This window comes from Capillibacterium thermochitinicola (genome assembly GCF_013664685.1).
GTDB classification, from domain to species: Bacteria; Bacillota; UBA4882; order UBA10575; family UBA10575; genus Capillibacterium; species Capillibacterium thermochitinicola.
In genome coordinates, this window is sequence record NZ_JAAKDE010000015.1 from 1 (window position 1) to 115,343 (window position 115,343).

The 115,343-nt window shown below is 53.4% G+C and carries 102 protein-coding genes, 3 pseudogenes, 1 riboswitch and 2 other annotated features (1 of these 108 running past the window's edge); of the genes and pseudogenes, 89 read left to right on the forward strand and 16 right to left on the reverse strand.

Annotation, left to right across the window (positions count from 1 at the left end; genetic code table 11):
• Positions 1-236: pseudogene (locus G5B42_RS07710) on the forward strand (ABC transporter); the annotation flags it as partial.
• A 35-nt stretch (positions 237-271) separates the two neighbouring features.
• Here the strand turns inward: G5B42_RS07710 and G5B42_RS07715 are convergent.
• The 4 genes from G5B42_RS07715 to G5B42_RS07730 all read right to left on the reverse strand — a co-directional run bounded on the left by G5B42_RS07715 (position 272) and on the right by G5B42_RS07730 (position 3,682).
• A complete protein-coding gene (locus G5B42_RS07715) occupies positions 272-1,153 on the reverse strand; it encodes an HAD-IA family hydrolase (RefSeq protein ID WP_231133362.1) in 882 nt (293 codons plus the stop codon).
• A 58-nt stretch (positions 1,154-1,211) separates the two neighbouring features.
• Positions 1,212-2,063, reverse strand: coding sequence for a carbohydrate ABC transporter permease (locus G5B42_RS07720; RefSeq protein ID WP_181339898.1), 852 nt, complete (start codon positions 2,061-2,063; stop codon positions 1,212-1,214).
• Between the two features lie 48 nt (positions 2,064-2,111).
• Positions 2,112-2,999 carry a carbohydrate ABC transporter permease gene (locus tag G5B42_RS07725; RefSeq protein WP_181340002.1) on the reverse strand — a complete coding sequence of 296 codons (888 nt, stop codon included), beginning with the start codon at positions 2,997-2,999 and terminating at the stop codon, positions 2,112-2,114.
• Between the two features lie 107 nt (positions 3,000-3,106).
• Entirely contained in the window at positions 3,107-3,682 is a 576-nt protein-coding gene (locus G5B42_RS07730) for an ABC transporter substrate-binding protein (protein ID WP_181339899.1), read from the reverse strand.
• 321 nt (positions 3,683-4,003) lie between these two features.
• On the opposite strand from G5B42_RS07730, the gene G5B42_RS07735 reads away from it, so the two are divergent.
• The 6 genes from G5B42_RS07735 (at position 4,004) to G5B42_RS11915 (ending at position 10,660) form a co-directional block, all read left to right on the forward strand.
• Positions 4,004-5,845, forward strand: a complete 1,842-nt coding sequence (locus G5B42_RS07735) for a glycoside hydrolase family 3 protein (RefSeq protein WP_181339900.1) — start codon at positions 4,004-4,006, stop codon at positions 5,843-5,845.
• Between the two features lie 339 nt (positions 5,846-6,184).
• Positions 6,185-7,177: a LacI family DNA-binding transcriptional regulator gene (locus G5B42_RS07740; RefSeq protein WP_181339901.1), complete on the forward strand. Its 993-nt coding sequence runs from the start codon at positions 6,185-6,187 to the stop codon at positions 7,175-7,177.
• A 100-nt stretch (positions 7,178-7,277) separates the two neighbouring features.
• Complete coding sequence (locus tag G5B42_RS07745; protein WP_181339902.1) at positions 7,278-8,549, forward strand: ABC transporter substrate-binding protein; 1,272 nt, start codon at positions 7,278-7,280, stop codon at positions 8,547-8,549.
• Positions 8,550-8,622: 73 nt separating this feature from the next.
• Positions 8,623-9,579 (forward strand): carbohydrate ABC transporter permease, encoded by a 957-nt coding sequence (locus G5B42_RS07750; RefSeq protein ID WP_181339903.1) that lies wholly within the window; start codon positions 8,623-8,625, stop codon positions 9,577-9,579.
• A 2-nt stretch (positions 9,580-9,581) separates the two neighbouring features.
• Entirely contained in the window at positions 9,582-10,469 is an 888-nt protein-coding gene (locus G5B42_RS07755; RefSeq protein ID WP_181339904.1) for a carbohydrate ABC transporter permease, read from the forward strand.
• 29 nt (positions 10,470-10,498) lie between these two features.
• Entirely contained in the window at positions 10,499-10,660 is a 162-nt protein-coding gene (locus G5B42_RS11915) for a hypothetical protein (protein WP_231133363.1), read from the forward strand.
• Between the two features lie 29 nt (positions 10,661-10,689).
• Here G5B42_RS11915 and G5B42_RS07760 read toward each other — a convergent pair whose 3' ends face one another.
• Positions 10,690-11,010, reverse strand: a complete 321-nt coding sequence (locus tag G5B42_RS07760) for a putative heavy metal-binding protein (protein ID WP_181339905.1) — start codon at positions 11,008-11,010, stop codon at positions 10,690-10,692.
• A 238-nt stretch (positions 11,011-11,248) separates the two neighbouring features.
• Between G5B42_RS07760 and G5B42_RS07765 the strand changes: the two genes are divergently transcribed.
• The 3 genes from G5B42_RS07765 (at position 11,249) to pdxS (ending at position 13,655) form a co-directional block, all read left to right on the forward strand.
• Positions 11,249-11,593: a GIY-YIG nuclease family protein gene (locus G5B42_RS07765; RefSeq protein ID WP_181339906.1), complete on the forward strand. Its 345-nt coding sequence runs from the start codon at positions 11,249-11,251 to the stop codon at positions 11,591-11,593.
• A 116-nt stretch (positions 11,594-11,709) separates the two neighbouring features.
• Positions 11,710-12,591 carry a hypothetical protein gene (locus G5B42_RS07770; RefSeq protein ID WP_181339907.1) on the forward strand — a complete coding sequence of 294 codons (882 nt, stop codon included), beginning with the start codon at positions 11,710-11,712 and terminating at the stop codon, positions 12,589-12,591.
• Between the two features lie 179 nt (positions 12,592-12,770).
• Entirely contained in the window at positions 12,771-13,655 is an 885-nt protein-coding gene (gene pdxS, locus G5B42_RS07775) for a pyridoxal 5'-phosphate synthase lyase subunit PdxS (RefSeq protein WP_181339908.1), read from the forward strand.
• 85 nt (positions 13,656-13,740) lie between these two features.
• Here pdxS and G5B42_RS07780 read toward each other — a convergent pair whose 3' ends face one another.
• Both G5B42_RS07780 and G5B42_RS07785 read right to left on the reverse strand, forming a co-directional pair.
• Complete coding sequence (locus G5B42_RS07780) at positions 13,741-15,258, reverse strand: methyl-accepting chemotaxis protein (RefSeq protein WP_181339909.1); 1,518 nt, start codon at positions 15,256-15,258, stop codon at positions 13,741-13,743.
• A gap of 324 nt (positions 15,259-15,582) precedes the next feature.
• Positions 15,583-16,110, reverse strand: a complete 528-nt coding sequence (locus G5B42_RS07785; RefSeq protein ID WP_181339910.1) for a spore coat protein — start codon at positions 16,108-16,110, stop codon at positions 15,583-15,585.
• A 237-nt stretch (positions 16,111-16,347) separates the two neighbouring features.
• Between G5B42_RS07785 and G5B42_RS07790 the strand changes: the two genes are divergently transcribed.
• The gene (locus G5B42_RS07790; RefSeq protein WP_181339911.1) at positions 16,348-17,922 is read left to right on the forward strand and encodes an alpha-amylase; all 1,575 of its coding nucleotides are present in this window, start codon (positions 16,348-16,350) and stop codon (positions 17,920-17,922) included.
• Between the two features lie 191 nt (positions 17,923-18,113).
• Here the strand turns inward: G5B42_RS07790 and argH are convergent, their stop codons facing one another.
• The 3 genes from argH to G5B42_RS07805 all read right to left on the reverse strand — a co-directional run bounded on the left by argH (position 18,114) and on the right by G5B42_RS07805 (position 22,257).
• A complete protein-coding gene (gene argH / locus G5B42_RS07795; protein WP_181339912.1) occupies positions 18,114-19,490 on the reverse strand; it encodes an argininosuccinate lyase in 1,377 nt (458 codons plus the stop codon).
• Positions 19,491-19,492: 2 nt separating this feature from the next.
• Positions 19,493-20,746: an argininosuccinate synthase gene (gene argG / locus G5B42_RS07800; protein ID WP_181339913.1), complete on the reverse strand. Its 1,254-nt coding sequence runs from the start codon at positions 20,744-20,746 to the stop codon at positions 19,493-19,495.
• Positions 20,747-21,123: 377 nt separating this feature from the next.
• Entirely contained in the window at positions 21,124-22,257 is a 1,134-nt protein-coding gene (locus G5B42_RS07805; protein WP_181339914.1) for a M23 family metallopeptidase, read from the reverse strand.
• A 362-nt stretch (positions 22,258-22,619) separates the two neighbouring features.
• Between G5B42_RS07805 and G5B42_RS07810 the strand changes: the two genes are divergently transcribed.
• On the forward strand, positions 22,620-24,182 hold the full coding sequence (locus tag G5B42_RS07810) for a sodium/proline symporter (protein WP_181339915.1): 1,563 nt from the start codon (positions 22,620-22,622) through the stop codon (positions 24,180-24,182).
• A 171-nt stretch (positions 24,183-24,353) separates the two neighbouring features.
• Positions 24,354-24,455, forward strand: a riboswitch (purine riboswitch).
• A 214-nt stretch (positions 24,456-24,669) separates the two neighbouring features.
• Positions 24,670-26,088 (forward strand): NCS2 family permease, encoded by a 1,419-nt coding sequence (locus G5B42_RS07815; protein WP_181340003.1) that lies wholly within the window; start codon positions 24,670-24,672, stop codon positions 26,086-26,088.
• Positions 26,089-26,174: 86 nt separating this feature from the next.
• Here the strand turns inward: G5B42_RS07815 and G5B42_RS07820 are convergent, their stop codons facing one another.
• The gene (locus G5B42_RS07820; RefSeq protein WP_181339916.1) at positions 26,175-26,516 is read right to left on the reverse strand and encodes a bifunctional 4-hydroxy-2-oxoglutarate aldolase/2-dehydro-3-deoxy-phosphogluconate aldolase; all 342 of its coding nucleotides are present in this window, start codon (positions 26,514-26,516) and stop codon (positions 26,175-26,177) included.
• On the opposite strand from G5B42_RS07820, the pseudogene G5B42_RS07825 reads away from it, so the two are divergent.
• The 54 genes and pseudogenes from G5B42_RS07825 to rodA form a co-directional block, all read left to right on the forward strand.
• Positions 26,486-26,824, forward strand: a pseudogene (locus G5B42_RS07825) (ATP-binding cassette domain-containing protein); the annotation flags it as partial. The gene G5B42_RS07820 and the pseudogene G5B42_RS07825 overlap by 31 nt on opposite strands.
• A 67-nt stretch (positions 26,825-26,891) precedes the next feature.
• Positions 26,892-27,614 carry a phosphoglycerate dehydrogenase gene (locus G5B42_RS07830; protein WP_331274079.1) on the forward strand — a complete coding sequence of 241 codons (723 nt, stop codon included), beginning with the start codon at positions 26,892-26,894 and terminating at the stop codon, positions 27,612-27,614.
• Positions 27,615-27,636: 22 nt separating this feature from the next.
• Entirely contained in the window at positions 27,637-27,855 is a 219-nt protein-coding gene (locus G5B42_RS12280; RefSeq protein WP_331274081.1) for an NAD(P)-dependent oxidoreductase, read from the forward strand.
• Positions 27,856-27,898: 43 nt separating this feature from the next.
• Entirely contained in the window at positions 27,899-29,344 is a 1,446-nt protein-coding gene (gndA, locus tag G5B42_RS07835; protein ID WP_181340004.1) for an NADP-dependent phosphogluconate dehydrogenase, read from the forward strand.
• Between the two features lie 25 nt (positions 29,345-29,369).
• Positions 29,370-30,194, forward strand: coding sequence for an SDR family oxidoreductase (locus G5B42_RS07840; RefSeq protein WP_181339918.1), 825 nt, complete (start codon positions 29,370-29,372; stop codon positions 30,192-30,194).
• 49 nt (positions 30,195-30,243) lie between these two features.
• On the forward strand, positions 30,244-31,692 hold the full coding sequence (locus G5B42_RS07845; protein ID WP_181339919.1) for a gluconokinase: 1,449 nt from the start codon (positions 30,244-30,246) through the stop codon (positions 31,690-31,692).
• Between the two features lie 136 nt (positions 31,693-31,828).
• On the forward strand, positions 31,829-33,100 hold the full coding sequence (locus G5B42_RS07850) for a lactate racemase domain-containing protein (protein ID WP_181339920.1): 1,272 nt from the start codon (positions 31,829-31,831) through the stop codon (positions 33,098-33,100).
• Positions 33,101-33,250: 150 nt separating this feature from the next.
• Positions 33,251-34,783, forward strand: a complete 1,533-nt coding sequence (locus G5B42_RS07855; protein ID WP_181339921.1) for a B12-binding domain-containing radical SAM protein — start codon at positions 33,251-33,253, stop codon at positions 34,781-34,783.
• Positions 34,784-35,131: 348 nt separating this feature from the next.
• On the forward strand, positions 35,132-35,731 hold the full coding sequence (locus G5B42_RS07860) for a DNA-3-methyladenine glycosylase I (RefSeq protein WP_181339922.1): 600 nt from the start codon (positions 35,132-35,134) through the stop codon (positions 35,729-35,731).
• 19 nt (positions 35,732-35,750) lie between these two features.
• Positions 35,751-36,992, forward strand: a complete 1,242-nt coding sequence (locus G5B42_RS07865) for a competence/damage-inducible protein A (protein WP_181340005.1) — start codon at positions 35,751-35,753, stop codon at positions 36,990-36,992.
• Between the two features lie 351 nt (positions 36,993-37,343).
• The gene (locus G5B42_RS07870; RefSeq protein WP_181339923.1) at positions 37,344-38,522 is read left to right on the forward strand and encodes a coenzyme F420-0:L-glutamate ligase; all 1,179 of its coding nucleotides are present in this window, start codon (positions 37,344-37,346) and stop codon (positions 38,520-38,522) included.
• A gap of 58 nt (positions 38,523-38,580) precedes the next feature.
• Positions 38,581-39,660: an aspartate-semialdehyde dehydrogenase gene (gene asd / locus G5B42_RS07875; protein WP_181339924.1), complete on the forward strand. Its 1,080-nt coding sequence runs from the start codon at positions 38,581-38,583 to the stop codon at positions 39,658-39,660.
• A gap of 70 nt (positions 39,661-39,730) precedes the next feature.
• Positions 39,731-39,932 (forward strand) — a binding site (T-box leader).
• Between the two features lie 17 nt (positions 39,933-39,949).
• Entirely contained in the window at positions 39,950-40,465 is a 516-nt protein-coding gene (locus G5B42_RS07880) for an NUDIX hydrolase (RefSeq protein WP_181339925.1), read from the forward strand.
• 35 nt (positions 40,466-40,500) lie between these two features.
• Positions 40,501-42,411, forward strand: coding sequence for a threonine--tRNA ligase (gene thrS / locus G5B42_RS07885; protein WP_181339926.1), 1,911 nt, complete (start codon positions 40,501-40,503; stop codon positions 42,409-42,411).
• Positions 42,412-42,583: 172 nt separating this feature from the next.
• Positions 42,584-43,198 carry a phosphate-starvation-inducible PsiE family protein gene (locus tag G5B42_RS07890; RefSeq protein ID WP_181339927.1) on the forward strand — a complete coding sequence of 205 codons (615 nt, stop codon included), beginning with the start codon at positions 42,584-42,586 and terminating at the stop codon, positions 43,196-43,198.
• Between the two features lie 231 nt (positions 43,199-43,429).
• Positions 43,430-44,962: a putative glycoside hydrolase gene (locus G5B42_RS07895; RefSeq protein WP_231133364.1), complete on the forward strand. Its 1,533-nt coding sequence runs from the start codon at positions 43,430-43,432 to the stop codon at positions 44,960-44,962.
• A 203-nt stretch (positions 44,963-45,165) separates the two neighbouring features.
• Entirely contained in the window at positions 45,166-46,317 is a 1,152-nt protein-coding gene (locus tag G5B42_RS07900) for an ABC transporter substrate-binding protein (RefSeq protein ID WP_181339929.1), read from the forward strand.
• 203 nt (positions 46,318-46,520) lie between these two features.
• The gene (locus G5B42_RS07905) at positions 46,521-47,420 is read left to right on the forward strand and encodes a branched-chain amino acid ABC transporter permease (protein WP_181339930.1); all 900 of its coding nucleotides are present in this window, start codon (positions 46,521-46,523) and stop codon (positions 47,418-47,420) included.
• A gap of 9 nt (positions 47,421-47,429) precedes the next feature.
• Entirely contained in the window at positions 47,430-48,449 is a 1,020-nt protein-coding gene (locus G5B42_RS07910) for a branched-chain amino acid ABC transporter permease (RefSeq protein ID WP_181339931.1), read from the forward strand.
• Positions 48,446-49,237 carry an ABC transporter ATP-binding protein gene (locus tag G5B42_RS07915; protein ID WP_181339932.1) on the forward strand — a complete coding sequence of 264 codons (792 nt, stop codon included), beginning with the start codon at positions 48,446-48,448 and terminating at the stop codon, positions 49,235-49,237. The genes G5B42_RS07910 and G5B42_RS07915 overlap by 4 nt, the downstream gene beginning before the upstream one ends.
• Positions 49,230-49,934: an ABC transporter ATP-binding protein gene (locus G5B42_RS07920; RefSeq protein WP_181339933.1), complete on the forward strand. Its 705-nt coding sequence runs from the start codon at positions 49,230-49,232 to the stop codon at positions 49,932-49,934. Before G5B42_RS07915 ends, G5B42_RS07920 begins: the two co-directional genes overlap by 8 nt.
• Before the next feature lie 35 nt (positions 49,935-49,969).
• Positions 49,970-50,599 (forward strand): CBS and ACT domain-containing protein, encoded by a 630-nt coding sequence (locus G5B42_RS07925; protein WP_181339934.1) that lies wholly within the window; start codon positions 49,970-49,972, stop codon positions 50,597-50,599.
• A gap of 623 nt (positions 50,600-51,222) precedes the next feature.
• The gene (locus G5B42_RS07930) at positions 51,223-54,306 is read left to right on the forward strand and encodes a pullulanase (protein ID WP_181339935.1); all 3,084 of its coding nucleotides are present in this window, start codon (positions 51,223-51,225) and stop codon (positions 54,304-54,306) included.
• Between the two features lie 112 nt (positions 54,307-54,418).
• Complete coding sequence (locus tag G5B42_RS07935; RefSeq protein WP_181339936.1) at positions 54,419-57,082, forward strand: pullulanase X25 domain-containing protein; 2,664 nt, start codon at positions 54,419-54,421, stop codon at positions 57,080-57,082.
• A gap of 67 nt (positions 57,083-57,149) precedes the next feature.
• On the forward strand, positions 57,150-58,106 hold the full coding sequence (locus G5B42_RS07940; RefSeq protein ID WP_181339937.1) for a hypothetical protein: 957 nt from the start codon (positions 57,150-57,152) through the stop codon (positions 58,104-58,106).
• Between the two features lie 110 nt (positions 58,107-58,216).
• The gene (locus G5B42_RS07945) at positions 58,217-59,749 is read left to right on the forward strand and encodes an alpha-amylase (protein ID WP_181339938.1); all 1,533 of its coding nucleotides are present in this window, start codon (positions 58,217-58,219) and stop codon (positions 59,747-59,749) included.
• Positions 59,750-59,833: 84 nt separating this feature from the next.
• Positions 59,834-61,051 (forward strand): extracellular solute-binding protein, encoded by a 1,218-nt coding sequence (locus G5B42_RS07950; protein ID WP_181339939.1) that lies wholly within the window; start codon positions 59,834-59,836, stop codon positions 61,049-61,051.
• Positions 61,052-61,193: 142 nt separating this feature from the next.
• A complete protein-coding gene (locus tag G5B42_RS07955) occupies positions 61,194-62,441 on the forward strand; it encodes a carbohydrate ABC transporter permease (protein WP_231133365.1) in 1,248 nt (415 codons plus the stop codon).
• Positions 62,442-62,443: 2 nt separating this feature from the next.
• Positions 62,444-63,286 (forward strand): sugar ABC transporter permease, encoded by an 843-nt coding sequence (locus G5B42_RS07960; protein ID WP_181340007.1) that lies wholly within the window; start codon positions 62,444-62,446, stop codon positions 63,284-63,286.
• 188 nt (positions 63,287-63,474) lie between these two features.
• The gene (gene ylxM / locus G5B42_RS07965; protein WP_181339940.1) at positions 63,475-63,885 is read left to right on the forward strand and encodes a YlxM family DNA-binding protein; all 411 of its coding nucleotides are present in this window, start codon (positions 63,475-63,477) and stop codon (positions 63,883-63,885) included.
• 19 nt (positions 63,886-63,904) lie between these two features.
• Positions 63,905-65,230 carry a signal recognition particle protein gene (gene ffh / locus G5B42_RS07970; protein WP_181339941.1) on the forward strand — a complete coding sequence of 442 codons (1,326 nt, stop codon included), beginning with the start codon at positions 63,905-63,907 and terminating at the stop codon, positions 65,228-65,230.
• Positions 65,231-65,325: 95 nt separating this feature from the next.
• Entirely contained in the window at positions 65,326-65,586 is a 261-nt protein-coding gene (rpsP, locus tag G5B42_RS07975) for a 30S ribosomal protein S16 (RefSeq protein ID WP_181339942.1), read from the forward strand.
• A 16-nt stretch (positions 65,587-65,602) separates the two neighbouring features.
• Positions 65,603-65,830 (forward strand): KH domain-containing protein, encoded by a 228-nt coding sequence (locus tag G5B42_RS07980; RefSeq protein ID WP_181339943.1) that lies wholly within the window; start codon positions 65,603-65,605, stop codon positions 65,828-65,830.
• Entirely contained in the window at positions 65,827-66,396 is a 570-nt protein-coding gene (gene rimM, locus G5B42_RS07985; protein ID WP_181339944.1) for a ribosome maturation factor RimM, read from the forward strand. The genes G5B42_RS07980 and rimM overlap by 4 nt, the downstream gene beginning before the upstream one ends.
• Positions 66,390-67,181, forward strand: a complete 792-nt coding sequence (trmD, locus tag G5B42_RS07990) for a tRNA (guanosine(37)-N1)-methyltransferase TrmD (RefSeq protein WP_181339945.1) — start codon at positions 66,390-66,392, stop codon at positions 67,179-67,181. The genes rimM and trmD overlap by 7 nt, the downstream gene beginning before the upstream one ends.
• Entirely contained in the window at positions 67,168-67,506 is a 339-nt protein-coding gene (rplS, locus tag G5B42_RS07995) for a 50S ribosomal protein L19 (RefSeq protein WP_181339946.1), read from the forward strand. Before trmD ends, rplS begins: the two co-directional genes overlap by 14 nt.
• Before the next feature lie 81 nt (positions 67,507-67,587).
• Positions 67,588-68,775 (forward strand): phosphopentomutase, encoded by a 1,188-nt coding sequence (locus G5B42_RS08000; protein ID WP_181340008.1) that lies wholly within the window; start codon positions 67,588-67,590, stop codon positions 68,773-68,775.
• A 182-nt stretch (positions 68,776-68,957) separates the two neighbouring features.
• Positions 68,958-70,256 carry a pyrimidine-nucleoside phosphorylase gene (locus G5B42_RS08005; RefSeq protein WP_187350984.1) on the forward strand — a complete coding sequence of 433 codons (1,299 nt, stop codon included), beginning with the start codon at positions 68,958-68,960 and terminating at the stop codon, positions 70,254-70,256.
• A 120-nt stretch (positions 70,257-70,376) separates the two neighbouring features.
• On the forward strand, positions 70,377-71,726 hold the full coding sequence (gene rsxC, locus G5B42_RS08010; protein WP_181339948.1) for an electron transport complex subunit RsxC: 1,350 nt from the start codon (positions 70,377-70,379) through the stop codon (positions 71,724-71,726).
• 12 nt (positions 71,727-71,738) lie between these two features.
• Complete coding sequence (locus tag G5B42_RS08015) at positions 71,739-72,719, forward strand: RnfABCDGE type electron transport complex subunit D (protein ID WP_181339949.1); 981 nt, start codon at positions 71,739-71,741, stop codon at positions 72,717-72,719.
• Positions 72,712-73,317, forward strand: a complete 606-nt coding sequence (locus G5B42_RS08020) for an RnfABCDGE type electron transport complex subunit G (RefSeq protein WP_181339950.1) — start codon at positions 72,712-72,714, stop codon at positions 73,315-73,317. The genes G5B42_RS08015 and G5B42_RS08020 overlap by 8 nt, the downstream gene beginning before the upstream one ends.
• Positions 73,310-73,930, forward strand: a complete 621-nt coding sequence (gene rsxE / locus G5B42_RS08025; protein ID WP_181339951.1) for an electron transport complex subunit RsxE — start codon at positions 73,310-73,312, stop codon at positions 73,928-73,930. The genes G5B42_RS08020 and rsxE overlap by 8 nt, the downstream gene beginning before the upstream one ends.
• 1 nt (position 73,931) lies before the next feature.
• Complete coding sequence (rsxA, locus tag G5B42_RS08030; RefSeq protein WP_181339952.1) at positions 73,932-74,525, forward strand: electron transport complex subunit RsxA; 594 nt, start codon at positions 73,932-73,934, stop codon at positions 74,523-74,525.
• An 85-nt stretch (positions 74,526-74,610) separates the two neighbouring features.
• Positions 74,611-75,435, forward strand: coding sequence for an RnfABCDGE type electron transport complex subunit B (locus G5B42_RS08035; protein WP_231133366.1), 825 nt, complete (start codon positions 74,611-74,613; stop codon positions 75,433-75,435).
• Between the two features lie 26 nt (positions 75,436-75,461).
• Complete coding sequence (locus G5B42_RS08040) at positions 75,462-76,133, forward strand: Maf family protein (protein ID WP_331274084.1); 672 nt, start codon at positions 75,462-75,464, stop codon at positions 76,131-76,133.
• Entirely contained in the window at positions 76,114-76,797 is a 684-nt protein-coding gene (gene radC, locus G5B42_RS08045) for a RadC family protein (protein ID WP_181339953.1), read from the forward strand. Before G5B42_RS08040 ends, radC begins: the two co-directional genes overlap by 20 nt.
• Positions 76,798-76,863: 66 nt before the next feature.
• Positions 76,864-77,895 (forward strand): rod shape-determining protein, encoded by a 1,032-nt coding sequence (locus tag G5B42_RS08050; protein WP_181339954.1) that lies wholly within the window; start codon positions 76,864-76,866, stop codon positions 77,893-77,895.
• Positions 77,896-77,989: 94 nt separating this feature from the next.
• Complete coding sequence (mreC, locus tag G5B42_RS08055) at positions 77,990-78,814, forward strand: rod shape-determining protein MreC (protein ID WP_231133367.1); 825 nt, start codon at positions 77,990-77,992, stop codon at positions 78,812-78,814.
• Positions 78,815-78,832: 18 nt separating this feature from the next.
• The gene (gene mreD / locus G5B42_RS08060; protein WP_181339956.1) at positions 78,833-79,339 is read left to right on the forward strand and encodes a rod shape-determining protein MreD; all 507 of its coding nucleotides are present in this window, start codon (positions 78,833-78,835) and stop codon (positions 79,337-79,339) included.
• A 2-nt stretch (positions 79,340-79,341) separates the two neighbouring features.
• Positions 79,342-81,177, forward strand: coding sequence for a penicillin-binding protein 2 (gene mrdA, locus G5B42_RS08065; RefSeq protein ID WP_181339957.1), 1,836 nt, complete (start codon positions 79,342-79,344; stop codon positions 81,175-81,177).
• Positions 81,178-81,326: 149 nt separating this feature from the next.
• Positions 81,327-81,965 carry a septum site-determining protein MinC gene (minC, locus tag G5B42_RS08070; RefSeq protein WP_181339958.1) on the forward strand — a complete coding sequence of 213 codons (639 nt, stop codon included), beginning with the start codon at positions 81,327-81,329 and terminating at the stop codon, positions 81,963-81,965.
• Between the two features lie 21 nt (positions 81,966-81,986).
• Positions 81,987-82,786 (forward strand): annotated as a pseudogene (gene minD / locus G5B42_RS08075) (septum site-determining protein MinD).
• A gap of 46 nt (positions 82,787-82,832) precedes the next feature.
• Positions 82,833-83,084 (forward strand): cell division topological specificity factor MinE, encoded by a 252-nt coding sequence (gene minE / locus G5B42_RS08080; protein ID WP_181339959.1) that lies wholly within the window; start codon positions 82,833-82,835, stop codon positions 83,082-83,084.
• 37 nt (positions 83,085-83,121) lie between these two features.
• Entirely contained in the window at positions 83,122-84,261 is a 1,140-nt protein-coding gene (rodA, locus tag G5B42_RS08085) for a rod shape-determining protein RodA (RefSeq protein ID WP_181339960.1), read from the forward strand.
• A gap of 106 nt (positions 84,262-84,367) precedes the next feature.
• Here the strand turns inward: rodA and G5B42_RS08090 are convergent, their stop codons facing one another.
• Positions 84,368-86,692: a transglycosylase domain-containing protein gene (locus tag G5B42_RS08090; protein WP_181339961.1), complete on the reverse strand. Its 2,325-nt coding sequence runs from the start codon at positions 86,690-86,692 to the stop codon at positions 84,368-84,370.
• 199 nt (positions 86,693-86,891) lie between these two features.
• Between G5B42_RS08090 and yunB the strand changes: the two genes are divergently transcribed.
• Entirely contained in the window at positions 86,892-87,596 is a 705-nt protein-coding gene (gene yunB / locus G5B42_RS08095; protein WP_181339962.1) for a sporulation protein YunB, read from the forward strand.
• Positions 87,597-87,644: 48 nt separating this feature from the next.
• Here the strand turns inward: yunB and G5B42_RS08100 are convergent, their stop codons facing one another.
• Both G5B42_RS08100 and rpmB read right to left on the reverse strand, forming a co-directional pair.
• Complete coding sequence (locus G5B42_RS08100) at positions 87,645-88,592, reverse strand: ribose-phosphate diphosphokinase (protein WP_181339963.1); 948 nt, start codon at positions 88,590-88,592, stop codon at positions 87,645-87,647.
• 157 nt (positions 88,593-88,749) lie between these two features.
• Positions 88,750-88,941 (reverse strand): 50S ribosomal protein L28, encoded by a 192-nt coding sequence (rpmB, locus tag G5B42_RS08105; RefSeq protein ID WP_181339964.1) that lies wholly within the window; start codon positions 88,939-88,941, stop codon positions 88,750-88,752.
• A 326-nt stretch (positions 88,942-89,267) separates the two neighbouring features.
• Here rpmB and G5B42_RS08110 point away from each other — a divergent pair, with 326 nt between their 5' ends.
• From G5B42_RS08110 to G5B42_RS08205, 20 genes are all read left to right on the forward strand, one after another.
• On the forward strand, positions 89,268-89,651 hold the full coding sequence (locus tag G5B42_RS08110; RefSeq protein ID WP_331274086.1) for an Asp23/Gls24 family envelope stress response protein: 384 nt from the start codon (positions 89,268-89,270) through the stop codon (positions 89,649-89,651).
• Positions 89,652-89,664: 13 nt separating this feature from the next.
• Positions 89,665-91,296 carry a DAK2 domain-containing protein gene (locus G5B42_RS08115; protein WP_181339965.1) on the forward strand — a complete coding sequence of 544 codons (1,632 nt, stop codon included), beginning with the start codon at positions 89,665-89,667 and terminating at the stop codon, positions 91,294-91,296.
• A gap of 44 nt (positions 91,297-91,340) precedes the next feature.
• Positions 91,341-92,006 (forward strand): 16S rRNA (guanine(966)-N(2))-methyltransferase RsmD, encoded by a 666-nt coding sequence (gene rsmD, locus G5B42_RS08120; protein WP_269206188.1) that lies wholly within the window; start codon positions 91,341-91,343, stop codon positions 92,004-92,006.
• On the forward strand, positions 92,003-92,503 hold the full coding sequence (gene coaD, locus G5B42_RS08125) for a pantetheine-phosphate adenylyltransferase (protein WP_181339967.1): 501 nt from the start codon (positions 92,003-92,005) through the stop codon (positions 92,501-92,503). Before rsmD ends, coaD begins: the two co-directional genes overlap by 4 nt.
• Positions 92,500-92,982 carry an ATP synthase subunit B family protein gene (locus tag G5B42_RS08130; protein WP_181339968.1) on the forward strand — a complete coding sequence of 161 codons (483 nt, stop codon included), beginning with the start codon at positions 92,500-92,502 and terminating at the stop codon, positions 92,980-92,982. The genes coaD and G5B42_RS08130 overlap by 4 nt, the downstream gene beginning before the upstream one ends.
• Positions 92,983-93,001: 19 nt before the next feature.
• On the forward strand, positions 93,002-93,712 hold the full coding sequence (cmk, locus tag G5B42_RS08135; protein WP_331274087.1) for a (d)CMP kinase: 711 nt from the start codon (positions 93,002-93,004) through the stop codon (positions 93,710-93,712).
• Between the two features lie 8 nt (positions 93,713-93,720).
• Entirely contained in the window at positions 93,721-94,338 is a 618-nt protein-coding gene (locus tag G5B42_RS08140; RefSeq protein WP_181339970.1) for a lysophospholipid acyltransferase family protein, read from the forward strand.
• Positions 94,323-96,449, forward strand: a complete 2,127-nt coding sequence (locus G5B42_RS08145; protein WP_181339971.1) for a bifunctional 4-hydroxy-3-methylbut-2-enyl diphosphate reductase/30S ribosomal protein S1 — start codon at positions 94,323-94,325, stop codon at positions 96,447-96,449. The genes G5B42_RS08140 and G5B42_RS08145 overlap by 16 nt, the downstream gene beginning before the upstream one ends.
• A 264-nt stretch (positions 96,450-96,713) precedes the next feature.
• Entirely contained in the window at positions 96,714-97,397 is a 684-nt protein-coding gene (locus tag G5B42_RS08150; RefSeq protein ID WP_181339972.1) for a DUF1614 domain-containing protein, read from the forward strand.
• Positions 97,390-98,493 (forward strand): stage II sporulation protein P, encoded by a 1,104-nt coding sequence (spoIIP, locus tag G5B42_RS08155; protein ID WP_181339973.1) that lies wholly within the window; start codon positions 97,390-97,392, stop codon positions 98,491-98,493. The genes G5B42_RS08150 and spoIIP overlap by 8 nt, the downstream gene beginning before the upstream one ends.
• 12 nt (positions 98,494-98,505) lie before the next feature.
• A complete protein-coding gene (locus G5B42_RS08160) occupies positions 98,506-98,919 on the forward strand; it encodes a DUF3189 family protein (RefSeq protein ID WP_331274092.1) in 414 nt (137 codons plus the stop codon).
• On the forward strand, positions 98,920-99,381 hold the full coding sequence (locus G5B42_RS08165) for a DUF3189 family protein (RefSeq protein WP_181339975.1): 462 nt from the start codon (positions 98,920-98,922) through the stop codon (positions 99,379-99,381).
• 28 nt (positions 99,382-99,409) lie between these two features.
• A complete protein-coding gene (locus G5B42_RS08170; RefSeq protein ID WP_181339976.1) occupies positions 99,410-100,402 on the forward strand; it encodes an acyl-CoA dehydratase activase-related protein in 993 nt (330 codons plus the stop codon).
• The gene (locus tag G5B42_RS08175) at positions 100,393-101,499 is read left to right on the forward strand and encodes a CoA protein activase (protein WP_181339977.1); all 1,107 of its coding nucleotides are present in this window, start codon (positions 100,393-100,395) and stop codon (positions 101,497-101,499) included. Before G5B42_RS08170 ends, G5B42_RS08175 begins: the two co-directional genes overlap by 10 nt.
• Before the next feature lie 69 nt (positions 101,500-101,568).
• Positions 101,569-102,573 carry an acyl-CoA dehydratase activase gene (locus G5B42_RS08180; RefSeq protein WP_231133368.1) on the forward strand — a complete coding sequence of 335 codons (1,005 nt, stop codon included), beginning with the start codon at positions 101,569-101,571 and terminating at the stop codon, positions 102,571-102,573.
• Positions 102,574-102,668: 95 nt separating this feature from the next.
• On the forward strand, positions 102,669-104,327 hold the full coding sequence (locus tag G5B42_RS08185; protein ID WP_181339978.1) for a spore germination protein: 1,659 nt from the start codon (positions 102,669-102,671) through the stop codon (positions 104,325-104,327).
• Complete coding sequence (locus tag G5B42_RS08190) at positions 104,324-105,421, forward strand: GerAB/ArcD/ProY family transporter (RefSeq protein WP_181339979.1); 1,098 nt, start codon at positions 104,324-104,326, stop codon at positions 105,419-105,421. Before G5B42_RS08185 ends, G5B42_RS08190 begins: the two co-directional genes overlap by 4 nt.
• Positions 105,422-105,434: 13 nt before the next feature.
• Positions 105,435-106,592, forward strand: coding sequence for a Ger(x)C family spore germination protein (locus G5B42_RS08195; RefSeq protein WP_181339980.1), 1,158 nt, complete (start codon positions 105,435-105,437; stop codon positions 106,590-106,592).
• Positions 106,559-107,521, forward strand: a complete 963-nt coding sequence (locus tag G5B42_RS08200; protein ID WP_181339981.1) for a prenyltransferase — start codon at positions 106,559-106,561, stop codon at positions 107,519-107,521. The genes G5B42_RS08195 and G5B42_RS08200 overlap by 34 nt, the downstream gene beginning before the upstream one ends.
• On the forward strand, positions 107,522-108,496 hold the full coding sequence (locus tag G5B42_RS08205) for a polyprenyl synthetase family protein (RefSeq protein WP_181339982.1): 975 nt from the start codon (positions 107,522-107,524) through the stop codon (positions 108,494-108,496).
• Between the two features lie 104 nt (positions 108,497-108,600).
• On the opposite strand, the gene trpS is transcribed toward G5B42_RS08205, so the two are convergent.
• Positions 108,601-109,590, reverse strand: coding sequence for a tryptophan--tRNA ligase (gene trpS / locus G5B42_RS08210; protein ID WP_181339983.1), 990 nt, complete (start codon positions 109,588-109,590; stop codon positions 108,601-108,603).
• Between the two features lie 102 nt (positions 109,591-109,692).
• Positions 109,693-109,932, reverse strand: a binding site (T-box leader).
• 149 nt (positions 109,933-110,081) lie between these two features.
• Here trpS and G5B42_RS08215 point away from each other — a divergent pair.
• Positions 110,082-113,309 (forward strand): DNA polymerase III subunit alpha, encoded by a 3,228-nt coding sequence (locus G5B42_RS08215; RefSeq protein WP_181339984.1) that lies wholly within the window; start codon positions 110,082-110,084, stop codon positions 113,307-113,309.
• A gap of 202 nt (positions 113,310-113,511) precedes the next feature.
• Here G5B42_RS08215 and G5B42_RS08220 read toward each other — a convergent pair whose 3' ends face one another.
• A protein-coding gene (locus G5B42_RS08220; RefSeq protein WP_181339985.1) for a family 65 glycosyl hydrolase domain-containing protein crosses the window boundary here: on the reverse strand, positions 113,512-115,343 show its 3' portion. Its footprint extends 475 nt past the window's final position; only the last 1,832 of its 2,307 coding nucleotides appear in the window; the start codon falls outside the window, past its right edge; its stop codon occupies positions 113,512-113,514.

The following is a 115,343-nucleotide window of genomic DNA, read 5'->3' on the forward strand; positions in this document are numbered from 1 at the left end:
GGGGGGAGAAAAAGATCATCTCCGTTTCGACCCTTCATCCCCTCCCCGACTTGACGCTGCCGGGGATTAAGGTCACCAAGCGATTCTCCGCTTACCAGGCCGAATTGGAGCTGGACCCGACTGTATACGAGCTAAACAAGTTCATTGCCCTGGTCAACAAGGCCAGTACCATTCGGGATCTCTCGGTCCAAGAACCCCAGATTGAAGAGGCCATTAAAGTACTGTATGAAAGGTAAAAAGCGTAAAAAACCCCGGAGTTGTAAAGCCGGGGTCAGTGGCCTTTCATCTGGTTACGGCAGTAATCATAGAGGAATCCTTGGAAATAAATCACATTCCGGTTTAAGAAACCGGTATCCATTAGGGTGAAATATTCGGGGGAGAGGACCGAGAGCACGATGGGAGTCTCTTTTTCTTCACCGTCTTTCACATAAAAGGTCAGGTGAAACAGGGGTTCAACCCCTTGTTCTAACAAGAGCGCGGTCAAATCGGTACTTTCCTCCACCTTTTCGGCGAGGGTAAGGCAAGTCAGGAGTTCACTTTTGGCGTCGCCCGTGATCTTCACCATGCTTGCTGAATCAGGCGCAAAGAATTCTTCGGCGCGGAAAAGGTAGATCTCTTCCGCATTTTCCACCATCGTTAAGATGGCTTTTATGCCTAAAGCATCCGCAGCCACTATGTTTTCCAAGGTATCATCGATAAAGACCGTCTCTTGGGGCAAAGCGCCCTCCTGGGCCAGAATATGTTGGAAAAATTGCGCGTCCGGTTTCGAGACCCCGATCCGGTTGGAGGCATAAACCGCATCGAACCATTGGTAATCTCCGCGGTTTAGTAGATAGTGGAAATGGGATTCCACCGTGTTCGTGCCGCAAACCACGCGCGCTGCCGCTTTTAGTTTTTTGATCAACTCAACCATTTCCCAGTCCAGTTCCGGAGCGAAATATTTGCCGAAAAGATCTTCCCGAATTTCGCGGCCGTAAGCCGCCGAAAACCGCCGCCAAAACTCAGCGATTTCAAGTTTACCGTCGGAAAGAAGGAGTAAATTCGCACCGGCAAGCTGATGAAATCTTTCCCTGGAGATCTGAAGTTCTTCTGCGATCTGGGGTTCAACATCGTAGTTCCGGAGCACCACGCCGCCCATATCGAAAACATACATTTTTATCTTATTTGCCTTCATATTTACCCCTCAAAACTGCTGTTGCTCTTATAAAAGATTAACCTTTGGCCGAAGCGTAGAGATTGCTGTTGATAAAATACTTTGACATCTTCAAAAAGAGAATGATCATGGGGAGACTGGCGATAACCGCAATCGCCATCATGATCCCTTCATCGGTATGGGTTTCGGCCATATATTTCGTAATGTACTGGGGTATAGTTTTCATCGATTCGGTTTGTATGACCATCAAAGGCCAGAGGAGGCTGTCCCACTGGGAGCGGAAAGTGAGGACCCCCAGGGTCGTAATGGCCGGACCGCAGTTGGGGAGGACGATGCGGCTGAAAATATAAAACTCGCCACTCCCATCAATCCGGGCCGCATCCAGGATCTCGTCGGGGAAAGTCAGTAAAAACTGGCGCATCATAAATACACCAAACGCAGTGGTGAGAAAAGGCAGAATTAACCCCAGGTAGGTATCTTGAATCCTCATCGCCATTGTTACCATGTAGAGCGGAATCATAATCACTTCGAACGGGATCATCATCGTTGCCATCATGCTGAGAAAAACGGCGTTCCGGCCTTTAAATTTGAATTTAGCCAGACCGTAACCGGCCATTGCCGATAAGAGGACGGTTGTCACGCTAACGGAGGTGGCAACGACAAGCGAATTGAAGATATTCCGGATATATAAGAAGGAACCATCGGCACCGCGCAAACCAAACCAGTAGTTTTGCCACCGAAAAGTCTTGCTGATCCAGGGGTAGGGTAATTTCATAATTTCAGTGGCGGGCATAATTGAGGCAGTAAACATAAATACCAGCGGGATGAGGATGAAGATGGCAAAAACGACAAGAAAAATATTGATTAAATAATCACCGAGCCCCTGGGAAGGGGTCTTGTGCTTCCTCATAAAAAACCCTCCTTGTGCTGTAGTGCTTTTATCAGTATGGTTTTTGGCCTACATATAGGAGATCTCATTTTCCCGGGAGGCTTTGAACTGTAACCAACTGAGGACAAGCATGATAAAGAAGAGAATCACACTCATCGCGCTCGCGCGGTCGATCCGGAAGTCACGGATCGCCGTGTTGTAAATGTTTAAGGTGATCACATTAATCGGTTTGGTTGGCGCTCCCGAAGTGGTGAAAAGATATTGGGTACTAAAGGTTTTTAGGCATTGCAGCATTGCCATTACCGAGACCAAAAGCGTGGTTGGTTTGATCAAGGGAAAAACAATTAACCAGAAATTTTGCCACTTGTTGGCGCCGTCAATCTCGGCGGCCTCATGGATACTCTTGGGAATATTCCCCATTCCGGCCACAAAAATGATCGTAAAATATCCCACGTACTTCCAGAAATAAACAATAATGGTGGACAATCGTAACATCACGGGAGTTGCCAGCCATTTATGGTCGACGCCTGGTGTTCCGCCGATGAAGTTGACAAACTGGTTAGCCAAGCCCCGCGGATCAAAGATCAGGAACCAGATCAAGGCGGCGACCACTGAAGATAACAAGGCTGGCGAATAGAAGACCATCTGTAAAAGAGTCTGGCATCGCTTTCTGGAAATGATGAAAGCCCCCAGTGCCAAACTGACCACCACCAGCAGCAGGAAAGTGGCAACGGTAAAAATGGCGGTGCTTTTCAGGGAATTCCAAAAGTCTGGCGAGTTAAACAGATAGACATAATTCCGGAACCAGACAAACTCCGGCGCTTTTAAAGAGAGCAGATTATATCTGGTCAAACTCAAGTAAAACGAGTTCAAGATGGGATAAAAACTGAAAACGATGAAAAAGAGTAAGGCTGGAGAGACAAAGAACCACCCCCACCTGGCCCTTTTTTCTTCCATACTCCTTTTTTTCCGTTTGCTCGGTTCTAAAGAGAGGAGGCTTTTATCCCAGACAATTTGTTCTCTCATCTTTACTCCTCCTTAAAAGTGTTCCTGGCTTGTTGCGGTTAAAATCCGATTTCGTCCACTTTTCTGTAAGAAACGCCCGTCCCCGTTGGCGGAAATGCCATTTCCTCCCAGGTTTTCGGATAATCCTTCTCCGGATTTAATCCGGCACTACGGAAAACTCTTTTGTTAATAAAAATACACCAGTTCGTAACCTCCAGGGGTAGTCCGTAGATTTTGCCGTTCATGGTGACCGGGTCAAAAGTATTGGGGGCGTAGTCTGCCTTTAACTCCTCGAGGTTTCTGTACCCCAAAGCCCTGTAGTCAACGGGGGCAACGCGCTGGTTGACAATATAACCATATTCCTGCTCAATCGGAAGGTTAAAGATATCCGGACCACTTCTGGCCGCAAAAGCGGTCAGTACCAAATCCCCCATCTTGCTTGCTTCGTTGACCACTCTTTTAATTTCCACATTGGGATGCATCTTGGTGAATTCGGCAATGTACCGCTCTTCGATTCTGGTGCGGTTGTCATCGGTGTGGGTCCAGTAGGTAATAACTGTTTTTTGGGCAGAAAAAGCAGTTACAGAAAGGATGAAGAGTAAAATGCTTAAAACCCAAAACAAACCTTTTTTCATTTTTTCAACCTCCTTTTTTTTGGAGCATTAACACTCCTTAACCATATTGTAACAAGGGATAGTCATTAAACTGTATCACAAAAGCAACAATAATGTAACAATTATCTAATACTGCATTATCCTTTTCAGGCCGCAGAAAGTCGTACAAGAACGGATTGGTGCACGCCCGTTCCGGTTAAAAAACAATCTTTTATGGACGGAACATAATAATTTAAAAACGGTAGCGGCAGGAGAGGGGGTTATCATGGGGAATGTCAATATAGTGATGGATTAACGTTTTACAACAACGCAGAACAAATAAAAATCAGAGGTGGTGAAGGAATGAGAAGGCATAGTTGGGTTGTGCTTTCATGTTTACTGCTGGTTCTGCTCATCAACGGCGTTATCGGGATAACGGGTGCGGAAGTTCCGGTCTATAAGGATGCGTCAGCCCCCATTGACTTGCGGGTGGAGGACCTGTTATCCCGGATGACCCTTGCCGAGAAGATTGGCCAGATGACCCAGGCGGAGCGGGGGGCGATTACACCGCAAGAGGTGCGCCGGTATTTTATCGGCTCGGTGTTGAGCGGCGGCGGCTCGGCGCCATCGCCGAATACCGCGGAAAACTGGGCGCAGATGTACGATGGCTTCCAAAAGGCGGCCATGAGCACCCGTTTGGGTATCCCTATTCTTTACGGGACGGATGCCGTCCATGGCCATAACAACTTATGGGGGGCCACGATCTTTCCGCATAATATCGGTTTGGGGGCGACCCGGGATCCGGAGCTTTTAGAGAGGATCGGCCGGATTACGGCCTTGGAAACGAAAGCCACCGGGGCGAATTGGACGTTCAGCCCTTGTGTGGCCGTTGCCCGGGATGTCCGCTGGGGCCGGACCTACGAAAGTTTTGGGGAGACCCCTGAACTCCAGCGTTTACTGGTTGGTTCCTACATCAAAGGCTTACAGGGCCCCAACGCCGAGATGGGCGGGGAATATCTGGTGGCCACCGCCAAACATTTTCTGGGGGATGGCGGCGCGACCTGGGGGACGGGTGGTGCCGGGTATAAGATTGACCGCGGCAATGTGGCCGTCAGCGAAGAAGAGTTAAGAGCCATCCACCTTCCCGGGTATCTGGAAGCGATCAAGGCGGGCGTCGGTACCATCATGGTGGCTTTCAACAGTTACCAGGGGATGAAGATGCACGAGCACAAGTACTTAATCACCGATGTTCTCAAGAACGAATTGGGGTTTGACGGTTTTGTCATCACCGACTGGGAAGGAATCAGGGAGATTCCCGCGCCCAATTACTATCAAAAAGTGGTCCGGGCGGTCAACGCGGGGATTGACATGTTTATGGAGCCCAACGGCTGGCGGGATTTCATTACCAACTTGGAAAAAGCCGTGCGAAACGGGGATGTGAGTGAAGAGCGGATTGATGATGCGGTCCGCCGCATCTTGCGGGTTAAGTTTAAAGCGGGCCTCTTTGACGCGCCTTATGCCAACCGGGATCTTTTGGCCCAGAAGCTCATCGGGTGTGAAGCCCACCGGGCGGTGGCCAGGGAAGCGGTCCGCAAATCTTTGGTTCTGCTCAAAAACGAGAACAATCTTCTGCCGCTGGCCAAAGAGAGCCGGATCTACATCGCCGGTTCGAATGCGGATGATCTGGGGAACCAGTGTGGGGGTTGGACCATCACCTGGCAGGGGAAGAGCGGTCCGATCACCATCGGCACGACCATCCGGGAAGGAATTGAAGCGGCACTGAAAGAACCGGGTCGCCTCGTTTCCAACTTGGACGAGGCGGATGTGGCCGTGGTCGTGGTCGGCGAAAAACCCTATGCGGAAGGGGTCGGCGATAACGGGAAATTAACTTTGGGCGCTCCCGACCTCATGGTGCTCAATCAGGTCAAAGCGGCGGGTGTTCCCGTGGTTGTGATTATCGTGTCGGGCCGGCCTTTAATGATTACGCATCTTCTAAAAGATTGGGATGCCTTGGTGGCGGCGTGGCTACCGGGCACCGAGGGACAGGGCGTTGCCGATGTGCTCTTCGGTGACTACAATTTTACGGGGAAATTACCGGTGACGTGGCCGAAAGATCTGGACCGGTACCCGCTGAATTATGGTGATGCCGATTATGATCCTTTATTTAGTTACGGGTATGGTTTAGCCATGGATTTGAAAAAGTAGGCGAGCGGCTTTTCCGGTCGTTTTTGATAAGAAATACGCAACTGAACAGGTCGGTTTTCAGGAGATGAAAAAAAGATCCGCAAAAGCGGATCTTTTTTTAGAACAATCCGTAGTTTAGCTGGGAGAATGTAAAAATAATGTTTTGAACAAAAATTTTCTCAAAAAAAGAGGAATCAGGTAAAAGGGGTAGAAATATACTTATGAAACCGGTTTAGATTTAATATAATTTGAACCGATCGCTAACATCCCGAAAACTTTGCTTATGTCCCAAACAGAGCGGGCTGGAGCAGAACAACTTTACAAAATATTCATGAAACCAGTTCAATAAAGGGGATTAAAATGGCGACCATTAACGAAGTGGCGAAGTTGGCGGGGGTTTCCAAGGCCACGGTGTCGCGGGTGCTCAATAACCGCCCGGTTAGTTCGGAGACCCATGCCAAGGTGATGAAGGCAATCCGCGAATTGAAATACCAACCAAATGCGCAAGCCCGGGGGTTGTCTTTACGACAGGTGAAGATCATTGGCCTCATCGCACCGGATTTGCGGGGGGGCTTTTACGGACCGATTATTTTGGGGATTGAAGAGGTTCTCCAGAAGAATGATTTCAACTTGATCGTGTCGCGGGCCCAGTCCAAAGAGTACCGACTGGCCAAAATGCTTAAAGAAAAGAAAGTCGACGGGTTAATCATTGCGACCCCCCGTCGTATTGGGGAAAAAGGGATTCTCGCTTTGAAGAAGGATAATTTTCCGGTTGTGGTGATCGATGGCAATGTCGGCGAACAGGTAAGTTCGGTGGAGGTCGACAGCCGCCAAGGGGCCTATCAGGCAACGGAGCATCTGATCAAGCTGGGGCACACCAGAATCGGTGTGATCTCCAGTCCGTACAGCTTTAAGGAGAGTCGCGATCGTCTACGGGGTTATCAAGACGCGTTGAAACAGTATGGTTTAACCTATGACCACGCTCTGGTTCGGGAAGGGAATTACTCGATGGCCAGCGGCGAGCGGGAGATTGAGCAGTTATTGGTGTTGGAACCACGGCCGACGGCAATTGTCGCTTTCAACGATGAAATGGCGATCGGGGCGATCCACGGCCTCTTTAAAAAAGGATTTTCTGTACCAAGGGACATGGCGGTGATTGGGTTTGACGATTCGGAGATCGCCCAAACCTTCTACCCGCCCCTAACTACGGTACGTCAACCAATCAAGGAGATGGGGGCTGTTGCCGCCCGCAAAATGCTGGCGATTCTTTCCGGAGAGGAAACAGCAGTCACCCATGTCATCCTCCAGACTTCTTTGGTAGTTAGGGCGTCCTGCGGTGCGGGTTTGCAGTGATAGATAAAGGAGGTGGCGTGCAGCTAGAAAAGGTCTTCACTTCTGAGAAGGACGGAAGAATCTTTTTACCAATGATCATTAATCAAGGAGGGTTTCTTCAATGCGTAAACTAGGTTTGGTGTTGTTGGTCCTGTTGTTGGTCGGTTCGGTTTGCCTGGAAGCGGCACCGAAAACCAAGATCGTCGTTGGCTGCTACCCGGCTCTGGACGAGGCTTATGCGGCGGTTCTGCCCGAGTTTTACAAAAAGTATCCCAACATTGAAGTCGAGATCAAATCGTTGGGGTTTGACGACCACCACAGCACACTGGTCACCGCTTTGGCCGCCGGTCAGGGTGCACCCGATGTCGCGGCTGTTGAAATTGCCTATGTGGCCCAGTTTGTCACCGAGGGCGGTTTGGTTGACCTGTTGAAACCGCCTTACAACGCCGGCCGGTATCGTCATGGGATTGCCCCTTACACCTGGGCGCAGGGTTCCTCGGATGACGGACGGTTGATTGCGATGCCGGCGGACATTGCTCCGGGTTGCGCTTTCTACCGCCGGGATGTCTTTGAGGCCAACGGAATTAAGATTGAAGATATCAAGACCATGGAAGACCTGTATCAGGCCGGTCTGAAAATCTCCAAGGACCTGGACGGCGACGGGAAAAACGACACCTGGCTCGTCTCCGACGCGGGTAATATTGCCTGGATGATCATTCGTTCTTCACCGGAGTTGTACTTTGACAAAAACGGTAACTGTGTGGTTGATAGCGAGCGTTTCCGCCTGGCGTTCGAGTGGGCGAAAAAATTCCAGGATGCCGGTATCGCAGCTGGAATCGGTGCCTGGTCTAATGAATGGTATGTTGCTTTCCAAACCGGGACGGTTGCTTATGAGCCCTGCGGCGCTTGGTTGGGCGGCCACCTGAAGAACTGGATGGCACCGGACACCGCCGGTAAATGGGGCGTTGCCGAGTGGCCGGCGCTGAAGGCCGGTGAACCGCGGATGGCCGGTTACTGGGGCGGTACCTTCCTGGCGATTCCGGAACAGAGCAAAAACAAGGAGGCGGCCTGGGCCTTTATCGAGTTCATCTGCACCAACACCGATGTGCAAGTGAAGAACTTCGAGACCGCCGATTGCTTCCCCGCCTGGATGGAAGCTTGGAACCACAAGATTTTCGAAGAAAAGATGGACTTCTTCGCCGGCCAGCAAGCCCGTCTCCTCTGGATCGATATTGCCAAACGCGTTCCGGAAGTCATCACCAACAAGTTTGACAGTGTAGCCAACGCAGCGGTTTCCGCCGAACTGAGTGCGGTGCTCAATGAAGGTAAAGCTGTGGATCGTGCGCTCCGCGACGCAAAAACCCAGATTGAACGGAGAACAAGAAGACGCTAGGAACGACAAAGGGAGGAAGGGAGGGCGTACTCCCTTCCTCCTCGCTACTCCATTAAAGAAAAGAGGGTTTTTCATGACCGAGCTAACAATGAAAAATCGACTTCGACGGTGTTATAACCGGATGATTCCATATTTCTTTGTCTCGCCGTTTTTCGCGTTTTTCTTGGTCTTTGGTGCCTTCCCCATCTTTTTTGCGCTTTATTTGAGTTTCCACAGCTGGAACGGGATTGCAACTTCACCGATGGTATATATCGGCTGGGAAAACTACACGTATACATTGACCGACCCCATGTTTTGGCAAGCGTTGAAGAACACAGTTGTCATGGCGATTGTGAGTGGTGTTCCCCAGCACATTTTGGGCTTGTTTTTTGCTTTCATCCTGAACCTTGGTTTTGTGCGGCTGAAAAACTTCTTTAAGGCCACCCTGTTTTTGCCGTACATAACTTCGACCGTGGCGGTGTCGATGGTTTTTGCCATTTTCTACGGCTATCCATTTGGGTTTGCGAACTATCTGGCTGTATCCCTGGACAAAATTCCTTTCTTTCATGCCATCTTCAGCTTGTTCAATCTTGAAATACCGTTGAAATGGTTGGCTTCGCCGCCTTTGATGATTCCGACCATCTCCACCCAGATCATTTGGCGTTGGACCGGATGGAACACCATTCTGTATTTGGCCGGTCTGCAGACCATTCCGCAGGAGTTATATGAAGCGGCGCGGGTTGACGGGGCCAAGTGGCATCAAGTGTTCTTTAAGATTACCCTTCCTTCTTTGCGGCCGGTAATGCAATTTGCGATTACGATGTCGGTTATCGGGGGCCTGCAGATTTTTAATGAACCGTTTATTATGGTCGGGAAAAATGGCGGGACGGGCCGTGCCGCCTATACGCTGGCCATGTATTTGTACCAGACCGGTTTTGAGTGGGGCTACTTTGGTGGTGCCGCGGCCATCTCCTACATTGTCTTTGTGTTGATCTTCATTGCCTCCATGATTTCGCGCAGGGTATTACGTTCCGACGAGGGGGTTAGTTAAAGATGAAGAAGGTCCAAACCCGCTTAACCCTTCCACACGAAATCGAAGTGAAACAGCAGATCGACTATAAAAAAATCGGGATTAAGATCCTCCTGTATCTCCCGCTTCTGATTTGGACGGTCGTCACCATCTATCCCTTCTGGTACATGGTGGTTCTGTCGACGCGGAGTTTGGCGGAGATTTTCGCTTTCCCGCCACCGATGTGGTTTGGCCGCGCTTTAGCAGAGAACTACCGGATTCTCCTGGATCGGCTCCCCTTCTGGCGTAATGTCTGGAACAGTGTTTATATTGCGGTGATGGCCACGATAACCACGTTGTTCTTCTGTTCAGTGGGCGGTTACGGTTTCGCCGTTTACGAGTTCAGAGGGAAAAAATTAATGTTTAACATTATGTTGGCCACCATGATGATCCCGGCGCTTCTGGGGATTATTCCGTTCTTTATCATGATGAGCTACTTTGGCTGGATTAACACGCCCCGGGCGCTTTATATCCCAGGTGCGGCCAGCGCCTACGGCATCTACTTAATGCGTCAGTACATTACCAGTTCGGTTCCTCTGGCCTTGGTCGACGCGGCCCGCATTGACGGCTGTTCCGAATTCGCAATCTACCGGCGGATTGTTTTGCCCATTATCAAGCCGGGTTTGGGCGCCTTGGGGATCATTACCTTCCTGGGTTCCTGGGACAACTTTATGGGGGCCTTGGTTATTCTTCGTGAACGCATGACTTATACGATTCCGGTGGCGCTCCGCTCCTTCCAGGGGCAGGCCCAAACCGACTACGGCGCAATTATGGTTGGCGCCAGCATCGCGGTAATTCCGTTGGTGATTGTGTTCTTGTTCATGTCCAAACAGCTGATTGCCGGTCTAACTTACGGGGCGATTAAAGGTTAGGGTAGATTTTGGTATACAATGCCGCTCAGTTGAAAAACCGTGGGAAAAGCACCTTCCTCATCTTGGGCGCTGCCCAAAAAGACCTGGGACAGGAGGTCCCGGGTTTTTCTTTTGTTTTCCGGCCGGCGGCTTCCTTGCTTCCTTTGGTCTCTGTGTTTGCTTTGGCCAAGGTCTTGCTGGTCTCGATCTAGCTCCCCTGGCCGTTTGGCGGCTTGTGTTTTTATTCGATGACAACAGCCGTTCCCGAGGCGGTGACCATTAGCATGTTCCCGCTTTTGCCCAGGACTTCATAGTCAATATCCACGCCGACGACGGCATTGGCCCCTAATTTGGCGGCACGACGCTGCATCTCATAAATGGCATTTTCGCGGGCTTTAATCAGTTCCCCCTCGTAGGAACCGGAACGCCCGCCGAAGAAGTTAGTCAGTTCAGCGGCGAAATCCTTGAGGAAGTTGACGCCGGAGATCACTTCCCCGAAGACAATACCCTTGTATTCCACAATTTTGCGGCCTTCAACCGTATTGGTGGTGGTCACGATCATTTTTAATTCCCCCCCTCTTGACAGGTAAATATCTTCTTAATTATACCAGATTGGCACGGGTGATGGTAGGAAAACCGTTCTCCTCTATTTTCTTCGTTTTTCTTGACAGGATTGACGGAAAGGCAGATAATACGGTAAAAACTCCAAGGTTATTTTGGCCAGCGATGGGCAATGATGATTGACCGGGGAACGTTTGATGCATTTTGACGCGGATCATAAAGGAAATGGGGTATGAGTGATGGACCGGAAAAAGGAACTGAAGCAATTATATAAGCAGATGAAGCCGGAGATGGGGATTTTTCTCATCCGGGCGCTGGATGATGGCCGTTGTTACCTGCAAGCGACACCCGACTTGAAGGGAGCAATCAATAGCACCCGGTTTAAACTGGATGCGGGAAAGCATCCCAACCGGGAGTTACAGAAAGCATGGCAAGAGCGGGGCGCGGCGAATTTCGTCTTTGAGGTTCTGGACAAACTGGAATATGATAAAGACGAAACCAAGACCGATTACAGCGAAGAGCTGGAAATCTTGCGGCTGGTCTGGGCGGAAAAACTGGCGCAGGAGAAGATGGTCTTTTTTTAGCAGGCCGGCAAGGCCGTAAAAAGGGCCAACAAATACCAGCGGATTACGCGTAATTTTTTTCGGACAAAGGCGTTTGAATTAAGGAGTGGTGTTTAAGTTAATGAGGAGGCAATAAAGTGCGGAAAAATGGCACGTTTATAATTTGTATCTTGATCGGGCTTGCCCTTGCTTTCGTCTATAACCGTGGCGATGTATTCTCCACGAAAGAAGAAAAGGTAATGACCGGTTTTACTCGCTTGCTGGCCAAGGAGGATTTGACTGTGGCCGAAGTCATTGCCTATGTGGATCGGCATATTGATGAAGTGACAACCAAAAATGCCGGAAAGCTGGTTTTGGGGCTGGAGTCGGTCCAAAAGAAAATGCTTCCGGATTGGGAACGGCTTTACGATGACAGTGTTCTGCAGGCGAAGATGCTCCGGGTTTACCAGCGGAACTGGGCGCTGGACGATTTAAAGACGGCCCAGGACGAAACGGTCCGGCAGTTGGTGGCCGAAACCATGAAAAACGGTTACAAGGTGGAGACCGCCGAAGGGCAATTCTTTCCGGTGATCGATTATCCTTTCTACCAAAAGTACTTTGAAGCGATTAGTCCCGACTTGACAGCCTATTTTGAACTGATGGCGGTGGAGTCGGAAGCGACGCCGGTCAAAGACGCCGCCCTGATGATCAGTTGGGCGGAGCTTCTCCAGCGGGCAAAGCGCCAGGAACAGTTTATCGACGGGTACAGCGGCTCGACGCAGGTCGAGCCGGTGCGGGCCCTTTTGCGCCGCTACGTTACCTTTGCCCTGTTTGGTTGTAACAATACTCCTTTGTTCAATTATCAGACGAAAGCAATGGATCCCGAAGCCAAATTGGCTTATAATCAATTTGTTGCCAAAGAAACGGAAGGGGATTTTGCGGCGCTGATTAAAGAGTATCTCCAAGTGCTTGCCGCTAATGATTATCGTTTAACGGAAGAAGTGGAGGCCTTTCGGCAAGCGGCGGTTGCCGCCTGGTGATTCAGTAGAGTTAATTTAGTTTAATTAATTGAAGAACCTTTATCCCGGCAACCGTGTGCGGGTCTGCCGGGATAAAGCTATTAACAAAAACTATACATATGAGGTAGTCCTATTACCATGTAGTTAGTGGTAAAATATAAGCAATTAGTAAAGATTTGCGTAAGGAGGAGAAGTTCCTCATGTTCAAAGAAGATACGCGGAAGACCGGTCAGAACATCGTTGAAAAGCTTAAGGGTGGCGTGATCATGGATGTGACCACTCCGGAACAGGCGAAGATCGCCGAGGAAGCCGGGGCGGTGGCCGTCATGGCGTTGGAAAGAGTCCCCGCCGACATCAGGGCTGAGGGCGGCGTAGCCCGCATGTCCGATCCGGAAGTGATCCTTCGCATCGTGGAAGCGGTCTCGATTCCCGTCATGGCGAAGGTGCGCATCGGTCATTTTGTGGAGGCGCAAATCCTGGAGGCGTTGGGCATTGACTTTATCGATGAGAGTGAAGTTTTGACCCCGGCCGACGATCGGTATCATATTGATAAAACCAAGTTTAAAGTCCCCTTTGTTTGCGGGGCCCGTAATCTGGGCGAGGCCCTCCGCCGGATTAATGAAGGGGCGGTCATGATCCGGACCAAAGGCGAGGCCGGCACAGGTGATATTGTCGAAGCGGTGCGCCATATCCGGACGGTGAACGAAGAGATTGCCGCTTTACAGAAGACGCCGGAAGCAGAATTACCAAAACTGGCGGAAGAGATGCGGGTGCCGGTGGCTTTACTCAGCGAAACCCGGAAACTGGGCCGCTTGCCCGTGGTTAACTTTGCGGCCGGCGGGGTCGCGATTCCGGCCGATGCCGCCATGATGATGCAACTGGGATGCGATGGCGTTTTTGTCGGTTCCGGGATTTTCAAGTCGGCAAACCCGGTCGCGCGGGCGAAAGCTATCGTCGAAGCGGTGGCCCATTACAACGATCCGGAAGTGTTGGCGAAAGTTTCCCGTGGTTTAGGCGAAGCGATGCGGGGGATCAGTGTGGCCGGACTGGCCAGCGAAAACCGCCTGGCCGAACGGGGATGGTAAAGTAAAGAAGTGGTGCGCGTAGCACAAAAAATGCGTTATTACCAAACGTAATAACGCATTTTTTATTTTCGTTCGTTGTTCTTTTTTATTCCACTTTGAACTGGTTCAGCATGTTACTAAGCCGCTCGGCTTCATGCTTTAAGAATTGGCAAGAGGAAGCCAGTTCCTCAACCAGAGCGGCGTTATCCTGGGTAACCTGGTTCAGTTGGTCAATGGAATACTGGATTTGCTGGGTTGCGCTGGTCTGCTCTTTGATGGCATCGGCGACCGCATTGATGGCCGCCGAGGTCTGCATGGTATTTTCGACGATCTGCTTGAGGATGACACCGGATTTTTTCGCCATTATGTTGCCGTTTTCCACTCGGTTCACACTTTCCGTGATGAGCGCCTCAATTTCCTGGGCGGCTTCCCCGGCCCGCCTGGCCAGGCTTCGTACTTCGGCGGCGACAACGGCAAAACCGCGGCCTTGTTCGCCGGCCCGGGCTGCTTCAACGGCGGCGTTGAGGGCCAGCAGATTTGTTTGGAAGGAGATGTCGTTAACGACCTGGATGATGGCGGCGATCTGGTTGCTGCTGGCTGAGATCTGTTCCATGGCCGCCATAGTGTGGGCGATTGCTTCCTCGCCTTCTTTGACCACATTGAGGGTAGTCTGCGAAAAGTGGTTTGCTTTTTGGGCGTTGGCCGATAACTGATGGATTGAGGCACTGATCTCCTGCATGGTGGCAGACAGTTCCTCCAGCGCGGCGGCCTCTTCTTGGGTGCGTTGGGAGAGGTCTTCGTTGCCGACGGCGATCTGCAGGGAACTATCGCTGACTTTTTCCGCGATCGATTGTACCAGAACAGAGGACTCCCGCTGTTTGTTCAGCAATTGGTTAAAACCGGTCGCCAACTGGCCGATTTCATCCTTTGCCAAGACCGGCAGTTTGGCGGTGAGGTCACCCATGGCTGCTTTTTGGAAAGCATCGAGCAGAAGCGGAATTGGTTTCAAGATAAAACCGGTAAAGATAAAAGTCGCTCCGATGCCGAGCGCAATACCGACGAGAATAATAAAACCCAACGCTAGATTTATCCTGTATATAAGGTTTTGGGCTTGTTTCTTTTCCACCCCGACAAACCACATGCCGATCACTTTTCCGCTGGCATCCCGGAGCGGGGTATAACGGGTAAGAAAGGGCCGACCGGCCACATCGGCTTCACCGGTAAAGTCACGGCCGTTGATGAGGACGGTCTCCACAACTTCCGGGGCCGCTGTTGTTCCGATGGCACGAGCTCCGGTCTCCAGGGTTACATTGGTGGCAATCCGGGTGTTGTCCAGGAAGATCGTGGCGAGGGCACCGGTCTGGTCGCGAATGAGGTCAACAACCTGGTAATTGTCGTTGACTAATTGCTCGCCCTTATAGAGACGGCTGTTCTCCCGGTGCCAAGGGCCGGGATAGACTTCATCCAATAACCGGTAACCTAAATTGAGGATCGAAGAAAGCTCTTGGGTCAGACTGGAATTGACCAGTTTTGTGACTTGATCATTGACGACCAGGAAAATGCTTAGGCCAATCAAACATAACAGAACAGTAACTCCGATGGAAATCTTGTTTTTCAGTTTCATCCTGCTCTTCCTGCCCTTCATGGTGATTTCAAAGACGGATTATTTGTAATAAAAATAAATTTGTATTATATATTTCGGCTGAAAGAGAGAAGAATTTAATCCCCAACAAAACCCTAAATTGAAAAGATCGTTTCTATGCGTCGGAACACTTTGGTCTGCTGGGGTTGGCACGCCACCCGGTGAACACCTGGCGTTCGCCGGGGATCTTTCCTAAAGGGCGGGAAAACGTAACCCGGGACCGTTGGGTCCCGGGTTAACGCGTGATTTTCTAACTGTTCATTTCTCTACCGGCCAAGATTGCCGGGAGGGGCTGGGCCGGCGCCCTTACTGGGGATTATACATGCCCACGCTCTGCATATAGTTGAAGATTGCTTCCCCGTGCTGTTGCTCTTCCTTTTGGATATGATTGAGGATCTGGCGCACTTGGGGATCCCTAAATTCGAAGATGGCTGTATCATAGGTGCCGGAGACGTATTTCTCCGTCATCAGCATATCGGTGCAGAGGTTTTGGTCGGCTTGGTATCCGCTGGACTGGTTTTGTCCTTGAAAGCTATTCGTTTGCTGCTGGGACAGTTGTTGAGAGGATTGTTGCTGCAGGATTTGCATGGGCGATTGGTTTTGCTGTTGGCCGCCGCTTTGGCCTTGATTCATGTTGGGGATTTGGCCGTTCAGCAGTTGGTTGATGGTGTTTAGGTGCTCTTGTTCGGTTTGGGCGTTCTGTTGAAAGAGTGCTTTCAGTTGGGGGTCGGACGCCATATTGGCATAGTCATTGTACTTTTGGATACAGATCTCTTCGTGGCTTTTTTGGTCCTGCAAGAGCATGCGTTCTTTGTTCGTCAGTTTTAAACTCATTATTTAACACCTCCATCGGTAGTCTGGGCAAAAAATTGAATTATATCCCTTAAATTATGTAGAAAGGGATACCGGAAGAAGGTGAAATGGGTAGCCTACCGCTCTTGCCTAGCTTGATTAATAAGAAAAGGAAAAAAGAAGAATATGCAGAATAAATAGAATTGCAAACGATTGCATTAATTCGCGAAAGGAATTGATCTGGTATTGGATGTTCATCGGAATCATCGGAATATAATAATGAGGAAAGTATTAGCCATTACCCTTATTCTTGTCTTATCCTTGGCCCTTGTTGGCTGCGGGAAAAAGAAGACCACGAAAACGCCGCCGTTATCGGGAGGAGATTACCCGCGGTTTATTCCTGATGTTCCACCTCCTCCCGGATTTGACCGGATCACCGAGGTTAACAAAACAATAATGCAGGCTTTCTACTGGGAATTGGGGACAAAAGTAGGGCCAAATGATTATTTAGGTAGATTTCCCAAAGAGGCCAATCTCTGGCGGCTCCTGGCGGAGCGCGCTCCCGAGTTCGAAAAGATGGGCCTGACCGGCCTCTGGCTGCCTCCGGCTTCGAAGGCCATGAGCGGCGGTTATAGTGTGGGTTATGATGTTTATGACTTGTGGGATCTGGGCGAGTTTCACCAAAAAGGGACCCGCCGGACCAAGTACGGCAGCCGGGAAGAGTTGGACAACGCCATTAAAACCCTCCACGCCCATGGGATTAAGGTCTATTTTGACGCTGTTCTGAACCACCGGATGGGGGCGGATGAGCAGGAAAACGTACCGTTGGCCGGAGGAGGAACAGCAACACTCTGGACGAAGTATACTTTCCCCGGCCGGAAAGGTAAGTACTATAACACCCAATGGGATTGGAAGTACTTTGATGGGATGGACGGGTTTTTGTTTTCAGGAAAAAACTGGGATGACTGTCTACCCGACTACTTGATGGGGGCGGATGTGGATTACCAGTATGAACCGGTCCGGCAGGAGATCAAAGCCTGGGGCGAGTGGATCATTAGCGAAGTTGACTTCGACGGCTTTAGGCTGGATGCGGTTAAACATGTAGATAACAACTATATTCATGCTTGGCTTGAACATATACAAAACAGTACCGTCAAGGACGTCTTTTTCGTGGGGGAAGCGTGGATTGAAGATACCAATGATTTGAAAAACTACATTGATGCAGTCGGCCACCCCGACCTCAAGGTTTTTGATTTCCCTCTCCATGCCTATTTCCGAAACTTGGCCAATATAGGTGGCGTTGCCAACGACATGAAGGCGCTGGCCGACGTCGGGCTGGTCAATCTCGAGGGCTATCAGGACCGGGCGGTCACCTTTGCTGACAACCACGACACGAACCGGGACAATGAAGCAAGCGGAGTGCACCGCTACAAGTATCAGGCCTACGCTTATATGCTAACGCGCGAACACGGCACCCCGTGTATTTGGTGGAAAGACTTCTATGTTTACGGGATGCATGAGGGAATCGGCAAATTGTTGTTGGCCCGCAAATATTATGCCTACGGACCGGGACACGAGGTGCCGGACGCCAATGATAAGGACGTTTACTGCTATGTCCGGGAAGGGATCCCGGGGACGGGAACCGGCCTGGTGCTGCTGCTGTCCGACGGACCAGCGGGCGGAAAGCAGATCGTCACCAAGCGCATTAACTCGCGGCAGCCCAACACCACCTTCTATGACCTTACAGGTAATGTCGACGGTACGGTGACTACGGATGCCGAAGGGTACGGTGATTTTAAAGTAAGGATGAGCGAGGGCGAAGGCTGGTCGGTCTGGGTGCCCACGGGTAAATAGGAAGCGAACGGGAGCGGGAAGAGGAATGATGGTGGGTGGCGCGGTGCCGTCCGGTTTTGGGCAAAAAGAATGGGTGGGATGATCTTCCCACCCTTCTTGCTTATTCAGCATCTTGTTCCATACTTTTTTATACTTTACTTTTTTTATTTGTTCTTAATTTGTTATTCTCTCCCTTGGCACCAACCGGGGTCTCAGATCTCCGGCGCAAAGAGTTTCACCGGGATGCCGACCAGGGCGCTGACCTTCGCGTCGATCTTTGCTTCTTCCGCTTGGGCGAAGGCACGGAGGGCGGCCGCGGCGGCGCGGGCTTTGTCCAAACCCAGATTGCCGGTGGTGCCGGTGTAGGTCTTGGCCATAATGGTTGCTTCCGGGTCGCGGGCTTCCAGGCGGTCCAGGTTTAAGCCCACCTCCCGGTAGGCGTCGCGGAAGGGCACGCCTTGGGCCACCAGTTCGAGGGCGGCGTCGGTGGCGTAAATCTCGGGGATGAACCCGGCTTTGAGCTTCTCCGGGTTGACCTTGACCTTCCGGATGCACAGGTCCATAATCTGGACGCAGGCGAGACCGGTATTGGCCCCGCGGAGGAAAGGCTCCTTGGTTTCCTGGAAGTCCCGGTTGTAGCCGGAAGGCAGCGCCTTGATGATGCCTTTGATCTGGAAGGCGCAGGCCGAAACCGTGGCCGCTTTGGCCCGGACCAGTTCCAGGCCGCAGGGGTTTTTCTTCTGCGGCATGATGCTGCTGCCGGAGCAGAGGTTGTCGGGCAAAGTGAAATACTGGAATTCCGGCATGGAGAAGAGGATCAGATCCTGGGCCAGTTTGCTTAAGGTAAGGACTACCTGGTCGACGGCATCCAGGATGATCGACTCCATCTTGCCCCGGCTGTTGTTGGCATACAAGACGTTATTCTGGACCTTGGCAAAGCCGAGGAGGTCGGCGACCAATTCGCGGTCGAGGGGTAAAGGCACTCCGTAGCTGGCGGCCGACCCCAGCGGCGATTGGTTGTTGATCCGGTAGGCGTTCTCGACTAGAAGAAGGTCGTCCAGCAGTTGTTCCGCGTAGGCACCGGCCCAGAGCCCGACGGAGGAGGGCATGGCGATCTGCATGTGGGTCCGCCCCGGCATCGGGACCTTTTGGTGTTCTTCGGCAAAGTTCAGCAGATTATCGACCAGGGTCAAGCCGTGTTCCAGCAGGGCCAGGAGATAACTGCGGGCGTAAAGGCGGGTGGCGACGATCACCTGGTCGTTGCGGGAGCGGCCGGTGTGGATCTTTTTGCCCGCCGCACCGCACTTCTCGGTCAGGGCATTTTCGATTGCCGTATGCCCGTCCTCGTCGCTGCGGGCGATGGGAAAAGCCCCTTGTTCGTGGGCGCGGATAATCGCAACCAGTCCTTCTTTTAAGACGGCCAGCTCCTCCTTGGTCAGGATCCCGATTGTCTCCAGCATGGTGGCGTGGGCCAGGCTGGCCACGCAGTCGGCGTTGAGGAGGTGCTGATCCAGCTCAAAGTCACGGCCGACGGTAAACTGTTCGACGAAGGCGTCCAGTTCGTAATCTTTCTGCCATAGTTTCGTCATTTTTACTCCTCGATTCCTAATTTTTGGTTCCGCTTGGCCAGGATCTCAAAGGGCAGGCCCCGGATCTTGGCGGCGTTGGCGCACCAGCGCTGGTCAAAGCCGGAGGCTTTAATTGACCGGATCTCCGGCGAGAAGAGGGAACTGGGCGGGCTGTCCCGTTCGACAATGATGATGTTTCCTTTGTATAGTTTAACCTTGGTGGTGCCGTTAACCATCTTCTGGCTCTGGGCGATGAAAGCATCCAGGTCTTTTTTGAGCGGGTGGAACCAGGCACCGTGGTAGACCAGGTAAGCCCATTTGGCGTCGACAATCTTTTTGAACTGCCGTTCGTCCTTGGTGAGGCAGGCTCCTTCCAGGTCCTGTTTTACTTTTAAGATCACATGGGCGGCCGGAGCTTCATAGATCTCCCGGCTTTTCAGGTCCATGATCCCGTCTTCAAAAATATCAATCAAGCCAATACCGTTGCGGCCGGCGATGGTGTTCAGCTTGGGAATCAATTCCCCCAGTTTCATCCGTTGCCCGTTTAAGGCCACCGGCACGCCTTCCTCAAAGGTGAGCGTGACGTACTCCGGCTGGTCGGGGGCTTTCTCCGGCGGAGTCAACCACATCCAGATGTGATCAGGGATGGCCTGGTTCAGATCAACCGCTCCGGAAGCAATCGACCGGCACCACATGGTTTTGTCGTCGCCGCCGACGATGAATTCTTCGACCGGGACGCCCCAGTGTTCACAGAGCATCAATTCTTCCTGGCGGGTCAGGTCAAAATCGCGGACGGGCGCGAGGATCTCCAGTTCCGGGGCGAACATTTTAAAGACGTTGTGCATCCGGTACTGGTCATTACCCCGCCCGGTGGAGCCTTCGAGGATGCTGTCGCACCCCAACTCCTGTGCCTTCTTGGCAACCAGCTTGCCGATGAGCTGGCGGGTCATGGAAGTGGAGACCGGATAACCGTTATAGTCGGAGTTGGCCTGGATTGCTTTTTTGAGCCAGACCTCGGTGAATTCTTCTTTGGCGTCGATCAGAATCGGGTCGATCTTGAGTTTTTTGGCCCGCTCGACTCCCATTTGCAACTCTTCATCGCCCTGGCCCACATCGACATTGATGGCGATGATCTCTTCTGCCTTGTAAACCCGGCGGAGGAGTTCAATGCCTAAAGTACTGTCGAGGCCGCCGGAATAGGCGATGGCACACTTTTTGACCTTGGGGATGGGTGTCGCGGCAATCTTATCTAAAATAGCTTCAATCTGAAGGCCCATGCACTTCACTCCTTGATAAATATTTATGCATAATATACCATTAGCAAAAATACTTGTCAAGTAACGAAATGATAACGTATAAAGACAATGAAACGACGATAACTGAATATAAATATAACAATATCATGCATATATATGACGACCAGCCGGTTCAGGCGGCGGCTCTTTTCCCGCGGGGAAGAAAGCGCGCCTGCGGACACGGGCAACGGAAACGATTATTAAAAAACCGCCTTGGCGGCGGTTTTGGTGGGTAATCGCGTCTATTTGAATCAGGACTATGCGTTATGATAATTAATGCGGTCTTATTGTGATCATTGGTTGCTTGTCCGAGAAAATCGAGCGCAATCGGGAGACATTTAAAGCTATCCAGGGACGGCTTAGAGATAATTCAAAGGATTCTGGGTCTTGCCGTTTTTGATGACTTCAAAATGGAGGTGCGGGCCGGTACTGTTTCCGGTGGAACCGACGGCCCCGATCCGCTGCCCGACTTTGACCTGTTGACCGACGCGAACGTCAATCCGGGAAAGATGGGCGTAGCGTGTTCTCAACCCGTTACCATGGTCGATCAGGATACAGTTGCCGTAGCCCCCGTTCCACCCGGCTTCGATGACCCGGCCGTCGGTATAAGCGTAGACCGCGTTGCCGTGGTTGGCCGCGATGTCAAGGCCGTCATGGAAACGTCTTTGGCCGGTGATGGGGTGGATCCGCCAGCCGTAAGCGCTGGAGATTCTTTTCCCCTGCACCACACCGTAGTTTACGCGGCCGCCCCGGACAACGGTGGTTCTCGTCCCGATCCGGACGATGGCATTGACCGGTTCCTTTAAGACGGTTTCTTTGATGGCCTCTAATGTATCTTGGTAACCATTACGGAGAGTAATGTGGTAAACGACTTCCTTCTCGCCTTCAACCCCTGATCTGATAATCTGCTTTTCATGGGCGAACATATTGTTGTTTCTTTGGTACTGAATGGTGAAGGGGACTGTTTCCACCACGGTGTTTTCCAGTTCAATCAGGACATCAAGGACGGGGTTGAACGGGCTGACGACCAGTTTCTCGCCGGGATAGATCCGGTGGGGGTCCACATCCGGATTAAGGATCTCGAGATCGGCGACGGTGATGTTATAGGCGCGGGCTAGGTTCCAGAAGTTGTCCCCCTTTTTGATGGTAATCTCAACCGCTTCGTTCTCAACGGCATAGATTCTTTCCCGGGCATATTCGATGGAATCCAGTTGATCCTTACGGACTTCCGTGGGGACCACCTGGACGTCTTGGACGAAGGAAATCTTTTTTATTTCGGCATGCGGATCAACTTTTGCCAGGAATTGTCTTTGGTAATCGGTGATAATCTCTTCTAGTGCCTTGCGGTCGGCGATGGTGAACCAAACTTCCCCGTCAACCACAAATTGATAGGCCGGCTCTTTTTTTAAGTAGTCGGCCCAACTGATGAGTCCAGGGAAGACGCCGAAGACAAAGATTACAACAAGTAAGATAGCGATTACCCTTTTTAACATTTCATTGCTCACAACCTTTTTGGGAAATTGGCTTCATACAATAATAACGCACAAGCTAGAAGACAGTTTCGAAAAAAGATGCTAAAACCAATTCTAACACAAAAAATACATAAAGTTGAGAGGGGAATTTCTGATATATATGACCACAAATTTCATTTTAGAAGTAGCCGGGCCAAAAAGTCCTTACCGAAAGAAAGGATTTTATAGAAAAACAGCGAATAATTATTACTTCAATTGCCTTCCGGTTCTTTATAAGGCAGGGAAGACGGAAGGATGACTAAATTAATATTGAATTTACGGATGTAACCCCGTTTGGCAACTAAACAGGTTATATCCAGATAAATTAAGGAGGAAGTAGGAGAATGTTTGGAAGTCAAGGGCAGATTCTCTTGGCGATGGGGTCATACATGGCGGTGGTGATCGGGATTGGGATTTACTACGCCAAACGGGCCAGCGCCAGTAGCGACTATTTTTTGATCGGCGGACGAAAGCTGGGGCCATGGGTAACCGCGATGGCGGCGGAGGCCTCGGATATGAGCGGTTGGCTGCTGATGGGTTTGCCGGGGGTGGCCTACTGGTTCGGCTTAAGCGATGCGATTTGGACGGCGATTGGACTGTTGATCGGGACCTATTTAAACTGGTTGTTTGTAGCAAAACGGCTCCGGGGTTATTCCTACGTGGCCGGGGATGCCATTACGATCCCGGATTTTTTCAGTAACCGGTTCAAAGAAGAGAAAAAGGTGCTCATGACCATCTCTTGCTTGTTTATTCTGGTCTTTTTTACGGTTTACGCGTCCAGCTGCTTTGTCACGGTCGGAAAACTGTTCGCTTCCTTATTCAATAGCAACTACGTCTTAATGATGGTTCTCGGGGCTTTGTTTGTGCTCTTCTATACGTTTATCGGCGGTTTTCTCGCCGAGAGTGCTTCCGACTTTATGCAGGGTGTCGTGATGTTTATTTCCTTGACGGTCGTTGTCGTGGGCGGCATCGTGGCGGCGGGCGGTCTCTCGACGGTGGTGGCCAACGCCCGGCAGATCCCTGGGTTCTTTGAGTTTTTCGGGATTGCCCAGCCGGTCGTGGTGGACGGGGTGCAGCAATTGGACGCCGCCGGTCGGCCTTTGTTCGGGGCGGCGGGTCATTATGGCTTTTTGACCGTACTTTCGACCCTCTCCTGGGGGCTGGGGTACTTCGGCATGCCCCAGGTGCTCTTGAAGTTTATGGCGATTGAGAAAACTGAGCAGCTAACCCTCTCCCGCCGGGTAGCCACGTTCTGGTGCACCATTTCGTTGGCGGCCGCCGTGGGGATTGGGATCATCGGGCGGCTGATTTACCCGGCGGCTTTCCTGACGCAAAGCGCGGCGGAGAGGATCTTTATCCTGATGTCCACTGATTTCTTTATTCCCTTATTTGCCGGGTTTGTGATGGCGGGGATCCTGGCGGCGACGATCAGCTCTTCCGATTCCTATTTGCTGATTGCCGCTTCGGCTTTCTCGAAAAATCTTTACCAAGGGATCATGCGGAAGGAGGCCACCGACCGGACGGTGCTGGTGGTCACCAGAATTACCCTCCTGGTGATTTCGGCTTTTGCCATGTTGATTGCTCTTGATGAAAACAGTGTGATCTTTACGATTGTTTCCTTTGCCTGGGCCGGCTTCGGGGCGACCTTTGGCCCGATCATGCTGTTCTCCCTGTTCTGGAAACGAGTCAACCGGGCGGGGGCAATTGCCGGGATGCTCACCGGCGGCCTGACGGTTTTCGTTTGGAAACTGGTGCTCAAGCCGTTGGGCGGGATCTGGGGGATTTATGAACTGTTGCCTGCTTTCCTCCTGTCGTGTGCGGCAATTGTGCTTGTCTCTTTGTTGACCAAGGAACCGTCTCCGGAGATCCAGGCGGAGTTTGAGAAAGTACGGGCTTACGTTTCGTAAAAACTCTGTACAGTCAATTACAGTCAAGGTTGCGTTGCCGGTTGGCCGTGATGCCACTCTGCTCTGTAACGAACAGATAAAGAATGCGGGCATCACCTTGACGACCAGCGGTTGCTTTTATATAATGCTGGTAGAGTGATGTTTGCGGTCCATGGATCGCGCGTCACGCGTCGACAATGAAATATGGTTCCCAATATAATTTAGACAATATGGGTCTAAAGTTTCTACCGAGCAACCGTAAATTGTTCGACTATTGGGAAGAGATACCTGTGTTTGGCCGCCTTTTCCCCATGCCTTGGGGTGAAGGCGGACATGGGCACGGGTGTGATCTTCTGCTGAATTTACGGCGATTGGTGTAAACCAATTGCTTTTTTTAATTTCTCCGCCGGTTGGCGAAACTAAGGGCGGGAAAGCTGCCAACGGGTTTCCAGAGCGGGTCGCTCTTGAGATATTAAAGTGAAAAACAAAAACGGAGGGATTAATGGAAATGGACAAGTTCTTCAAGCTTAAGGAGAACGGAACCACCGTCGGGACTGAGATTGTGGCCGGGCTCACCACCTTCTTTGCCATGTCCTATATTATTTTTGTGAATCCGGGAATGCTCAGTCAAACCGGGATTCCCTGGGGGGCCGTTTTTCTGGCGACGATTATTGCCTCGGTGATCGGAACCTTGGTGATGGGGCTGTTTGCCAACGTGCCTTACGCGCAAGCACCCGGGATGGGCTTGAACGCCTTTTTCACCTACACCGTTGTCTTTGCCATGGGCTTTAATTGGAAGCAAGCCTTAGCGATGGTCTTTATCTGTGGAATTATTAATATCTTAATCACCGTCACCCGGCTGCGGAAAGCGATCATTAAGTCGATTCCGGTAAGCCTCCAGAATGCGATCGGCGGCGGGATTGGGATCTTCATTGCCTACATCGGGGTGAAGAGCGCCGGTCTGCTCAGTTTCACCTCCGACCCCGGGACGTATACCCTTCTGGAGAGCGGTACGGTCATCGCCAACTCCAGTGCGGTCCCGGCTTTAGTGGCTTTAAATAACCCTACTGTGTTGTTGGCCATCATCGGACTGTTCTTAACTATAATTCTGTTGCTCCTCAATGTTAAAGGCGCGATTTTACTGGGGATCATCGGAACAACGGTAATTGGGATCCCCATGGGACTCGTCGATGTTTCGCAAATCGGGGCAACCACCGGTGTCGGTGAGGCCTTCCGTGAACTGGGGACCGTCTTCGGTGCGGCGTTAGGGCGTGAAGGGTTGTTCTCCTTGTTCAACGATCCGGCGAAGATCCCCCTCGTCCTGATGACCATCTTTGCCTTCAGCCTGTCCGATACCTTTGACACCATCGGTACCTTCATCGGGACCGGCCGCCGCAGCGGCATCTTCAGTGCCGAGGATGAAAAGATGATGCACTCCAGTTCCGGTTTTAAATCCAAGATGGACCGGGCCTTGTTTGCTGATGCCATTGCCACCTCCATCGGTTCGCTCTTTGGGACCTCCAACACCACCACTTACGTGGAGAGCGCGGCCGGGATCAGCGCGGGTGGACGCACCGGTTTGACCAGTGTCGTCACAGCCCTTCTCTTCGCTGCCTGCATCTTCTTGGCCCCGGTGGCCGGTCTTGTGCCGGCGGCGGCGACGGCACCGGCGCTCATTGTGGTCGGGATTCTGATGCTCTCCTCCTTCAAGGAGATTAAATGGAGCGAATTGGAAGAGGCGATTCCCGCGTTCTTTGCCGGTATTTTCATGGCCTTCTGCTACAGCATCTCCTACGGGATTGCCACCGGCTTCATCTTCTACCTCCTGGTCAAAATCTGCAAGCGGGAGTTTAAAGAGGTCCATCCGATTTTGCTGGTCTCGACTTTGCTCTTCATCCTGAACTTCATCATCCAGGCCAACATCTAAGGCCTTGTGTGATTGAAACCAGCAGCCATCGCGAAAAAACCCCTGGAACGAAAGGTTCCAGGGGTTTTTGTGTGGGCTAATTTTGCTTATTTTCGGGCTGCTTTCACGGCGGCAATGTACTGAGCGGCCAAAGCGGCCAGTTCATCCCATTTCTTCGCGGCGACCAACTCTTTGTTAACCAGGGCGCCGCCGACCCCGACAAAAATGGCTCCCGCCTTGATAAAGTCACCAACGTTTTCCAAGGTAACCCCGCCGGTGGGCGTCAGCCGTACTTGGGGAAGGGGTCCCAGGACATCTTTGAAATAGGACGGCCCCAACTTGGTGGCGGGGAAGACTTTAACCACATCGGCTCCGGCTTCCCAGGCCCGCAGGATCTCGGTGGGGGTAAAGGCCCCCGGAATACAGATTACACTGTAGCGCCGGCACAATGTCCGGCGGGCAACGGCAGATGCTGGCGATTGGCCGCGGGTTAATGAGTGAACCGAAGATGCTCCTCATTGACGAGCCGTCTTTGGGTTTGTCCCCGCTCCTGGCCCAGCAGGTGCTGGACTTGATCGTTGAAATCAACCGGCAAGGAACCACCATTCTTCTGGTGGAGCAAAACGCGCGCAAGTCTTTGAGCATTGCCGATTATGCCTATGTTTTACAGAAAGGGAAACTGGTGAACGAAGGGACCGGTAAGGAACTGTTGAACAATCCCGCCATTCAAGAAGCTTATCTTGGCGGGCGGTGTTAAGGCTTCACGATGGGAAATTAGTGATAAAGCTTGACGACGGAAAGTTTATTGGCGCAGGGGGATGGTTATGGCTTGGAAAGTCTTAGTGACGCCGCGCACATTCGGGAAGGTGGATCCGGAACCGGTGCGGTTACTGGAAGAGGCGGGCTGCGATCTGGTCCGGAATCCCTTGGACCGGCCACTGACCGAGGAGGAGCTGCTGAACCTCGTTACCGACGTTGACGGTATAATTGTCGGTCTGGACCCGGTCACGGCCAACGTCATCGAACAGGCCTCAAAGTTGAAAGTAATCTCCAAGTATGGGGTGGGGATTAACAATATTGATCTGGAGACGGCGGCCAAACGGGGCATCACCGTCACCTACACCCCGGGGGCCAACAGCGCCGCCGTGGCGGAACTGGCTTTAGGCTTGATGCTGAATGTAGCCCGGCAGATCGCCACTTCCGACCGGAAACTAAGAAGCGGGGAGTGGGGACGCTACTCCGGAGTCGAGCTTGGCGGGAAGACCGTCGGAATTGTGGGTACCGGCCGGATCGGCCGGGAGTTGGCTGCCCGGGTGAAGGGGTTTATGAGGATCATCTGCTTTGACCTGTATCCGGATCAGGCGTGGGCGAGGGAGACCGGGGCCGAGTACCTAAGCTTACCCGAAGTTTTAGCCCAAGCCGATTTCATCAGTCTGCACCTGCCGCTCACCCCAGAGACCCACCACCTGATCGGCCAAAAAGAGCTCGCGCTGATGAAACCGGACGCCATTATCATCAATACGGCGCGGGGGGGGCGTCATCAATGAAGAAGCGCTCTACCAAGCGCTGGTGAATAAGACGATTGCCGGTGCCGGGCTGGATGTTTTCGAGACCGAACCTTTGCCGGAGGATTCGCCCCTGCGGCGCCTGGACAATGTGGTCTTAACTTCCCATATTGGCGCCCATACTAGAGAGGCGCAGAACAAGATGGGGTGTATCGCCGCGCAAAACCTGATCCGGGTTTTGCAGGGCGAAGAACCATTGTTTGTGGCTGGGCCAACGGTTTGAAGTGGCGGCGTTGTATCCGCTGGAGAAAGGACGGGAGAGAGCAATGCGGGCCGATCTGGGGTTAATCGGTTTGGGTGTGATGGGGCGGAATTTGAGTTTGAACCTTGCCCATCACGGCTTTACGGTGGCGGTCTATGACCGGAGCAGTGACCGGGTCGGGCAGCTTTTACAGGAGCCGGCCGACGGCCGCGCAGAGATCGTGGGGACGGGTTCCCTACCGGAATTGGTGGCCGCTTTAAAAAGGCCCCGGAAGATCCTGCTCCTGATCCCGGCGGGGCCGGGGGTTGACCAAGTCATTGCTGCTCTGCTCTCCTATCTTGAACCGGGCGACATCGTGATCGACGGCGGAAACTCTCACTATAAAGAGACAAACCGGCGCGGGCGGATGCTGGAAGCGATGGGCCTTTCTTATTTGGGAGTAGGCATCTCCGGCGGAGCGGAAGGTGCCTTGCGGGGGCCCAGTCTGATGGTGGGCGGGTCCCGACGGGCTTGGGAGTTAACCCGGGATCTGTTCATGAAGATCGCAGCCCGGGTCGAGGCCACGCCCTGCTGTGCTTACGTGGGACCGGAGGGGGCCGGCCATTTTGTCAAGATGGTGCACAACGGAATTGAGTACGGTGATATGCAGCTTATTGGCGAAGTTTATCTCCTCCTCCGCGAACTGCTGGGCTTCAGCGCCGCGGAGACCGGAGCGGTCTTCCGGGAATGGAACAACGGCGAACTGGGATCTTATTTACTGGAAATCAGTGCGGACATTTTAAATAAAAAAGATGCGGCGACCGGAAACCCGATCGTCGAGGTGATCGCGGACCGGGCCGACCAGAAGGGTACCGGGCAATGGGCTGCCCAGGCGGCCTTTGAATTGGGGGTTAGCGTGCCAACAATCAACGCGGCCGTCGGGGCCCGTTTTCTTTCCGCGTTAAAGGAAGAGCGGATCAAGGCCAGTGAAGAGCTGACTTGGGTGGCACCCCGTTACGAAGGAGACCCGGCGGAGCTGTTGCCGGCGGCCCGCGCCGCCCTGTATGCCGCAAGAATCTGCACTTACGCCCAGGGTTTCGCTTTACTCAAGGCGGCTGCGGCGGCCTACCGGTGGGAGCTTGACGGCGGCACCATCGCCCAGTTGTGGCGGGGTGGCTGTATCATCAGGGCCAAGCTTTTAACGGGGGTCAAGGAAGCCTTTGCCGGCGAACCGGAGCTGCCCAACCTGTTAATGGCTCCTTACTTTAAAAAAGAAATTGAAGCGGCGCAGAGCGGGTGGCGGCGGATCGTTGGTCTCGCGGCGCAACAGGGCATTCCGGTACCGGCCATTAGTTCCGCTTTGGCTTATTTTGATTCCTACCGGCGGTCTTTTCTCCCGGCCAACCTTGTCCAAGCGCAGCGCGATTACTTCGGGGCCCATGGCTACGAGCGGCTGGACCGCCCCGGAACCTTCCACACGGACTGGCAGACCAAGGAAGAGACTGTGCATAGCAAGCCGCTTCAACGATAGAGCAAATTATTGGAGGTGCTAAGGAATGGAAGTAAGGAATTTGTTCGATATCAAAGGTAAAGCCATCGTGATTACCGGTGCGGCCGGTGTCCTCTGCGGCGAAATGGCGCGTGCCTTGGCCCGGGCCGGTGCGCGGGTGGCGGTATTGGACCTGAATGGGGAGAAAGCCCAAGCCTTGGCGGCGGAGATCCGGGCGGCCGGCGGCGAAGCGATTGGGGTTATGGTCAATGTTTTGGAGAAACCATCCCTGGAGAAAGCCCGGGACGTGGTCCTCGAGGAGTTTGGCAAGGTCGATGTTTTGATCAACGGGGCCGGCGGGAACAAAAAAGAAGCCACCGCCGATGAGCGGCAGCCCTTCTTTGACCTTCCCCCGGCGGCGATCCAGTGGGTTTTCGATCTGAACTTCATCGGTTCGGTCCTGCCGACCCAAGTCTTCGGGAAGGTGATGGCGGAACAAGGAGAGGGGGTCATCATCAATATCTCTTCGATGGCGTCCTACCGGCCGTTGACCAAGACCATCTCATATTCGGCGGCCAAAGCAGCGATTAACAACTTTACCCAGTGGATGGCGGTGCATTTCAACCAGAATTATTCCACCAACATCCGGGTCAATGCCATTGCCCCCGGCTTTTTCCTGACGGAACAGAACCGTTTCCTTTTGACGGATGAGAAGACCGGTGAACCCACCACCCGTGGGAAACAAGTTTTGGCCCATACACCCATGGGGCGTTACGGGACGCCGGAGGATCTGATCGGAACAGTCATCTGGTTAATCTCGGACGGCGCCAAGTTTGTGAACGGCGCGGTCATTCCGGTGGACGGCGGTTTTATGGCCTACGCCGGCGTGTAAGGCGCCACGCGCCAAAAGTTAAGGAAATAGGGGAATTTGGTGATCAAAAATGAATGTCATCGGTTTAGAGGTCAGTACTTCCGCGGCGAAATGTATCCTTTATAATGCGGAAACGGGGATTGTCGATTCGGTTTCCCAGCCCTACCCGGCCGAGGTCGCGGATATCGTCTCCCAGGACCCGGAGGGGATCTTCCAGGCGGCGCTGGCTGTTTTGCGGGCGATTGTGCAGCGTAACGACCGCCCGGTAGCGGCGATCGGGTTGAGTGGGACCTGGCACAGTCTGCTCTACCTTGACCGCCACCGGCAACCGGTGGGGCGGATCAAAACCTGGGCGGATGTCACCGCCACGGAAACCGTGGAAGCGCTCAAGGCGGAGCCGGATTTTTATCGGGAGTTCTACCATAAAACCGGCTGCGTCCTGCATGCCCTTTATCCCATCTGGAAGCTTTATCACGACAAGAAAACGAACCCGGAGGCGTTCCGGGTTGTTGTATATCTTTCTTCCCAGATCGAGTGCTTGTTCGAAAGACTCACCGGGGGACAGGCGGTCTCCAGGTGTACCGCCTCCGGTTCGGGTTTCTTCAATATTCATACACTGGACTGGGACGACGAGCTGCTGGCTTTGGCGGGCGTGAAAAGATCAATGTTCGCCGAGTTAACCGAGGCGACCTTTACCCTTCCTTTAGCCCCGGCGATTGCCCGCGCGGTCGGGTTGCCGGCGGGGATTCCGGTGACGGTCGGGGCCGCGGACGGGGCATTGAATCAGGTTGGGATCGGTGGAGCCCGGGAAGGGATCATGTCTTTTTCGGTCGGAACCAGTGCGGCCCTGCGTTTGGTGAAACCCGCACCGCAACTGGCCGATGACCCGAGCACGTGGTGCTACTATCTCTATAATGGAAAGCGGATCATCGGGGCCGCCACCCACAGTGGAAATGTCCTTAGTTGGTTTGCCGAACGCTTTTTCTTTGACCGGAAAGGGAAAACTTACTCCCTGCAGGATTACGACCAATTTGCCGCGGCGATTGAACCGGAGAAAGCCCCTTATTTTCTCCCCTTTTTATACGGTGAGCGTTGCCCCGGATGGCAAGGGAAGCGGCGCGGGGGTTTTCTGGAAATTTCTCCACAACATAATGAGGCCCATCTGTATTATGCTATTTTGGAAGGAATTCTGTTTAATCTTTACCACTGTTACACGATCCTCGCAAGTTTGGGGGGCCAACCGGCCAAGGTTTTGCTCTCGGGGGGAATCATTAAGTCGCCGTTTTGGCGGCAAATGGCCGCCGACATCTTCCAGCGGGATCTCCTGGTGACCGGTGTTGTTGATGAATCCACGGTGGGCGGGGCTTTATTTGCTTTGCAAGCCGGCGGGGGGATTGGTCAGGTTGAGGATTATGCCGTGGAACCCACCCGCGTGCTCAGCCCGCGTTCCGATAAAGTTGATGTTTATCGCAAGCGGTTTGCCAAGTACCTGCAATTATACGAAGCGAGCCGGCCGTGAACGGACGGCCGGTACCATTTAGCCTCGGTTAGGTAATGGCGGTTAAAAGCAATCATCCTTACGAGCAACGAGTGACCATCGACGAGCGATGAAAGGGATGGTCGAAAGAATTGGTCCAAAGAAAGGAGGCCCGCGCATGGAAGCGATCAAAATTACCGGAGAAGACATCACTGAACAGCAGATCAAGGAGAGTCTTTATTCCTGGTTGCGCAGTTATCCGGTTCCCTTGCGAAAGATCCTGCTCTTGCCACCCGATTATACCAGGGCCCATTCGCTGGCCGGGTTGATTACGCGTTTAATCTATACCTTCCTTACCCCCACCTGTCAGGTGGATATTATGCCCGCCTTAGGGACCCACGAGCCGATGAGTACGGATCAAAAGCGAAAGATGTTCGGACCGGAGATTCCTTTGGACTGTTTTCATGTCCATGACTGGCGGAATGATATCGTGAAGATCGGCCAGATCCCCGGCAGCTTGGTGGCCGAAGTTTCCGGGGGGCGCCTTGATTTCGCCATCGACGTGGAGATCAACCGGCGATTATTGGATAGATCATATGATCTGATCCTCTCCATTGGCCAGGTGGTTCCCCACGAGGTGGTGGGGATGGCCAATTACACCAAGAATATCCTGGTAGGTTGCGGCGGAAAGACAATTATTGACAAATCCCACTTTTTGGGGGCGGTCTGCGGCATGGAGGCCCTGATGGGGCGGGATCATAGCCCCGTCCGTCAGATCTTCGATTATGCGGAGACCCATTTTTTACAGGAGATCCCCCTGGCTTATATTTTGACGGTGACCACCACCCAACAGGAGCAGACGAAATTAAACGGGTTGTTTATCGGCCGCGAAAGGCATGTCTTCGAGGCGGCCGTGGCGGAAAGCCAAAAACGCAACCTGGATTTGCTGGATGAACCACTGAAAAAGGTCGTCTATCTTGACCCGCATGAGTTCAAGAGCACTTGGTTGGGGAACAAGGCGATTTACCGCACCAGGATGGCCATGGCCGACGGGGGCGAACTCTATATTATTGCGCCCGGGCTGCGCCATTTTGGAGAAGACAAGGTGTTTGACCGGATCATCCGTAAATACGGCTACATCGGTACCCCCCGGATTTTGGAGCTGGTGCGGACCGAAGCGGATCTGCAAGATAACTTGTCGGCGGCGGCCCATTTGATCCATGGTTCTTCCGAAGGGCGCTTCCGGATTACCTACGCGCCGGGACACGTGAGTAAAGAAGAGATCGAAGGGGTTAACTTTAACTATCTGCCCCTGGCGGAGGCGGAAGAACGTTTTGACTATATGAAGCTGCGCGACGGGTTCAACCGGCTGCCGAACGGGGAAGAAGTCTTCTTTATCAGTAATCCAGCTTTGGGATTGTGGGCGTTGAAAAAGAATTTTCAAGGCTAGAAGAAGAACAAAGGTTGCCAAGGAATGTTTTATTTTTAAGAAAAACCGCTGACCGGAAGCGTCGGCGGTTTTTTTGTTTAATAAACCGGCTTTCTTTTACCCATACTGCTAGGAGAGGCTTTACATTCGAATTTAACCGGAGGGAAAAAAGTGAAGATTCTTTTGGTTTATCCCCAATTCCCGGCGACCTTTTGGAGTTTTAAGCATGCGCTGCGGTTTATCAACAAGAAAGCGGCCCATCCGCCGTTGGGTCTTTTGACCGTGGCCGGATTATTGCCACGGGAGTGGCAGTTGAAATTGGTGGATGAAAATGTGACCGTACTGAATGATGCCGATTTAGCTTGGGCCGACTATGTTTTTATTAGCGCCATGGCCGTGCAGCAAGAGAGTGTCCGGCGGATCCTCGCCCGTTGCCAACGGCTGGGAAAAAAGACGGTGGCCGGCGGGCCGCTCTTCACCGTGAGCTGGGAGGAATACCCCGAGGTTGACCACTTGGTTTTGGGAGAAGCCGAGGTCACGCTGCCCCGTTTCCTCACGGACCTGGCGGCGGGCAGGCCGCAGCATCTGTACCAGGCGGCACCGGGGGAGTGGGCGGATTTAAGGACAACGCCCTTGCCCCGCTGGGACCTGCTGGCGATGGAGAAGTACAACGCCATGAGTCTGCAGTATTCCCGCGGTTGCCCTTTTAGTTGTGATTTCTGCGATATTTCCCTGCTTTACGGGGAGAAACCACGGACGAAAAGCAAAGAACAGGTCTTGGCGGAGCTGGAACACCTCTACCGGCACGGCTGGCGGGGCGGGGTGTTTATGGTCGACGATAATTTCATCGGCAATAAAAAAGCCCTCAAGGAAGAGATTCTGCCGGCGATGGCCCGGTGGCTGAAGGAGCGCGGGTACCCCTTTACCTTTAACACGCAGGCCTCGATTAACCTGGCGGATGACGACGAATTGCTGGAAGCCATGGTTCGGGTGGGGTTTGAATCGGTCTTTATCGGGATCGAGACCCCCCATGAAGGGAGCCTGACGGAGTGTAATAAACACCAGAATAAAAACCGGAATCTCCTGGCTGCGGTAAGGAAGATCCAGCGTGCCGGGCTGCAAGTGCAAGGCGGGTTTATCCTCGGCTTTGACGAGGACCCGCCGACCATTTTCGACCGGCAGATTGAATTTATCCAGGAGAGCGGGATTGTCACCGCCATGGTTGGACTCTTGAATGTGCTTAAAGGAACCAAATTGTACCAGCGGATGGCGGCGGAAGGGCGGATTCTGAGCGACAGTACGGGGAACAACACCGACCGGCAGCTTAACTTCGAACCCAAAATGCCCCGGAAGAAACTGCTGGCCGGTTACCGGCGGGTGACGGCCACCCTCTATTCGCCCAAGTTTTTTTACCGGCGGGTGATCGCTTTTCTTAAGGCGTATAACCCGCCCCGGGGCCGGAAACTCCACCTCCGCCTATATCACCTGAGCGCCTTTGTGAAAGCCATATTTTGGTTGGGGTTCTGGGACCGGAGCCGCTGGTATTTCTGGCGCCTGCTCGGTTGGTCACTGCTGAAGAAACCGCGGGTCTTTCCCCTGGCGGTGACCTGCTCGATTTACGGCTACCATTTTCGCCGTTTCTTCCTGGAAGAGGCGGAGCCGGTCCCGGTGCCGTTGGCGGCCCCCGACACCACACCGGTTTGAACCTTTCTCCGTTGTTCCGGTGGCAACCGGTTTCCATCGCCGGCGGACCGGGTGGGATTATCTCTTGCGGTGATTATCTTGGCGTAATCTAAAGTTTGGCTTCGTTTGCAAGCGGGCTACGCTTTCGGTTTGCCTGAACCAAAAGCGGTGTGCGACCTCCATGTCGCCCGGCCCGCTTTCAATTTGCACTTTGCGAAGAATTCTTTTACCTAGTAATTCAAGCCGGGGGGACGTGAAGGGAAAGGAGTATTAACCGGAAAGGAATTGGCGGCAAAAACGCGAATTAAACTGGGTTAGCTAAAGTTAAGAAGAGGAGCCTCGGTTGACCGTGGGAGAGGGGGACGCCCGATGAAAAAAAGATGTTCCTGGTGTGAGCAGGACGAACTTTACCGCCGCTATCATGATGAGGAATGGGGGGTTCCGGTTTACGACGACCGGAAGCACTTTGAATTTATGGTCCTCGAATCGGCCCAGGCGGGTTTGAGTTGGTTGACCATCCTGCGCAAAAGGGAGGCCTACCGGGCGGCATACGCTGGCTTTGACCCTAAGGTGGTGGCCGCTTTTAGCGAAGCCCGGATCAAGGAACTGCTGCAAAATCCGGGGCTGGTGCGCAACGAGAAAAAAATAAGGACTTCGATTAATAACGCCCAGCGTTTTCTGGAGGTCCAGCAAGAATTCGGGAGTTTTAGCAACTACCTTTGGGCCTTCGTCGGACACCGGCCGGTGGTCAACGCCTGGCGGCAGGAGCGGGAAATACCCGCCCAAACTGACCTCTCCGTCGCGATCAGTAAAGATCTGAAGCGGCGTGGGTTTCAATTTCTCGGGCCGGTCATTATCTATTCCCATTTGCAAGCAACCGGGCTGGTCAATGACCATGTGGTCGACTGTTTCCGGTACCGGGAGATTATCAACCAGGAACAACATCCGGTGCGGCGGCAAGACCACTGATGAAGGAAGGGAGCAAAAATTGCGCGCGGAGATCATCTCTGTTGGCACCGAATTATTACTGGGCGAGATTGTCGATACGAATGCGGCCTTTCTTTCGCAGGAACTGGCCGCGTTGGGGATTGAACTGTACCACCGGACCACGGTGGGGGATAATGCCGGGCGGCTGAAACAGGCGCTGACGGAGGCGCTTGCCCGGGTGGATTTGGTGATCACCAGCGGCGGGTTGGGACCGACGGATGACGACTTGACCAAGGAGACGGTGGCCGAGGTACTGGGTTTGCCTTTGGTCTTACACCAGCCTTCCTTGGCCTGGATCGAGGAATACTTTGCCAAGACGGGGCGGTGCATGCCGGAGAACAATTATAAACAGGCTTTGATCCCGGCGGGTGGCGAGGCGCTGCCGAACCGGAAAGGGACGGCCCCCGGGGTGTCCGTCCGGAAAGAAGGAAAATGGGTGATCTGTTTGCCGGGCCCGCCCCAGGAGTTATGCCCGATGTTCCGCGAGTATGTCCGCCCGCTTCTGGCGGCTGAAAGCCGGGGGGTAATCCGCTCCCGGGTCCTGCGCCTTTGTGGGATTGGTGAGAGTGCCTTGGCGAAAGAGATCGCCGATCTCCTGGCCAACCAAACCAACCCCACCCTTGCCCCGCTGGCCTCCGAGGGGGAAGTCCGGCTGCGGATTACCGCCTTTGCCGAAAGCGTTGCCAAGGCGGAAGCGGCCATTGCCGACCTGGAGCAAAAGCTTCGGGCCAGGTTGGGCCAGATGATTTACGGGGTGGACGATGAGACCTTGGAAGCGGTTGTCGTCGGCCTTCTAAGACAGCGCGGCGAGACCCTGGCGGTGGCCGAATCTTGTACCGGTGGGCTTTTGGCCAACCGGATTACGGATGTGCCGGGTGCGTCCACCGTTTTCGACCGGGGAGTAGTGGTCTACAGCAACCGGGCCAAAGAAGAACTGCTGGGCGTTCCGGCAGCGGTGATTGAACAGGTGGGAGCGGTCAGCCCTGAAGTGGCTACTTTGATGGCCCGGGGGGTCCGCGACCGGACAGGGAGTGACTGGGGGATCGGGATCACCGGGATTGCCGGCCCCGGTGGCGGGACGGCGGAAAAACCGGTGGGACTGGTCTACTTTGCCCTGGCCGGACCCGGCGTCAACCTGGTACGGGAGGCCCGCTTTACCGGCGACCGGCAACAGATTAAGCGCCGGACTACCCAAGCGGTTTTGGACCTGTTACGGCGGACACTTTTGGCCGCTCGGGAGTGACCGGTGCGTGGTAAAGATCTTCGCCCGGTATGGTAGAAACTATTGAAACTGTGAACAACAAAGAAATTTTGGTTTTTTCACTTACCGATGAGACAGAATTTGCATCTTTTTGTTATTGAAGGATCTATGACCGGCTTTGGGCCGGTCTTTTTGCGTAAAAATATTCATCAAATCATAATAAAAACTAGGGAGATAATTGGGAAAAAACCTGTAAAAAAAGGAGACTTAGTGTTATTATATACAGAGGGAATTTCTAGACCGAAAAGCGACCGAAACATTTACTTGGCCCCCTTATATCATATATAATGAATTTATTTCCTTTAGTCTGATCAATACTGGGGAGTGAAAGGCATGAAAAGAGTGGGCGTACAAGTACGCGGGATTCGGGCACCGATTCTCAAGGCGGGCGACGATTTGGTCCAGTTTGTCCTGGACGCACTGTGGCGCGCCATGGAAGAGGAAGGTTTCGCCCTGCGGGACCGGGATGTGATTGGGATCACCGAGTCTCTTGTCGCGCGGGCCCAGGGGAACTATGTGACCGTGGACGCGGTGACCGCCGAGTTAAACAAGAAGTTCGGGACCGATGAGATCGGCGTGGTCTTTCCCTTGCTGAGCCGCAACCGTTTTTCGATGTTCTTGAAAGCAATCGCCAAGGGTTTTTCCCGGGTGTACCTTTTACTCAGTTATCCCGCTGATGAAGTGGGGAATCCCCTGATGGACCTGGACCGCATGGAGGAGGCGGGGATCAACCCGTACACCGATCTCTTGACGGAAGATGATTACCGGCGGATCTTCGGGGAGGAAGTGAGACATCCTTATACCGGTATTGATTATGTCCGTTTCTATAAAGAGTTGGGCGTGAACGACAACATCCGGATCTATTTCTCCAATAACCCCCGGGATATTCTGCGTTTTACGAAGAAGGTCCTGACCGCCGATATCCATGCCCGGGCCAGAACGAAACGGATTATCCGGGCGGCCGGGGCCGAGGTGGTTTACGGTTTGGACGAAATCTGTACCGAGCCGGGGGCCGGCGGGTATAATCCGGAGTATGGTTTGCTCGGGGCCAATCTGGCCACCGACAATAAAATAAAACTCTTTCCGCGGGACGGGCAAGTCTATGTCGAGGCCATCCAGCGGGCGATTAAAGAACGGACCGGAAAAAACGTGGAGGTGCTGATCTACGGTGACGGCGCCTATTGCGATCCGGCCGGCCGCATCTGGGAGCTGGCCGATCCGGTCGTGGCGCCGGCTTTCACTTCGGGTCTGGTGGGCATGCCGAATGAAGTGAAGATCAAGTACCTGGCCGATCATCTGCTGGAGGACGGCGCGGTGGTGGAAGAAGAAGTGAAAGCGAGGATCCGCCAAAAACCGGCAGACATGGTGGGGGCCGAGGCTTCCTTAGGGACGACTCCGCGGCGGATCACCGATCTCTTGGGCAGCCTTTGCGATCTGACCAGCGGGAGTGGGGACAAGGGCACACCGATCGTGCTGGTCCAGGGTTATTTTGAGGATTATACTGCCGAGTAGGCGTTTGGGATTTTTCCCAATTTTATGGATAAAAATACATTTAAAATGGGGGAATAACATGATTAAGGTCGCAATTATCGGGGCAACGGGAATCGTTGGCCAGCAGGCGATTGTCGCTTTAGCCAATCATCCTTGGTTTCAAATAACCAAACTGGCGGCTTCGGCCCGTTCGGCGGGGAAGACTTACGCGGAGGCGCTTCGGGAAGCCAACGGCGCTTCGCGCTGGTGGTGCCCGGAGGAGTTACCGGCAAACGTGGCGTCGCTTCCGGTGGAGGATGCGGCTGATTTTGACCCGACGTCGGTCGATCTGATCTTTTCCACCCTGGACGCGAGTGCCGCCAAAGAGTTGGAACCGAAGTGGGCCCGGACCACGCCGGTGGTGAGCACCGCGTCGGCGTTCCGGTATGAAGACGATACGCCGATCCTGATCGGCGGAGTGAATATGGACCACGCCGCCTTAATCAAAGTCCAACAAGAGCGGCGGGGTTGGAAGGGGTTTGTGGTGCCCAAGTCCAACTGCACCATCGCCGGGTTGGTAGTCTCGCTCAAACCGATCCTGGACCATTTCGGGGTCAAACAAGTGATTATGACTTCGTTACAAGCCATGTCCGGAGCGGGACGGAGCCCGGGCCTGTCGGCGATGGATATGACGGAGAACGTGATTCCCTATATTCCCGGGGAGGAACCGAAAGTCGAAACCGAGCCCCAGAAGATCTTGGGGACCTTGGCCGGGGACCGGATTATCCACGCCCCCTTTGGGATTACGGCGACTTGTACCCGGGTTCCGGTCCTGGATGGGCATCTGGTGGTTGTTTTCGTGCAGACGGAAAAACCGTGTACGCCGGAAGAGGCCAAGGAAGTAATGCTTGCTTTCGGGAAGGACTTTTGCCAGCTCGGACTCCCCAGTTCTCCCGCCCAACTGATTGCGGTGACCGATGACCCGTTCCGGCCGCAACCGCGGATGGACCGGGACCGGGGGAACGGGATGACCGTGACCGTTGGCCGGCTGCGGAAGGATCCCATCTTGGAAAACGGCTTGAAGTATGTTTGCTTATCACACAACACGAAACTGGGTGCGGCCAAAGGGGCAATCCAAACAGCCGAGTATTTAGTAAAATATTATTTAAAATGGTTGTAATGGATTGGCGCTTGACCACGGCGTCGAACTGCGGTATAATACTTCTTAATTTAAATCTACCCAATAGATTAAAATGGCGATGAAGAGGCCGTAACCGGGCGCCGTCGGTGGCAGAGAGGAAGGCTCGTGGCTGCAAAGCCTTCCCTGACGGTCGGTGAAGACCACCTCGGAGCAGATGGTTAAAAAAGCCAAACGGGTGACGCCGTTATCGGTCAGCAAGTCGGGTCTTAGACCAAAAAGGGTGGAACCGCGGGCCAAAACCCGTCCCTTACCAGGGACGGGTTTTTTGTTGCGCCGGCTCGAGCCGTTTTGGGGTTGTCCGGCGCCGGACAGGGAAAACGAAGGGGAGGTGAGGATCATCCTTCCGGAGAAGATAATCTGCGCTGGTGGCGTGGTCTTTAAAGACGATAAAATTGTGAGTTTGCGGCGGAAGAACGGGGTGTGGCTCATGCCGAAGGGGCATGTGGAACCCGGTGAAACGCTGGAAGAAACTGCGGTACGTGAGGTCTGGGAGGAAACGGGGTTGGTCGCCCGGGTGGAAGCTCCTTTGGGTGTGACTGAATACAGTTACACGGAAGAGGGGACTTTGTTCCGGAAAAAAGTCTTCTGGTTCTATATGGAAGCCTACGGCGGGGAATTGCAGCCGGAAAAAGAGATGTTTACGGATATTCGCTTACTTGCCTTTAACGAGCTGGGGCTCTTGAGTTTCGAGGCCGACCGGAAGCTGGCGGCCAAGGCTTTTCACCGCTACCGGAAGGACTGCTGTCCGCAGGGTAACCCGCCGGGTTGCGGTCTGTGCGATTAGCTTTTTGATCAGGTTAAGTTTGGAGGAGGATAGGTATGATTAAACTGATGCTACCCGATGGTTCCGAGCGTATGTTTGAAGGCGTGAAAACCGGGAAAGAACTGCTCGCCGGTTTGGAGCCGGAGTTAAAAAAAGAGGTCATTTGTTTGCAGGTGGACGGGGAACTGGCGGATTTGGGCGCGCAGCTTCCTGCCGGGGCGACCGTAGGTTTGGTCCGCCAGGCGGATCCGGCGGCTTTGGAGGTCCTTCGCCACTCGACATCTCATATTATGGCCCAAGCGGTGAAACGGCTTTTTCCCGAAGCGAAACTGGCCATCGGACCGGCGATCGAAAACGGCTTTTACTACGATTTTGACCTGCCGCGGCCGTTGACGCCGGAGGATTTGACCGCGATCGAAGCGGAAATGAAGAAGATTGTGAAGGAAGATTACCCGTTTACCCGGGAGATGGTGAAGAAGGAGGAGGCGCTGGCCCGCTTGAAAGCGGCCGGTGAGATCTACAAGGAAGAGTTGGTGGCGGAGCTGGAGGACGAGGCGGTCAGCTTTTACCAGCAGGGCGAGTTTGTTGATCTCTGCCGCGGGCCCCACCTGCCGTCGACCCGTTACGCCAAGGCTTTTAAGTTGACCAGTATTGCCGGGGCCTACTGGCGGGGCGATTCTTCCCGGCCGATGCTGCAGCGGATTTACGGCACCGCCTTTTTCAGCCGGGAAGAGCTGGAGAACTACTTTAAGTTATTGGAAGAGGCCAAGAAGCGCGACCACCGCAAACTAGGCCGGGAGTTGGACCTCTTCTCCATCGACGAACAGATTGGGGCCGGATTAATCCTCTGGCACCCCAAAGGCGGACGGGTCCGGCGGGTGATCGAGGACTTTTGGCGGGAAGAGCACGTTAAAAACGGCTATGAATTGGTTTACACCCCCCACCTTGGCCGGAGTGTGCTCTGGGAAACCAGCGGGCATTTGGGTTTTTACCAGGAGAACATGTACGGGGGGATGGAGGTTGAGGGGCAAGAGTACCGCATTAAACCGATGAACTGTCCGTTCCACATCGCCATCTACCAAAGCCGGAGCCGGTCCTACCGCGAACTGCCGTTCCGCTGGGCCGAGCTGGGGACGGTTTACCGGTATGAGCGCAGCGGGGTGCTGCACGGCCTTCTCCGGGTGAGAGGGTTTACTCAGGACGACGCCCATATTTTCTGCCGGCCGGACCAGATGCCGGAAGAGATCGACCGGGTACTTGCCTTTTGCTTGAAGATGCTGAAAGCCTTTGGTTTCAATGAATTTAAGCTTTACCTGGCGACCAGGCCGGAGAAGTCGGTTGGGGCGGAGGAACGCTGGGCGGCGGCGACCGAGGCTTTGCGGGCCGCCATCGAAAAGACGGGGCTTCCCTACGAGGTCGACGAGGGCGGCGGTGCTTTTTACGGGCCGAAGATTGACCTGAAGATCAAGGATGCGCTCGGCCGGGAGTGGCAGTGCTCCACCATCCAGTTTGACTTCAACGAGCCGGAACGGTTTGACTTAACCTATAAAGGACCCGACGGCCAGGATCACCAGCCCTATATGATCCACCGGGCTCTCCTCGGTTCCCTGGAGCGCTTCTTCGGAATTTTGGTCGAAAACTACGAAGGGGCTTTCCCCTTGTGGCTGGCTCCGGTTCAAGCCATCGTTCTGCCGGTCTTGCCGGAGAATTTGGAGTATGCCGACGAGATCTACGCCTGGCTCCGTGCGCACGGAATCCGGGCCGAAGTGGATAGCCGGAACGAAAAAATTGGTTACCGGATCCGCGAAGCCCAGATGCAAAAGATCCCTTATATGTTGGTGGTCGGGAGCAAGGAGGCGGAGACTGGACAGGTTGCCGTGCGCGCCAGGCGGGAAGGCGACCTGGGGACCTGGTCCCGGGAAGAGTTACTGGCCAGGTTGCAAGAGGAGATTGCGGCCAAACGGTAGTAAAGCGCGGCCAAACGCCAGGGGAACGGGGTGGCGACCGCGGGTTGGGATAGCTGGCAAAGATCGATAGATCGATCCGGCAAACCGCGCAACTAAAAAACAGGCGAAGAAAAAGTCGAAGGAAAAACGGGGAAACAACGGAGAAAAAAAGAAGACGGAAGGGGTTTTGCCGATGAGATTTCGCTTTCGCAATCATCTCCTGCGGTGGTCCGTGCATATTGAGATCTTCCTTGCCTTTCTGCTTTTAATCGGGATCTTGATTTCCGCCGGCGGGCTGGTCACTAACCTCTACGGCCTCACCAGGAACCTGGGCAATACCGAGTATTTCCAGAAGTTTCTCGGTGCGATGATGGCCCTGATTATTGCCTTGGAATTAATCAAAATGATCGTCCGTAATACCGTCGAAAGTACCATTGAAGTATTGTTGATCGCCATTGCCCGCAAACTGATCGTCAGCGAGCAGGATACGTTGGGGTTTTTGATCGGGATCATGGCGATTGCCGGTCTGTTTTTCATCCGAAAATATCTTTTTGTGGCCGAGTTCGCTAATCATAGCCGGATGGTGGTCAGTGCAGGCATGTCGGTGGCGGAGGCGGAGAAACTCATCAAGAAGCCTCTGCCCCGGCAGGCGCAGACCCTTGGGGGAGTGGTGGCCCAGATCGCCAGGGAGGAAAAGCGTAAACTGCAGGAAGGAGAGGTTTACGACTGCAACGGGGTTAAGATCCGGATCAACCGGATGGAAGACGGGATCATTCATATCCTGGAGTTTGTCGACAATCATGAATAGGGCGACTGCGACCGTTGCGCTAACCGTTTAAGTTGGTTATTTCCAGGATTTATTTTAAATGGCTGCTGAAGGAGCCGCCTAGTCTTAGTCGAATAGTAACTATATCTGGACTTTTCGCGGAGGCAATGCTTGATGTGGAAAAAGACTAGGCTTTATGTTTTTCTATTTGTCCTTTTTGTGTTCTCGGTTCGGATCTTCTCGTCGTCGGGGACGAAGTCCACTGGTTTTTTAATGAACTATGAAACTCTCTTCCCACAACTGCTGGCGAAAACGGCCGTCAATCCGCCGCCCGCCATTCCCCCGCGGGTGGAACCCACCCCGGAGCCGGAGCCGCCCTTTGTGCGTGTCACGCCGACGCCCATGCCGGAGGAGGTCAGAGGGGTCTACGCGACCGGATGGGTGGCGGGGACGCCGTCGTTATTCAATAATCTTTTGCGGTTTATCGACGCGACGCCGGTTAACTCCTTGGTGATTGATATAAAGGATGATACGGGAAAAGTAAGTTACCGTTCGACTGTCCCCATGGTCAATCTTTTGGGGGCCTGGGAGAATAAGATACCCGACGTGCAAAATATGCTCCAGACTTTGCAGCAGAAAAAGGTCTATCCCATCGCCCGGTTGGTTGTCTTCAAGGATCCGTTTCTGGCCGAAAAACGCCCGGATTTAGCCCTCAAGCAGCGCAACGGGGAAGTTTGGCGCGATTACAAGGGATTGGCCTGGGTTGATCCCCATGCCCGGGAAGTTTGGGATTATAACATCCAAATTGCCAAAGAAGCAGTAAAAATGGGTTTTCCCGAGATTCAATTTGACTATGTCCGGTTTGCCAGTGACGGGGACCTGCGCAACTGTGTTTATCCCTACGCCGACGGCTCCAGTAAGGAGGATGTGATCCGCGACTTTCTCCTGTATGCCCGCGCGGAACTGGAACCTTTGGGGGCGGTGGTCTCGGCGGACATCTTCGGACTGGTCTGTTCGGCCGCGGATGATCTTTACATCGGGCAAAAACTGGAGAAGATTGCCGAAGCCGTTCCCGTGATCTCCCCCATGGTTTATCCTTCCCACTATGCGAAGGGCTGTTACGGCTTGGCTGATCCGGATCGCCGGCCGTACGAAACCGTCCTCCGCAGTTTGCAGGATGCCCGTCAGCGGTTGAAAGACTACCCGGTAAAACTCCGCCCTTGGCTCCAGGATTTTTCATTGGGGAACACCTATGGTCCCGTCCAGATCCAAGCGCAGATCCGGGCGGTTTATGATGCGGGCGTGCGGGAATGGCTCTTCTGGAACCCCAGTTGCCGTTATAATGTGGACAAATATGTAACGAACAAAAACAGCGAACCAATTACCACCAACGTTCTCCCCGGCGGGGAAGGAGTGCTTGCTCCTGTTGTCGGCGAAACACCGTCTTCCGCCGATGCGATCCCGGATGCGGAAACGGATGAAACTGTGGCATGGGCGGGCGAACCGGCAGCCGAAGAAGGGTTGGCCTCCGGGGAAGGCGCCTTGCTCCCTCCGGTGGTCTTGGGCTTAACGGAGGAATGGCAAGAAGAGGAGGATGAAGAGGAAGACCTTGCTTTCTCCGGTCCAAGGACCGACGAAGAGACAGCCGAGACGGCGGGTGGGAAAGAACATCTCCCGGATGGGGGCGAGGAAGCAGGAAAAACTCCAGCGGCACCGGAGGAAAGCGGCGGGGCCGGTGAGCAGGTCGATAACCAAACCGGGCCAACGGATCCGTTAGAGAGCGACGGACAGCTTAAACAAGAATAATATTGCAAATGTTTCTGTATAAATAATTGTGGTTGCTTTGCGATTTTGGGTGATATTTGCCGTAATAAAGATTGACATTTGGTCGTGATTCTGATATATTTTTCCTAATATACTTTAACGAAGACGAGATTGTACTGCGCTGAGCAGGTGTTGTCTCGTCTGTATATTTATTATTTCTTGGAACATAAAAGGAGGTACTGGAAATGAAGAAAAAAAATTTGCTTATCTTAGGTGCCATTGTTGTGGTCTTGGCGGCGGTTATCTTTTTCGTGACGAGCCGGGGCGGCAGCGATACGCTTAAAATCGGCACCATCATGTCCGTGAGCGGTCCGGTTTCCCATTTTGGTACCCAATGCCGGGATGCCATCCAGCTGGCGGTTGATGAGTTTAACGCCCGGGGCGGAGTTCTTGGCAAACAAGTCCAGCTAATCGTGGAAGATGACGAGAAGAACCCGGAAAAAACCATGAACGCACTGGTCAAATTGGCCACGAAGGACAAGGTAAAAGTCGTGATTGGTGCATTGACCAGCGACTGTACGTTGGCTATCACCCAGGAAGCGCAGCGCCGGGGCATCCTGCTTTTCACCCCGACTTCCACCAATGATTCGGTGACCGATGCCGGCGATCTGATCTTCCGTTCCTGCTTTAAAGATTCCTTCCAAGGTCAAGTGATGGCCCACTTTGCGGTCGAAAACTTAAATGCGACCAAAGCGGCGGTCCTTTATGACATGAACAATGACTACTCCACCGGTTTGATGAAGAGCTTTGAAGAAACCTTTGCCTCATTGGGCGGCACCGTGGTCGCCTCCGAGTCTTACGCCGGCGGGGATAAAGATTTCAACGCCCAGCTGACCAAGATTAAAGCGGCCGATCCGGATGTGCTGTTCCTCCCCGACTATTACAACACGGTTTCGCTGATCATCAACCAGGCCCGCAATCAAGGCTTGGATGCGATCATGCTCGGCCCCGACGGTTGGGATGAACTGGTCGGTCAAGCCGGCGAGGAAGCGATCGGCGGCTACTTCTGTAACCACTACAGCCCCGATGCCGATGATGCTGATGTAAAAGAGTTTGTCCGTAAGTACCGGGATCGTTATGGCGTTACTCCGAATGCCCTCGCCGCCCTGGGTTATGACGCGGCCTATATCGTGCTGGAAGCGATCGAACGGGCCGGAACCGACGACCCGCAAGTCTTGAAGAAGGCTTTGATGGAGACCGACAAGAAATATGTCACCGGGCGTATTACCTTTGATGAAAAACACAATCCGGTCAAATCCACGACCATTTTGAAGGTGGTCAAGGGTGCCGACGGGAAGCTGGCCACTGAATACGTGGGTATGGTTGATCCGGAATAATTTTGGTGATAAAATGAGTGGTATGAAGTAATGGGAGAAGGTTATTCTCCCATTACTTTATTCAAAAACTAATCATCAATCTCCACTAGTATTGATTGGCAGATGACAAATACTAAAGACAAGCTGGCCAGCAAATGGGAGAGTTTGTGGGGTAAATTCGAACCGAACGAAGCGCTTTACCAACTTAAGGAGGTGGGGTTTGGATGGATTTCCTCCAGCAATTGGGCCAACAGACGTTGAACGGATTATCCCTCGGTAGTATCTATGCTTTGCTAGCCTTGGGGTACACCATGGTTTATGGGGTGGTACGCCTGATCAACTTTGCCCATGGGGATATTCTGATGGTCGGGGCCTTTGTCAGTTTTTTTGTGCTTAAACAGTGGGGAATTACTCCCGTAACCTTGATTTTATCCTTTTTACCGGCAATGTTGTTCTGCATGACCATGGGGATGCTGATCGAAAAGGTTTGCTATAAACCCCTACGGAATCAACCGCGGATTAATGCTTTGATTACCGCGATCGGGGTTTCTTTTTTATTGGAGAACGGCGCCCGGGTCATCCCGTTCATCGGACCTAACCCTCGCGTTTTCCCCACTTTACCGGTGGTGAACTATAAAGTTGTTGGGATCAACATCAGCCAGGTTCAGATTCTGGTTTTTATGGTGGCCATCGGCTTAATGCTGCTTCTTAATTATATTGTCAACTTTACGAAGACCGGCAAAGCGATGAAGGCGGTTTCCTTTGATAAGGATGCCGCGGCACTGATGGGGATCAATGTGGACCGGATCATCTCCTTTACTTTCGCGTTAGGTTCGTCCCTGGGGGCAGCGGCGGGGATTCTGTTTGCCAGTGCCTATCCGCAAATTGAACCCTATATGGGGATTATGCCTGGTTTGAAGGCTTTCATTGCCGCCGTGTTTGGCGGGATTGGCAGTATCCCCGGGGCGGTGCTTGGTGGATTAATCCTTGGCGTGGCGGAGACTTTGACGAAAGGGTTTCTCTCCTCGCAACTGGCCGATGCCATTGCCTTCGGTCTGTTGATCCTAATTTTAGTGGTTAAACCATCAGGTCTCCTGGGCAAACCCATGGGGGAGAAAGTGTAGGTGAGCTTGATGAGTAAGAAGACGAACACCATTGTTTCTACGTTGATCGTGGCCGCGGTTTTGCTCATCCTTAATCTGCTGGTGATGCTCCGGGTGATCGGCGAGTACACCAGCCAGGTTTTGACCATCGCCGGCATCAATGTAATCATTGCTTTAGGTTTAAATTTAATCTCCGGTTTCACCGGCCAACTTGCCTTGGGCCATGCCGGCTTCATGGCGGTTGGTGCTTACACCACGGCGGCTCTGGTGATGAAGGTCAACCTGCCGATTTCGGTGGCCGTGTTCGGTGGGGCTTTAATGGCGGCCTTTTTTGGGTTTTTAATTGGCCTCCCCACTTTGCGGTTACGCGGCGACTACCTGGCCATTGTCACTTTGGGTTTTGGTGAAATCATCCGGGTGCTGATGATCAATCTGCCCGAGCTGACAGGCGGACCAGCCGGGTTAAAAGGGATTCCCACTTTCACCACGGACTTTTATTGGCGGCCGGTTCTTTCCTTTGCTTTGGTCTACCTGACGATGACTCTTGTGGTGGTGTTGCTCAATAACCTCCTCAGTTCTTCCCACGGCGCGGCGATTATTTCGATTCGTGAGGATGAAATTGCCGCCAACGCCATGGGGATCAATGTGTTTTATTATAAATTGTACGCCTTTACCCTCTCCGCTTTCATCGGGGGCTTGGGCGGTGCCCTTTATGCGCCGTTCTTTGGCTACCTGAGCCCCAACATGTTCAACTTCCAAAAGTCCGTTGAGTTTTTGATCATTGTCGTTCTGGGCGGGATGGGGAACCTGACCGGGACGGTCGTGGCCGGGATTGGCCTCACCTATTTGCAAGAGATCCTGCGGTTCCTCAAAGATTACCGCCTGGTGATTTACCCAATAATCTTGATTATCGTGATGATCTTCCAACCGTCCGGGATTATGGGCTTGTTTGGGAATAAGGAGTTTTCCTTGACCCGTTTGGTGAACAGTCTCCTTGGGAAGCAGGAGAGCGGGGAAGAATCTGCGGAGAAGGCGGGTGAGGTCCAATGACCGTCCTGAAGATCGAAAATCTGTCGATTCAGTTCGGTGGTTTAATGGCGGTCGCCAATCTGAATCTGGAAGTTAAGAAGGGTGAACTGATCGGTTTGATCGGTCCGAACGGGGCCGGGAAGACGACTGTCTTTAACATGTTGACCGGCGTTTATAAACCGACGGCGGGCCGGATTTTGGTTCAGGACCGTACCGGCCAGATTCAAGATATCGCCCCGCTCCACCCCTACCAGATTACCGCCTTGGGCATGGCGCGGACCTTCCAGAATATCCGGCTCTTTAAAAACCTGACCGTGCTGGATAACGTACGGATTGGCAACCATCTCAATGTGAAATACCGGAGTGTGGACGGGATTTTCCGGCTGCCCGGTTACTACCAGGAAGAGAAGCGGATCGAAGAAGAATGTAGGGAGCTTCTCAAGATCTTCGATATCGAGCACAAAAGCAATGAACTGGCGAAGAACCTTCCCTATGGCGAGCAGCGGAAACTGGAGATTGTCCGGGCGCTGGCAACCAAACCCCACATCCTCCTTTTGGATGAGCCGGCCGCCGGCATGAATCCCCAGGAAACACTGGAACTGATGGATTTGATTAAATATATCAGGGAGCGGTTTGACTTGACCATTGTCCTAATCGAGCATGATATGAAACTGGTCATGGGGATCTGTCAACGGATTGTGGTCCTGGATTACGGGCGGATGATCGCCTGTGGAACACCCAAGGAGGTTGCGCATAATCCGTTGGTGGTCAAAGCCTACCTGGGGAAGGAGTTGGAGAACGATGCTTAAGGTGGAGAAGCTGGATGTTTATTACGGCAATATCCGTGCCCTGCACGAGGTCAGTTTCGAAGTTAATGAAGGAGAGATCGTTACTTTAATCGGGGCGAACGGTGCGGGGAAGACCACGGTTCTCCATACTATTTCCGGGTTGGTTCCGGCGCGTTCCGGGAGCGTCCGGTTTCTTGATTATGACCTGATACGGCTGGCCCCCCATAAAATTGTGCAGTTGGGACTGGCCCAAGTGCCGGAAGGAAGAAGGATTTTTGCCAATCTTACCGTAAAAGAGAATTTAGAGATGGGTGCCTACACCCGGAAAGACGCCAAAGGAATCAAGGACGATTACGAGCAGGTCTTTACGCGCTTTCCTCGCCTGAAGGAACGCCTCAACCAAATGGCCGGAACGTTAAGCGGCGGTGAACAACAGATGTTGGCTATCGGGCGGACTTTAATGTCCCGGCCCAAACTCGTCCTGATGGATGAGCCTTCGATGGGTTTGGCCCCGTTGTTGGTGAGCGAGATCTTTGACATCATTAAGGAGATCAACGCCGCCGGAACCACCATCTTATTGGTGGAACAAAACGCCCAAATGGCCCTCTCCATTGCCAACCGCGCTTATGTTTTGGAGACCGGCCGGGTGGTCTTGCAAGGTGACGCCAAAACTTTAGCCGACAGCGAAGAAGTACGCAAGGCTTATTTGGGCGGGTAAGCGTGGAAAAAGGACGAAACGGAGGGATAAGAAAGATGTATGTGCGGAACCGGATGACAGTTAACCCGATTACGGTCACTCCGGACACTACGATCGCCACGGCTTTAGAGATCATGCGCGAGAAGAAGATCAACCGGATTCCCGTGGTGAAAGACGAGAAACTGGTCGGGATTATTACCGAACGGAAGTTGATGGAGGTCTCGCCCTCTTCCGCCACCTCGCTCAGTATTTTTGAGATTAACTACCTGCTGGCCAAGACCAAAGTGGAACAGGTAATGACCAAGAAAGTGGTCACCGTTTCCCCGGATGATCTGCTGGAAGTGGCCGCCCTAAAGATGCGTGACAACAGTGTGGGCGGACTCCCGGTGGTGGAGAACGGGAAGGTGGTCGGGATTATCACCGAATCCAACATTTTTGACGCCTTCATTGAAATTATGGGCTTCCGGGAAAAAGGCAGCCGGATTTCGATCCTGATCCAAGAAGACCGGCCGGGGGTTTTGGCGGAACTGGCGCAGACGGTTGCGACCTGCGATATCAACATTACCCATCTGGCGATTTACCATGGGGAAATTGTCCTCCGGGTTGATACCCGCCAGCCTGATGCCCTCATTGAAAAGCTGAAGGAGAAAGGATTCCGGATTACTTCGGTGACGGTTTCGGCGTGAACTGACCCTGGTGAGCGACAATAAGCTTATGGCAGGAATAGATAAACTGTCTTGTTGTAAGACAGTTTATTTTTTTGCATCTTTGCAAGAGAAATGTTATATTTCGAAGGGGGGAAAGTAAAAATTATATTAAAATACGAATTGACAACAAATAACCAGGGGGTTATAATAAAGACAAGCAAATTTTGGTATACTCCGAAATGCAAACGTTAGCGCATGATATTTATGTAAATTTGAAAGTTTACTCAATGTAAACATATTTGTAACGTATTAAAAGTGTCTTTTTGTAAAATGGTTGTAAAATAAATTAAAAAAAGAAATATATATCAAAACGGCTAGGTAAAAATGCCTCGTCTTAGTGTCAGAAGAAAACCTATGTACGCAGCATTATTTACTGAACGCATTGAACCATTGTCACACCCGTGCAGATTTTGTGAGTTCGCCAATGGTTTTAATATGTGCCCCGCGTGTACAAACGTATGCGCAATGGTGAAGGGTGTATTTTGCCAAGCGTACAAACGTATGCACAATGGTGAAGGGTGTATTTTGCCAAGCGTACAAACGTATGCACAATGCCGATAGGCTTAGTTTACAAATTATGTTTTAACAAGGAGGTATTCATCGTGGGGAAAAAGGTTTTGGTGGTTTTAGTTCTAGCTTTAGTCTTGTTTGACATGTTCAGTGTATCGGTTCTGGCTGCAACGGTTCCGGAAGTTCCGTCTGGATACGTGCGGTTGCATTATTATCGTCCTGATCACCAGTACGAAGGTTGGGGTTTGCACATTTGGGGTGCCGGTTACGATGGCCCGGTCGTGGAATGGAGCGCGGCCATGCCGATCTCCGGTTATGACGAATACGGTGCCTTCTGGGATATCCCCTATAAAGAAGGGGTGGGCGACCTCAACTTTATAATCCATAAGGGCGATCTGAAGGACCCGCAACCGGACCGGGCCTTCCCCGATCCGGATAACAATAAAGAATTCTGGGCAATCTCCGGCGACGTGGTCGCCTATACCAGCCTGGACCAAGCGCTTGCGGTTATCGGACGGAAATTCAAGAAGAATACATACCGGGTTGGGGAGTATTTAAGGCCCGTCCCCAGAGCGGACGAGATTGTTCCGGTTAACTATGATATTCAGCAGGCTCCGCCGCTCAAGGAAGGCTATGTCCGCCTCCACTACCGGCGGCCGGACGGCAACTACGACGGTTGGGGCCTACACCTGTGGGGCGAGGGCTACGCCGGAGAGACGGTCCTCTGGAGCAAGCCGGTGCCCTTCGACGGTGTCGATGATTACGGAGCTTGGTGGGACATTCCCTACCACCAAGGCGTTGGCGATTTGAACTTCATCATTCATAAGGGCGATCTGAAGGACCCGCAACCGGACCGGGCCTTCCCCGATCCGGATAACAATAAAGAATTCTGGGCGGTCTCCGGGGAGGTCAAAGTGTACTTGAGTCGTGAGGAAGCGATCAAGGCCGGCGGGAACAAAGTGGTCCGGGCGACCATCGTCGGGCCGAAAGAAATGATCGTGGAGTTCCGGGCGCCGATTGAAAATCCCATTTTTATCCGGGACGGATTCGCCTATATTCCCCTGGCGAAACTGGACCTTTCGAAGGCACCGGTCTATCATTTGACGCTCCAGAAAGAGCTGAATTACAGTAAGACCTACAAAGTGGAGTGCGGTTCTATGGAAGGATACACCACCCTTGCCTGGCAGGTTATTGACCAAGAGTTTACCTACGACGGCGAACTGGGGGCCCTTTACCAGAAAGACCGGACCACCTTCCGGCTCTGGGCGCCGCTGGCTTCCGCGGTGCGGCTGCTTCTCTTTGCCAAGTGGGACGATCAGGAGCCGTACCGGGTGGCAGAGATGGCGTTAAAGGAGAAGGGTGTTTGGGAGTTGACCGTTGAAGGTGACCTGCGCGGGCAGTTCTACCAATATCAAGTGGTTCGGAATGGTGAAACCAAAACGGTGCTTGATCCTTACGCCAAATCGATGGCGGCTTTCACCGATGATGGCAAGGATCCGGTGGGGAAAGGAGCAATTGTCGATCCCTCCGCGATCGGACCGGAGCTCAGCTTTGCCCAGATCGACGGTTACGAAAAACGCGAGGATGCCATCATCTGGGAGATTCACGTCCGGGACTTCACTTCCGATCCCAACCTCAAGACAGAGGCACAGTTTGGTACATATAAAGCCTTTATTGAGAAACTTGATTACATCAAGGAATTGGGTGTGACCCATATCCAGCTGCTTCCGGTCTTGAACTACTACTACGGAAACGAGTTGAAAAACGGCGAGCGCGAGCTGCATTATTCGGCGCAAGGCAACAACTACAACTGGGGTTATGACCCGCACAATTATTTCACTCCGGAAGGGATGTATTCCGAAGACCCGACTGATCCGGAATTACGGATCAAGGAACTGAAGGAGCTAATCAAGGCCATTCACGAACGGGGTATGGGTGTCATCCTGGATGTTGTCTATAACCATACGGCCAAGATGGAGCTTTTTGAGGATATCGTGCCCGGTTACTACTACTTCGTGGATGCACAAGGGAAGTCCAAGAGCAGTTATGGTGGCGGACGGCTTGGTACCACCCATGCGATGGCGAGAAAACTGGTTCTGGATTCCATTGCTTACTGGGTCAGCGAATATAAGGTTGATGGCTTCCGGTTCGACCTGATGGGCGATTTGGATGCCGAGACCGTGCAGATGGCTTGTGATGTGGCGAAAGCGTTGAATCCGAACATCTTGATCCTTGGCGAAGGCTGGATTACCTATGAGGGTGATGACGGTGACCACCGGGTGGCGGCGGACCAAAAATGGATGCATATGACCGACGATGCCGCCTGTTTCTCCGATGAGATTCGCAACGAAGTCAAATCCGGCTTCGGTTGTGAGGGCGAACCTCGCTTCATTACCGGCGGGAAACGTAACATTATGTTACTCTTCTCCAATATTAAAGGACAGCCCACGAACATGACGGCGGACGACCCGGGCGACGTGGTGCAGTACATCGAAGCCCATGACAACCTGACTTTACATGATGTGATCGCCTACTCCATTCGGAAAGATCCCTCTGTTAAGAAGAACGAAGAGGAGATCCACAAACGGATCCGCTTGGGGAACACGATTATCCTGACCAGCCAGGGAATTGCGTTCCTCCATGCCGGACAGGAGTACGGCCGGACCAAACAATGGCTGGCCCCCGGGGTGCCGGAAGATAAATACACGGAAGTGCCAGGTTTTAAATATCCCTACTTCATCCATGACTCTTATGATTCGACCGATATTATTAACCGTTTTGACTGGAATAAAGTGACCGTCGACGGTGTTCACCGGCAAACCATGGAGTACACCAAAGGGTTAATCGCCTTGCGGCGTTCAACCGACGCCTTCCGCCTGGGCAGCCAGGACCTGGTCAATTCCAATGTGAAGTTGATTAGAAGCCGGGATATTGCGGCCGTGGACACGGTCATCGCCTACAGTTGCCAGGCGACCAACGGTGACACCTACTATGTTTTCATCAACGCCGATACGAAGCGGCGGAACATCCGGATCGATGTGGACCTGCGGGATGGAGTTGTTCTGGTCGACTCCGATGAAGCCGGTGTCACACCGGTTACCAAAGTCTCGGGTGTTAAAATAACAGCGAATGCCGTCACGATCGATCCTTTGACCGCTGTTATTATCAAAAAATAAATATCCTGCTAAGAAAAGGCACCACTGATTATTAATTAAGGGGGTGTAACACAAGAAGAGGAGATCTTTCCGTTATTTAAACCGTTTGAATAACTCAAAGGAGGTATGGAATTTGCAAAGAAAAGCTATCCTTTTAGTCGCATTGGTTTTGGCTTTGACCCTATGGGCAATGCCGGCGTTGGGAGCTTACAAGTTTGAGCAGCTTCCCAGCGGTAAATTCCTGGTCACCTTTACATATCAAACTGCGGCCAGTGAAGTTTACCTGGTGGGGCAGTTTAACGACTGGAATACTAAAGATCCTAACTACAAGATGACAAAGAATGCCGACGGTGTTTATGAGATAACCATTGAGTTGGCGAAGGGCGTTTACGAGTATAAATTCTTCGCCGACGGCGAATGGAAGTCGGACCCGGATAACCCGGTCACGGTTCCACCTTTTGGCAACTCCGTGGCGACGATCTCGGCCGGGAGCCTCAAAGGTGAAGTTGCCATCAAAGGCGAGATGAACAACGAGTTTAAACAGGTCGATAAAGGGGCCATCGCCTTTAACAATGACCTGAAGCTTCAATTGGAAGGTACGTTGCAGGAAGTTAATGACGATCAAGCAACCGACCGTTTCCAGTATATGACGGAATTCATGGTCGAAAACAAGGTCAAAAACGTGGAAGATCCCTTTAGCTACCAATCCTTGTATACTCCGGGTAATCTTTATGTGAATAAGTTTAACCTCACACTGCTCCAGAAATATGCCAACACCTCGCTCCAGGGGAACATTAACGACGATGTCAACTCCTTTGATTATCTGGGGCTTGTCGACGTGACAACTAGTAAGGACGACCGGGATAACTACAATATCAATGATACCGGCGACAGCCTCCGGCTCAGAATTACCCCGGGGAGCGGTGTTTCAAACGGTTGGGATTACAATCTGACTTTGGCGAAGTACGCCTATGATATTACCAAATCTTCTACCTCTTCGGTCAAGAAATACTATACTGGCCTCAACCTGAAGAAAGACTTCACCCACTACCTGACCGGTGCGAAGGTAGGTGAGGTTGGTTTCACGGGTTTTGCCTACCAACCGGTTGTGCTCGGTGAAGCAAAAGACATCGCTTTGACCGGTGCGGTCTTTGGTTCTTGGGAACCCTTTGACAACTTCACCGTCCGTGCCGAGTATGCCCATGTGCCGACTGGTGATATCAGCGAAAGTCTCACCGGGGCGTATGACTACAATGATCAATATTGGAAGTTTGTCTTTAATGCCTATGAGTATCCTGACATTGCAGATATTAAACCCATCAGTGAAATTGAAGAAGTCCACGTGGTTGGCGCTTTCAACGAAGGTGCAGCTGCTGGCGCTTGGGATCCGGCGGATAAATCATATGCGATGACTCAAGTTGCCGATGGAATTTGGGAAATCTTAATTCCAAAGACTGATATTAATGCAAACGCTGGTTATAAGTTCATCTTTGATGCCGATTCATGGGATGCCGGTCATGAATGTGGGCAAAACGGACACGTTGGTTCCGGTGGTTCCGACTTGTATGTAGGACAGGTCGCGGAAGATATTCCGATTAAACAGGACGCTCAGGCGTATATGGCCGAGGTTAACTACCGCATCTTTGACCCGCGGCGGAGCTTCCAGCTTGGCAGCGAAGCCTATAAATTCGATGTGACTGTTGGGTACAAAGCCCTGCAGAATGGTGCTTATTTGCCGATTGCGGTGAATGATCTGTACAAAATGAGAGGTACCGGCTTCAACAAAGCCTATCTGAGCACCTATTACTATCCGCTGAACAACGACCTTAAGCTGACTTTCGACAGTTACTATCAAACCTACTATGAAGATTGGGATAAGTTTGGCTATGGTGCTAACCTTGGCTTTGACTTCCCGGCGCCGGTCAGCTTCCTGGCTTACGTTAAAGGTAATGTCGAAAGACACGACTTTAAGAAAGCTGAAGGCTGGATCTATGGTGATGAGAACATTATTAAAGACAATAACGTTCGGGAATACAACCGGTTATTCCTTGAAGCGAAAACCAACCCGTATGGCTGGGTGAACTACTTCACCGGTAATGTCCAGTACACCAACAAGATTGCGGATAAAGATTTAGTCAAACTCTTTGCCGAGGCCGAACTCTTATTCCCGATCGAGCAGATTGCTTACCTGAAGGGTAACATCGACTACGTCCTTGGTGATCCGCAAATGGCCGAAGGAGAAGAGAGACTGCCCAGATTCTGGGTGGAAGGTAAAGTCCATCACCTGCCGGTAGTCCAAGACTATATCACCCACATCCTGGTCAACTACGAGTACGACAAGGGCGAAATTAAAGACCATAGCTGGTACGGCGACGATGATAACGATTGGGACCAGCGGATCTACGGCGAGACCAAGTTTGTCCTGCCGCAGCTGCCCGGCTTCGAAGTAAAGGTTTCGGGTGAATCCCGGAAGCTCGAAGAGAATAAATACCCTGCCGATCAGAAAGTAGATAAAGACTCCCAATATTACGTCGCTAGGGAAAGAGCTTTCATTGACTGGTACACCTTCATGACGATCGGTGCTGGGTACGAGTTCCCATTCGGCCTCCGGATCGACGCGAGCTTGAAGTACGATCTGAACCACAACGAGATTCACAAGTACGAAGATGACGCCATTAAAGTCGAGTTGACTCAGCCTATCGGTGAATACTCGACCTTGAAGGCTAGCTACAACGCGAAACATCCGGACCACAGCTCTAAAGAATGCATCAGCCTGAAGCTGCAAACCCTGTTCTAAAAATGAAAAGTGAATAGGGGGTATTTACCCCCTATTCACCAATATCTAATTTAAGGAGGGAATGTTTGTGAAGAAAACGGTCGTTTACTTACTCATCACAGCCCTTCTGTTTTCCTTGACCGGTTGTATCGGCTTGAGTAAGAAACATGGTTTTGGTGAGTTGATCATTTTGGGAGATAACCTGACAAGGGAAGCAGACCCTGAGCAGGGTGAAACAGAACCCCAACCGGTAGATGCAGAAGATGTTACTGTAACTATTGGCAGTGATACCAAGAAATTAGGCGAAAAATTTGTCTTAAGAGCAGGTACTTATAATGCCAAAATTAAAGCTGGTAGCTATGCTGGTGAGCTGAAAGTAACGGTTGTAGTTAACAAAACTACGACCTTGAAACCTAAACTTACCTTGGCTAAGTTGCAGTTTAATGCCTGGAAGTTTATCTTTGATCCGGAATACTGGAAAGTTACGGTTGAAGAAAAAGTCCATCTGGTCGGGAATTTCCCCCTTGCTGAATGGGATACGACTGGTAAATATTACCCGTTAATTAAACAAGAGGACGATACCTGGTCAGCAATTTTCCCAGCACCAGAAGGTACAATGTTTAAATTCATTTATGACTCGGACGATTGGGGTAATGATATCGGACCTAATCCCGAAGAGCCAATGGAAAACTTCTTGGTAGGCGTACATGATGTTGCTCAGCCGGTACTTGCTTGGAAGTTTACCTTTGATCCTTCCACGGTTGATGGGTTAGATGAAGCACTTGGAGATAAAGAAATAGAATCCGTATCTGTAGTAGGTTCGTTTGGTGAAAAACAATGGGGAGATGCTATACCCTACCACAAACTTGTGAAACAAGAAGAACAAGAAGATGGTACCTGGGTAGGTTACTTTGAGGCAGATAAAGGTACATACTTTAAATTTGTTGTAAATGGTGATATTTGGATTGGTACCGCTGGGATCGGCAGTTTTGACGATAACTATCTGTTGGATGAAATTCCTGGTATTGCAACTCAGAAATTTTAAGATTTAAAAAGATCGGTACTCCCTGGGTTTAGGCCTGGGGAGTACCGATGTAAAAATTTTAGGCTATAAATGGCCAACCCAAAGCAGACAAACCGAAAGGGGGAGCAAGGATGCGCAATAACCGATGGAAGAAAGGAGTACTGGCTCTGCTACTGGTCGTTGTTCTGGTCTTGAGTGGCCAGATCTTTGCGGAAGGGGACAGGTACCCGACGCCGGAAGAGCAGAACCCCCTGATTTTACAAGCATTTTACTGGGAAATGGGCACGGGACAATATGCCCGTGAGTATCCAGAAGAAAAAGATCTGTGGCAGCTTTTGGCGAAGCGCGCACCGGAATTTGCGGATTTGGGAATTACTGCTTTATGGTTGCCCCCGGCGGGGAAAGGTATCAGTCGCTATGATGTGGGGTACGGTGTTTACGACCCCTGGGATTTGGGGGAATTTGACCAGAAAGGCACCATACGGACAAAATACGGGACTAAAAATGAATTGTTGCAGGCGATTGAGGCATTGCATCGTAACGGGATCAGTGTGTATTACGATGTAGTGTTAAATCACCGGATGGGTGCAGACGGGGTCGAGAATGTACCTTTGCCCGGCGGTGGTACCCTGAGAGCTTATACCCTCTTTTCCGGGATGAAGGGCCGGCTGAAGTATTATGACAAGGCAAAAAAATGGAAATGGAACTGGCAATGTTTCGACGCCATTGATACCGATGCCAGTGGCCGTTACGTCGGGGCAACCCTATTTGCCGGAAAGGCCTGGGATAACTCCATGGATAAAGACTACCTGCTCGGGTGTGATGTGGATTACGAGAACAAGAAGGTTGTTGAAGAAACCATTGCCTGGGGTAAATGGCTGGTCAATGAAATTGGGGTCGACGGGTTCCGGCTTGATGCGGTTAAACATATTGATACGGATTTTGTCAAACGCTGGTTGGAAGAGGTATTGGCCAGTACCGACAAGAAACTTTTTGTCGTGGCTGAAGCTTGGTTTAACGATGTAATGGGCCTTCAGCTTTACGCGATGCAGTTCGGCGGAGTTGATATTAAGTTTTTCGACTTTCCACTTCGGAGGCAGTTCGAACTGCTGAGGGATGGGCGCTTGAATATGGCGGGGTTGGCCCGGGCCGGTTTTGTGAGCAGACGGCCAGACCAGGCGGTCACTTTTGTGGATAATCATGATACCTTCCGGGATGGCTTGGAACAACCGGCACCGATTTTCAACCGTAAGTGCCAGGCCTATGCCTATATTTTAACCAGGGAAAGCGGTTACCCGACCGTCTTCTGGCGGGATTTGTACAATAACAATATCCGCGCCGAGATGGAGAAGATTATCCGGGCGCGTAAACACTTCGCCTACGGACCCGGTTATGAAGGCGAGGCCAAAGACCCAAATGTCTATGCCTATGTCCGGGCGGGTTTGGCCGAGGTCCCGGGGACCGGTTTGGTCCTGATGATCAGTGCCGGGGAAAGCGGCGAGGTCAGTGTTGAACGGATCAATGCCCGCCAGCCGAACCAGGTGTTTTACGATTTCACCGGCAACATCAAGGCCGAAGTCACGACCGACGAGGAAGGCTACGGCGATTTCATGGTGATGAACAGTCCGGACAAGGGTTGGTCCATCTGGGTGCCGAAAAATTAACGTTAGTGCATATGATTTGCCACGGTTTACCAATAAATTTTTTCAAATAAAAACTAAAAAACCAATAAGGAGGAGATTTAGTTGGTGAAGAACAAAAAGGTTATGCTCCTGGCGCTTCTTTTGGGTCTGGTTGCCTTGATCGCCCCGACCATCAGCCTGAGCGCCACCAAACTGGTTGTTTGGGAAAGCTCCGGCCCGGAGGAGGACTGGGTACGCAAGATGGGCGAGCTCTACTACAAGGAGACGGGGGTCCAGGTCGAAGTCCATCCGGTTGACCAGTTGGCGCAGTCGGATAAATTGGCGTTGGACGGCCCGGCCGGGAAAGGTGCCGACATTGTAGTCTGGCCCCACGACAAACTCGGGACCACTATTGAGCAGGGCCTGCTTTGGCCGTTGCCCGAAGAGAAGCTTGACCTTTCGAAATTCACACCGTCTGCGGTGGAAGCCATGCGCTACCAGGGTAAACTCTATGGTCTGCCCTATGCGATGGAGGCTCTGGCGCTGGTTTATAATCCGGATCTGCTGCCCACGGTTCCGGAGACCTTCGATGAGTTGCTCGAGATCGCGAAGAAATTCAACGACCCCAAGAAAAACCAATGGGGCTTCATGTTTGACATGTTTGATTTCTATTATGCCTATGGCTTCTTTGGCGGATACGGTGCTTATGTCTTCAAAAACACCCCCAACGGTTTAGACCCCGATGATATTGGGTTGGCCAATGCGGGCGCGGTTCAAGCGGTGAAATTCTTGAAAGAATTACGCGATTCCGGGTTAATTCCGGAAGGAACCACGAAAGACGTTTATCAAGGGCTCTTCATCGAAGGCCGGTTGATGGCGCACATTAATGGTCCTTGGGCTTACGCACAATTTGAGGAAGCCGGCGCCAAGTATGCGGTTGCTCCGCTACCGAAACTAAGAAACGGTAAATATCCGCAGACCTTTATCGGGGTGAAAGGTTACTACATAAGTGCCTTTAGTAACCAAAAGGAAGAAGCCTTGAAGTTCATCCAATGGTTAACCAGTAAAGAAAACAGCTTCAAACACTATCAGGATACAAGTATCATTCCCAGCCGGGAAGATGTGTTGAGTATGCCTGAGTTCCAGCAGAACAAGACGATCCAAGCCTTTGCGATCCAAGCTACCCGCAGCATTCCCATGCCGAACATTCCGGAGATGCGCGAGGTTTGGGATCCGATGGCCAATGCAATTACTTTTGTTTTGCGGAACAACCAAAAACCGGAGGAAGTTCTTCCGATTTGTGTTGAGCAGATTAAAGAAGGCATCGCGATGATGAAACGGTAAAGGCAGTGGGAAGGATTGGCCTCGTCTAAAAGGTGAGGCCAATCTTCCCTTAATTTACCAAGAGAGGTGAATGGACTTGGAAATGCAGCGCAACCCAATCGAAGGAATGGGATCCAACATTGGTCGATACACATCTGCCTTATTGTCAACCATTTACATGGGGGCTGGGCAAATTGCCAATGGGCAATGGCTAAAAGGCGTTTTCCTTATCCTTTTTGAGACTTTTGTGCTGATCCCCAGTATTCCCCTGCTCCTTAAAAATCTAAAGGGTTTAATTACGCTAGGCGAGACTCCCATGGTCGATCATTCTTTGTTTATGATGATCTATGGGATTCTGGCTGCGGTTGCCACCGTCTTTTTTATCGTGTTTTACATCGTGAACATTCGCGATGCTTATATACATGGCATCGTTTTGGAAAGAGGCGGAAAGCGCAAAGGGTGGAAGGAATCCCTGCGCAGTATGATCGATACGGGTTTCCCCTATCTGATTTTGGCCCCGGGTATCCTTTGTATTATCTTTTTTACGTTCTTACCCATGGCGTTCAACATTATGATTGCCTTTACCGATTACGATTTGTATCATTCGCCCCCGCGGCATATTCTAAATTGGGTCGGGTTTAAGAACTTCGTTGAGTTTTTAACGACCGCTTCCTGGGCAAGAACCTTTAAAGAGGTTGTAACCTGGACAGTTCTCTGGGCGACATTGTCCACGCTCACCACATACCTGTTGGGTATGATTATGGCGCTGATTCTCAACAATCCGCGGATTAAGTTCAGTAAGATTTTCCGGACCATTTTGATTTTACCTTATGCCATTCCCTCATTTGTTAGCCTTTTAATCTGGAAAGGAATGCTCAACACCAACTTTGGGCTCATTAATCATTTTTTGACGAGTGTATTTAACATAGAGCCGATTCCGTGGTTGGAAAATGTATTTTGGACACGTTTTGCTTTGATCTTGGTTAACTTATGGTTGGGGTTCCCGTATAGTATGATGATGATCACCGGGATCCTGCAGGGTTTACCCAATGAACTTTACGAAGCGGCTACGGTGGATGGGGCGACCGGTTTTCAAAAATTCCGTTATATTACTTTACCGTTAGTCATGTTTTCGGCAGCACCGTTAGTGATTATGAGTTTTGCCTATAACTTCAACAACTTTAACGTGATCTTCCTCTTGAATGACGGGCTCCCGGCAGTATTCGGCCTGCAAGGTAAAGCCGGCGGCAGTGACATTTTGATTTCTTGGGTCTATAAACTGACCTTCCAGTCGTTAAAGTTTAATTATGCAGCAGCGATGTCCCTGATTATCTTCCTTGTGATTGTCGGCTTCAGTATTTACAACTATACACGGACCAGATCCTTTAGAGAGGAGGAAATGTTGCGGTGACCATAAACCAACGTATGAGAGAAAGTATCAGCCTGGGTGTTTCGTATCTGATCATCTTCATTATGATCCTGTTCGTCCTTTTTCCGGTTATCTGGACGTTTGTCTCCTCTCTAAATCCGGGAGATAACCTGTATACCAGTGAGATGTCGTTTATACCCAAGAATCCAAGTTGGCGCCATTATAACAAATTGTTCAAAGAAACCAATTTTACCCTGTGGTACAGGAATACCCTGAAGGTGGCGGTGGCTACTTCAGTCCTGACGGTGATTTTGGTTACTTTTACCGCATACGCCTTTTCCCGGTTGGAATTTTACGGAAGAAAAGTGGGTTTAATTGTTATGCTTGGCCTTCAGATGTTTCCGGGGATTATGAATATGGTGGCTATGTACGTTCTCCTAAATCTGATCGGGTTGCTCGATACCCATCTGGGCTTAATCATCATCTATGCCGGTGGGTCCATCCCTTACAACACCTGGCTGATGAAGGGTTACATGGATGGGATCACCAAATCGCTGGAAGAGGCGGCGATTATTGACGGAGCGAGCAAATGGGCGATCATGTGGCGGATCATCTTCCCGTTGATCCTGCCGATGGTTTCGGTTATTGCCATTTTCAGCTTTGTTTCGCCCTTTGGTGATTTCCTCTTTGCCCGCCTTGTCTTGACGACCCCGACTAACTGGACGTTGGCGGTTGGGCTTCATGATTTTATCAATGCCCGGTTCGGCCAACGTTACACCCAGTTTGCGGCCGGGTCGCTCTTGGCGGCGTTACCCATTACCATTCTTTACTTATCGCTTCAGGGATTGCTGATTGGCGGGCTAACAAAAGGTTCCGTCAAAGGTTAATTTATTGCAAAGCCCCTCCTGGTTATTGGGCCGGTTAAACAAGCCGGCCCTTTTTATGGCCTTTGCGAAAAGGGGTGTGGGCGGGCGAAACATGGAGGCAAAAAAGGCTTGACTTTTCGGTCGCGGGTCTTTATACTTAATTGAGTGGTGTAAAGTAAATATACTTGTCAGCAAGGAGGCTCATCGGGATGGACGACGTAGTGCGGATGGGCCTGCTCTATGATTTTTACGGTGGTTTACTGACCACGAAACAGCAGAAGGTCTTTGGCCTGTATTATCTGGAAAACCTCTCCCTTGCCGAAATTGCGGAGGAAGTCGGCACGACCAGGCAGGCTGTGCATGACCTTTTACAGCGGACGGAAAAGCTCCTTGCCGGCTGGGAAAGTAAATTGGGGCTGGTGGAACGCTATTTACAGGAGTTGGACGCGGTACAAGCAGTTAAGCAAGCCGTATACAACCTGGCCGGCGTCCTCCCGGCCGATGACCGGGCGGCGCAGGCCCTGACGCGGGTGCAAAAAGCCTTGAGCCGTCTCATCGCCGTGTTAGAGCTGGAAGCGGAAGGAGAACTGCCGGCCTCAGGGCGGACCATTAGGGAATAAAGGGAGCGGAGAAGAAACGATGGTTTTTTCAGCGCTATCGGAAAAACTCCAGGACACTTTCCGCCGTTTGCGCGGGAAGGGGAAACTGACGGAAAAAGATGTAGATGAAGCCTTGCGCGAGGTTAAGCTAGCCCTGCTGGAGGCCGATGTTAACTTTCGGGTCGTTCGAAATTTTATCAACCGGGTACGGGAGCGGGCCGTCGGTCAGGAAGTGATTAATAGTCTGACCCCTGGACAAATGGTGATCAAGATTGTCCATCAGGAACTGACCGGCATGATGGGGGCGAAAGCGGAAAAGCTCAAGACCAGTGACCGTCCACCCTCCGTATATCTCCTCGCCGGTTTGCAGGGGGCGGGGAAGACAACGACCGCCGGAAAACTCGCCGGTTACCTTCAGAAACAGGGGCGACGACCTTTGCTGGTGGCCGCGGACGTCTACCGGCCGGCGGCGGTGAAGCAACTGGAAGTCCTCGGCGCGCAGCTTTCCGTGCCGGTGTTTAGTGACCCCGGACGGGATCCGGTGGCCATTGCCGCCGCGGCCGTGGAGAAGGCCCGCCAAACCCAACGGGATGTCGTCTTAATCGATACGGCCGGCCGTTTGCATATTGACGAAGAACTCATGGGCGAACTGGCCGCGATCAAAGCAGCGGTCAACCCGGTGGAGATTCTGCTGGTGGTTGATGCCATGACCGGGCAGGATGCGGTTAACGTCGCGCAAAACTTCAATGAACAATTGGGCCTGACCGGTTTGATCCTGACCAAGCTGGATAGTGATACTCGTGGCGGGGCCGCCCTTTCGATCCGGGAGATCACCGGCTGTCCCATCAAATTCGTGGGCAGCGGGGAAAAACTGGACGGGATCGAGGTCTTCCATCCGGAGCGGTTGGCCTCCCGCATTCTGGGGATGGGCGATGTTTTAACCCTGATCGAAAAGGCCGAAGCGACGGTCGAAGCCGAGCAGGCGAAGGCCTTGATGAAAAAGATCCAAAAGGACGAGTTTACGTTGGAGGATTTTTTGGACCAGATGCGCCAGGTGCAGAAGATGGGGCCTTTGGACCAAATCCTTGGGATGCTGCCGGGGCTGAAACCCAAACAGTTGCAAGGTTTTGTTCTTGATGAGAAGAGTATGAAACACATTGAGGCGATTATTCAGTCGATGACGCCGCAGGAACGGCGGACACCGCAGATCATCAACGCCAGCCGGCGGCGGCGGATCGCCCAGGGTTCGGGGCGACCGGTGCAGGAAGTTAACCGTTTGCTCAACCAGTTTGAACAGAGTAAAAAAATGATGAAACAACTGGGTAAAATCGGGAAAGGCGGACTGCCCAGGTTGCCGTTTTGGTAAGGCTTTCAATTAAAATTTAGATTAATCTTTTGGTTAATATTTAAAGCTATACAAAGATATATAAAATTGAGACTAACGTAAGGGGGTGAGAGAAGATGGTTCGGATTCGGTTAACCCGGATGGGGGCAAAAAAACGTCCTTTTTACCGGTTTGTGGTGGCTGATTCCCGTGCACCGCGGGATGGGAGGTTTATTGAGATTATAGGTCATTATAACCCGATCGCCAACCCGACGGAATTAGTGGTGGATAAGGAAAAAGCCTTGTATTGGTTGGGCCAGGGTGCACAACCGTCGGAGCCTGTGAAAAGGTTATTTAAAAAGGCTGGTGTCCTTGGTACCGAGGCGGTCGGGGAGTGAAAGGGTGTGAATTACCTTGAAAGAACTGGTGGAGTTGATCGCCAAATCCTTGGTTGACCACGTGGATGATGTCCAGGTTCGCCGGGAGGATACCGACGACACTATTTTGTTGGAGATTTCGGTCAACAAGGAAGATCTGGGGAAGATCATTGGGCGTAAAGGCCGGGTGATTAAGGCGATCCGGACTTTGGTCTGGGCCAGCGCTCCTGCGGACAAGCGCGTGATGGTGGAATTGGTGGAATGAGCAAAAAGCATCCCCCCTATGATCCCTGGCGCAATCCGCCGCCGGGCATGATCGCGGTTGGTGAGGTTTTGACCACCCAGGGGAACAAAGGGGAAGTCAAGGTTGCTTCTTTCACCGACACCTTTGAACGCTGGTTGGAACTGGAACGGGTCTTCGTCTATACCGACCGTGGTCAGGAGGAGCTCTTCCTGGAGAAGGTCCGCGCCTACAGAGGTTTTGTGGTGGTCAAGTTTCGCGGGATCGACAATATTTCCGCGGGCGAAGCGCTCCGGGGCGGGTTTTTATGGCTGCCGGAAACAGAAAGGCCGCCGCTGCCACCGGACCGGTTTTACATCGACCAGGTCCTTGGGCTGAAGGTCGAGACGATGGCCGGACACCCCCTGGGTACAGTGGCGCAGGTCATGTTTACCGGTGGGAATGATGTTTATGTCATCCGGGGCGGGGAGGCAGGGGAGATTCTCCTTCCGGCCTTAAAGTCTGTAGTCCGTTTTGTTGACCTGGAGGCGGGGATCATGCGGGTGGAGTTACCGCCCGGACTGTTGGATGAGGAAGAGGAAAGATGTTAATCCAGTTTTTAACCTTATTTCCGGAGATGTTTGACGGCCCTTTTGCCCATAGCATGATCAAAAGGGCGCAGGATAATGGGCTGGTTAAACTGGAAACAATTAATTTCCGCGCGTATGCCGAAGACCGCCATGCCACCGTGGATGATACGCCCTACGGGGGCGGGCCGGGGATGATCTTGAAACCGGAACCGATCTTTAAGGCGGTAGAAGCGATTCAGGCGCAAGCGGCCACCAAACCTTATATCATACTTACCACGCCGCAGGGGGAGATCTTTCACCAGCGGATTGCGGTTGAATTAAGTGCCCAGCCCCACTTGGTCTTTATCTGCGGGCACTATGAGGGTTATGACGAACGCATCCGGACGCTGGCCGACCGCGAGTTATCCATCGGTGATTACATCCTGACCGGAGGCGAGCTCCCGGCGATGGTGATGGCTGAAGCGATCATCCGGTTGCTGCCGGGGGTCCTTGGTGACCCGGATGCGGCGAGGCTGGATTCGTTCAGCGGGCCCGAAGGTATCCTTGATTATCCTCAGTACACGAAACCAGCGGATTTTCGCGGTTTAAAGGTCCCCGCGATTCTTCTCTCCGGAGACCACGGAAAAATTGCCCAGTGGCGGCGGGAGCAGGCCCTCCTCCGGACGGCCCGCCGGCGCCCGGATTTACTGGCGCAATTGGCATTGACCGCGAAAGAAAAGGAATTAATCGAAAGTTACCGGCTTGCCCGTGCCGACGGGCAGCCTGATTTTGCGAGTGAAGGGAGGGAATACGATGAACCTGATTGATCTGGTGGAACAGGAACAATTAAAGAAAGATCTTCCGGTCTTCGGCCCCGGCGATACGGTCCGGGTTCACCATAAAGTTGTGGAAGGAGAACGGGAAAGAATTCAGGTCTTTGAAGGTGTTGTGATTGCCCGGGCAAACGGGGGGCTCCGCGAGACTTTTACCGTACGGAAAATTTCCGGCGGGGTTGGGGTGGAAAGGATCTTCCCGGTGCATTCACCAATGATTGCCAAGATTGAAGTGGTGAGAAGAGGAAGGGTTCGCCGGGCGAAACTATACTATCTACGTAAACGTTCGGGTAAAGCGGCACGGATCCGCGAACTGTAAAAGAGAAGGATCACCTTCGGGTGATCCTTTGTGATTTTATTCACGAATTCTCTTCTTCCAATACCGGAGGTTTTAATGATGATGAAACGCCGTGTTTTTCTTGTGGTTTTGGATGGGGTTGGAATCGGGGCCTTGCCCGATGCCGACCGCTATGGAGATGAAGGCAGTAACACCTTGGGTAATATGGCGGCGAATGTGGGCGGGCTGAAGGTTCCCTTCCTGACCACCCTGGGTTTGGGCCGGATCGAACCTTTGCTGGGGGTTCCTGCGGTGGAAAACCCACGGGGAGCGTACGGGAAAATGGCTGAAGCTTCAGCTGGTAAGGATACGATCACCGGCCACTGGGAGTTGACCGGGGTGGTTTTGGACCGGCCGTTTCCGGTGTACCCCAACGGTTTTCCCGATGAGATTATTGTTCCCTTCACCAAAGCCATCGGCCGGGGCGTCCTGGGGAACAAAGCAGCTTCCGGGACGGAGATCATCAAGGAGTATGGGCCAGAGCATCTGGCGACCGGCAAACCGATCGTCTATACTTCGGCCGACAGTGTTTTTCAGATCGCCGCCCATGAGGAGATCATCCCCATCGACGAGTTGTACCGGATCTGTACCACGGCCCGGGAACTTCTGCGGGGTGAGCACCAGGTTGCACGGGTGATTGCCCGGCCGTTTATTGGCCAGCCCGGTTCCTTTACACGGACGAAACGGCGGCGGGACTTTTCCGTTGTACCGCCGGAAGAGACGATCCTGGACCGGCTGGCCGCCAGTGGCGTTGCCGTTGTTGGCGTTGGTAAAATCGAAGATATCTATAGTGGACGGGGCTTGACCGCCAGCTACCATACAGGGGATAACATCAGCACCTTAGAGCAACTGTTGGTCTTGGGTACCGAGCTGGAAGGACCGGCTCTGGTCTTTGCCAACTGTATTGATTTTGACAGTCTATACGGCCACCGGAATGATCCGGCGGGGTTTGCGGCCGCGCTGACCACCGCCGACGGTTATCTGGAAAAGATTGCCGCATTGTTAAAGCCGGAAGATGTGTTGATCATCACGGCCGACCACGGGGGTGACCCGACCACGCCCAGCACCGACCATTCCCGGGAATATGTTCCTTTGTTGGTGACCGGCCCGTCCGTGCGGCCGGGTGTTGCCTTGGGGGTGCGGACTTCCTTTACCGACGTGGCCGCGACCATAGCCGATCTTTTCGGGGTCGCCGGCTGGACGAAGGGGATAAGTTTCTTCCAGGAAATGGCCCTGACGGCAGAAAAATAAGAAAGTTCGCGAAAGGTTTTGACGGGTAAAACAAGAATAGATAATCGGATAAGGGTATTATCGTTAACTCTAGTGAAAAATTATGTGTCGGTGACGATTAGGAGTTAAAGCAACAATAGATATCGCTCAAAGGTAAAAAAGAACAAGCGGTATACAAAACGGGGGGGGTGAGCAAGGTGCGCATGGTTGACGTGATCAGTCGGAAACGTGATGGTCTGGAACATACACCGGAAGAGATCGCCTATATCGTCCAGGGGATCGTGGATGGGAGTATTCCCGATTATCAACTGGCGGCCTGGTGTATGGCGGTTTATTTCCAAGGGATGACCCCACGGGAAGCGCGGGATATGGCGGTTCGGATGGCCGCTACGGGGGACCAGGTTGACCTTTCACCACTGCCGGGGGTGAAGATTGATAAACACTCCACCGGCGGCGTGGGGGACAAAACTTCGTTGGTGGTGGCCCCCTTGGTGGCGGCGGCCGGCATCCCGGTCTGTAAGATGTCCGGACGGGGACTGGGCCATACCGGGGGAACCATCGATAAACTGGAATCAATCCCCGGTTTCCGGACGGAACTTACCCTTGACGAGCTGTTTGCCCAGGTCAAAAAGATTGGGGTCGGCTTGGTCGGGCAAACCGGAAATCTGGTCCCGGCCGATAAGCGCCTCTACGCGCTCCGGGATGTGACGGGGACTGTGGCCAGCATTCCTTTGATTGCGACCAGTATCATGAGTAAAAAGCTGGCCGGTGGGGCCGACGGTTTCGTCCTGGATGTGAAGGTGGGCGACGGTGCTTTTCTGAAAACAAAAGAAGAAGCGGAGAAGCTGGCGGAGTTGATGGTCGCTATCGGGAAAAACGCCGACCGCAAGACGGTGGCGGTTCTTTCCAACATGGATCAACCGCTGGGGAAGGCCGTCGGTAACGCTTTGGAGGTCAGGGAGGCCATCGCCACCCTGCGGGGTGAAGGCCCGGCCGATCTGGAAGAGTTGTCCCTGGTTCTTGGGGCCCAGATGCTGGTTTTGGCCGGAGCGGAAAAAGAGGTGGCAGTGGCCAAAGCCAAACTGCAAGCGCTGCTTGACAGTGGCGACGGCTTGCGTGCCTTTGGCCGTTGGATTGAGGGACAGGGTGGTGACCCGCGGATCGTCGATGACCCGGAACGCCTGCCGCTGGCCGCCCATGTGGTCGGGGTCAAGAGCCCGCGTTCGGGTTATGTTGCCAAATGGGCCACGGAAACCCTGGGCCTGATCTCGATGCGGTTGGGGGCCGGACGGGCGCGGAAAGAAGACCCGATTGACCACAGTGTTGGTTTGGTGATCGAGAAGAAACTCGGAGACTGGGTTGAAGCGGGCGAGGAGATTGCCAAAGTCTATGCCCGTACGGCGGCGGAAGCGGAAAACGGGGCGGCGGAAGTTTTGGCCGCAGTGCAACTGGCCCCGACGCCACCGCCTAAAAAACCGTTGGTGATCGGGTATATCATTTAATTGGCAAAGAGCCCTTGATCCATTTACCATTGTCCACAGCCGCAAGATGAGCTAAGATGAGACAAGGAGTAACAGCAAAGTTCTTGCCATGTTTATATACCAAATGTAAGGAGTGAGATGATGGGGCTGAAAACTTTTAAGAAAGGGATTCATCCCCCAACCAATAAAGAATTGACGGCTTCTTTACCGGTTGAAGAACTGCCGCTTCCGGCCCAAGTTGTTTTGCCGCTCGGGCAACACATCGGCGCCCCGGCCAAACCGTTGGTGGCGGTAGGGGACGAAGTGGCGACCGGGCAGAAGATCGCCGAAGCACAAGGGGGAGTCTCCGTTCCTTTGCACGCCAGCATTTCCGGGAAAGTGGTTGCCATTGAACCCCGGCCCCATGCAAGCGGGCAACTGCAACCGGCGATTGTGATCGAAAGTGACGGTGCCGACCGGCGGGCCCCGGATCTGATCTCTGGGCGCAAGCTGGAGGAGCTGACGGCCGACGAGATTAAGGCCTTGATGAAAGAAGCCGGTCTGGTCGGCATGGGCGGGGCCGCCTTTCCGACGCACGTCAAATATTGCCCGCCGGAAACCGAAGCGACCCAAGGCCAATACTGTCCGGTAAAACCTGTTGATTATGTCATCCTTAACGGTGTGGAATGTGAACCTTATTTAACCTGTGACCACCGGTTAATGTTGGAACAGACGGCTGATGTGATCCGCGGTTTGCTGGCCTTTATGAAGGCGGCCGGTGCCCCGCGGGGGATAATCGGCGTAGAAGCGAACAAACCCGATGCCATTGAGGCTTTGCGGAAAGCGGCGGCCGGCTACCCGGTGGAAGTTGTTCCTTTGAAGGTCAAATATCCCCAAGGAGAAGAGCGGATGTTGATTTACGCCGCGACCCGTCGGAAGGTCCCGGTGGGGGCTTTACCAATTGCCGTTGGGGTGATCGTCAATAATGTGGCAACGGCGGCGGCTTTTGGTCGTTATCTTCGTGAAGGGATGCCCCTGATTGACCGGATCGTCACGGTGACCGGAACAGGGATTAAAACTCCGAAGAATTTGCGGGTGCGGATCGGTACTTTACTGGAGGATGTCATCAACTACTGTGGCGGGTTCCCGGAACCGCCCGGGCGGATTATCCTGGGCGGGCCGATGACCGGTCCGGCAATTTACCGGTTGGATGTACCAATTATGAAAGGTACTTCCGGGATTTTGGTCCAGACCCGCGCCGAGGTGAAGAAATACCAGGCGATAACTTGTATTCGCTGCGGAAAGTGTGTTGATGCTTGCCCGTACAACTTACTCCCTAATTATCTGGCTGACTATGCAGAACATGGCAAATTAGGGGACGCAGAAAAATACGGACTTTTTGATTGTCGTGAGTGTGGTGCCTGTGCGTACGTCTGTCCAAGCAGGCGGCCATTACTCCAGTTGTTCAAGAACGCAAAACAACAAAGCAAAGCAGCACAAAAAAAGCGATAGGGGGGTATTATTTTGTTAGAGACCGAAGTCGTTGTTTCCGCTTCACCCCATTTACGTGCGGGGTTAAGCGCTGAGCGGATTATGTGGCTGGTGGTTGCCGCGCTTATACCGGTGGCGGCAGCTGGTGTTTACTTTTTTGGCTGGCACGCGCTTTGGATCATTTTAGTCTCGATGGTGACGGCGGTCTTAACGGAGGCGATCACGCGCCTTCTGTTGAAACGGCCGGTTACAATCGGCGACGGCAGCGCGGCCGTAACCGGTTTGTTATTGGCTTTAACGCTTCCGCCCACGGTGCCGTTGTGGATCCCGGCGGCCGGGTCGGCCTTTGCGATTGTTCTGGGGAAACAGATCTACGGCGGTTTGGGTTATAACCCGTTTAACCCGGCTTTAATCGGGCGCGCCTTCTTGCTTGCTTCCTGGCCGACCTTAATGGTGAAGTGGGTTTGGCCCGCGGATGCTCTGGACTGGGCCATGGATTCCACTGCGGCATCGCTTGGGATATCGGTGGATGCGGTCTCGGGGGCAACGCCCCTTGGACTCTGGGCGGACGGCATTACCAGGATTCCCTATCTTCAGCTGTACCTGGGAAATATCGCCGGCTCCCTTGGGGAGACGTCGGCGTTAGCCATATTGCTGGGTGGCTTGTTTTTGTTGGTCTATAGGATCATTGACTGGCGGATTCCCGTCAGCTATTTGGGGACTGTGACCTTGCTGGCCTTTCTGATGGGCCAAGATCCCCTCTTTCACCTCTTGGCGGGGGGGTTGATGCTGGGGGCCTTTTTCATGGCCACCGATTACGTGACTTCTCCGGTTACCCCGCGGGGCCGTCTTCTGTTCGGGATTGGCTGCGGGCTCTTTACCATGTTGATCCGGATGTACGGCGGACTGCCGGAGGGGGTTTGTTATTCAATTCTCCTGATGAATCTTGCCACGCCACTACTGGACCGCTGGACGGTACCAAAGCGGTTCGGGGAGGTGAAAGCCAATGGGTAAACATGAATGGCGTTTGATTCTGGTGCTCACGGTCATCTGCGTGGTCTCCGGCGGGGTGCTGGGTTGGGTGAACACCCTGACCGCACCGGCGATTAGGGCCCAAGAGGAACTGGCTAAAGAACGGGCTTTACAAGAAGCTTTACCCGGCACCACCACTTTCACGGAAGAACCGGCCTTGCGCAAAGAGCTGGAAGAAGCGGGCCTGGCCGGGATCGTGGAAGTGTACCGGGCTTATCGTGACGAGGAAGAGATGGGTTTTGTTTTCACCGTTGACCAACAGGGCTATGGGGGGCCGATCCGGATGGTGATCGGCGTCACGGCGTCGGGGAACCTTTCCGGCTTGACTGTGATCAGTCATACCGAAACTCCCGGATTGGGCGCGAAGATCACAGACGCTCGATTCTTGACGCAACCGGCGTTCCGGGAAGCGATGGTCGGGATGACGCTGGCCGTGACGAAGGACAAAGGAGAAGTGGATGCAATTGCCAGTGCCACCATCTCCTCACGGGCGGTTGTCCGCGGGGTGAACGCGGCTTTAACCGCCGCCCAATCTTTACTGGACGCTGAAGCGATGAATGGGGGTGTCGACGTTGACTAAATGGCAGATCTTCAAGAACGGTGTTTTCAACGAAAACCCCATCTTCCGCCTGGTTTTGGGGATGTGCTCCACCTTGGCGGTGACCACTGCGGTCGTGAACGGAATCGGAATGGGGATTGCCACCACTTTGGTGCTGACCGGTTCGAATGTGATCATTGCTTTGCTGCGGAAGATCATTCCCAAGGAGATCCGCATCCCGGCGTACGTGGTGGTGATCGCCACCTTTACCACGATTGTCGATAAGACGATGGCGGCGACCATGCCCGACTTACACCGGGTGCTCGGGATCTTTATTCCGCTGATTGTGGTGAACTGTATCGTTCTGGCCCGGGCAGAAGCCTTTGCCTCCAAGCATAACCTGGTGGACTCCACCTTCGATGGCTTGGGGATGGGGTTGGGCTTCACCCTGGCTTTAACCTTGTTAAGCTTCATCCGGGAATTGGTGGGAACCGGTACTTTGCTGAAAGCCACCGATTTCGGTTTTGAAGGTTTTTCCTTTTTCCCCGAAGATCTGGGGGCGAAACTCCTGATTTTACCACCGGGGGCTTTCATCACCCTCGGCCTGTTGCTGGCCGGGATCAACTGGCTCGTGGCCCGAAAGGGGGAAAAGTAACATGACTGAATATCTGTTGATTGTCCTTAGTGCGATTTTTATAAATAACTTCATTGTGGCGCGGTTTTTGGGGATCTGTCCCTTCTTGGGGGTTTCCAAACAAGTGGAGACGGCAACCGGGATGGGAATGGCGGTGACCTTTGTGATGGCCTTGGCTTCCGGGATCACCTATTGGCTCCAGAAGGTGCTGGTCATGTTCAACATCGAGTTTTTGCAGACGATCACCTTTATTTTGGTCATCGCGGTCCTGGTGCAGTTTGTCGAGATGGTGATCAAAAAGAGCAGCCCGGTGCTTTACCAAGCGTTGGGGATTTACTTGCCGCTGATCACTACCAACTGTGCGGTTTTGGGGGTAACCATCATCAATGTCACCGAGAACTATAATTTCCTCCAATCGGTAGTCAACGGGATCGGTGGTGCGCTTGGCTTTTCGTTACTCTTGATTTTGTTTGCCGGGATCCGGGAACGGTTGGCTTTTGCTCCGCTACCGAAAGCATTGGAAGGGATTCCGATTGCTTTGATTACGGCCGGGCTGGTCTCCATGGCCTTTCTGGGCTTTTCCGGGTTTAACCTTGAGGCTTTGTTGGGATTTTAAGGCGGAGTCCTTACCAATGCGGTCTTAGCTGTTGACGTTGTACAAGAAGTCGACATAGAAAATTCCGACTAAAGGAGTTGACAACATGGAAGCCGGAAGCATGAGTATCATTCTGCATGGCGTTGCCGTTTTATTGGTGCTTGGGGCCGCTTTTGGCTTGGGTCTGGCCATTGCCTCCCGCAAGTTGGCCGTGGAAAGCGACCCGCGGATCGATGAGATTGAGGCGTTACTACCCGGGGCGAACTGCGGCGGGTGTGGCTATCCCGGTTGCCGCGGCATGGCGGAAGCCATTGTCGCCGGGGCGGCACCGGTAACCGGGTGTCCTGTTTTGAAGGACCACTCCCCCATTGCCGCTGTGATGGGGGTGGAAAGCACCGCGACGGAACGCCTGATCGCAAGGGTCCGTTGTGGCGGCGGGCGGAAGGAAGCGCCGCAGCGTTTCATCTATTTTGGCGTGGAAGACTGTGCGGCTGCCCAAAGTCTGGGCGGGGGAGCCAAAGCTTGTACCTATGGCTGTCTCGGCCTGGGCAGTTGCGTTAAAGTTTGTCCCTTCGGGGCGATGAAAATGTCGGACAATGCCCTGCCCGTGGTGGACGAGGAGAAATGCACCGGTTGCGGCTTGTGTGTGAAAGCCTGTCCCCGCCAGATCATTACCCTCTGGCCTTATGATAAGAAGGTGACCGTCCTGTGTATGAATAAGGATAAAGGGGCGGAGGTCCGGGCCGTCTGCAAAGTGGGCTGTATCGCTTGCCGGCTCTGCACCAAGAACTGCCCCACGGGGGCAATTCCGGTCGAAGACAATCTGGCGCGGATCACCCCCGAGCTCTGTACCAATTGTGAAATTTGTGTAGAAAAGTGTCCGATGAAGACGATTAAAGGAGCGAAAAAGCAGGAAAGAGCCGTGGGATAGGGAAATAATATTAATGGTTTGCCGCGGTGCCTGAAAAGGCACCGCGGTGTAAATCCAGTCGGGAGGTGGCGACGATTCATCCGATTATTCTTGCTTCCGCCTCGCCCCGCCGTCAGGACCTCCTGACCATGCTGGGCCTGGAGTTTAAGGTGATCGCCAGCTCCTTTGAAGAACGGGCGAAGCTGGACCCGGCGGCCCCGCCCGCGGAACAGGTCGTGACCACGGCGCGCGGGAAAGCGGAAGAGGTTTTTCGTCTGACGGCCAGTGTACCGGAGACCGCGGACAGCCTGGTGATTGGGGCCGACACCATTGTGGTGCTGGATGGGGAGGTTTTAGGGAAACCGGCCGACCAGGCAGAAGCCCGGCGGATGCTAAAGACCCTCTCCGGCCGCTGGCACCAGGTCTTTACCGGACTGGCCCTTCTCCATCGGGAAAAAACCCTTACTGCTTATGAAATGACCCGGGTTCATTTTCGTCCGCTGACCGACCGGGAGATCGATGCTTACCTGCGTACTGGCGAACCGATGGACAAGGCCGGCGCCTATGGGATTCAGGGGCTTGGTGCCATCTTCGTTGACCGGATTGAGGGCTGCTTTTATAACGTCATGGGCCTCCCCGTCCCCCGGCTTGCGCTTTTGTTAAAGGAATACGGGATTAACCTGCCGGAGGTGAAAACCCTTGTCGGGACCGGTGATTAAAGCGCTTCCGGCGGAGGAGCGCCCCCGGGAAAGGTTGGCACGGTACGGGGCGGAGAGCCTCTCAAACAGCGAATTGATGGCCATTGTCCTCCGGACCGGAACCACCGATCTGTCTGCCCTGGATCTGGCCAAGCTCCTCCTGGCCAAGTTTGAATCTTTACCAAACCTGGCGGCTGCAAGCCTCCAGGAGTTGTGCGCGGTCCGCGGCGTGGGGAAAACCAAAGCCATTCAGCTGCTGGCCGCTTTTGAACTGGGGAAGCGGTTACAGACCGCCCGGCTGACCGAAGACCAACCGCTGTCTTCACCTCAGGAAGTCGCCGGTTTTTTAATGCCGCGCCTGCGCTTCCTCGACCAGGAACATTTTCTGACGCTGCATCTTAATACGAAAAACCGGCTGCTCAGCATGGAGACGATCTCCATCGGCACTTTGGATGCTTCTCTGGTGCACCCCCGGGAAGTATTTAAAGCCGCGATCCGCCAAAGCAGCGCTTCCTTGATCTTAGCCCATAACCACCCCAGTGGCGATCCCCGTCCCAGTCAGGAAGATATCAAGCTAACGCACCGTCTTAAAGAGTCCGGAGAGCTCTTGGGTATCCCCATTCTCGATCATGTGATCATTGGCGACCACAAATATTACAGTATGAAGGAAGAAGGATTGATCTAACGGATCAGGTTTTGTCTTTCGAGAGAATCCACATTATATTTTTTGACAACCGGAGGGAAATAATTGATGCTCAAAAAATTGCTCGGACGTTTTTCGCGGGATATGGGAATTGATTTAGGTACGGCCAACACTCTCGTTTTTGTCAGTAACCAAGGGATTGTCCTTCAGGAACCAACCGTTGTTGCTTTTGACCGGGACTCCGGGAATATAATCGCCGTTGGTCAAGAGGCCAAACAGATGGTGGGCCGGACACCGGGCAGTATCGTTGCGGTCCGGCCGATGAAAGACGGCGTGATTGCCGATTTTGAAGTGACGGAAAAAATGTTGCAATATTATATAAAGAAAGCCGGGCGGCGGCGGGCTTTTTTCGCGCCCCGCGTGGTGATCAGCGTTCCTTCCGGGGTTACGGAAGTGGAAAGACGGGCGGTGATGGATGCGGCCCGCGAAGCCGGTGCCCGTGAGGTTTTCACTATAGAAGAGCCGATGGCCGCCGCGATCGGGGCGGGTCTTCCCATTCAGGAACCCACCGGCAATTTAATTGTTGATATTGGCGGGGGCACGACCGAAGTCGCCGTGATCTCCCTGGGCGGAATCGTGACGAGCCGCTCGATCCGGGTGGCGGGCGACGAGCTGAACGAGGCGATTACCCAATATATTAAAAAATGTTATAATTTAATGGTAGGCGAACAAACCGCCGAAGATATTAAAAGAACGATCGGGTCGGCTTATCCCCAGAAGGAGGAGGAGACCCTCGAAGTGCGCGGCCGCGATCTGGTGACCGGTTTGCCGAAGGTAATCACCATCTCCTCCCAGGAGGTCATGGAAGCGCTGGCGGAGCCGGTGGGGGCGATCCTGGAAGCGGTCAAAATGACATTGGAAAAAACTCCGCCGGAACTGGCTGCCGATATTCTGGACCGGGGGATCGTGATGACGGGTGGCGGTGCCCTCCTCCGGGGTCTGGACCGGCTCCTGGCGGAAGAGACCGAAATGCCGGTGCAAGTGGCCGAAGACCCCTTGACGTGTGTCGCCAGGGGGACGGGCAAGGTGCTTGAAGAGTTGGATCAGCTGCGCAAAGTCTTAATCTCGAATAAACGCTGAGCGGTCCGGATCAGCGCCGGGTGAACCGGAAAGCGCCGGGCGAAGCAAATAAGCGCTGAGCGAAGAAGATTAGGAAAAGGGGCCGATTAAGGTGTTGCAACCTTTAGTCCAAAAGCGGGTTTTACTGGTAACCCTAGCCGTTTGTTTTTTGGTCGTGACCGGCTTGATGTTCTATTCGTCGCAGGAGAGGGAGAAGGAGATCTGGCTTGAGCGGGCGTTTAAGTTTGTTTTGTATCCTTTCCAAAAGGCAATCCATGCGGTAACCACTTTTGTGACGGATTCGTGGACAACCATCAATGAACTGGGCGCACTGCAGCGGGAGAACGACGAAATGCGCAAGCGCCTCTCCGAGCTGGCGACGGAACTTTCCCAGCTGGAACAGTTGCGCGCGGAGAATGAACGGTTACGGGAGCTTTTACAGTTCAAAGCCGCCTCGACATTGGAGCTGATCCCGGTCGAGGTGGTGGCCAGAAACCCCCGTAACACCAGTGATACGATCACGATTGATAAAGGGAGTAACTTTGGCTTAACCCGGAATATGCCGGTGATTACCGCCGAAGGACTGGCCGGACGGTTGTTACGGGTCGAACCCTTCTCCTCCGAGGTTATTTTGCTGACCGATCCCCGCCCCGGCAACAGCATGAGCGGGGTGATCGAACGCACCAGGGAACTGGTTTATATCTACGGCGGGGGCAAAAAGGGAACCTGTTTGGTTAAACCGTCGGATTTGAGCGTCAAGTTGCAAACCGGCGACCGGATTTTAACTTCGGAATCCAGTTTGTTTTTTCCGAAAAATTTGGTCATCGGCACCCTGGTCGAAGTATATGCTTCCGAAGACGGTTATGAGCAATATGCCTATTTGGAACCGGCCACCGACTTTAGCCGGTTGGAGTACCTGTACGTGGTTAAGGAGAAGTGAAGAGAGGAGGAAGGGAGCGTGACGGTTGGGAAGTATGTGCTGTTTATCTTCATTCCATTGGTTTTGCAGACTTCACTCTTTCCCCATCTTTCTCTCTTTGGCGTAATTCCGAACCTGGTTTTGATTACGACCGTTTGTTATGGTCTGTTACAAGGGATCCGGCCGGGGTTGTATTTTGGGCTGCTCAGCGGGCTCTGTTTGGACCTGGCCGGGAGCGGTATTTTGGGGATCAACATAACAATCCTCGGCCTTTTGGGGTTCGGTGCCGGGTATCTGGAAAGGTTGATTTTCAAAGGATACCTGGTCATCCCCCTCTGCATGGTCCTGGCCGGGACGATCGTGGCCGAGCTCTTTTCCTTAAGTATTCTGCTGGCCTTTGGTTGGCGGATTGCCTTCCTTTCCTTTCTCGGGGCGACGCTTTTACCATTATGCCTGTATAACATGGTGCTGACCGCCCCTGTTTACTACGGGCTGAAAAAAGGCCTTGATCTTATTCGCGAGCGAAGGTTAAAGGTTGGTGCGTGACATTGAACAACCGGACAATTACAGGACTGGACAGAAGTGTTAAGGTCCTTACCATCCTGGTGATCCTCATCTTCTCCGTGCTTCTCTGCCGCCTTTGGTATTTACAGATTGTCAAGGGAGAGGAAAAATACGCGGAATCAAGTAGCATCCGGATGCGGCCGATTCGGATTACCGCCCCCCGGGGGAATATCTATGACCGGTGGGGCGAATTGTTGGTGACCAGCCGGTTTTCGCATGTTGTTTCCGTTGTCCCGGAAGACGTGAAAGACAACCCTTATGTGGTCCGTTTTTTAAGCCAAGTTTTGGAATTGTCCGAAACAGAGTTGTTTCAGATGATGGAAGAGAGAGCCAAATACCAAAAGGACCAGTATGTTCCGTTGAAAAGGGATGTGAACCCGGTAGCGATTGGACAGATTCTCGAAGCAAAGCTTGATCTGCCCGGTGTGGTGGTGGAGGATTATCCGGTCCGTTACTACCCGAAAGGGGAATGGGGCGCGCATCTCTTTGGCTATATCGGTGAGATTAGTGAACAAGAACTGGCACAGCGGCGCGGTCTTGGGTACCGTCTCGGCGATGAAATCGGCAAGATGGGTTTGGAAAGAACCTATGACCTTGAACTCAAAGGAGAAGAGGCCGTCCGGATCTGGGAAGTGGACCGGGTGGGGCAACCCATTCGCGTGTTGGAAGAGAAGAAGTATGTTCCCGGTCACAATCTGCACCTGACGATTGATGCCCGCCTGCAGGCTGTGGCGGAACAGGCGATCCGCGATCAGATCGCCTGGGCCCGGGCCCAGACCAACGAACAGTACAATAAGGCCAACGCCGGATCTGTTGTGGTGCTGGACCCCAGAAACGGTGAGATTCTTGCCCTCGTCAGCTATCCGGAGTTTGATCCCAATTTATTTGTGGGCAATATTTCGCGGGCAGCCTTTAACGAATTAATTAACAACCCGTTGAACCCCTTCTCCAACCGGGTGACGAGAGGGAAGTTTATGCCCGGCTCCACCTTTAAACCGATTACCGTTTTGGCCGCGCTGGAGGAAAACCTGGTCAAGCCCGGTGAGATTTTCAACTGCACGGGTGTGATCCGGTTTGGCAACCGGCAACTGCGGTGCAGCCAAGTCCATGGCAAACTGAATATAGTTGACGGCCTAAAAAACTCCTGTAATATCGTCATGGCGGAGCTGGCCTTCCGGTTGGGACCGGAAAAACTGGCGAAGTACGCCAGGTTATTGGGTTTGGGGGCAAAGACCGGCTTAAGATTGGAACCGGAGGAGTTGGACGGGCTGATTGGTGATCCGGAATGGAAAAGGAAAGCGCGGGGTGAACCCTGGTATCCAATGGAAACGGCCCTGATCTCCATCGGTCAAAGTTTTGTTGATGTGACCCCCATTCAACTGGCGCAGGTCTATTCCACCATCGCCAGTGGCGGTACGGTTTATCAGCCCCAATTGGTGCGGGAGATCACGACGGCCGCGGGGGAGACGGTGACCAAGTTTGCGCCGAAAGTCATCCGGGAGATCGAGATTGATCCGGAGAACCTCGCCATCGTGCGGAAAGGTTTGGAACAGGTGGTGACGGAAGGAACTGCCCGGTATGTTTTCCAGGGTTTCCCGCTCGACCGGATTCCGGTGGCCGGGAAAACCGGAACCGCCGAGAATATTGGGAAGAACGATTATGCCTTTTTTGCCAGTTACGCACCGGCCGACAATCCCGAATTGGTGGTGGTGGTGGTGATCGAAGAAGGCGGTTACGGTTCCCAGGCAGCGGCACCGGTGGCCCGGAAGATTTATGAAGCCTATTTTGGACTGAACCAGCCGTCAACGGCCAACAAGTAAGCGCCGCGGGCCGAGGCGGAAGCGGGTACTTTTTTGCCCGGTACGCACCACCCGGCAAGAACCGGTGGCGGAAGGCCTAGATTGACGGGAGGATTTTCCAACCGTGTTGTGGAATAAAAAGAGAAAATTGCCTAAGGTGTGAGCGAAGGATGCTAGTATCGGTATCAAGGCCCGTCCATGTCGAGCAACTGGTGTTTAAAGGGCTGAAGCAAGGGTTGACGCTGTTTGTCCCCGAAAATGATTCCTTTGTGCACTGGTTGGAAGTATTGGACCGGCAGTTGGACCAGGCCAAAGGTTTTTTTCAAGGCGGTGCCATCCTGGTTGAACTGGGCGAGCGCCAACTAACCCCCGGTGAACTGGCGGGATTAAAAAGAGTATTGGCCAAATACCGGATCCGGATCAAAGGTTTCAATCCGGTGCTGCGGAAGAAAACCAACCCGCGGGTTGAAAAACGGCCACCGGCCTCCTCCGGTGTTCTCCTGGTCAAAGGAACGGTCCGGAACGGGCAACGGTTGGAGAACGAGGGCGATATTGTCGTGAAAGGGGATGTGAACCCCGGCAGTGAGATCGTGGCGACCGGGGATATTATTGTTTTAGGTGCCCTGCGCGGAATTGCCCATGCGGGGGCCGGGGGCAACGTAAAAGCGGAGATTATCGCCTTTACTTTGGCCCCGGTTCAATTGCGGATTGCTCATATTATCTCGCGCGCCCCGGAAGGCAGGAAAGAGTGGCAAGGCCCGGAGGTTGCTTACATCAAAGGGGAAAAGATTGTTGTTGAGCGATTATAGGAGATAAAGGAGGATTCTTTTATGGCTGGACGGGTGATCGTTGTAACTTCCGGAAAAGGTGGCGTGGGGAAGACCACGACCGTGGCGAATATCGGAACCGGTTTGGCGCTGCGCCATAAAAAGTGGTGATGATCGATGCCGACATCGGCCTGCGTAATCTGGACGTGGTGATGGGGCTCGAAAACCGGATTATCTATGATTTGGTTGATGTGGCGGAGAAGACCTGCCGTTCAGTGCATAAAGCGCTCATTAAGGACAAGCGGTTGAGCAATCTTTATCTGCTTCCGGCGGCGCAGACACGGAATAAGGATGCGATCAGTCCGGAACAGATGATTGCAATCGTTGACGAATTAAAAGAAGAGTTCGATTATGTCCTGGTGGACTGCCCGGCCGGAATTGAACGGGGCTTTGAAAATGCGGTGGCTGCCGCGACGGAGGCGATCGTCGTTACCACACCCGAGGTCTCCGCGGTCCGCGATGCCGACCGGATCATCGGCCTGTTGCAAGACCGGGAGATCTATGAGCCGGTGTTGATTCTGAACCGGCTCCGGCCCGATATGATTCGCCGCGGCGATATGATGGATGTGGATGACATTAATGACATTTTAGCCATTAAACTGCTGGGGATTGTCCCTGATGATGAGGAGATTATCATTTCCACGAACAAAGGAGAACCGGCTGTTTTAAACGACCAATCCAAAGCGGGGGAGGCTTTCCGTAATATTGTCCGCCGGTTGGAAGGTGAAGAGGTTCCGTTTATGTCGGTCAATGGTGAACCGGGGCTCTTTGGCCGGTTCTTGAAGCTGCTTAACGGGAAGTAAGGGGAGCGGTGCCCAGGAAGAAGCGGAGGGAAAGGGGTAAGAAGGAATGAAATTGTTTCGTGAAGAATCCCCCAGCAAAAAACAGGCGGTTGAAAGGTTGCGTCTGATCCTCGTTCATGACCGGGCGAAGGTCTCCACCGGTTTGCTAGAGCAATTAAGAGAAGAGATCATCAACGCCATCTCCAAATATGTGGAGATTAAGGAAGAGGAGATTGAGATCGAACTGAACGCCACCGAAACCAAGGCTGAATTGGTGGCCAATATTCCCGTCGTCAGGGTGCGTCGCGCTGTCGAGTAAACACTGCCACTGGCGTTAAAGAAAAGGTGACGAAGCGTTGTGGGATAAAAAAACACTCAAAAACATCGATTATTATTTGCTGGTCTCTGTTTTTCTCTTGGTCATCATCGGCTTGGTGATGGTTTATAGTGCGACCAGAAACAATTATGATCTAACCGGCGGCGACCCTTATGCGATTGTCAAAAAACAACTGGTGGCTGCGGCTATCGGGGTCGTCGGGATGGTTTTTATCATGTTCAGCGATTACCGGCTGCCCGACCTGATGTACCAGATTCTTTACGGGCTCAACCTTTTGTTACTGGTTATGGTCCTCTCGCCCCTTGGCCTGGAGGTGAAAGGGGCAAAATCCTGGATTAATCTGGGTGGGTTTTCGCTGCAACCCTCGGAATTTGCGAAGCTATTAGTGATTCTGACTTTGGCCAAACATTTGGCGGAGAAAGAGGAGATCGATTCCTTTTGGGATCTGTGGTCGCCCTTTGTGCATATCGCTCTTCCGCTGCTGCTGATCCTGCTGCAGCCGGATCTTGGAACGACGTTGGTTTTTATCTTTTTCTTCTTTGTCATGCTGTTTGTGGCCGGGTACAGCCGCCGCTTTTTGCTGTTGATTATTCTCGCCGGGGTTATGAGTTTGGTCTTGCTCTTTGCTAGCCATTATTTCTTCGGCACTCCGTTACCCTTCAAGGAGTACCAGATTCGACGGATGATGATCTTTCTCAATCCGGACCGGGACCCCACGGGGAGCGGGTGGAATGTGCGCCAGGCGATCATTGCGGTCGGGTCCGGTCGCTTTTTCGGGAAAGGACTTTTCCAAGGAACCCAGGGTCGTCTGGGGTTTTTGCCGGAAAGCCACAATGACTTTATCTTTGCGATTCTCTGTGAAGAATTGGGCTTTATCGGCGGCTTTTTGACTCTGGTTTTATTCTTCATCCTGATCTGGCGTTGCCTGGTCATTATCCAACAGGCGAAGGATAAAAACGGGGCGCTGGTGGCCGCCGGAATCATGGCCATGTTCCTCTTTCATATTCTGGAGAATATCGGGATGAATATCGGGATCATGCCGATTACGGGAATCCCCTTACCGTTTATCAGTTCCGGGGGCAGCTCGATGATTACCAACCTTTTCGCCATCGGCTTTTTGGAAAACATCTGGATTCGCCGGCAGAAGCTGCTGTTCTGACCGGTTGGCCGTGAAAAGTAAGAAAAAATAAAAAAACACGAACCCGGGTTTTAGGCAAGCGGGTTCGTGTTCTTTTTTTATTGTTTATTGTTAGCCGCGCATCACCTTACCGGCGATTCCGTCCCGCATGGAGGTTACACGGGAGGGTAGGCTCATCGCCGGGGGTAAAGGACATGGTTTCCACCGCGTCAAAGGGGCAGAAGGGGGTGGCGATTAACCCCGATTCGGTACAGACCTCCAGGACGACCTCTTCGCTGGAGGTCTCCCCGTGCAGTGGGCAGTTTCCGGTCGGCATCGGACTGCCGTCGGTGGTTTCCGTGCCGGTTACCGCCCAGTAGGTTTTGGTGATCACCCGGTCCGCCGGGCAGAAGGTGGTGGCCAGGGCGCCCGAGTCGAGACAGACTTGGAGGATTATTTTACTCCCAAGGTCGGGGGCGGAGTGGGTCGGACAGGAATCCACCGGTTCCGTCCCGGCAATGAAGACTTCCCGGATGGTCTCCGGACAATAGGGGGAAGCCAGGTAACCGGTCTCGGCACAGACTTCAATATTGGTTGAGACACCCGCCGGGACCGGGAAGTCGGTGATCGGCCGGTTTTCCAACACCCGCCGGGCAAACCGTCCCCAGATTTCGGCGGCGTAACCGCTAGTAATTTTGGTGTTATTTACAACCAGAGGCACAGCCTGGCTGTCATTGCCGATCCAGACGCCGGCGATGATCTCCGGCGTATAACCGACAAACCAGGCGTTGGTGTCTTGGTCGGAGGTCCCGGTTTTCCCGGCGGCCGGCCGCCCGATCCGGCCCCGTCGTCCGGTCCCGTTTTCAATAACCCCTTTGAGCATATCCGTGACCACGTAAGCCACCGACTCCCGGATCACGACCCGCCGTTTGGGTCCATTCTCCAATAGAACCCGGCCTTGGCTGTCGGTTACTTTAAGAATGGCGAGGGGTTCGGAATAGATTCCCTTGTTGGCAAAGGGTGTATAGGCGGCGGTCAATTCCAGCGGGGTGACCCCGCGGGTTAAACCACCCAAAGCCAGGGGGGAGAGGGCCATATCATTCAATCCACCGCTGGAGACCAGGCTCGTCAGGCCCATGTTCTGCGCCATCTTAAAGATAGTGCTCACGCCCAACTGGTCGGTGAGGCGCACGGAGATTGTATTGAGGGAATTCTCCAAAGCCGTACGTAAACGGACCGGCCCCTGGAAGGTTTTGCTGAAATTCTGGGGGATCCAGGACCCACCGTCACCGGAGGGGTATTCGATCTCCTCGTCAATCAAGACGGTAGCGGGGGTGAACCGGTGGCTGTCAATGGCCGCCGCGTAAACAAAGGGTTTGATACAGGAACCCGGCTGGCGGTAGGCTTTGGTTGCCCGGTTTAACTGGGTGTTTTGCCAATCACGCCCGCCAATCATCGCTTTGATGTGGCCATTGGTGGGGTCCATGGCGACAAAAGCAATCTGCGGCTGGGTGACATTGTTTCGGTCCGGCTTCCCGGTGGGCAGGTCGGCGATGGCCTCTTCGGCGATGGCCTGCATCCGCAGGTCCAGGGTGGTGTAGATCCGGTAGCCTTGGGTGTAGAGGTCTTCTTCAGTGAACATGTTGTGTTTAACCGTTAGTTCTTGAATGATGTAGTCGACAAAGTAGGGCGCATTCCGGATCCGGGCCCCTTCGCTGACTACCCCCAGCGGTGTTTGACGGGCCTGGGCGGCCTCTTCGGGGGTGATGAATTTGGCCTCCACCATTTTTTCGAGGACGAAATTCCGGCGTTCCAGGGCATTTTCCGGGTTTTTGAACGGGCAATAGTAACCCGGACTGCGGATAATCCCGGCGAGTAAGGCAAACTGGGGTAACTCCAGTTCCCAAATGTGCTTATTAAAATAACGCTGGGCTGCGGCTTCCACCCCGTGGGCTCCGTTCCCGAAGTAGATATAGTTCAAGTAGCGCTCTAAAATTTCGTTCTTTGATAAATTCCGTTCCAAATTGATCGCGTAAAACCATTCTTTAACCTTTCGCGAGATGGTTTTCTTGTGGGTCAAGAGGGAAACTTTGGCGTATTGCTGGGTGATGGTGCTGCCCCCTTGTTTAAAGTCCCAAGCCAAAAGGTTTACCCAGACGGCCCGGAGGATTGCTCTGATCTTGATCCCCCGGTGGTTGTAAAAATCCGGATCCTCGACGGCAATGATCGCGTTTTTCATCATCTCGGGGATCTGGTCAAAATCCACGGGGATACGGTTTTCCTGAAAAAGGCGTTGAACAATATCGCCATTGATATCATAGATGATCGTCGCTTCCACCGGGGGCGGGGGGTTGTCCGGAATTTTTGAACCAAAAATTATTCCGGCCGCGATCCCGAGGAAGAGCCCGGAGACAACGACGATTCCGATTAAACGCCATGATAAGCCGAAAGGTTTATGTAGTAGTTTGGCCATCATCTGCCCCTCCCAGTTTGGTAGGTGAAAGAATTGCATATTTTCCAACCGAAGTCTATATATTGGGCTTGAAAAGGCTTGACAGAAGCACCGGCCGTCAGGCCATCCCGCAGGTCAGAAATTTGAAATCGGACATAAGAATAAAAGAGAAAAGGTGCGTGACGGAACGGGTCAGTCACAAGGGAAAGGTGGTGGTCATATGCGGATGCGACTAAAAAAAAGAAGGCGAATCCTGGTTTTACCACCGCATTTTTTTAAGAAAAAGACTTTGCTTTTTTTCTTATTTATTCTCTTTCTGATCGGCGGATTCCTCTTTGCCGATCATCGTTTGCGACCGGTCATCCAAGCGAAAGCGGAGGCACATGCGCGCGTCTTGGCAACAACCTCAATCAACCAGGCGATTCGCGAGAAGGTCGCCAAAAATATTCGTTACGAAGATTTAATCTCGGTGAAAGTGGATAACCGGGGACGGGTCGTTCTGATGCAACCAAATACCGGTGAGATTAACCGCCTGGCTTCGGATGCCACCATCACCGTACAGGAATTAATGAAAAACACGAAGGATGACAAGATCTATCTTCCCCTCGGCCAATTGTTGGGAAGCCAAATCCTGGCGGGGCGGGGACCCGATATCCCCGTCATAATTGTCCCGGTCGGGACGGTGGAGAGCCGGGTCTACGACGTTTTTGAGGAGGCCGGGATCAACCAAACACGGCATAAAATATATCTGGAAGTAAAAACAATGGTCCGGGTGGTCGTTCCTTTGCTTGACTCCCTTGTGGAGATCCGCGCCGAGGTACCATTGACTGAAGCGATTATCATGGGTGAAGTGCCCCAGGTTTACTTTGGCGGCCAGCCGATTGTGAGCATTCCGGACCTTCTAAAAACAATTCCTGGCGAGTGAAAAACCACTCGCCAGGATGAAGAAAGCGAATTTTGACTGCTTGGCCACTTAATCAAAGAGCACACTTACGGAGTTGTTTTCGTGGATCCGCTGGATCGCCTCGGCAAACAAGGGGGCGACCGAAAGCAATTTTAACTTGGGATAAGAGGGGTCTTCGGTTAAGGGCAGGGTGTTACAGACCACCAGTTCTTTCACACTGGGCCGGTTCAGGCGTTCGAGGGCCGGTGGGGAAAAGACCCCATGGGTGGCGAGAATATGAATCTCTTTGGCTTCTCTTTCTTCCAAAGCATTGATCACTTGCTCCAGACTACCGGCGGTATCGATCATGTCATCGATAATAATCGGTGATTTGCCTTTGACATCGCCGATGAAAAAGGACATCTCGGCCACATTCGGGCCGGGCCTTCTTTTATACATGACGCCCAGGGGTAAATGTAGGTAGGTAGCAAGCTTTTCCGCTTTTTTCACACTGCCTGCATCAGGAGCGATCACGACACCGTCTTCAATATTCTTTTCCTTTATGTATTGGGAGAGCTTCGGTAGGGCGGTCAGGTTGTCGCAGGGAATATTAAAGAAACCTTGGATCGCCGGGGAGTGGAGGTCCATCGTCAGGATGCGGTCGGCACCGGCCGAGGTGAGAATATCAGCGACCATGCGCGCGGTGATCGGTTCCCGGGGCGCGGTTTTCTTTTCCTGACGGGCGTAAGCGTAAAAGGGGATCACCGCCGTGATCCGCCCGGCGGAAGCGCGTTTCAACGCATCAATCATGATCAAGAGTTCCATGAGGGTTTCGTTTACGGGTTTGGAAAAGGGTTGCACGACGAAGACATCTGCGCCACGAATACTTTCGTCGTAACGGACATAGATTTCCCCGTTGGCAAAACGGGAGATCCGGACTCCGCCCAAAGAGACACCGAGAAGAGTGGCAATTTCTTGAGCCAAAGCGGGGTTGGCGGTACCGGTAAAAAGTTTCATCTTTTGGAATTGGCTCACCATCAATCACCTCAATAATACCTAATCCTACTCTACTCCACCAAAAAACAGAAAAAAGAAGAGGCCAGCGATGAAATTCTTTGATAAAATTAAAATAACCCAAAAACAAACAAAAAAGACCCATAAAAAAGGCCTTTTTTGGGGTACACGCTACCTTCGATCAGATCGCCCTTTGTACCTTCCCTGAACGCAGGCAACGGGTACAAACTTTGATCGTTTTGGGCGTTCCGTTGATCAGTGCTTTGGTCCGTTTGATGTTTGGTTTCCAAACCCGTTTCGTTTTAATGTTGGAGTGACTGACCTGGTTACCGGTTTGCTGTTCTTTACTGCAAATATCACAGCGAGCAGACAATTGGTTTACACCTCCACAGCGCTTAATCCATACTAGGACAATTCTATCACATCAAACACCGCTCCGCAAGCCATAGTTCCAGATAATATTTGACAAAAAATTTGCATTTATATTATAAATAAAGATAATAGCCGAGGAAAGAGGAGAATTATCCTCGGGAAAGAAGTTAATAGGGGTAGATTAGTAGTATAATAGAGGGGAAGAAGCATCTGCCGGTTATTTGCCCGCCAGTTCCGTTTTTTCCAGGTTTTTTCCGAAATGAGCAGGAGTTGCGGTTTGGAGGGCGAATATAACTTAGGATTTATCCCCAAAAGGAGGTCGGATCCGTGGAGAGAAACCTCTCCGTTAAGTCCCAAAAAACTTTGGGAAGAATAGACGTCGCCCCGGAAGCCATTGCCATGGTGGCCGGGATTGCCGCATTGGAATGTTTTGGGGTCGTGGGCATGTCCTCCCGGAGTTTTCAGGACGGTATCGCCGAACTACTAACGGGCAAAGAAAATCTGACCAAAGGGATCGAGGTGCGGATCGAAGATAACCGGGTGATTGTCGATCTGTACGTGATCGTGGAGTATGGTACCAGAATCAATGAAGTTGCCCATAATGTGATTGAAAATGTAAAATACGCCATTGAAAATCAACTTGGAGTTGTGGCCACCAAAATCAACGTGATTGTGACCGGTGTCCGCACGGGAAGTAACGGTAATTTGTAGGGAGGGTCAAGGATTGAGCCTTGATTTAATCGATGGACCAAAATTAAAACAGATACTTGCTGCAGGCGTGGATAATTTGGTAGGGCATAAAGAGGAAGTGGATGCCCTAAATGTTTTTCCGGTTCCGGATGGCGATACGGGAACGAATATGTCCCTGACTTTTCAGGCGGCTTTACGGGAAGCGGAAAAGGCCACCGATGACGTGGCGAATATCCTGGAACGGGCGGCCCAGGGTGCATTGATGGGGGCCCGAGGCAACTCCGGGGTTATTGTTTCCCAGTTTTTCCGCGGTTTTGCCCGTGCGGTCGGCAAAGTGGACAAGCTGGGGATCCCTGAAATTGTCCGGGGGATCGTAGGGGCTGCCAACACGGCTTATCAGGCGGTTCGGAAACCGGTTGAGGGAACAATTCTTACGGTGGTAAGGGAAGCAGGCGAAAAAGCCCAAAAGCTCCAGGGGAAAGAGAAAGATCCGATCCGGTTTTTAGAGCAAGTCTATAAACATGCGGAAGAAGTGCTGGCCAAAACACCGGAGATGTTGCCGACGCTGAAACAGGCTGGAGTGGTCGACGCGGGCGGGAAAGGTCTGCTCTTCTTTTTTCAAGGTGTGCTTGCCGGCTTAAAAGGGGAGGCCGTCGTCGTCAGGAAGGCCGCACCGGACGAGAAAAAACAGCTTTTTGCCCGGGTTGAGGACGATTTGGATTTGGATCCGGAGAATATTACCTTCCAGTATTGTACGGAGTTTATCGTCCGCGGTGAAAATATGAATTTGGAGACCATCAGAGAGGATCTGGAGCCCCATGGTGATTGCCTCCTGGTAGTGGGGGACGAAAAGACAATAAAGATCCATATTCATACCAACAATCCGGGTTTGATCCTGGACTACGCCGTGCATTTGGGGTCATTGTCCGAGATCGACATCAACAATATGGTGGAACAGAGTCAACAACGACTGGAACAACTCCGGCGGGACCAGCCGCCCCAAGCCAATAAGGAGATCGGTTTGGTGGCCGTTGCTTCCGGCGAGGGTCTCCAGAACATCTTCCGCAGCCTCGGGGTGGATGAGGTTATTTCCGGCGGACAGACGATGAACCCGAGCACGGAAGAGCTATACAAAGCGGTGATGAAGGTACCGGCGAAACAGGTGATCATTCTGCCGAACAACAGCAATATTGTCATGACCGCCGGACAAGTCGGCGAACTCACTGATATCCCAGTGGCGGTGGTGCCTTCGAAATTTATCCCGCAAGGGATTGCGGCCTTGATGGCCTTTGCGCCGGAAGAAAGTCTGGTCCATAATCAGGAGGCCATGACCAGGGCTTTGAGTTCGGTGGTCACCGGCGAGGTGACCTTTGCGGTCCGGGCTTCTTCCATCAACGGCCTGGAGATCCAGGAAGGGGATATCGTCGGTTTAAAAGACGGCGATATCACATGTAAAGGGAAGGATGCTTCGGCGGTTCTCCTCGATTTGCTTTCCCACTGTGTTGAGGAGGAGGACTCATTTATTACTATTTATTATGGCCATGATATTAACGAGAAGGAAGCCGAAAGCGTCCTGGAGAAAGTACAGGCGCTCTACCCCGATGCGGAAGTGGAATTATATTATGGCGGACAACCCTTGTACTACTATTTATTCTCGGTGGAGTAATGGCGTATTAAGTTGCCGTTGAGCAAGTTGGCTGTTGACCAAGTTTGCCGGCGACCGGTGCAAGACGGATACAGCCAAGGCATTTTACTTCCGCGGACAAGCGGCAAGTTCGGAAGAGAAGTAGGTTTAAGATGCGGATTACAGGCGGAAAATATGGCGGACTGAAACTGCTGGGCCCAACCCATGAAGGACTAAGGCCGACCACTGATATGTTGAGGGAGGCGCTCTTTAATATTTTGGGCGCCACCTTTCTTAACGGACGGGTTTTGGACCTATTTGCCGGGGCCGGGACGTTAGGAATTGAGGCCTTAAGCCGTGGGGCCCGGGCGGTTACCTTTGTTGAGAAAGATCCGAAGGGGTTACGCCTCCTCAAACAGAATCTTCGCCGTCTACCCGACACGAACAACACTGAGGTCAGAGTCTATCCCGTTGATGTCCTGCGGATTTTACCGAAGATCAGTCGGGACGAGGCCCCCTATGACCTTATTTTCATTGATCCCCCTTTTCACGCCGACCTGTGGTTTCGAGTTTTAGAGCTGATCTCCCGGTTGTCTGTCCTGGCGACAACCGGACAGATTGTGGTGGAGATTCCGCGGCGGAGTCTCCTTCCCGAACGGATCGGGTGCCTCCAGCGGGTGGATAAAAGGGTCTATGGTGAGGTGTCGTTGGAATTTTGGGAGTATATCGATGATGGAGCTGATGGGGAATGACAAGGGCCGTCTGCCCGGGGAGTTTTGACCCGGTCACCAATGGTCATCTTGATATTATAACGAGAGCGGCCGAGATCTTCGACGAGGTAATCGTTGCGGTCGGGAACAATCCGAACAAGAAAACCCTCTTTACCATCGAAGAGCGTGTTGCGTTGCTCAAACAAGTTATCGCCGATACCGGCCTTAAAAATGTGCGGGTTGACCATTTCAGCGGTTTGCAGGTTGATTACGCGCGGGCCCAAAAAGCGCAGGTGATCGTGAAAGGGCTGCGGGCGCTCTCCGATTTTGAATACGAGTTCCAGATGGCGTTGACCAATAAAAAATTGGCACCGGAGCTTGAAACAATGTTTATGATGACGGAGAATAAATATGCTTTTCTCAGCTCCAGCCTGGTAAAGGAGATTGTTTTCTTCGGCGGGAATCCGGAAGGTTTGATTCCCCCGGTGGTCCTTGCCCCTTTACAGGAGAAAATGGCTAAAGTGAGGGAGAAAATTTGAGCAGTAACCATTTGTTCTCCCTCCTGGGGCGTTTGGAGGAACTGATCACGAAAAGCCCCCGTTTGGCGGGGCGTGCCTTTCTGCCGCTCGATGAAGCGCTGGAGATCATGAAGAAGATCCGGGTGACCATCCCCGAAGAGGTGAAGGCGGCACAGGAGCTTGTTAAGCAGAAGGAGGCTATTCTCCGGAAAGCGCAGGAAGACGCGGAACACCTCCTGACCCGTTCGCGCAAGGAGGCGGAGCGGCTCCTCGCGGAGCACCATCTGATCAAGCTGGCACAGGAAGAGGGTAAAGAGATTAAGGATAAAGCTTTGCAAGTGGCCCGGCAAATGGAGGAGGAAGCCAACCGTTATGTGTTTGAGATTTTGGGACGGTTGGAAGAGAACCTCTTGGAAGCATTAAAGGTGGTCCACCGGTCAAAGGAAAAATACAAGGCGGCCAGGGAGGAAGACGGGGCCGCGGAGCACAACAGCGATTAGAAGTTGCGGTGAAAAAATGGTGAAACAACAACCGAAGGAGATTGGAAAAATAACGATTGCCATCGACGGCCCGGCCGGGTCAGGGAAGAGTACGGTGGCCAAACGCGTCGCGGACGCCCTGGGCATCTTGTATCTTGACACGGGCGCGATGTACCGGGCGGTGACCTTAAAAGCGCTCCGGGCCGGTCTTGCTCTGGACGATGAGGCCGCATTGGCCAAGCTGGCCGCGGCGACGGCTTTGGAGTTTAAACAGACTGCCGACGGTTCCTACCACCTCTTCATGGACGGCGAGGATGTTAGTGCCCAGATCCGGACGGCGCCGGTGACGAAGGCCGTCTCAGCGGTTTCGGCCGTGGCGGGCGTGCGTGAAGTTTTGGTTAAACAGCAGCAACGGATTGGACGCCAGGGGGGAGTGGTGATGGACGGCCGGGATATTGGGACCGTGGTTCTCCCCCACGCCGATCTGAAGATTTTTTTAACCGCCTCCCTGCGTGAACGCGCCTACCGGCGGTGGTTGGAGTTGCAGGCAAAGGGAGATACGGTGACCATTGACGAGGTGGAAGAGGATTTAAAACGGCGAGATGCTTTCGATTCCGGGCGGTCCGTGGCACCGCTCCGGCCGGCACCGGACAGTGTAACCTTGGACACGACGGCGCTCTCCATTGAGGAAGTGGTCGAAAGGATCTTGGCGTTGGCTTCATCTTCTTTCTGTACGATGCAGGAGGGTTGACCAGTTTGTTGTACCGAGTTTGCCGAACGCTGCTCACCGGTTTTCTCCGCCTTTGCTACCGGTTTCAGGTATTTGGGGCGGAGCATCTGCCGGAAACGGGTCCGGTGATTGTTGTCAGTAACCACGCCAATTTTATCGACCCGATCGTGGTCGGTTGTAGCCTGCAAAAGCGGCAGGTTTGTTTTATGGCCAAAGAGGAGCTTTTCCGGGTTCCTCTGTTTGGCGGTTTAATCCGGCGCCTCGGGGCGTTCCCGGTCAAACGCGGGACAGGCGACCGGGGTGCTTTTCGGGCCGCCCGGTCGGCGCTGGCGGCCGGTAAAGTGGTGGGGATGTTCCCCGAAGGTAAAAGGTACCGGGACGGCCAAATCCACCCCTTAAAGCCGGGAGCGGCGATGCTGGCGATCGAAAGCGGAGCACAGGTCCTCCCGATGGTGATCACCGGAACCCACCATTTGAAACCCTTCCGTTTTCCACGGATCAAAGCTTTTGTTGGTCCGGCGTTCAAATTGGAAGCCACTGCGGACAAAAAAGAGACGGTCCGGCAAGGAACCGACCAAATTTTCACGAGTTTGCTTGAATTATGGGAAAAGGCGGAAGTGACGGTGGAAAAATGGGCAAAATTATAATCGGGGAGAAAGCCGGTTTTTGTTTCGGGGTGGAACGGGCCCTGCGGATTACCCAGGAGAGTCGGGAGCAAAACCAACAACCGGTTTATATCTTGGGCGCTTTGATCCATAATCCCCGGGTGATCGCGGATCTGGAAAGACAGGGGGTCAAAACCATCTCCGACCTGAAGGAGGCCGAACCGGGAGGAATTCTCCTCATCCGTTCACACGGGGCCGGTCCGCAGGTTTTTGCCGCGGCCCGGGAACGGGGGCTAAAAGTGATCGATGCCACCTGCCCCTTTGTTAGACAGGAACAAAATTACGCCCAGGAGTTGCAGCGGGATGGTTATCAAGTGTTGGTGGTTGGCGACCCCGACCATCCGGAAGTGAAGGCCGTGGTTGACACCGTCGAGGGTGATGCGGTGGTGGTGAACCCGGCCCAGCCCGACCAGTGGCGCACAAAGTCCTTCAAACCCAAACTGGGGCTGGTCTGCCAGACCACGCTTCCCCAGGAAAAGCTGGCGGCGGTTGTCGAGGCTTTGCTCCCGCTGGCCAAGGAACTGAAGATTTTTAATACCATCTGCCATGCGACCAGAGAGCGGCAGACGGAAACGGCCAAGTTGGCCCAGGAAGTCGATGTTTTACTGGTCATCGGCGGCAAGAATTCGGCCAATACCCGTAAACTGGTCGAGATTGGGGCTGCCTATACCCCAACTTATCATATCGAATCAGGAGAAGAAATTAATCCCCAATGGTTGGAAGGGAAAAAAATAATTGGAGTGACAGCCGGAGCGTCGACCCCTCAAAGTCAGATTTCCGAGGTCGTGGACTGGCTGCAACACAATTATACAGGAGGTATAACCATGGAAAATCAAGTGACGAACGGACATCTGACGGAGGAGGTAGATAAAGTGGAGAACGCAGAGGCCACCATGGACAGCGAAGCGATGGACAGCGAAGCGTTGTTGCTAAACCAAGAGATCCCGCGGCTGGAAGTGGGCGAAATAATCGAAGCCACTGTCGTGGCGGTTGACGACGGGGAGATTGCGGTTAATGTCGGCGGGAAGTCCGACTACACGATTCCCCTGGCGGAACTGACCAGCGAAAAAGTGGAATCCGCCCGTGAACTTGTGCGAGTCGGAGACAGGATTAAAGTGATGGTCCTGCAGGTAGGGGAGGAAAAAACCCGGCTTTCCAAGAAGAAAGCGGATGAAGAGTTGGCCTGGTTGCAATTGAAGGACGCTTTCCAAAAACACCAACGGGTGTCCGGGAAGATTATCCAGGCGGTCAAGGGCGGCCTTCAGGTCAGCATCAATGGTCTCATTGCCTTTCTTCCTGCTTCCCATGCGGATCTGGGTTACGTAAGCAATCTGTCCACCCTGGTGGGCTTGGAAGCGGAGTTTTATGTGATTGATTTCGACGCCCAGCGGCACCGGGTGGTCCTCTCCCGCAAAGAGGTGTTGGCGGAAGAACAGGCGGCGGTTGAGGCCAAGGTCTTTGCCGAACTGGCCGAAGGCCAGACCCGTAAAGGAGTGGTCACCCGCTTGACACCCTTTGGGGCCTTTGTGGATATCGGCGGGGGCGTGGAAGGACTCCTCCATGTTTCGGAGATCGCCTGGGAACGGATTTCCCATCCTTCGGCCCGGTTAAAAGAGGGTGAAGAGATTGAGGTCTTGGTCACCAAGGTTGACCCGGAAGCCAAAAGAATCTCCCTTAGCCTGAAACAGTTATCCCCCCATCCCTGGAGTAAGATCGGGGAGAAGTATAAGGTGGGCGATATAGTCGAGGGGAAAGTAGTCCGCCTGACCTCTTTCGGTGCCTTTGTGAACCTGGAAGAAGGCGTTGACGGTTTGATCCATATCTCCCAGTTGAGCGACCGGCGAGTGGAAAAACCCGAAGATGTGGTTCAGGTCGGCCAAACGGTCCGCGCGAAAGTGCTCAAAGTCGAACCGGAAGAAAAGAGAATCGGTTTAAGTATCCGGGCCGCCCAGGAGAAACCCAAGAAGGAGGAACCGGTGCGGGAGGAGAAGCAGGCCCCGGTTATTCCTGGGCTGGAGGATAAACCGCTCTCTTCCAATCTAGGCGACCTGCTGGCCGAAAAGATGGGGTTGGACCAAAACGACCGCAATTAATAAAAACCAGTTTGCCAATCACAATAAAAAAAACAGTTGCCACTGATAAATAACATGTTTGCTTGCGAAAGCTTTCCTCAGCATGGGGAAAGCTTTTTTTGTCTCCGCTTTTGCCTCCTCCACGTCGCTTTGGGCCTGCCGGCGAAACCCCGTCGGGCGGCTTTTTAGTTGCCGGGTTAGTTTTTGAATTGTAATTTAAAGCGGTGGGATAATAAGTTTTAACATGACCGGACTGTGACGTAAGGAACGGGAGGAGGAAAATGGATGAGTATCGGCTTGTTGCTACTGATTGGCGCGGGGATTTTGATCCTGTTGGGACTGGCCCAGCAGGTTTTAGACCGGCTGTATCTCAACGATAAATGGGCTTTGCTGATTCTGGCGGCGATGGTCGGTGGCAGTTTTATCGAGATCCCCCTCTACCGGGGACAGCCACCGGTCAGTATCAATTTGGGCGGGGCCCTCATCCCGCTGGCCTTGAGCATCTACGTTTTATCCCGGGCGGGGACCGCCAAAGAGACCAGCCGGGGAATTCTCGGGGCGATCCTGGTGGGTGCCCTCATTTATGGCGTAGCCAAGATCTATAAATTCGATATTAACGCCGGGATGATCGAACCCCAGTATCTGTGGGGGATTATTGCCGGAGTAACCGCTTATATCATCGGGCGGTCGCGGCGTTTGGCCTTTATCAGTGCCACCAGCGGGGTGATCCTGGCCGACATTGCCCATGCCGTGGAGGGAGCCATGCGGGGCACGCGGTACGGTCCGACCCGGATCGGGGGTGCCGGCGTGCTTGATACAGTGGTGCTCGCGGGGATCATTGGCCTGGTTTTGGCGGAAATAATCGGAGAAACCCGGGAGCGGCTGCAGGGGGGACCGGACCGTTCCGACGAACGCCCGGAAGGTCTGGTTGAACCGGAACAACAGGAAGGAGGCGCGGATCATGAATAAAAAAGCAGTCGTTCTTGGCTGTGTGCTCCTGCTTGTCCTGCTGACGCTGGCCGGTCCGGTGTGGGGACATACGGAACGGACGGACGGCTATTATACCCTGGTGGATGCGGAAGGCCGCCGTATTGCCCGGACGGCCCATGAAGTGAAAAAAGGCGACCAGTACTTGACGGCCGACAACAAGCTGTACCGGGTGGAAAAAGTGGAGGAGAACACCGCACATCTGCGCTTTGTGCGCGAAGTAAATTTGGAGGCGGCGATCGCCCCGTCCCTTGTCACCCGGCTGGCCAGTGCGGTGGCCCGTCTTTTTCCGGGAAAAGAGGAATATGTTCAGGGTGGAAACCGCCCGGTGGCCATCTACCATACCCACTCGGCGGAGTCTTACGTTCCGACGGACGGGCGCGCCAGTATCCGGGAGAACGGCGGCATCTTTCGGGTGGGCGAAGCATTGGCCCAAGCGTTACGGGAGCGGGGGGTTAATGTTATTCACGAAAAAACACCCCACGACCCTCACGACGCGATGGCTTATGACCGGTCACGGCGGACCGCCACCGAGCTCTTGAAGAAAAACCCCATTGCCCTGCTGGATATCCACCGGGACGCGGTCCCGGCCGACGAGTATGCGGACGAAATCAATAATACGGCGGTCACCAAAGCCCAATTGGTGGTTGGCCGGCAAAACCCAAACATGAAAGCGAATGAAGCTTTTGCCTACCAAATCAAGTCGGTGGTCGATAAAAAATACCCCGGTTTTATCAAAGGGATTTTCTACGCCGACGGTAAGTATAACCAGGATTTGGCCCCGCGGCTGCTCCTGGTGGAGATGGGCTCCCACACCAACAGCCGGGAAGAGGCGGAAAGAGGGGCCGCGATCTTTGCGGCCGCGGCCAAAGAAGTTTTGGCCAACCCGGGGGCCAGCAACCGCGCGGTGGGTGCCGGGGCAACCCGTGCCCTTTTGTGGATCGTTGGCCTTTTGGCGGTCGGGGTGGCGATCTACTTTGCGATCAACGGCGGATTTGACAAAATCCGCACCGGGCTAGGCAGTGGCGGCGGGGGTAATGATGTCGACACCGACCAGCAATCGCCGAAGGAGGAATAGAGTTTTAAAGTAATCTACCATTGGGAGGGCGAAGATGGGGTGGCCCCTTTGGCGGCCGCCATTCATCTCGGGTATTTACCCTCCCGGGTCGAGACCGAAGCGGAGCTCCGTTTCCTTCTCCGGCAAGAACTGCCGTTGCGGAAAGGGGTTACTCCCCGCGAATTTGGCGTGTTGTTTCTGGCGGGGCGGGGACGGCGAGGGGAAGAGGTTTACACCTTGGCCACCGGAAAAAAACCGGCTTTGGTGCTGAAAACAATCACGAAGCTCCTTCCGCTTCTGGGGGAAGACCCATTAAATTACCATTTTATTGACTGTAAAGCCGCCCTTGACCAGTACCGCAAGCAGAGAGCTGTGAGTAGCCCGGCACTTTGCGGTTGGTATAATGCGATCGGCCGGATGGTCCGGGAAGTGCAAAGGAGTTTGTAGGTGAAGGTAATCTATCATTGCTACGGACGGGCCCATTCGTCGGTGGTTGCTTCCCATTTACATTTGGGAAACTTGCCGCTGGACGGACCCGTCTCGCCGGAGCAAATTATGGCGATCCCCGAATTTGACCGCGCCGAAGCGGAGGACTTTGGCGAGCCATATTTTGTGGGTCGGGACGAAGCAGGAAACGAGGTGTATATCTTGGGCCTGAACAGCCAGGCCCCCCTTTGTGTAAGGGCCATTCTCAGCTTGGCCGGCCACCTGGGTGTGGCCGACCAGATCATCCTGGTTAACACCTTGACGGCGATTGGTTTGACCACCCGCATCGGGGGTTTTATCTCCAAAAAGCTCCGCTGTCCCCAGTGGGGGAAACCCTTGGCGGCCCGTGGCATCGTTCAGTCTTTACCCCGCCTGCGGCAATTGGTCAGGGTCGTCAAAAAGGAAATAGCGCGGAAGGGATAAGTCCGCGATTCTTGAGTACCGCGGCCCTTTGACTTGGGTCCAGAGCTGGGGAGGGATTAAGATCAAGATCGGAATTCCACGGGCGTTGCTCTATTACTGGTATGGACCGTTGTGGCGCGTTTTTTTCGAGGAGTTGGGCCTGACCCCGGTCGTCTCGGGACCAACCGGGAAAGATCTTTTGAACACCGGGGTAAAGGCCAGCGTTGATGAGGCCTGTCTGCCGGTGAAAGTATTCATCGGCCACTGTTTATCCTTGAGCAACCGCTGTGATTTTTTATTGGCGCCCCGCTTGGTGAGTATAAACCGAAAGGATTATATTTGCCCTAAATTTATGGGTTTACCGGAGATGGTCAAGCAAGCGGTGGGAAAACAGCCCCTCTTCATTTGGAAAAGTGAGAAAAACTGTGCGATAGGATCACCGCAAGCGCTTCCGGCCGCCCTGCGCCAGGGGTATTCCACCCGGCGGATCAAAAAGGGGCTGCAAAAGGCGGAAGCAGCTTTCCGTACCTACCACCGCCTACTCCAGAAGGGTTTCTTCCCGGCGGAAGCGGAGGCCGTTCTCTTCGGCGGCGTGCCTCCTGCCCGGGAGGATACGGGGCGGCGGATTGGCCTCATCGGCCATCCCTATTGTCTATATGATCCTTACATCAATTTAGGGACAATTGGCCTTTTACAACGCTATGGGTTTAAAGTATTAGCCCCTGAGTATATCCCGCCCCGGCAAATCGAGGAGGAACTGCAGATCCTGGCCAAGCCCATGTTTTGGACTTTGAGTCAACGGATCTTCGGTACCTTCCGTCTTTTGTGCAAACAGAAGGTGGAGGGGATCATTTACCTCAGCGCCTTTGCCTGTGGTCCGGAAGCTTTAATCGGCGAGCTGGTGAAGAGGGAAGCCAAAGCGCTTGGACTGCCCCTCCTTCACCTGGTGCTGGATGAGCATTCGGGGGAAGCCGGAATGGTGACGAGAATTGAAGCGTTTATCGATCTTTTACAGAGAAAGAGGAGATTAAGTTGCGTTTAACCTTTCCCCATATGGGGCTCCTTTCGATTCCGGTGGAGACTTTGCTGAACAGCCTTGGCCACGAGGCGGTGCCTGCCCCGCCGACCAATAAACGCACTTTTGAACTGGGAGTCAAGTATTCGCCGGAAGGAGCCTGTCTCCCTTTTAAGATTAACCTGGGTAACTTTATTGAGGCTTTGGAACAGGGAGCGGAAGGAATTTTGATGGGCGGGGGTGTCGGCCCTTGCCGTTTCGGTTATTACGCTCAGGTTCAACAACGGATCCTGGCGGATTTGGGTTATAAATTCGAGCTGTTCCTGATCGAACCGTTGGGGGGTGAGCGGCGGGAGCTTTACCGCACGTTACGGATGTTGCTGGCGAATGTTCCGCTAACCCAGGCTATGGCCGCCTTTCGCCTGGCCTGGCAGAAGATCCGCTGGGTCGATCAGGGCAACGCGCTGCTCCGTTACATCCTACCCCGTAGTGGAGACCGGGTGAAAGCGCAGCGCAGTTACGAACATTTTCTGGCGGCGATGCGGCAGGAGAAAAAGATGGAAAAGTTCGGCGACCACTACCGGGAACTTGAGCAGGAGCTCCGTGGGAACCTCCGGCCCGAGACCGAACCGCCGCTGCGGGTTAAGATTATCGGTGAAATCTATATGGTATTGGAACCAAGGGTCAATTTCCACCTGGAAATGCTTCTGGGCGAAATGGGGGTGGAAGTGGTCCGGACCATGTCCGTCTCCCAGTGGTTGGAAGAGCATTTGTTTGGCTTTTTCTACCCCCACCACCGGCGGCGCACGGTTCTGCTTTCCGCACCTTTTTTGCCGTCCTTTGTTGGCGGCCACGGCCGGGAAACCATTGCGGAAATGGTCGATGCGGGGGTTAACGGTTTGGATGGGGTGATCCAAGTCCTACCCTTCACCTGTATGCCGGAGATTGTCGCCCAAAGTATTACCCCGGCGGTCAGCGCCGCCTACCAACTTCCCATATTGACCCTGGTCCTCGATGAGCATTCGGCGGAAGCGGGCGTGCTGACCCGTTTGGAAGCCTTTGTCGATCTGCTGCGGCGCCGCCGGGCGCAGGGCAAGGGGGCAAGGAGAGTGTTCTCCAGCTAAGAAAACTTATCTAAGAAGTTCAAGTCACTCATGAAAACCATCCTGCCCTAATCGAAAGGGCTAGGAGCGATGAGTAACGCGTTTTTGGAAGGTGATCCGATGGAAGACGGTGTTTATCTAGGGGTGGATGTAGGTTCGGTCAGTACGAACCTGGTGGTGATGGCGCCCAGCGGGCGGATTATCAAAAAAATCTACCTGCGGACCGAGGGCAACCCCATTGGTTCGGTTCAAAAGGCCTTTTGTGAAGTGGCACCGGAGTTTGCGGCGGTAAAGGTCTTGGGGGTTGGGGTGACCGGTTCGGGGCGGCAGTTGATTGGGACCATTATCGGGGCCGATGTGATCAAAAACGAGATTACCGCCCACGGGGTGGCGGCTTTACGTGCTTATCCCGAAGTCCGGACGGTGCTGGAGATTGGCGGCCAGGATTCAAAGATTATTCTGATTGAAAACGGGGTGGCGGTGGATTTCGGGATGAATACGGTCTGCGCGGCCGGAACCGGTTCGTTCCTGGACCAACAGGCGCACCGGCTTAACCTGTCAATCTCCGAATTTGGTCAGATTGCTTTACGTTCAAAAAATCCGGTGCGGATCGCGGGGCGTTGTTCGGTCTTTGCCGAATCGGACATGATCCACAAGCAACAGATGGGCCACAGCCTGGAGGATATTGTGGCGGGCTTATGTACGGCCCTGGTCCGGAACTACTTGAACAATGTGGGGAAAGGGAAGGAAATCCGGCCGCCGATCCTGTTCCAGGGGGGCGTGGCGGCGAACGCCGGGATAAAAAGGGCTTTCGAGCAGGAGTTGGGGCACCCGGTGATCGTTCCGGAGTACTACGATACGATGGGTGCCTGGGGTTGTGCCTTACTGGCCCAGGAGGAAAAAGCGGCCTACGGCAAGACGCGTTTTCGCGGGTTCCAACTGGCGGAGGAGGAGATCAGCGTCACCAGTTTCGAGTGTGTGGACTGTCCCAACCGCTGCGAGGTGATCAACGTCCATATTAACCGGCGCCCGCTCTCGGGTTGGGGCGACCGCTGCGGCAAGTGGCAAAGGATAAACGCCGAAGCCACCGGGTAAAATAAACCAGAAGAACAAAGAAAGGACAACGGGTTCAATCTGACAAGCGCGATCCGTAAACAAGGTAATTTGCACAGGAGAACATGAGGTTAAGAATGAAAAAACGAACTTTTCGCCGGCCCCGTCCTGTGGCCGAATTGCGTAAGGATAAGGATAAAGAAGAAAAACAGTGTTCAGGAGTGCAAGGCGGGCAGGAGGAAGGACCACCCCTGGCCTCTGATTTGGCGGCGAATATCGCCTATTTAAAGGAACGGATCGGAGCCAGCAACGATGTGGTCTTCCGTGAGTTTGTCATTCCCCTGCCCCAACCGGCCCGGGCGGTCCTTGTCTTTGTGGATGGGCTGGTCAGCGGGCAAACGATTAATGAATATATTCTCCTGACGCTGACTGCTTTTGAGGGGACCGACGCCGACTGGGCACTGGACCGGCGGAACCTGGCCGAAAAAGTTAAAGAACATATTCTGAGCATCGGTGAAGTAAGCGTTCAGAACCAATGGGCACCGGTGATCACCGCGATTCTGTCCGGGGAGTCGGCTTTATTTTTAGAAGGCGAAGACCGGGTGCTGATCTGCAACACCCGGGGTTGGGAGCACCGGGGGATTGACGAACCGCCCACCGAAGCGGCGGTTCGGGGACCGCGGGTCGGGTTTAGTGAAGTCTTGCGTACCAATACCGCCCAAGTGCGGCGCTGGATCCGCGACCCGGATCTCAGGATCAAAGGAATAAAAGTGGGGAAACGTACCCAGACCGATGTGGCCATTGTTTTTCTGGAGTCGGTCGCCAACCCCGACCTGGTGGCCGAGGTTGAGAAGCGCCTGCAGCGGATCGACATCGACGGGGTGTTGGAGAGCGCCTATTTGCAGGAATACATTGAAGACCAGCCGTACAGCCTCTTTCCGACCTTGCAAGTGACGGAACGGGTGGACCGGGTGGTGGCGGCCTTGCTCGACGGAAAAGTGGCGGTTCTGGTCGACAATACCCCTTTTGCCCTCTTGATGCCGGTCACCTTCTGGCAGCTTTATTATTCGGCGGAAGATTACTATCACCGGTGGCCGCTGTCCATCCTGATCCGGATGATCCGTTTTCTCGCCTTTTTCTTCTCGCTGTATCTACCGGCCATCTTTATTGCGCTCGCGGTTCATAACCCGGAGCTTATCCCATTTAACCTGGCGATCAAAATTGCCGGAACGCGCGAAGGGATTCCATTTCCCGTTTTCCTGGAGACCTTGTTCATGGAACTGGCCATCGAGATTCTCCGGGAAGCCTCGATCCGGTTGCCCGGCCCCTTCGGCCAGACCATCGGGATCGTGGGCGGTTTTATCCTGGGTGATACGGCGGTCCGGGCCGGTTTAATCTCCCCGATCATGACGATTATTGTGGCTTTAACCGCGATCTGTTCTTTTACCGCGCCCAGCTTCGGGGTGGCGATTACCATGCGGATCTTACGGTTCCCGTTAATGCTGATTGGACAGGTCGGCGGGTTATACGGTCTATCGATTGCGACCATTCTGCTGTTAATCAATATGGCCGGGATCCGTTCCTTCGGCGTGCCCTTCCTTTCGCCGGTCGTGCCATTGAACCTTTCTGATCTAAAGGATTTCTTGTTCGTCGCTCCGCGCTGGGCGATGATTAAACGGCCGCTGATCAACGAACCCATTGATATCCGGCGGGAAGGTTCCAAAGCGAGAAACTGGCGCGAAGCGTTGCTTTACCCGCCGTCCCGTCGGCCCCGAGGAGGAAAACAGGAAGAATGAATGGGAAACAACGGTTGTTATCGGCTCGCCAAATCACCTTGTTGGTTTTGGGTTTCGGGATCGGGGGAGGGGTTTTAACCCTCCCCAGTTCGGCAGCGGCAGTCTTTGGGCCCTCCGGTTGGCTGCTGGTTTTCGTTCTGGGTTTGTTATACACCGGAAGTGGCTGGATTGCCGCCCGGTTGGCCGCCAAGTTTCCCGAGGAGACGATCATCGAATACAGCCCCCGCCTCCTTGGAAAATGGTTCGGCTTCCTGTTCAACGTGGTCTTTATTCTTCACTTATTTCTGGTTATTCCGGTGAACATCCGGATTCTCCAGGAACTGGTCAACATCTCGCTCCTCCCGGGGGCGCCCACTTGGTTCGTGAGCGGCTCCTATCTTTTGGTCATGATCTACGGCGCGACCCGCCCGGTTGACCAGATTGCACAAGTGAATGAGCTTCTAATCGAGATCGCTGTGCTTATCGGCTCTTTTGTCGCCCTTGCGGCTTTACAGCATTTTAAACTGCTGCATCTAATGCCGCTGTTCAGTTGGGACCAGCTCAAGCTGGACAAAATCGATCAGTTGGTCGGGATGACTTTCGCCTTTGGGAGTATTCCGGTAGTGAGCATGGTTGTTCCATATATCCAACGACCACAGCAGGTAACAAAGGCAACCGTGAAGGCGATTTTGATCATTACCGTGGTTTATACTTTTTTTACCATTTCGGTCCTCGGCGTTTTTGGGTATAAAGAAGCGATCGATCTTTCCTGGGTCGCGCTGGAACTGGCAAAATCCGTTAATATTCAGGCGGTTATCCTCCAAAGGTTGGATTTAATCCTGATTGTTTCATGGATCTCAGCCTTGTTTACCACCGGTTTTATCTCCAGTTTTCTGGTGGGGTCGGGTTTGGCCCAACTGCTCCGGGTCCGTAAAAGATCGGCTATTCTTTGGGGGCTGGTTCCGGTCATTTACTACCTGAGTACCCTCCTGAAAAATTACTTTGTCTGGAGCAAGGCCGGTTTTTATGTGGCCTTGTTGTCACTGGTGATTACTTTTTTCTGCTATCCTTTGCTTTACCTTTTGAGTTTATGGAAGGGGAAACGCCATGTCTAGAAGGCTGAAGGTTATGGCGAAAGGCAAGGAAGGGTGCTTGCTGGGCGTCCTCCTGGTCGTCATGCTGACGGCCTCCGGATGTTGGGGAGGGCGGGAATTGAACGCGCGGGCCTTTGTCACGGCGGTCGCTTTTGACCGGCCGACGGAGGAAGAGGCCGACCCAGGGGAGTTTCTCCTGAGCGTCCAAATTCCCGTCCCCGCGAAGATGGGCGCCGACAGTGGCGAACAAGGTGGCGGGGGCGGTGCGCCTTTTGTGGTGTACGGGACCACCGCCAAATTGGTGTCGGTGGGGATTCGTCAACTGCAAAGGCAATTGGACCGGGAACTTTTTTTCGGCCATACCCAACTGTTTTTAATCAATGCCGAAGTGGCGGCGACCATCGGGGTGGATCAGCTGTTGGACCATTTTAAGCGGGACTTTCGGGTGCAGCGGATGACCAGGATTGCGATTATCGACGGGGAAGCAAGGGAGATCTTGACTATGCAGCCGCCGATCAGCCAGACTCCCTCGGCCTATCTTGAGAATCTGCTTTCGCCGCAAAGCGGAGTTGCCATTAATTATATTTCCGACTTCGGCCGATTCCTGGTGGAACAGTCGGACGATGGCATCGAGCCGGTCTTGCCGCGGCTGCAGCCGGGTAAGGATGCGACGATGACCGGGGGAGCGGCCGTGCTAAAAAACGGGAAGTTTGTGGGCTGGTTGAGCAACTTCGAAACCCGCGGTTTAAATATCATCATAAACCAAAGGATCCGTTCCAGCTATGAAGTCGAATGTCCGCTCCATCCCGGGGAGACGATCGTGGTCGGCGTGGATGATTTTCGCTCCCGTTACCAGTTACGCGAGGATAATGGGCAAACCGTTTTCCAGATTAAAGTACGGGGGAAATTTGAGACCATTGAATTTTCTGATCTCCATGGACCCTTGGAAGAGCTTCAAGCCGCTTTGGAACGGAGTGTGAGCAGGGTGGTGCGGCGGGAGTTGGAACAGACCGTCCGGCGCGCCCAGGAGATGGGGGCGGATTTTTTGGGTGTTGGGCGTTATCTAAGAAGTTATAAGCCAAAATGGTGGCGGCAGGTAAAGGACAACTGGGAAAAGGAGTTTTTTGCTTTACCCATTGAAGTGGAGGTCGAGATGGAATGGGCAATGACAATCCGGAGGTTCGGGGGATGAGCCGGTTCCGGCGGCGGCGGTCTCTTTGGCAACCGCTAAGGTTATGGGCACAGGCTTTGCGGGTTCACTTTCTTTCCGCTTCTTTAATCCCGGTCTTGCTCGGGACGGTCGTTGCCCAAAGCGCGACCACGATCAACGGCTGGCGTTTTCTCCTGGTGCTGGTGGGAGTCTTCTGCTATCACGGCGGGGCTAATCTCATTAATGACTATTATGACGAGGAGACGGACCGGCTGAACCGGCAACCATCATTCTTCAATGGGGGAAGCGGGGTCTTGGTGAAGCGGCTCCTGCCGGCAAAGCAGGTAAAAAAAGCTGCTGTTTTGTGTTTTCTGGTCGGGACGGTTTGTGCTGCGGTGTTGGCTTTAACCGGCGGAGGCGTCGGCGTTGCCCTCTTTGCCTTGGCCGGATTGGGCTGTGGTTATTTTTATTCGGCACCCCCCTTTCGCCTGGCGGCGACCGGCTTCGGGGAGCTATGTGTCGGTTTGGCGTTTGGTCCCTTTTTGGTGGTCGGCACCGTTGCGGCTTTGACCGGGCGTTTTCTCCCCACCGCCCTTCTGGTCTCCCTTCCGGTGGGGATCTTGATTGCCGCGGTGATCCTCACCAACGAACTGCCCGACTGCGAGAGTGACCGCCAGACGGGAAAACACACTCTCGTTGTCCGCCTGGGCCGCGAACGGAGTATCCTTCTCCTGTCCCTCCTCCTGGCGCTTGCTTCTTGTTTGTTGCTCCTGATCTTCGTGGGATTGGGTGCTTCCCGGTACCGGGCTGGTTCGTTGCTGGCCTGGCCTTTGGTTTTTTGGCTGTGGTCCCAGCGGCGGGCGGGATTAAAACAATTGTCGCGGTTTGTGATGACCAGCGCCGGTGTGATCCTGCTCCATATGGTCAGCGGGTTGATGCTCATTATTACCTTTATGAGGAGGGGGAGCTGATTGCGGGGATTGGATCGCTTTGACCCCGGGACGGCGTTGTTTCCAGATGATGTTGACGGGATGATGACGCCACTTAAGAAAATCATTAAGGAGCTTTTCGCGACGCCGGGGAAGGGGTTGCGCGGGGAACTGCTCATGTTGTGTGCGGGAGGGCCACCGCTGGCCACCGGCTCCTCCACCCTTAATGCCTTGGTTTTAGGGGTTGAAGTTTTACATTTGGCGACTTTGGTCCATGATGACCTGCTGGACCAGGGCGAACAACGGCGGGGACGCCCCACGGTTTGGAAGAAATGGGGGGTAAAAACCGCCGTTTTAGTTGGTGACTATCTTTTTGCCGCCGCCTACCGTCTGCTGTCTAGCGCCTGCGGGCAGGAAGGGATGGAACGGGTCGATTTTTTACTCCGCGAGATGGTCGCCGGCGAACTGGCCGAGGAGATCGATAAGTTTAGAATAATCTCGATTGACCGTTATTTGGAACGCATTGAGCGGAAAACGGCCCGCTTTTTCCAGATCGTCTGTGAACTGGGGGGTGAATATGCCGCTTTACCCCGGGCCGTTCAAGTCGAGTTGGGGGCCTTCGGCCGGGAGCTGGGGATGGCTTACCAGCTCTTCGATGACTGGCAGGATTTAAGCGGCGGGGCCAAAGAAGACGGGAAACCCGTTTTCCAGGACCTGAAAAACGGCGTGCTCACCTTGCCATTACTAATAATCAGCGGACAACCGGGTTTTGCCGAGGTGCTGGCCGAGGTGCGGGCGGAGGGGAAGGTCCTACCGAAACACCGGCGGCTCATCCGGAAATGGTTGACGGCCGCGCAGGTCGAAGCAGAAGTGGAGCAGAGGATTGCCGGTTACCGTCGGCGGGCGGAAGAACGCCTTGCCGGTTTGGGCCTGCCCCAATGCGCCCTCCTGCGGGATTACGCCGACCGTTTTTTCGAAAGAAAAGGTAAGCAAAAAAGACTTTCCACTGTTCATTAAGGGAAAGTCTTTTTGAACCGGCGGCCGACAGCGCTTTCGGCCGTTGCGTGTTTTAAGCCGCTAGACGAAAAGCCGTTCTATGACGGTGCTTAGCGGGTGAACGGTCAGCGTAGCCCCAGTTTTTCCTGGAAACGCTGAAGCTGCGGGGCGGCGGCCGCGCGCGCCTTGGCGGCCCCTGCTTCCAGGATGCTTTCGATGGCCCCCGGGGCTGATAACTCCGCTACCTTCTGCTGGAGCGGCCGGAGGGTTTCCACCACCAGTTCGGCCAGATCCTTTTTGAACTGGCCGTAACCGCAGCCTTCGTATTGGGCGGTAATCTCTGCGATGCTCTTGCCGGAGCAGAGGGAGTAGATAACCATCAGGTTGGAGACGGCCGGTTTATTTTCCTCGTCGTACCGGATGGCCGCTTCCGAATCGGTGACCGCGGACATGATCTTCTTTTTGATGACATCCGGCGAATCGAGGAGGGCAATATAACTTTTGGGGTTGGGTGACGATTTGGACATTTTCTCCGCCGGGTCGGTGAGGCTCATAATCCGCCCCCCTTGGCTCCGCGGGGGGATGTACGGTTCGGGAACTTTAAAGACTTCTTCGCCAAAGCGGTTGTTAATGCGCAGCGCCAGGTCGCGGGTGAGCTCCAGGTGTTGTTTCTGGTCTTCGCCCACCGGGACCAGATCGGTGTTGTAAAGCAGAATATCGGCGGCCATCAGGACCGGATAGGTCATGAGCCCGGTCGTGACCACCTCATGTTTTTTTGCTTTGTCTTTAAACTGGGTCATCCGTCTTAGCTCCCCGATGTAGGTGTGGCATTCCAGCAGCCAGCTGAGTTCGCTGTGGGCGGGGACTTGCGACTGGACAAAGATGGTGGAGATCTCCGGATCGATCCCGGCGGCGACAAAAATCCGGGCCGTGTTTTTGATGTTTTCTTTTAACGCCACCGGATCCTGGGGAACGGTTAATGCATGAAGATCGACAACGCAAAAGAAACAATCGGCCTCGTGTTGCAGCGTGACGAAATTACGGATCGCCCCCAGGTAATTGCCGAGGGTTAACGAGCCGCTGGGTTGAACGCCGGAAAAGACGCGTTTCTTCATCGGGCAAACACTCCTTCGCTTGATTTTGTGAATTTTAAATTTGGACGGGTACCAATACCCAATAACACTTTTCAATGCTACCAAAGAAAAACCCCGTCCCGTTCTTGGGACGAGGTTACTCGCGGTGCCACCCAAGTTGACACGGTGGGCTTTGGCCCACCGGTCCCCTTTTGCACGGCCGGTTGCCGTTGCCCTGTTAACGGAGGGGTCCGCCGGAACCTACTTCCTCTTTTTCGGTACCGGACTCACGGATCCATTCGGCCTTCCGCCGGACCGGTTCGCACCCGCCACCGGTTCTCTTTGCCTTGAAGAAGGCTTACTCGTTCCGATCATCGCTGTAAAGGATATTGTAACCGTTTCCAATTATTATATGTGGACAGCTCCCGCTTGTCAAGGGATGGACATGGCACCGGAATTATGTGTCGGTTTGTGGCCGGACTCCGCCGAAATAAGGTGTTTTTTTGGCGGCCAGGGAAAAGGCTTGTGTTATAATGAAGATGGTAGGATTTGTGTTGGCGGAGGCGTTGACCATGACTGATTTTGTCCATCTGCATGTCCATTCCCAGTATTCGCTCCTGGACGGGGCTGCTTCTTTGGAACGTTTGGTTGAGGAGGCAGCCGCCACGGGTCAACGGGCGGTCGCCCTGACCGACCATGGGGTGATGTACGGGGTATTTAAATTTTATCAAGCCGCGAAAGCCGCCGGGGTCAAACCGGTGATCGGTTGCGAGGTTTATGTCGCCAAACGCAGCCGGCACGACCGGGAAGCGAAAGTTGATGACGACCCTTACCATCTGGTGCTCTTGGCGGAGAATGAAAAGGGGTACAAGAACCTGACCAAGCTGGTCTCCCTGGCCCATCTGGACGGTTTTTACTACCGGCCGCGGGTTGACCGGGAGCTTTTGGCGGAGTATGCCGACGGGCTGATTGCGCTTTCGGCCTGTTTCAGCGGGGAGATCCCCACCCATTTGCTGGCCGGTGACTATGCCGCCGCCGAAAAAGCCGCCGCCTGGTACCGGGAGGTTTTTGGCCCGCGGAATTTCTTTCTGGAATTGCAAAACCAGGGGTTGGAAGGACAAAGAAAACTAAACCGGGACCTGGCGAACCTGGCCCAAACGCTTGGCCTGGAGTTGGTGGCGACGAACGATCTGCACTACATCAAACGGGAAGACGCCATGGTCCATGATGTTTTACTCTGTATCCAAACCGGGAAGACCTTGACCGATCCAAACCGCTTGAAGTTTCCCACCAACGAATTCTACTTTAAAACCGGGGAGGAGATGGCCCGGGCTTTTCCCGAGTTTCCCCAGGCGTTGAAGAATACCGTGGTCATTGCCGAACGTTGCAATTTCCATTTTGAAGTGGGGAAATACCACTTGCCCGACTACCGGATCCCGTCCGGTTTTGCGGATAAAGACGCATATCTGGCCCACTTATGCCGGGAAAACCTCCCCCGCCGTTATCCGCGGGTAACCCCGGAAGTGGAGGAGCGGCTGGCCTATGAGTTGGAAGTGATTAAGAAAACGGGTTTTGCCGGCTACTTTCTGATCGTCGGCGATTTCGTCCGGTATGCCAAGGAGCAGGGTATCCCGGTCGGGCCGGGGCGGGGGTCGGGTGCGGGCAGTCTGGTCGGTTACCTCCTGGGCATCACCGAACTGGATCCCCTCGAACACCAGCTGCTTTTCGAGCGGTTTTTAAATCCGGAACGGGTCTCCATGCCCGATTTTGACATTGACTTCTGTTTCGAACGCCGGGGCGAGGTCATCGAGTATGTGAAGGAAAAATACGGCCGCGACCATGTAGCCCAGATCATCACCTTTGGGACGATGGCGGCCAAGGGGGCCGTCCGTGATGTGGGCCGGGTGTTGGGATTTCCCTATGGCGAGGTTGACAAAATCGCCAAACTGATCTCCCATACCGCGGGTTCAACGTTGGAAGAGATCGTGAAGAACACACCGCCCTTGGCGACTTTGGCCCGCGAGGATGAGCGGGTGGGAAGGCTCCTGGCGATCGCCAAAGCGGTGGAGGGTTTTCCCCGTCACGCCTCGATTCATGCGGCCGGGGTGGTGATTACGCCGAAACCATTGACCGATTACGTGCCCCTGGCGCGGGCCAGTGAGGGCGAAGCCACCACCCAGTTTCCCATGGAGGATCTGGAAGCGATTGGCCTCTTAAAAATGGATTTTCTGGGCCTGCGGACCTTGACGGTGCTCAGCGACACTATCGCTTTGGTCAAGGAGTCAACCGGTAAAGAGTATACCCTGGCCACCGTCCCGCAAGGGGATGAAGCAACTTACCGTCTCCTTTGTTCCGGCTTGACCCAGGGTATTTTCCAGTTGGAAAGCGGCGGGATGCGCCGGCTTTTAGTTCAATTGGCCCCGGAGCGGTTGGACGATCTTATTTCCCTGGTCGCCTTGTACCGGCCGGGCCCGCTGGGGAGCGGGATGGTGGAGGATTTCATCAAGGCCCGCCATGGTGAGAAGGAAGTAACTTATCTTCATCCACTCTTGACGGAGATCCTGGCTCCGACCTACGGAATCATTCTTTACCAGGAGCAAGTGATGCAGATCTGTCACCGTTTGGGCGGGTTTACCCTCGGGGAAGCGGATCTGGTCCGGCGGGCAATGGGTAAGAAGCAACCGGAACTCCTGGCGGCGATGCGCGAAAAATTTGTGCAGGGCGCAGACGCCCGCGGGATTCCCCGGGTGACGGCGGAGGAGATCTTTCACTTGATGGAGTTTTTTGCCGGTTACGGGTTTAACAAGTCCCACTCGGCGGCCTACGCCTTAATCGCCTACTGGACCGCATTTTTCAAAGCCAATTACCCCCAGGCTTTTATGGCGGCCCTTTTGACCAGTGTGATGGGGAATACGGACAAAGTCCGCGATTATATTGAGGAATGCCGTCGGCTGGGGATTCCAATTTATCCGCCCGACGTGAACCACAGTAAGGAACGGTTTACGGTGGAAGGGGACGGTATCCGGGTCGGGTTGCTGGCCGTTAAGAACTTGGGGAGCGCGGCCATCCAGGCGATCCTCCAAGAACAGGCCAAAGCCCCCTTCACTTCGCTCCACGACTTTTGCCGCCGGGTGGATCTGCGCACGGTCAACAAACGGGCGGTGGAGAGCCTGGTGCGGGTGGGGGCTTTCGCCTCGACCGGGCATACCCGCCGGGCGATGCTGGCCCAGTTGGAGGAGGCTTTCGAAATGGCCCACCGGTATGCGGCACAACAGGCGAGCGGGCAGTTATCCCTTTTTGAACCGGGTGCTGATTTAGCCGCCACCTCCGCACCGCCGCACCGGGTGCTGGAAGAGGAATATCCGCCAGCCGCCTTATTAAACATGGAAAAAGAATACCTCGGCGTCTATCTAAGCGGCCATCCCCTTGACCCTTGGCGGGAAAAATTGGCCCAAAACCGCATTCCCTCCTTGGCCGAGGTTTTGGAGGCGGGCGTGGAAACGGATGTGATTGTGGGCGGGGTGGTCAGCGGATGGCGCCGCTTGTCCACCAAAGCGGGGAAAACCATGGCCACTTTTACGCTGGAGGATCTTTCAGGCGCCATCGAAGTACTGGTTTTTCCGCAGCTTTACGAAAAAAATGCGCAGGAAGCCGCCAACGACCGGGTCGTGCTGGTCAAAGGGCGCATTGAAGGTGATGAGGAGGAGCGCAAGTTCCTGGCGCAGCAGATCCGTTGGTTGCCGGAGCGACCGGAAGGGTAGACGGAAGTAACAAGAGTATTGGTCAACCCAACTGACGCTGTATATTACGAACTACTAAAGGCAGCAACAGACCACGAAAAGACGCAGCTTAAACCGGAGCCGGGGCAGAGCGGAAAACGAAGAGACCGGGGAAACATGTCCCCCCGGTCTTTTTTGTGCTGACGAATGAAAAACAACCCTTGTCTTTTTTTGCTTTTTGTGTTTATCTTGTCTTCAACGTTCTGCAGAAGTCAGGGGCCAGAGCCACCTCGTCATCATAAACCACGATCGTCAAGGGCGCCCCCGCCAGCAGTTGGACGCTCACCTGTTCCCGGTCGACGGTGATCCGGAGTTTCCGCCCCCGGAAGGTGATTTTAAAGGAATAGCTGGTCCAAGGGCCCGGGAGATAGGGCGCCAGCGTCAGACGGTCGTTCCGGACGGCGAGGCCGGCGAAGCCTTCGACAATGGCCGTCCAGCTCCCTGCCATACTGGTCAGGTGGATGCCGTCGTCGGTATCCGCATTGTAATTATCCAGGTCCAAACGGGCGGTGCGGAGATAAAGCGCGTAGGCCTTATCTTTGTAACCGATCCGGCTGGCCACGATCGAGTGGACGCTGGGCGAGAGGGAAGATTCGTGGACGGTCCGGGGTTCGTAGAAGTCAAAGTTGCGGCGGACGGTTTCTCGGTCGAACTTCTCGGGGAAAAAGTACAGACCCTGGACTACATCGGCCTGTTTGATGAAGCACGAGCGTAAAATCCGGTCCCACGACCAGTGTTTATTCAAAGGCAGTTCGCTCGGGGGCAGATCGGCCACCACCTGCAGCTCTTTATCCATATAGAGGTCATTTTGTTCGAAGATGCCCAGCTCTTCAACGTAAGGATAATACATCTTTTCGGTGATGGTCCGCCACTGGTTGAGCTCTTCGGCGGTGAGCCCGGTTTTGTCGATGAAGGCGGCGTATTTTGCTTGGTTTTCAGTCTGGAGGAGGTTCAGGCTGTCGATTGTGTACGTCAGGGTCCAGGCCGCCATCAGGTTGGTGTACCAATTATTGTTGACGTTGTTTTCATATTCGTTCGGGCCGGTCACCCCCAGGATCATGTAACAGTCTTTCCGCGGATGATAGGTGACCCGGTCGGCCCAGAACCGGCTGATCTCGACCAGGATCTCCAGGCCGTAATCCAACAGGTAACTCTGGTCGCCGGTGTAGCGGGTGTAATTGTGGATGGCATAGGCGATGGCACCGTTTCTGTGGATCTCTTCAAAGGTGATCTCCCATTCATTATGGCATTCGGTGCCGTCGATGGTGACCATGGGGTAGAGCGCGCCTTTCAACCCCAATTTGGCCGCGTTTTCCTTGGCCTTGTCCAGTTGGCGGTAGCGGAAGAAAAGGAGATTTTTGGCGATTTCCGCGTTGGTATACAGATAAAAGGGGAAGCAGAAAGCTTCCGTATCCCAGTAGACCACCCCGCCGTATTTTTCCCCGCTGAAGCCCTTTGGGCCGATGTTCAGGCGGGGATCGGAACCGGCGTAGGTAGAGAGCAACTGGAAGATGCAATAACGGATCCCCTGTTGGGCGCGGATGTCCCCGGTAATAACCACATCGTATTCTTCCCACATGGCGTGCAGTTTGGCGCGGTGTTCTTCGTATAAAAGGTCGTAACCGTCGGCCAGGGCTTTCGCCAGCTTAGCCCGGCTGGTGGTTTCCAGGTCGGCTTTGGCAAAGTCGCGCGACGTACAGACCGCCACCAGTTTATGGAGTGTAAAGCGGGCTCCGGCCGTTACCGGTACCGAGTAACGGTAGCCGACCAGCTCCTCGGCGGAGCAGAGCTCCTTTTTGGCCGGCAGCGGTGTTTCCGGATGGCGGTTGTGCAGCGCGGTGGCCATGGCGGTGGCGACGCGAAACCCGGTCTTCTTTGTTTCCATCGTTAGCAGGGCGGTCTCCGCGGTGAGCTCCTGGTTGATTTTGGTCCAGAATTTTTCGCCGTAATTGGCGTCTTCGTTGGTTACATCCCCGTCCAGATAGGGCAGGAGGGTGATGACCCCGTTGAAATTGA

Bases quoted from the DNA above. Each gene is read 5' to 3' on its own strand.
- G5B42_RS07715 (WP_231133362.1), bottom strand. From the start codon at position 1,153: ATGTATGTTTTCGATATGGGCGGCGTGGTGCTCCGGAACTACGATGTT.
- G5B42_RS07720 (WP_181339898.1), bottom strand. From the start codon at position 2,063: ATGAGGAAGCACAAGACCCCTTCCCAGGGGCTCGGTGATTATTTAATC.
- G5B42_RS07725 (WP_181340002.1), bottom strand. From the start codon at position 2,999: ATGGAAGAAAAAAGGGCCAGGTGGGGGTGGTTCTTTGTCTCTCCAGCC.
- G5B42_RS07730 (WP_181339899.1), bottom strand. From the start codon at position 3,682: ATGAAAAAAGGTTTGTTTTGGGTTTTAAGCATTTTACTCTTCATCCTT.
- G5B42_RS07735 (WP_181339900.1), top strand. From the start codon at position 4,004: ATGAGAAGGCATAGTTGGGTTGTGCTTTCATGTTTACTGCTGGTTCTG.
- G5B42_RS07740 (WP_181339901.1), top strand. From the start codon at position 6,185: ATGGCGACCATTAACGAAGTGGCGAAGTTGGCGGGGGTTTCCAAGGCC.
- G5B42_RS07745 (WP_181339902.1), top strand. From the start codon at position 7,278: ATGCGTAAACTAGGTTTGGTGTTGTTGGTCCTGTTGTTGGTCGGTTCG.
- G5B42_RS07750 (WP_181339903.1), top strand. From the start codon at position 8,623: ATGACCGAGCTAACAATGAAAAATCGACTTCGACGGTGTTATAACCGG.
- G5B42_RS07755 (WP_181339904.1), top strand. From the start codon at position 9,582: ATGAAGAAGGTCCAAACCCGCTTAACCCTTCCACACGAAATCGAAGTG.
- G5B42_RS07760 (WP_181339905.1), bottom strand. From the start codon at position 11,010: ATGATCGTGACCACCACCAATACGGTTGAAGGCCGCAAAATTGTGGAA.
- G5B42_RS07765 (WP_181339906.1), top strand. From the start codon at position 11,249: ATGGACCGGAAAAAGGAACTGAAGCAATTATATAAGCAGATGAAGCCG.
- pdxS (WP_181339908.1), top strand. From the start codon at position 12,771: ATGTTCAAAGAAGATACGCGGAAGACCGGTCAGAACATCGTTGAAAAG.
- G5B42_RS07780 (WP_181339909.1), bottom strand. From the start codon at position 15,258: ATGAAACTGAAAAACAAGATTTCCATCGGAGTTACTGTTCTGTTATGT.
- G5B42_RS07785 (WP_181339910.1), bottom strand. From the start codon at position 16,110: ATGAGTTTAAAACTGACGAACAAAGAACGCATGCTCTTGCAGGACCAA.
- G5B42_RS07790 (WP_181339911.1), top strand. From the start codon at position 16,348: ATGAGGAAAGTATTAGCCATTACCCTTATTCTTGTCTTATCCTTGGCC.
- argH (WP_181339912.1), bottom strand. From the start codon at position 19,490: ATGACGAAACTATGGCAGAAAGATTACGAACTGGACGCCTTCGTCGAA.
- argG (WP_181339913.1), bottom strand. From the start codon at position 20,746: ATGGGCCTTCAGATTGAAGCTATTTTAGATAAGATTGCCGCGACACCC.
- G5B42_RS07805 (WP_181339914.1), bottom strand. From the start codon at position 22,257: ATGTTAAAAAGGGTAATCGCTATCTTACTTGTTGTAATCTTTGTCTTC.
- G5B42_RS07810 (WP_181339915.1), top strand. From the start codon at position 22,620: ATGTTTGGAAGTCAAGGGCAGATTCTCTTGGCGATGGGGTCATACATG.
- G5B42_RS07815 (WP_181340003.1), top strand. From the start codon at position 24,670: ATGGACAAGTTCTTCAAGCTTAAGGAGAACGGAACCACCGTCGGGACT.
- G5B42_RS07830 (WP_331274079.1), top strand. From the start codon at position 26,892: ATGGCTTGGAAAGTCTTAGTGACGCCGCGCACATTCGGGAAGGTGGAT.
- gndA (WP_181340004.1), top strand. From the start codon at position 27,899: ATGCGGGCCGATCTGGGGTTAATCGGTTTGGGTGTGATGGGGCGGAAT.
- G5B42_RS07840 (WP_181339918.1), top strand. From the start codon at position 29,370: ATGGAAGTAAGGAATTTGTTCGATATCAAAGGTAAAGCCATCGTGATT.
- G5B42_RS07845 (WP_181339919.1), top strand. From the start codon at position 30,244: ATGAATGTCATCGGTTTAGAGGTCAGTACTTCCGCGGCGAAATGTATC.
- G5B42_RS07850 (WP_181339920.1), top strand. From the start codon at position 31,829: ATGGAAGCGATCAAAATTACCGGAGAAGACATCACTGAACAGCAGATC.
- G5B42_RS07860 (WP_181339922.1), top strand. From the start codon at position 35,132: ATGAAAAAAAGATGTTCCTGGTGTGAGCAGGACGAACTTTACCGCCGC.
- G5B42_RS07870 (WP_181339923.1), top strand. From the start codon at position 37,344: ATGAAAAGAGTGGGCGTACAAGTACGCGGGATTCGGGCACCGATTCTC.
- asd (WP_181339924.1), top strand. From the start codon at position 38,581: ATGATTAAGGTCGCAATTATCGGGGCAACGGGAATCGTTGGCCAGCAG.
- thrS (WP_181339926.1), top strand. From the start codon at position 40,501: ATGATTAAACTGATGCTACCCGATGGTTCCGAGCGTATGTTTGAAGGC.
- G5B42_RS07890 (WP_181339927.1), top strand. From the start codon at position 42,584: ATGAGATTTCGCTTTCGCAATCATCTCCTGCGGTGGTCCGTGCATATT.
- G5B42_RS07895 (WP_231133364.1), top strand. From the start codon at position 43,430: ATGAACTATGAAACTCTCTTCCCACAACTGCTGGCGAAAACGGCCGTC.
- G5B42_RS07900 (WP_181339929.1), top strand. From the start codon at position 45,166: ATGAAGAAAAAAAATTTGCTTATCTTAGGTGCCATTGTTGTGGTCTTG.
- G5B42_RS07905 (WP_181339930.1), top strand. From the start codon at position 46,521: ATGGATTTCCTCCAGCAATTGGGCCAACAGACGTTGAACGGATTATCC.
- G5B42_RS07910 (WP_181339931.1), top strand. From the start codon at position 47,430: ATGAGTAAGAAGACGAACACCATTGTTTCTACGTTGATCGTGGCCGCG.
- G5B42_RS07915 (WP_181339932.1), top strand. From the start codon at position 48,446: ATGACCGTCCTGAAGATCGAAAATCTGTCGATTCAGTTCGGTGGTTTA.
- G5B42_RS07920 (WP_181339933.1), top strand. From the start codon at position 49,230: ATGCTTAAGGTGGAGAAGCTGGATGTTTATTACGGCAATATCCGTGCC.
- G5B42_RS07925 (WP_181339934.1), top strand. From the start codon at position 49,970: ATGTATGTGCGGAACCGGATGACAGTTAACCCGATTACGGTCACTCCG.
- G5B42_RS07945 (WP_181339938.1), top strand. From the start codon at position 58,217: ATGCGCAATAACCGATGGAAGAAAGGAGTACTGGCTCTGCTACTGGTC.
- ylxM (WP_181339940.1), top strand. From the start codon at position 63,475: ATGGACGACGTAGTGCGGATGGGCCTGCTCTATGATTTTTACGGTGGT.
- ffh (WP_181339941.1), top strand. From the start codon at position 63,905: ATGGTTTTTTCAGCGCTATCGGAAAAACTCCAGGACACTTTCCGCCGT.
- rpsP (WP_181339942.1), top strand. From the start codon at position 65,326: ATGGTTCGGATTCGGTTAACCCGGATGGGGGCAAAAAAACGTCCTTTT.
- rimM (WP_181339944.1), top strand. From the start codon at position 65,827: ATGAGCAAAAAGCATCCCCCCTATGATCCCTGGCGCAATCCGCCGCCG.
- trmD (WP_181339945.1), top strand. From the start codon at position 66,390: ATGTTAATCCAGTTTTTAACCTTATTTCCGGAGATGTTTGACGGCCCT.
- rplS (WP_181339946.1), top strand. From the start codon at position 67,168: ATGAACCTGATTGATCTGGTGGAACAGGAACAATTAAAGAAAGATCTT.
- G5B42_RS08000 (WP_181340008.1), top strand. From the start codon at position 67,588: ATGAAACGCCGTGTTTTTCTTGTGGTTTTGGATGGGGTTGGAATCGGG.
- G5B42_RS08005 (WP_187350984.1), top strand. From the start codon at position 68,958: ATGGTTGACGTGATCAGTCGGAAACGTGATGGTCTGGAACATACACCG.
- rsxC (WP_181339948.1), top strand. From the start codon at position 70,377: ATGGGGCTGAAAACTTTTAAGAAAGGGATTCATCCCCCAACCAATAAA.
- G5B42_RS08020 (WP_181339950.1), top strand. From the start codon at position 72,712: ATGGGTAAACATGAATGGCGTTTGATTCTGGTGCTCACGGTCATCTGC.
- rsxA (WP_181339952.1), top strand. From the start codon at position 73,932: ATGACTGAATATCTGTTGATTGTCCTTAGTGCGATTTTTATAAATAAC.
- G5B42_RS08035 (WP_231133366.1), top strand. From the start codon at position 74,611: ATGGAAGCCGGAAGCATGAGTATCATTCTGCATGGCGTTGCCGTTTTA.
- G5B42_RS08050 (WP_181339954.1), top strand. From the start codon at position 76,864: ATGCTCAAAAAATTGCTCGGACGTTTTTCGCGGGATATGGGAATTGAT.
- minC (WP_181339958.1), top strand. From the start codon at position 81,327: ATGCTAGTATCGGTATCAAGGCCCGTCCATGTCGAGCAACTGGTGTTT.
- minE (WP_181339959.1), top strand. From the start codon at position 82,833: ATGAAATTGTTTCGTGAAGAATCCCCCAGCAAAAAACAGGCGGTTGAA.
- G5B42_RS08090 (WP_181339961.1), bottom strand. From the start codon at position 86,692: ATGGCCAAACTACTACATAAACCTTTCGGCTTATCATGGCGTTTAATC.
- yunB (WP_181339962.1), top strand. From the start codon at position 86,892: ATGCGGATGCGACTAAAAAAAAGAAGGCGAATCCTGGTTTTACCACCG.
- G5B42_RS08100 (WP_181339963.1), bottom strand. From the start codon at position 88,592: ATGGTGAGCCAATTCCAAAAGATGAAACTTTTTACCGGTACCGCCAAC.
- coaD (WP_181339967.1), top strand. From the start codon at position 92,003: ATGACAAGGGCCGTCTGCCCGGGGAGTTTTGACCCGGTCACCAATGGT.
- G5B42_RS08145 (WP_181339971.1), top strand. From the start codon at position 94,323: ATGGGCAAAATTATAATCGGGGAGAAAGCCGGTTTTTGTTTCGGGGTG.
- G5B42_RS08150 (WP_181339972.1), top strand. From the start codon at position 96,714: ATGAGTATCGGCTTGTTGCTACTGATTGGCGCGGGGATTTTGATCCTG.
- spoIIP (WP_181339973.1), top strand. From the start codon at position 97,390: ATGAATAAAAAAGCAGTCGTTCTTGGCTGTGTGCTCCTGCTTGTCCTG.
- G5B42_RS08180 (WP_231133368.1), top strand. From the start codon at position 101,569: ATGAGTAACGCGTTTTTGGAAGGTGATCCGATGGAAGACGGTGTTTAT.
- G5B42_RS08185 (WP_181339978.1), top strand. From the start codon at position 102,669: ATGAAAAAACGAACTTTTCGCCGGCCCCGTCCTGTGGCCGAATTGCGT.
- G5B42_RS08190 (WP_181339979.1), top strand. From the start codon at position 104,324: ATGAATGGGAAACAACGGTTGTTATCGGCTCGCCAAATCACCTTGTTG.
- G5B42_RS08195 (WP_181339980.1), top strand. From the start codon at position 105,435: ATGGCGAAAGGCAAGGAAGGGTGCTTGCTGGGCGTCCTCCTGGTCGTC.
- G5B42_RS08200 (WP_181339981.1), top strand. From the start codon at position 106,559: ATGGGCAATGACAATCCGGAGGTTCGGGGGATGAGCCGGTTCCGGCGG.
- trpS (WP_181339983.1), bottom strand. From the start codon at position 109,590: ATGAAGAAACGCGTCTTTTCCGGCGTTCAACCCAGCGGCTCGTTAACC.
- G5B42_RS08215 (WP_181339984.1), top strand. From the start codon at position 110,082: ATGAAGATGGTAGGATTTGTGTTGGCGGAGGCGTTGACCATGACTGAT.